Origin of the sequence: Streptomyces sp. NPDC092952 (genome assembly GCF_044754785.1) — a bacterium.
Lineage (GTDB): Bacteria > Actinomycetota > Actinomycetes > Streptomycetales > Streptomycetaceae > Streptomyces.
In genome coordinates this window covers 57,672-167,474 of sequence record NZ_JBIVPT010000008.1, presented here as the reverse complement: position 1 = coordinate 167,474, position 109,803 = coordinate 57,672, and the positions used below count along the sequence as shown (strand labels likewise).

The window sequence follows — 109,803 nt, the reverse complement described above, 5'->3', positions numbered from 1 at the left end:
CCTGGCGGTGTGCGGTCGCGGGGGAACGTCCTCGGTCATATCGCCGCGTCCCCCGCCGGGCCGCCGAGGACTCCGCGCAGGACGTCGACCCGGTTGGTGGTGACCGAGTCGACACCGTGCCGGACCAGACGGCGCATGGTCCGCCGGGTGTCGGCCGTCCAGACGGAGACCAGCAGCCCGTCCCGGTGCGCCCGGTCCGTCAGGTCCCGGTCCACCAGCCCGAACCGGTAGTTCAGCCAGCGCGGCCGCACCGTGTCGAGCAGCACGGCGCGCGGTGGCGCTGCCCTCGCCCAGGTCAGCGCGATCTCGGCCCGCGGATCGGCGGCCCGTACCCGGAGCATCGCGGCGGGGCCGGCGCAGTAGTAGACCCGCTCACCGGCCCCGGACTCCCGGACCGCGCCGACGACCGCCGGTACCGAGGCGTCGGTGGCGCCCGGCAGGTCGATCATGAGCCGGTGCGCCCCCGCGATGTCCAGCGCCTCGCGCAGCGTGGGCACACCGCCCCCGGTCAGTCCGGCGAGCTCCTGGCGGGTCAGCCGGTCGAGCCGGACACCGTGTCCCCACAGCCGCTTCAGCGTGGCGTCGTGCAGCAGGACGGGCACGCCGTCGCGGGTGACCCGTACGTCGATCTCGACCGCGTCCGCACCCCGGCCGAGCGCGGAACGGATCGAGGCGAGGGTGTTCTCCCGGACCCGGTAGGGATCGCCGCGGTGGGCCACGGCGGTGACAGTGGTGACCATGAGGTCATTGTGACCGCCCGGCCCCCGACTGCCCCGCCCGCGACCACCCCGGCCCGTTCGGCGTTCAGCCCCGCCGCAGCCAGTCCGCCGTGTACGTGTCGATCTCGGCGGCCAGCGCCCGCTTGCCAGCCGGGTCCAGGTAGGAGGCCTCGACCGCGTTCTTCGCCAGCTCCGCGAGGCCGCGCTCGTCCAGCGCGAGCAGCCGGGCCGCGACCGCGTACTCGTTGTTGAGGTCGGTGCCGAACATCGGCGGGTCGTCGCTGTTGATCGTGACAAGCACACCCGCGTCCACCATCGCGCGCACCGGGTGCTGCTCGATGTCCGGCACCGCGCGGGTCGCGACGTTCGACGTCGGGCAGACCTCCAGCGGGATGCGGTGCTCGGCGAGATGGGCCAGCAGCTTCGGGTCCTGGACGGAGCTGGTGCCGTGGCCGATGCGCTCGGCGCGCAGATGGGTCAGGGCGTCCCAGACGGTCTGCGGCCCGGTGGTCTCCCCGGCGTGCGGCACGGAGTGCAGGCCCGCGGCGATCGCCCGGTCGAAGTAGGGCTTGAACTGCGGCCGGTCCACGCCGATCTCCGGACCGCCGAGCCCGAACGAGACCAGCCCCTCGGGCCGCAGGTCCACGGCGAGCCGGGCGGTCTCCTCCGCGGCCTCGTGCCCGGCCTCGCCCGGAATGTCGAAGCACCAGCGCAGCACCACCCCGAGCTCGGCCTCGGCGGCCGTGCGGGCGTCCTCTATCGCCTCCATGAACGCCCGCTCGGGGATGCCGCGCCGGGTCGAGGAGTACGGCGTCACCGTCAGCTCCGCGTAGCGGATGTTCTGCCGCGCCATGTCACGGGCGACCTCGAAGGTCAGCAGCCGGACGTCCTCCGGCGTGCGGATCAGGTCCACGACGGAGAGGTACACCTCGATGAAGTGCGCGAAGTCCGTGAACGTGAAGTAGTCGGCGAGCGCCTCGGGGTCCGTGGGGACCTTGGAGTCGGCGTGGCGGGCGGCCAGTTCGGCGACGATACGGGGGGAGGCGGACCCGACATGGTGGACATGCAGCTCGGCCTTGGGCAGTCCCGCGATGAAGGGACGGAGATCGGACATCGGGCGCTCCGGGGCGTGGACGGCTCGGCTGCCGGGCTCGGTCGGCCGGGCAGGGGACGGGGATCATCGTAGGCCGCGTCGGTCCACGGGATCCGGGGCCGTAGCATGACGGGACACGATGGGGGAGGCACATGTCAGACAGCACAGAGCGGCCCGAGGGCGGGGGCGCGTCGGGCGACCCGTGGGCCCCGCCGGAGAACAGAGCCCCGCTGCCGGAGGACAAGGTGCGGCTGGAGAAGCCGGCCGCCGCGCACCAGCAGCCCGCGGCAGGGGACGGGGAGAGCCCCGCACCGGCCGACACACCGCCGGCGCCGGAATTCGGCGCACCGGCGCCGACGGCCCCGCAGCCCGCAGCCGGTGACGTACCGCCGCCGCCGGTCGGACCGAACGGGCCGGGCCAGCAGATGCCGCCGTCCGCCGGACCGTACGGCTATCCCGCCCCGCAGCCCGCGCCGTACGGCGGCTACCCCTCCTACCCCGGCTACGGCCAGACGGCCTGGGGCGTCGCGCCGCCCTCCAACGGCCTGGGCACCGCGGCCATGGTGCTGGGCATCCTGGCGGTCTGCCTGTTCTGCGTCTACGGAATTCCCAGCCTGATCCTGGGCACGCTCGCCCTGATCTTCGGCATCCTGGGGCGCAAGCGGGCGCAGCGCGGTGAGGCGACCAACAGCGGCCAGGCGCTCACCGGGATCATCCTGGGCTCCGTCGGCATCGCCCTCGGCGTGGCGATCATCAGCTTCTTCGTCTGGTTCATCGCCGCGAACATCGACGAGTACGAAGACGACAGCACGTACAACGACGACCCGTTCGCCACCTCCCTGGTCGTCGACGCCCGCTAGGCACCGCACCGCACCGCCCGCCCACGGCCCGGCGGGGACCGGAACCACGGTCCCGCCGGGCCGTCGGCATGTCCGGCCCCGCTCAGGCGGCCGCGCGCAGCTCCGCCCGCGCGTCCATCAGCGCGAAGCCCAGCAGGTTCAGCCCCCGCCAGGCCGCCGGGCGCGCCGCCCGCGGATCGTCCGCCGCCAGCCCGATGCCCCAGACCCGGTCCATCGGGCTCGCCTCGACCAGCACCCGCTCCCCGGTGTTCACCAGGAACTCCCGCAGCTCCGGATGGGCCCGGAACTTGTGCACACTGCCGGCCGTCACCAGGGCGAACCGCTCACGCTCCCATATCGCCTCGTCGAAACCGCGCACCAGCCGGCCCACTTTCTTGGCCTCCGCCGGACTTTTCGCCGCCACCGCGGCCGCCTCCGATTCCGCGTCGCCGAACAGGCGGGCCTTGGCGGCCATCATCCAGTGCTCGGACGAGGCGTACCGCACGGTGCCGACCGTGAAGGGCGAGGGCCACCACTGGCTCAGACAGCTCGCTCCGACGCGCCCGTCGGGCCGGGGGCGGTGCCCCCAGAAGTGCAGGTACTTCACCTTCTCGCCACGAGCGGTCCGGGCGAGAAGATCGACCATGTGTTCCATGGCATGCGATTCTGGCATCCGCCACTGACACTCCGTACGGGTAATTCCGCGCCGACGCGACACATGGTCAATAGATTCCGTCGCGTAACCAAAAGGCAACAACGGAATCACTTGTTGGGGTTACTCCCCTCTGTCAGGATCGGCACTCAAATCGAGCAGAAGCTACGCCGCCCCCGAATGAGGGGTCCGCGGCGGAGGAGAACGTCATGGGCAACGGCATCCAGGTGCGGGACCGCTTCGCGGACGGCGCACAGTACATCGGCGGAAAGCTGCGGTCCGGAACCTCGGGGCACCACCACGACGTGGTGGACCCGGCGACGGGCGAGACCGTCTACACCTACGAGCTGGCCGGTACGGCCGACGTGGACGCCGCCGTGGCGGCCGCGAAGGAGGCGTTCCCCGGCTGGTCGGGCGCGACGCCCGCCGAGCGGGCCGAGGCGATGCACCGCTTCGCCGCCGTCCTCGCCGAGCAGGCCGAGGACTTCGCACGGGTGGAGTCCCTCCAGTGCGGCAAGCCGATCAAGCTCTCCACCGAGTTCGACGTGCCCGGCACCATCGACAACACCTCCTTCTTCGCCGGGGCCGCCCGCCACCTGGAGGGCAAGTCGGCCGGTGAGTACGACGGCGACCACACCTCCTACGTGCGCCGCGAGGCGATCGGTGTCGTCGGCTCGATCGCGCCCTGGAACTACCCCCTCCAGATGGCCGCCTGGAAGATCCTCCCGGCCGTCGCCGCGGGCAACACCATCGTGCTGAAGCCCGCCGAGATCACCCCGCTGACCTCGCTGATGTTCGCCCAGGCGGCCACCGAGGCGGGCATCCCCGACGGCGTGATCAACATCGTCACCGGCGCGGGCAAGGTGGCCGGTGAGCACCTGGTCGGCCACCCGGACGTGGTCATGACCTCCTTCACCGGCTCCACCGCCGTCGGCAAGCGGGTCGCGGAGATCGCCACCGCCACCGTCAAGCGCCTCCACCTGGAGCTCGGCGGCAAGGCCCCCTTCGTGGTCTTCGACGACGCCGACCTCGAAGCCGCGGTCCACGGCGCCGTCGCCGGCGCGCTCATCAACACCGGCCAGGACTGCACCGCCGCCACCCGCGCCTACGTCCAGCGCCCGCTGTACGACGCCTTCGTGCAGGGCGTCGCGGAGCTCATGGAGACCGTCCGGCTCGGCGCCCCCTCCGACCCGTCGACCGATCTCGGCCCGCTGATCAGCCACGCCCAGCGGGACCGGGTCGCCGGATTCGTCGAGCGCGCCCGCGCCTACGCCACCGTCGTCACCGGCGGCGAGGCCCCCGGCGGCGAGCTGGCGGCGGGCGCCTACTACCGGCCGACGCTGGTCGCCGGGGCCGCCCAGGACAGCGAGATCGTCCAGTCCGAGATCTTCGGCCCGGTCCTGGTCGTGCTGCCCTTCGACACCGACGACGAGGGCCTCCGGCTCGCCAACGACACCCCGTACGGCCTCGCCGCCTCGGCCTGGACCCGCGACCTGTACCGCGCCAACCGCGCCACCCGCGAGATCAAGGCCGGCTGCGTCTGGGTCAACGACCACATCCCGATCATCAGCGAGATGCCGCACGGCGGATACAAGGCCAGCGGCTTCGGCAAGGACATGTCGGCGTACTCCTTCGAGGAGTACACGCAGGTCAAGCACGTCATGTACGACAACACCGCGGTCGCTCGCAAGGACTGGCACCGCACGATCTTCGGGGACCGATAATCCGGCCGACCCCGGCCTTCACACCCGAAAGGGAAACGCGCATGGAGCAGTACGAGCCGGAGCGGCTCTCCGCGGCCCAGATCGCCGCGATGCGACGCAGTCTCACCAGCGGCCGGGGCGCCCTGACCCGCCGATCGCTCCTCCGCGCCTCCGGCATGGGGGCGCTGGCGATCGGCGGGCTGGGCACACTGAGCGCCTGCGGCATTCCGCCCGCCCAGCGGGAGGGCGACGCCGCCGCGGCCTCCGACGACCACTCGGCCGAGGAGAAGCAGGTCAACTTCTCCAACTGGACCGAGTACATGGACATCGGCGAGGACAAGAAGAGCCGGCCGACCCTGGAGGCGTTCACCAAGCGCACCGGGATCAGCGTCAAGTACACCGAGGACATCAACGACAACGTCGAGTTCTTCGGCAAGATCAAGCCGCAGATGGCGGCGGGCCAGGACACCGGCCGCGACCTGATCATCGTCACCGACTGGCTGGCCGCCCGCATCATCCGGCTCGGCTGGGCCCAGCGGCTCGACGCCTCGAACCTGCCGCACGCCTTCGCCAACCTCTCGGCCCAGTTCCGTACCCCGGACTGGGATCCGGGCCGCGCCTACTCGTACCCCTGGACCGGCATCCCCACCGTCATCGCCTACAACTCCAGGGCGACCGGCGGCCGCAAGGTCGACTCCGTCACCCAGCTCCTGGACGACCCCGCGCTCAAGGGGCGGGTCAGCTTCCTCTCCGAGATGCGCGACACCATCGGCATGACCCTGCTCGACCTGGGCAAGGACCCGGCCTCCTTCACCGACGCCGACTACGACGCCGCGATCAACCGGCTCCAGAAGGGCGTCGACAAGAAGCAGATACGCCGCTTCACCGGCAACGACTACACCGCCGACCTCGACAAGGGCGACATCGCCGCCTGCGTCGCCTGGGCCGGCGACATCATCCAGCTCCAGGCCGGGAACCCGGACATCAAGTACGCCATCCCGGCCGCCGGATACATCACTTCCAGCGACAACATGCTGGTCCCGGCCAAGGCACGGCACAAGACCAACGCCGAGAAGCTCATGGACTACTACTACGAGCCGCCGGTCGCCGCCCGCCTCGCCGCCTTCATCAACTTCGTCTGCCCGGTCGACGGCGTCCGCGAGGAGCTCGCCCGGATCGACGAGAAGATGGCCGCCAACACCCTGATCCTCCCGGACAGGGAGATGGCCTCCCGGTCGCACTCCTTCCGCTCCCTGAGCACCAAGGAAGAGACGGCGTACGAGGAGAAGTTCGCCAAGCTCATCGGCGCCTGACCGCACGGCCCGACCCGGCCCGCTCTCTCCTCACCCCCGCACACCGATCCCCGGGATCTCCTTCCGCACCCTTGATCCTCGCGATCTCCCGATCCCCCGATCTTCCCCAGATCCCCCTCTGACACCACTGGGACCGCGCTCCATGACACAGCAGCAGACCGGCGGCGACGTCCGCCTCACCGGGATCAGCAAGACCTACGGCTCCTTCAACGCCGTCCAACCGCTCGACCTGACCGTTCCGCAGGGTTCCTTCTTCGCCCTGCTCGGCGCGTCCGGCTGCGGCAAGACCACCACCCTGCGGATGATCGCCGGCCTGGAGGAGGCCACCACCGGCACGGTCTTCCTCGGCGACAGGGACATCACCGCCCTCCCGCCGTACAAACGGCCGGTGAATACGGTCTTCCAGAGCTACGCGCTCTTCCCGCACCTCGACATCGCGGAGAACGTCGCCTTCGGTCTGCGCCGGCGCGGCATCAAGTCGGTGAAGAAGCAGGTCGACGACATGCTGGACCTCGTCCAGCTCGGCGACTTCGCCAAGCGCAAGCCGCACCAGCTCTCCGGTGGCCAGCAGCAGCGCGTCGCCGTCGCCCGCGCCCTGATCAACCACCCCCAGGTCCTGCTGCTCGACGAACCGCTCGGCGCCCTCGACCTCAAGCTGCGCCGCCAGATGCAGCTGGAGCTCAAGCGCATCCAGACCGAGGTCGGCATCACCTTCATCCACGTCACCCACGACCAGGAGGAGGCCATGACCATGGCCGACACGGTCGCGGTGATGAACGGCGGCCGGGTCGAGCAGCTCGGCGCCCCCGCCGACCTGTACGAGAACCCGCGGACGACCTTCGTCGCCAACTTCCTCGGCACCTCCAACCTCATCGAGGCCGAGATCGTCTCCACCGGTGACGATCTGGTCGTCGCCGCGGGCGGTGGGAAGCTGCGGCTGCCCGCCGGGCGGTGTACGGCCCCGGTCAAGGACGGCGGCAAGCTGCTCGTCGGCATCCGCCCCGAGAAGATCTCGCTGATCCGCGCCGAGGACGCCGACACCGTCGCCGACGGCCGCAACCGGGTCACCGGCCGGATCGTCGACACCAGCTTCATCGGGGTGTCCACCCAGTACGTGGTGGAGAGCCCGGCCGGCAAGGCGCTCCAGGTCTACGAGCAGAACATCGAGCGCGACTCCCGGCTCGCGCCCGGCGCCGAGGTCGTGCTGCACTGGAACCCCGCGCACACCTTCGGACTGGACGCGGCCCAGGACATCGACGCCGGTGTGGAGACGGTGGAGGACGCGGCGTGACCGTCACCCAGGAGGCGCCACCGGCGCCCGTCACCGAACCGGAGATACGCAAGCCCTCCACCCGCAAGCGGCTCGTCCCCTACTGGCTGCTGCTCCCGGGCATTCTGTGGCTCGTCGTCTTCTTCGCGCTCCCGCTGGTCTACCAGGCCTCGACCTCCGTCCAGACCGGATCCCTGGAGAAGGGCTTCGAGGTCACCTGGCACTTCCAGACCTACTGGGACGCGCTCACCGAGTACTACCCGCAGTTCCTGCGCTCCCTGATGTACGCCGGCACCGCCACCCTGCTGTGCCTGCTGCTCGGCTACCCGCTCGCCTACCTCATCGCGTTCAAGGCGGGCCGCTGGCGCAACGTCCTGCTGGTCCTGGTCATCGCGCCGTTCTTCACCAGCTTCCTGATCCGCACGCTCGCCTGGAAGACGATCCTCGCGGACGGCGGCGCGGTCGTGGACGTACTGAACACGCTGCACGTCCTGGACGTGACCAGCTGGCTCGGCTGGACCGAGTCCAACCGCGTGCTGGCCACCCCGATGGCGGTGGTCTGCGGCCTCACGTACAACTTCCTGCCGTTCATGATCCTGCCGCTCTACACCTCGCTGGAGCGGATCGACGGCAGGCTGCACGAGGCGGCCGGCGACCTGTACGCCACCCCCGCCACCACCTTCCGCAAGGTGACCTTCCCGCTCTCCATGCCGGGCGTCGTCTCCGGAACCCTGCTCACCTTCATCCCGGCCAGCGGTGACTACGTCAACGCGGAACTGCTGGGATCCACCGACACGAAGATGGTCGGCAGCGTCATCCAGACCCAGTTCCTGCGGGTCCTGGACTACCCGACGGCGGCCGCGCTCTCCTTCATCCTCATGGCGGCCGTCCTGATCATGGTCACCGTCTACATCCGCCGCTCCGGGACGGAGGACCTGGTCTGATGCCCGTACTGCGCTGGATTCGCCGGAACCTGATCGTCCTCGCGGGTCTGCTGACCCTCGCGTACATGATCCTTCCGAACGTCGTCGTCATGGTGTTCTCGTTCAACAAGCCGAACGGGCGCTTCAACTACGCCTGGCAGCGGTTCTCGCTGGACGCCTGGAAGGACCCCTGCGGCGTCGCCGACATGTGCGGCTCGCTCTCGCTCTCCCTCCAGATCGCGCTCTGGGCCACCATCGGCGCGACCGTGCTCGGCACGATGATCTCGTTCGCGCTGGTCCGCTACCGCTTCCGGGCGCGCGGCGCGATCAACTCGCTGATCTTCCTGCCGATGGCGATGCCCGAGGTCGTCATGGCCGCCTCGCTGCTCACGCTCTTCCTCAACATGGGCGCGCAGCTGGGCTTCTGGACGATCCTCATCGCGCACATCATGTTCTGCCTCAGCTTCGTCGTGACGGCGGTGAAGGCACGCGTGATGTCGATGGACCCGAGGCTGGAGGAGGCCGCCCGCGACCTGTACGCCGGCCCCGTGCAGACCTTCCTGCGGGTGACCCTGCCGATCGCCGCCCCCGGAATCGCGGCGGGAGCGCTGCTGGCCTTCGCGCTCTCCTTCGACGATTTCATCATCACCAATTTCAACGCGGGCTCCACCGTGACCTTCCCCATGTTCGTCTGGGGTTCGGCACAGCGCGGCACGCCCGTGCAGATCAACGTCATCGGTACGGCGATGTTCATCATCGCGGTGCTGGTGGTTGTCGTCGGTCAGCTCATCGCCAACCGGCGCAAGAACAGCACACGCTAGAAAGCTCTGAAGGAGTTGGAAACCATGGCCCCAGCTGCCATGCGTATCGCCGCACAATCGCTCTCCGACGCGAAGCCCGTGTCGTTCTGGCTGGACGACCCCGGCAAGCCCGAGGCGCTGCCCGCGCTCACCGGGGACGAGCACTGCGACCTGCTGGTCGTGGGCGGCGGCTACAGCGGTCTGTGGACCGCGCTGATCGCCAAGGAGCGCGAGCCGGAGCGGGACGTCGTCCTGATCGAGGGGCACGAGGTGGGCTGGGCCGCCTCGGGCCGCAACGGCGGCTTCTGCGCCGCCTCCCTCACCCACGGCCTGCCCAACGGTGTGGAGCGCTGGCCGGACGAGATCCACAAGCTGGAGGAGCTCGGCGAGCGCAACCTCGACGCCATCGAGGACGCCGTCGCCCGCTACGGCATCGACTGCGAGTTCGAGCGCACCGGTGAGATCGACGTCGCCACCGAGCCCTACCAGCTCGAAGAGCTCCACGAGTGGCACGAGGAGATGACGAAGCTCGGTTTCACCGGGACCGACTTCCTCGACGGCGACGCGCTGCGCGCCGAGGTCGACTCGCCGACCTTCCTGGGCGGCCTCTGGGACCGGCGGGGCGTGGCCATGCTCCACCCCGCCAAGCTGGCCTGGGGCCTGAAGCAGGCCTGCCTCGACCTGGGCGTACGGATCTACGAGCACACCCGGGGCCTCGAACTCGCCCGTTCCTCGCGGGGGATGGCCGTCCGCACCCCGTACGGGCGGATCTTCGCCCGCCGGGTCGCGCTCGGCACGAACGTCTTCCCGTCGCTGGTCAAGCGGGTCCGCCCGTTCACCGTGCCGGTCTACGACTACGCGCTGATGACCGAGCCGCTCACCGCCGACCAGCTCGCCTCCATCGGCTGGAAGAACCGGCAGGGCCTGGGCGACAGCGCCAACCAGTTCCACTACTTCCGGCTGTCGGCCGACAACCGGATCCTGTGGGGCGGGTACGACGCGATCTACCCGTACGGCGGCCGGGTGAGTGCCGAACTCGACCAGCGGCCGGAGACCTTCCTCAAGCTCGCGGCGCAGTTCTTCGACTGCTTCCCGCAGCTTGCCGGAGTCCGTTTCAGCCACGCCTGGGGCGGGGCGATCGACACCTGTTCGCGTTTTTCCGCGTTCTTCGGAACCGCCCATCAGGGGCAGGTCTCCTATGCCGCCGGATTCACCGGCCTGGGCGTCGGTTCCACGCGATTCGGGGCCGAGGTGATGCTCGACCTGCTGGCGGGCGAGCAGAACGAGCGGACCACGCTGGAAATGGTCCGCACCAAGCCCATGCCGTTCCCGCCCGAGCCGTTCGCCTGGGCCGGGATCGAGCTGACCAGGAAGTCCCTGGCCAGGGCCGACAACAACCAGGGCCGTCGCAACCTCTGGCTGAAGACGATGGACCGGCTGGGACTCGGCTTCGACAGCTGACCCCGGGAATCACCGGCTGACCCCGGAATCACCTTCTGAATAACCCTCCGGGGTGTCCGAAAAAGGACCCTCGGGGCCCCTGGCCCGGCCGCCCGCAGGCGGCCGGGCCGCTTTTTCTGAATTTCTTTCCCGAAGCCGCGTCATAGCCCGGCGACTCCGCTCTCTCACTCGTGTGTACGCGCCGGTAACCAAGGCCGGCGGGCACGGGAACACGGAAAAGGAGACAGGCCATGACCGGCACGGGGGTCAAAGCGGCAGTCGAGTGGCTCGTATCGGTGGCGCCGGACCCGGACGCCTGCCGGTGGGTCTGGGAGCGCGACCCCCGGGGAGTCGCCCTCCTGCCCGCCGGGAAACGCTGGGACGTGCTGATCCTCCCGGGGCGGCTGGGCCACCCCACCCTCGACGTCCTGACCCGGCTGATCGACCGGCCCGGCCCGGTGCTCGCCGGGTTCGGCGACACCCGGATGGGCTTCTTCGTCGCGCCGGGCACCGCCGGCCGCTGGGTCGGCACCGGGGTGCGGGGCGCGGGGCGGGGCACCTGGATCGTCGTACCCCACCCGGGCCGTCCCGCCCGGGGCGGGGTGCGCTGGCTGATCCCGCCGGACGGCTCGGGAACCCTCACCGACGCGGCGCTGCTGGAGCTCGCGATGCACGAGGCGGCGGCCGGACCGGCCGGACGCGACGGCCGCTGAGGGCCGTTGGAGGCCGCTGGGGAGGCGCACGGGGCCGACCGGCCGGAAGGCCCTGTGCTGTCAGAGGTCTTGACAACCTGATTGGTCTGGACCATGTTGTGGCCGCCGCACTCGATTCCCCATGCACGGAGGCCGTTGTGGAACGTACGGGACCCCCCGCCCGCCTGACCGGTGTCGTGGCCGCCTTCTCGGCCGCGCTGCTCGCCGCCGGCGGGCTGACCGCCCTCGCCCCGTCCGCCGCCGCGGCCGACGCCGAACTGGCCCGCAACGGCGGCTTCGAGGCGGGACTGGACGGCTGGAGCTGCACCGCGGGCAGCGGAGCCGTCGTCAGCACCCCCGCACACGGCGGAACTTCGGCGCTGAAGGCCACCCCGGCCGGCGCCGACAACGCCAAGTGCTCCCAGACGGTGAACGTCCAGCCCGACTCCACGTACACGCTGAGCGCCTGGGTGCAGGGCTCGTACGTCTACCTCGGGGCGGAGTCCACCGGCACCACCGACGTCTCCACCTGGACCTCGTCCTCGTCCGACTGGAAGCAGCTCACCACCACGTTCAAGACCGGACCGGCCACCAAGCAGGTCACCGTCTACACCCACGGCTGGTTCGGCACCCCCGCCTACTACGCCGACGACCTCTCCCTGACCGGCCCCGGCGGCGCCCCGGTCGAGCTCCCGGCCGTCCCCACCGGGCTGAAGGCGGGGACCGCCACCGCCTCCACCGTCGACCTCTCCTGGACCGGCTCCCCGGGCGCCACCGGCTACAACGTCTACCGGGGCGGCACGAAGGTCCTCTCCGCCACCGGCACCTCCGCCACCGTGACCGGCCTCACCGCCTCGACCGCGTACAGCTTCCAGGTCGCCGCGGTCAACGCGGCGGGCGAGTCCGCGAAGTCGGCCGCCGTCCAGGCCACCACCACGGCGGGCGGAGGCGGCGGGGGCGACGGCAAGCTGCCCGCCCACGCGCTCGTCGGCTATCTGCACTCCAGCTTCGCCAACGGCTCCGGCTACACCCGGATGGCCGACGTGCCCGACTCCTGGGACGTGATCGACCTCGCCTTCGGCGAACCGACCTCGGTCACCTCCGGCGACATCCGCTTCTCCCTCTGCCCGGTCGCCGAGTGCCCGAACGTCGAGTCGGAGGCCGACTTCAAGGCCGCCATCAAGGCCAAGCAGGCCAAGGGCAAGAAGGTGCTCATCTCCATCGGCGGCCAGAACGGCCAGGTGCAGCTCACCACCACCGCCGCCCGGGACACCTTCGTCTCCTCGGTCAGCAGGATCATCGACGAGTACGGGCTGGACGGCCTCGACATCGACTTCGAGGGCCACTCCCTCTCGCTGAACACCGGGGACACCGACTTCCGGAACCCGACCACCCCGGTCGTCGTCAACCTGATCTCCGCGGTGAAGACCCTCAAGGCCAAGTACGGCGACAAGTTCGTCCTGACGATGGCCCCGGAGACCTTCTTCGTCCAGCTCGGCTACCAGTACTACGGCTCGGGCCCCTGGGGCGGCCAGGACCCGCGGGCCGGCGCCTACCTCCCCGTCATCCACGCGCTGCGCGACGACCTCACCCTGCTGCACGTCCAGGACTACAACTCCGGCTCCATCATGGGCCTGGACAACCAGTACCACTCGATGGGCGGTGCCGACTTCCACATCGCCATGACCGACATGCTGCTCACCGGCTTCCCGGTGGCGGGCGACCAGACCAAGGTCTTCCCGCCGCTCCGCCCCGAGCAGGTCGCCATCGGGCTGCCGGCCTCCACCCAGGCGGGCAACGGCCACACCTCGCCCGCCGAGGTCACCAAGGCGCTCAACTGCCTCACCAAGAAGACCGACTGCGGTTCCTACGCCACCCACGGCACCTGGCCCGCCCTGCGCGGACTGATGACCTGGTCGATCAACTGGGACCGGTTCAACAACGGGGAGTTCTCGAAGAACTTCGACGCCTACTTCGGGCGCTGACGACTCCGTACCCCACCGGGACGCAGCGGCAGCAGTACCGCCCCGAACAGGAGCCAGCTGCCCAGCACGTCCAGCGGCCAGTGGTAGCCGCGCAGCACCAGACCGATGCCCGTCGCCGTGGCCAGCAAGGCAGCGGCGACGGGCATCATCCACGACCACCACCGCCCCGGGCGCGCCGCCAGCAGCGCCGCCGCCCCGTACGCCACCAGGGCCGTCGCCGCGTGACCGGACGGGTAGTGGCCGGTGGCCTCCGTCAGCGGCCCCGGGCGGGCGGTCCACGCCTTCAGCGGTACGACGAGCAGGGGCACGGCGGCCATCGCGAGCGCCGCGTACAGCGCCCGGCGGCGTGCGCCGCGCACCAGGGCGAGGACGATCGCGCAGCCCAGCACCGGGAGCGCCACCTGCGTGTTGCCGAGATCGGCGAGGAGTTCGGTGAGCCCGGCCGGGCCGTGCCCCACGACGGCGCGGCCGACCCGCTCGTCGAGCCGGCGCAGCGGGCCGTCGGCCGCGACCTGCCGGGTGACCAGAGCGAACAGGACGAGCGGGACCAGCGCCCACAGCGCCGGGGAACGCGAGAAAGCCGGCCGCCCGGGAACCGGGGGGGTGGTTCCGGGGCGGCCGGTCGGACCGGTTTGCCGCACGCCCCGGGGGGTCTGGGGCGAGCGGCCATCCGATCGGTGAGGAGTTCCGGAGCCGGAGGCTCCAGCGGTGTGCCCGAAGGCACGGCCGGAACGGCGCCGGGAAGGGCCCGAACCGGCATCGCCCGAAGTCCCCTGCGGGCGGGGTGTCTCTCTCATCTGCGGAAACCGTACGGCAGCGGCAGAGGGACCGACAGCGGGAAACGTATCCCGCCATCGGCCCCGCACACCTTCTTCACAGGCCCTCACGCGGGCCCCGCGAGCGCGTGTTCCGGGGGTGCCGGAGCTCGCACAGGTCAGATCGTGGCGAACGCCTGCTCGATGACGTCGAGCGCCTCGTTCAGCAGGTCCTCACCGATCACCAGCGGCGGCAGGAAGCGCAGGACGTTGCCGTACGTGCCGCAGGTCAGGACCAGGACACCCTCCGCGTGGCACGCCTTGGCGAGCTTGGCGGCGGCCTCCGGGTTCGGGTCCTTCGAGCCGGACTTGACCAGCTCGATCGCGATCATCGCGCCGCGGCCGCGGATGTCACCGATCACGTCGCCGTTGGGCAGCTTCGCCTGCATCTCGGCGAGGCGGCCCTTCATGACCTCCTCGATGCGCTTGGCCTTGCCGTTCAGGTCCAGCTCGCGCATCGTCTCGATGGCGCCGAGGGCACCGGCGCAGGCGACCGGGTTGCCGCCGTAGGTGCCGCCGAGGCCGCCGGAGTGGGCGGAGTCCATGATCTCGGCGCGGCCGGTCACGGCGGAGAGCGGGAGGCCGCCCGCGATGCCCTTGGCGGTGGTGATCAGGTCCGGGACGATGCCCTCGTCCTCGCAGGCGAACCACTGGCCGGTGCGGCAGAAGCCGGACTGGATCTCGTCCGCGACGAAGACGATGCCGTTGTCCTTGGCGAACTGCGCGATGGCCGGGAGGAAGCCCTTGGCCGGCTCGATGAAGCCGCCCTCGCCGAGCACCGGCTCGATGATGATCGCGGCGACGTTCTCGGCGCCGATCTGCTTGTTGATCTGCTCGATGGCCTGGGCGGACGCCTCGGCACCGGCGTTCTCGGCACCGGTCGGCCAGCGGTAGCCGTACGCCACCGGCACCCGGTAGACCTCGGGCGCGAACGGACCGAAGCCCTGCTTGTACGGCATGTTCTTGGCCGTCAGCGCCATGGTGAGGTTGGTGCGGCCGTGGTAGCCGTGGTCGAAGACGACGACCGCGGTGCGCTTGGTGTGGATGCGGGCGATCTTCACCGCGTTCTCGACGGCCTCGGCGCCCGAGTTGAACAGCGCGGACTTCTTCGGGTGGTCGCCCGGGGTCAGCTCGGCGAGCTGCTCGCAGACCTCGACGTAGCCCTCGTATGGCGTGACCATGAAGCAGGTGTGGGTGAAGTCGGCGAGCTGCGCGGAGGCGCGGCGCACCACGGCCTCGGCGGAGGCGCCGACCGAGGTCACGGCGATACCGGAGCCGAGGTCGATCAGGCGGTTGCCGTCCACGTCCTCGATGATCCCGCCACCGGCGCGGGCGGTGAACACCGGCAGGGTGGAGCCCACACCGGCGGCCACCGTGTTCAGCCGGCGGGCCTGAAGCTCCACCGACTTCGGGCCGGGGATGGCCGTGACGACGCGTCGCTCCTGCGGGATTTCGGTCATGTGGGGCTCCTGGGGGGATGTTTCGGACGCTTCCCCTGCAGGCTAGGGGCGGGGCCGGGGGTCCGGCATGTTCCGTTCGGGAGTGGTGGCCGGGCGCGGTTGTCCGTGGTGGACATGGCGGGTCGGTGCGCGGGGCCGGGACACCGGTGTGTCCGGACCGGGGAGCCTGCTGAACTCGCCTTGTCCGCGCACTAGATTGAGGGCTTCGGGCATCCGTGCCCGGCAACACGGTCGGCGCTGGTCAGGGGACGAGGGACAGCAGATGGACACCGAGGGCACGAACGACTCACGCTCCACCCGCTCGGGTCATCCGGTGCCGCGCCCGGCCCCGCCGGGAGCGCCGCCCAGGCCCGGGCACGCGCCCACCGCCGGCCCCCCGGTCGACACCTGGCTGCGGACCCGGCGCGCGGCGGCCGAGCCCGGCCTGTGGCGGCTCGGCCACGTACCCAGGCCCGAGGCCGACCCGGACCGGGTGCCCGACCGGGCCCTGATCGGCGGCGCGGTGGTGGCCCTGCTGGCCGCCCTGCTCGTCTGGTCGCTGTGGCGCAACGGCTACGTGCCCCACAGCCGCATCCTGCTGGAACTGGTCACCCCCTCCGACTGGTGGGGGCTCGAACGCCCGATGGCGGCCGTCACGGCCCTGTCCGCCTACAACAGCCTGTTCGCGGTCCTGGTGATCTGGGGCTTCGGCCGGATCGGCAACTGGACCGGGGTGTTCCGCCGCTACGCCGCCGACCACCCCATGCCGGGCCGGGCGGTGCGCACCGGGCTGGCCGCGGCCGTCCTGATCCTGTGCTTCGTGAACGCCGACGGACTGCTGCCCTTCGACGAGCTGGTCCTGGGGCTCACCCCCTACTCCTGGCTGTACCACGGCACCGCCCAGGAGGTCGCGGACCGGGTGGCGACCTTCACGGCCGTCTACCACCTGGTGGGCGCCGCCGTGATCCTGCTGCTGACCGGACGGGCCGGGAACTGGCTCGGTGCCGTCCGCGAACTGCGCGGCGGCCGCAGGAGCGTCCCGCAGCAGCAGAAGGCCCCCGCGGCGGACCCGGCCGACTGGCCGCGGCTGCGCGCGGCGGGCCAGCAGGGCGCCGCCGACCGGCTGGTCGCCGAACAGCGCACCGGGCGCATGAACGACGTCGACCTGGTGCGCATCCGGCGCGCCTGGAGCACCGTGGAGGCCGACTCCGCCCGGCTCGGCCCGTTCGTCGACTCCGTGCTCACCCGGGGCGCGGGGGCCTGCCCGCACCCCTCGGGCGCCCGGGACCTGCCGGCCCGCTCCGCCACCCACGACCTGCTCACCTCCCAGGTCCGGCTCGGCCGCTACCCGGACCACGACCGCAGCCCGGCCGCCCGGCGGGGCGCGGGCGCCGCCGTCGACCCGGCGGTGCTGGGCGCCTCCCTGCTGGCCGTCGGCCCCTTCGGCGCGGGCAAGACCCGGCACGTGGTGCGGCCCGTCGTGGAGTCGCTCGCCCTCCAGGCCCTCGCCGGGAAGGCCGCCGTCATCGCCGTCTGCGCGGCCGGCACCCCGCTCGGGGCCGACGGGAGCTACGACGTGGTCATCAGCCCGGGCGACCCGTCCTGCGCCCACGACCTGGACCTCTACAGCGGGACCGACGACGCCGACGAGGCCGCCGCCCTGCTCGCCGAGGCGCTCGCCGGGGACCTGCCCGACGTCGACCCTCGGCGGGCCGCCACCGCGCTCGCCCAGCTCCTCGGCCCGTACCGGGCGGCCCACGGCCACTTCCCCTCCGTCCAGGCGCTGCGCGAGCTCCTCGACAACGAGCCCGACGCCCTGGCCGGGCTCCGGGCCCGGCTCGACGCCGACGCGGACCGCTCCTACCTCCGCGAGCTCGACGGCCGGGCCCGCCAGGCGGCCACCCCCGGCGACCCGGGCGTCCGGCTCGCCGGCCGGCTCGCGGCCCTGGACCGGCCGGCCTTCGCCGGGTTCTTCGACCCCGGGGCCGCCGCCCGCCCCTTCTCGGCGCGCACCCTCGAACACCCGCTGCGGGTCCGCGTCGACCTCCCCGAACACGCCCACCCCGAGGCCGCCCGTCTGCTCACCCGACTGGTGCTCGCCCAGTTCACCGCCGGGGCGGCGGCCCGCACGGACCGCTCCCTGTTCGCCTTCCTCGCTCTGGACGACGCCACCCACACCATCACCGCCGAGTCCGTACGGGCCGTCCAGCGGCTGCGGAGCCGCAACGCCGGAGTGCTTCTCACCCTGCGCGGACTGGACGACGTCCCCGAGGCCCTGCACACGGCACTGCTCGGCTCGGTCGGCTGCCACATGGCCTTCTCCGGCGTCACCACCTGGGACGGGCGGCTCTTCGCGCAGGCCTGGGGCACCGAGTGGGTGGAGACCACGGAGGTCGCCAAGCACACGGTCTTCGCCGACCAGCCGCTCACCCGGGCCGTGCACGCCCTGCGCAAGCTCGTCACCGGCAAGGCGGTCACCACCGACGCGGTGACCGTGCGCCAGGTCGAGCGGGAGCGCTGGTCGGCCTCGGAGCTGGCCCGCCAGGTCCCGGCCGGGCACGCCGTGCTCTCCCTGACGACCGTGGAGGGGGAGCACGCGCCGCCGTTGCTGGTGGATCTGAACGGCTGACCGGGCGCCCCCGTTCGTGGTCGTGGAGAACCAGGCCAGCCTGGCAGAATTGGGGGTAGCCGTTCATACGGGACGGCGAAAACCGACACCACGAGGTCCCGCGGTCGCCATGCCCCTCACTCTCGCCTCGCTCGTCCAGCGCCCCGCGCTCAAACTGATCGTGCGCGCCGGGGCGGACCGGCTCGACGCGCCCGTGCGCTGGGCGCACGCCAGCGAGCTGACCGACCCGGTGCCGTACATGGAGGGCGGCGAGTTCCTGCTCGTCACCGCCACCAACCTGGACGCCGAGAACCCCGAGGCGATGGGGCGGTACGTGCGGCGGCTGGCCGCCGCCGGCGTCACCGGGCTGGGCTTCGCCGTCGGCGTCAACTACGACGAGGTGCCGCGGGCGCTGATCGACGCGGCCGAGGAGGCCGGGCTGCCGCTCCTCGAAGTGCCGCGCCGCACCCCCTTCATCGCGATCGCCAAGGCGGTCTCCTCGGCCATCGCGGAGGACCAGTACCGGGCCGTGACGGCGGGCTTCGAGGTCCAGCGCGAGCTGACCCGGGCGGCGGTCTCCGGCGAAGGCCCCGGCGAGCTGCTCACCCGGCTCGCCGCCCACCTCGACGGCTGGGCCGCGCTGTACGACGCGGCGGGCCAGGTCGTCGCCTCCGCCCCCGAGTGGGCCGCCCGCCGCGCCGCCCGCCTCACCCCCGACGTGGAGCGGCTGCGGGACCGCGCGGCCCCCGCCAGCATGGTCGTCGGCAGCGCCGAGGACCGGGTCGAGCTCCAGTCCCTGGGCACCGGTCGCCAGGTCCGCGGCGCACTGGCCGTCGGTACCGGCGCGGCCCTCGGCACCGCCGGGCGGTACGCCGTGCACTCCGCCGTCGCCCTGCTCACCCTGACCACCGCCCGCTCCCGGTCCCTCCAGGGCGCCGAACAGCGCCTCGGCGCGGCGGTGCTGCGGATGCTGCTGGCCGGTCAGCCCGACCATGCCCGCGCCGTCGCCGGGGACCTGTACGGCGGGTTGCTCGACGCCCCGTTCCGGCTGCTCATCGCGGAGGGCGCCGAGCCGTCCGGGCCCGCGGCGCTCGCCGAGGCGATGGAGACGGCGGCCCTGCGGACCGGCGAGACCCTGCTCTCCGTCCCCGAGGGCAACCGGCTCGTCGTCCTCGCCGCGGACGGCGGCGCCGCGGTCACCGCCTGCGCCGCGTACACCGGCGCCCAGGAGGCCCGGACCTCCGGCGAGGGCATGAAGCCGGAGGAGGGCGCCGTCGTCGTGGGCCTCTCCGCCCCGGCGGGCCCGATCGCCGTCTCCGCCGCGTACAAACAGGCCGAGCAGGCCCTCTCGGTGGCCCGCCGCCGGGGCAGGGCCCTGGTCGAGCACGAGGAACTGGCGGCCGGCTCGGTGCTGCCGCTGCTCGCGGACGACGCGGTGCGGGCCTTCGCCGACGGAATGCTCCGCTCCCTGCACGAGCACGACGCCAAGGGGCGCGGCGACCTCGTGGCCTCGCTGCGCGCCTGGCTCGCCCACCACGGCCAGTGGGACGCCGCCGCCGCCGACCTGGGCGTGCACCGGCACACCCTGCGCTACCGGATGCGCCGCGTGGAAGAGATCCTGGGCCGCTCGCTGGACGACGCGGACGTCCGGATGGAGCTCTGGCTGGCCCTGAAGGCGACCAGCACCCCCGCGCCGTAGTCCGCGCCCGTACCCGCCGCGTCCGACAAACCGTAGCGTCCCCGGAGCGCACTGCTCCACCCCGGACAAACGCCGAAACGGCCGCGCGGCCCTACGGTGGGATCAAGACACCCCCACCGCTCCGAAGGGCCGGAACCTCCATGACTTCCACCCACGCCTTCTGGCTGGCCGGCCGCCAGGCCACCGGCGAGGACAGCTTCGACGTCACCAACTCCTGGGACGGCCGTCTCGTCGGCACCGTCAGCGTGCCGACCGACGCCCAGATCGAGGAGGCCGTCGCGGCCGCGCACGCCGTGCGCGAGGAGTTCGCCGCGACCCCGGCGCACGTCCGGGCCGCCGCACTCGACCACGTCGTACGGCGTCTGGTGGAGCGCACCGAGGAGATCGCCCAGCTGATCTCCGCCGAGAACGGCAAGCCCATCAAGTGGGCCCGGGGCGAGGTCGGCCGCGCCGTCTCCGTCTTCCGGTTCGCCGCCGAGGAGGCCCGCCGCTTCAACGGGGGCGACGCCCAGCGCCTGGACACCGACGCCGGCGGCACCGGCCGCCTCGGCCTGACCCGGCGCTTCCCGCGGGGCACGGTCCTCGGCATCGCGCCGTTCAACTTCCCGCTGAACCTGAGCGCCCACAAGGTCGCCCCGGCCATCGCCGTCGGCGCCCCGATCATCCTGAAGCCGGCCCCGGCCACCCCGATCTCCTCGCTGGTCCTGGGCGAGATCCTCGCGGAGACCGACCTGCCGGCCGGCTCCTGGTCCGTGCTCACGGTCCCCAACGACCGGATGCCCGCCCTGGTCCAGGACGAGCGGCTGCCCGTGATCTCCTTCACCGGCTCCGGCCCGGTCGGCTACTCGATCATGGAGTCGGTGCCGCGCAAGCACTGCACCCTGGAGCTGGGCGGCAACGCCGCCGCGGTCGTCCTCGGCGACTACGCCTCCGAGGAGGACCTGGACTGGGCCGCGACCCGGATCGCGACCTTCTCGAACTACCAGGGCGGCCAGTCCTGCATCTCCGTGCAGCGGGTCATCGCGGACGCCGCGGTCTACGACCGGCTGCTCCCGAAGATCGTCGCCGCCGTCGAGGCCCAGGTCACCGGCGACCCGTCGGACCCGGCCACCGAGGTCGGCCCGCTGGTCAGCGAGGACGCCGCCAAGCGCGTCGAGTCCTGGGTGGACGAGGCCGTGCAGGCCGGTGCCAAGCTGCTCGCCGGCGGCAAGCGCGACGGTGCCACCTACGCGCCGACCGTGCTCACCGAGCTCCCGGACGGCGTCACCCTCGCCGTCGAGGAGGTCTTCGGACCGGTCCTGTCGGTCCAGAAGGTGGACGGCGAGGCCGAGGCGTTCGAGGCCGTCAACTCCTCCAAGTACGGCCTCCAGGCCGGTGTGTTCACCCACGACCTGCAGACCGCCTTCCGCGCCCACCGGGCCCTGGAGGTCGGCGGCGTGATCATCGGTGACGTCCCGTCCTACCGCGCCGACCAGATGGCGTACGGCGGCGCCAAGCAGTCCGGCGTCGGCCGCGAGGGCGTCCGCTACGCGATGGACGACTACACCTACGAGCGCGTGCTGGTCCTCACCGGCCTCGCCCTGTAGCCACGAACCGGACCGGCCCGGCCGGCCCGCCCATGTCGCCTGTGTTTCCGCCTGGACAGCACGAGAGCAGGTGACACGGGACGGCCCGAACCCACTGTGCGGGGGTTCGGGCCGTCTCGCTGTATACGTACGTTGAACTGCGAGGATGGCCCGTTTCTCGCGAGTTCGCGCGAAGCGACGGGAACACGCTGGGAACGCATCGCGCTACGCTCCGCTCATGGCGAGCGTAGTTCCGCGAAAGAACAAGGCCGGCGAGATCACGAGCTACCAGGTGAAGTGGCGCCTGGGAGGAGGAGCGAAAGCCGACTGGCAGACCGAGCGCTTCGACGACGAGGACGCAGCGACCGTCTTCAAGGACGCGGTGGACGACAACGGGCAGCAGTGGCCGCCCGGGTGGGTGAAAGGGCGCGGGTACATCGACCCAGCGGCCGTCGACGAGACCCGCTACCGCTTCGACCGGTGGGCCCGGGCGTCCCTCGAGAACCGCACCGCGAGCGAAAACTACAAGGACCAGCGGCTGCGGGCCGTGGAGATGTACCTCAACCCCACCTTCGGTAACTGCGACATCCGATCCACAGAGCATTTCAGCAAGGCCACCGTTGGCGCGTGGGTCAACCAGATGCTGAAGACGAAGGTGAAGCGCGGGGCGAAGGTCAAGCTGATGGCACCGGAGACGCTGCGGGGGCTGCACGGGTTGCTGTCCTCGATCTTGCAAGAGGCGGTTGTCACTGAGCCGCCGCTTCGGGACCGGAACCCGTGCGACCTCACTCGGCTCCCGAGCAACGATGATCACGGTACCGGCGACGACGAGGCGACCGATGAGATGGAGTTCATGACCCCGCAGGAGGTCGCGGGTCTCGTGTCGTGCTTCTCGAGGGCGCGCGATCGAGTGATGGTGCGTACGGCCTACGGGTCGGGGCTTCGCTGGGGGGAGATCACCGCACTCGCGGCGCGCCATGTCCGTAGCCCTCGCCCCGGACAGTACGAGATCCGCGTGACGCGGGCGTGGAAGCGGGTGTCTGGCAAGCCGTGGTTCCTCGGGCCGCCGAAGTCGAAGGCGGGGCGGCGGACGGTGGAGATCACCCCCGGGCTGTGGCGCGAGCTTGAAGAGGTCGGCCTCGGAGATCTGGGGCTCGACGACCTCGTCTTTCAGGGACGCAAGGACGAGCGGATTCGCTACGGAACCTTTTACGAACGGTGGCTTGCGGCCGTATCTCAAGCGAAGGCCCTCGGGCTGCTGCCTGAATGGAAATATCCGACATTCCACGACCTTCGGCACTCGCATGTCGCCGCGCTGCTATCGGACGGCCACAGCCTGACCTACGTGCAGCGGCGGCTCGGGCACGAGAGCATCAAGACGACGTCGGACCGGTACGGGCACCTGCTGGAAACGGCACACGTAGCGGCTCTTGCCACGATCGACCGCGTCATGGGTGTGACGTCGTCCGCTGGCGGCGCAGGAGCGGACGACGCGCCTGGGCGCTGCATGCGGCGGCGTGTTCACGTTGCGGTCCTGGGCGAGTTTCACGTGCCCTTCTGGAGCCAGGACGACGCCGAAGAGACTGCCGAGCGCTGGGCCCGAGAACGCGGCGGCTCGGTGCACGTCGAGAAGGTGGCGGTGGACGACTGGATCGCATCCGCCCGAGCGGCTGGCGTGGACGGGGGAGCGAAGGCCGTCCGAGAGGACGCGCCGGGGCGCGCCTGGGTCTGGGAAATGGGGCCGGTCGAGTATGCCGCGGACGGGTCCGAGGTCCTGGCGACCTCGGACGCCGCAGACCTGAGGGGGGCGTGGCGGTGGGACTTCGAGGGCGTGTTCACGGAGGAGCCGTCACAGCAGGTCGTGGACCAGAGCGGTGGTATCGGTGCACGTACTGCGGCTCGGGCGTGGGGGCGAGATGAGGACGCGGTCCGGGCCGCGTTCGCGCAGGCCCGTGTGGAGGCGCTGAGAGTGGCCGGCCTGAAGGCTTCTGTTCCCGGGGGCGCGGCCACGACGTAGGTGCCTGTTGGGGCGGCCCGGCCTCGTGGGGGCTACTCGTGGTCCCCGCGGGCTGCTGCCCCGGGAAAGCGGGCCCGTTGGCGGGCGCCAGCAGAGGGTGCTTCGGTGGGCTGGGCGAAGCGGTCGAACCCGGCCTGGAGGGTCTCCCGAATGAGCGCATTGTGCTCGTCGGTGAGTTCCTTCAGCTCGTTTCGCGTGGCGGCGTGCTCTCGACGCTCGGCGGTCAGCGCGGTGAGCGTTTCGTCGAGGCGTCTCTCGACGCCGAGAATTCGCATCTGGGTGACCTCTTTCTCTCGCGCGACCACGCGAGAGGCCGCGTCCAGGGCGCGGCGCTCAGCGGCCAGGACCTCAAGGTCGCGGCGGACGCTGCTGCTGTGCTCGATGAGCCAGCCGCGGATCAGGAGCGCCGTTCCGATGAGGGCTCCGATGGTGAGAGCGGTGGTGCCGCCGACCGCGAGGATCCAGTCGCGGGTGCGGAGTCCAGAGATGCCCACGTAGCCGCCGTACACCGTCACTCCGACGACGGCTGTACGGAAGGCGAGCTTCCCTGCGATACGACACCAGTCCGGCACTGCTACCCCCTAGATACGGCGTCGACCCCCCCGGCGCCCATCTCGGCCTGGAGGAGGATGGCCTGCTCGATTTGACCCAGGAGGACTTTTCGGACGATTGGGTTGGTAATACCCCACGCATCCGCCGCGGCCTCCGGCGTGAGCGAAGCTGACGCTACATGGCGGTCTGGTGATTTATTCAAATGTTCACCCGAAATGACGCCCCCACGTACAAGCATCTCCAGGACGGGGACACCGACGGCCTTGGCGAGATGTTCCATCTGTGAGGGGAGCGGCAGCGTCTTGCCGTCGAGCGTGCGGCCGATGGCGGAGACGCTTATTCCGGTGGCTTCCGCGAGCTGCTTGCGACCGCCAGCGCGGGGCCGGATGTCGTAGCCGGCCTTCATGGCGGCCTGCGTGATGAAGCTCGCGAAGGTCGCGGCGGCATCCCTTGCGGAATCTCTTGCGGAGTTCTCCATGGGCCTGACCATAGCGTGCACGCGTGCACGCCGAAAGTGCGTGCATGCGTGCATTTACGCAGGTCAGGCGCCATCTGTCGCATAAGGGCAGGCAGTTGCGCTAATGCGCGGTCGTGCGCCCCCTGGAAGTCACACAAGCGGAAGTCATCGTTCGAAGTCGTTGCGCGCATGCGTGCAAGTCGCTACCTTGCATGCATGCGTGCAAGTCGGCACGCATGCGACCTGGAAAGAGGGGTCCAGTGGTACTTCTGCGTACCGACCTTCTGATGAAGAGCGCGGCCGAGGCTGGGCACGCGCTGGTCAGTCAGATCGCTGAGACCGCCGGAGTCTCGGAGAGCACGATGCGTCGGCTGGTCAAGGGGGAGACGACTCCGTCCACGACCACGCTGATTGCGCTGCGGCGGATGTACGGGGTGAGTCTCGACGACCTCGTGTGTGAGTCCGAGCCCGAGACCGCATGAGCCTCCAGAATTATTCGTTGGAGGAGGCGGCGAGCGTGCTGCGCTGCTACCCGCGCTATCTGCAGGACAACCTGTCGCGCCTGCCGCACCAGAAGATCGGCGGCGCGGTGGTTTTCGACGAGTCCGAGCTGCTGGCGATCAAGGACATCCATCGCCGCCGTCCCCAGTCGACGGACGAGGGCGACGCGTCCGGTACGGGCACTCGGCCCCCGGTGGCGCTCGCCGCGATCAAGCCATCCCGAGGGCGCAGGCGCACTGCCTGAACGGTGGCGTTCGGACCATGCCGGGTCCGAACGGCCCACCTCGGCCCCTACCACCTTGCGAATGAATCGAGGGACCTGAACGTGCATCCTAACTGCCGGACGCCCGGCGCCATCGTGGCCACGGAGCGTGGCTGATGAGTGACCTGATCATCGCTGCGATTGTCGTGTGCACCATCCTGCTGCCCGCGTCGATCGTGACGCACCGCAGTGCGACGGCACCCCCGGAGGAGCCGCACGACTCGACCGGCTGCCGCCACTGTGCGCGCCTGTTCTCGGCGTGCGTCCCGGTCCGGCGTCGCGGGGGTGAGCTGTGATGCCCCGGTCGCCCCACAACCCGCGGACCTGCACCTTGTGCGCCCCGCTGCGTCATCCCTCCAACTATCCGACGCGCCGCGCGCTCTCGGCGCTCCCTCGCCAAGCGGTCCCGGTTGGTGCAGGCCACGAGAACGGCGGTACCCGCTGATGGCCACGATCGGCCCCCGAACCCGTGTGAGCCACCGAGCGGTCGCCGAGGCCGCCCGCGCCGAGCGAGGCGTCTGGATGCTGGCTGGCATCTACCCGTCGCGCATGGGCGGCACCAGCGCCGCCCGTCGTATCCCGCTCGCGCAGAAGATGCCGTCGTACGAACCGGCCGGGGCGTACGAGGCGTACACCGCCCCCGCCCGGGACGACGGCTGGGCCGTCTGGATCCGCTACGTGGCCGGTGCGCCGAAGCCGGAACCGCGGCCCGCGACGATGACCTACCGCGTGTGCGACCGGGGTTCGGGTCGCGGATACGTCGGCGTCCACGTCGTGACCGTCGTCGTCGCGGCCGAGTGTCCGGTGTGCGGCGGCCCGCGCGGTATGGCCGTACCGCACCGGTTCCACGAAGACGGCGACTGGTACGTGGTCGACCAGTGGAAGAACCGGTGCGGCCACATCGACATGTACGACGACGTTCTCACCGAGTACCGGCGGCGCCAGGCTCAGATCGACGAGGCGGTACGGAAGGCGTCGGCGCACACCGTCGGCATCGGCCCGGCCGACGCCGGCGAGTACACGGATGCGGTGGCCCTCCTTCACGCTGCCGCCTCGGAGATCCGTGGCCTGCACGCGAAGCAGGCGGCCCAGATCCTCGACACGCGCGGCCACGGCGAGGCGGCTCGCCGGGTCATGGAGGAGATGAGGGACCGGTCGGGCCACATGTCCGCCCGTCAGGCCGCGCTGTTCCTCGCCGAGCTGGCCGCCGCCCGTGCCGCGTGCACCGACTGCGATCACGGCCGGGTCAACTACCGGTCCGGCGACGGCGAGTTCGTGAGCCTGCGATGCCGCGTGTGCCGGAGGGAGACGGTCCCCAGTGCCTGACCTCTACCTCAACCGGCAGCCCGTCGGCGAGATCGCGTGGATGCGGGTCGCGTCCAGCGGCGAGCCCGAGCGGTTCCGGGCCTGCATGGCCCGGACGCTGACCGCCCTCGACCAGGGCGAGGACATCGCCACCGCGGCGTGGACCGCCGCCGATCCGGTCCGGCTCGCCGCCGAGATCGAAGCAATGGCCGGCCTCCGCCGCCTCAGCATCTTCCAGAAGGACGAGAAGTGACCACGATGACCACCCTGGTTGACGCACCGACCGCGCGCCTGCTGCTCCCCGCCGACGCGAGCCGGGAGGAGTGGGAGACCGTGCGCCGGTCCGGGATCGGCGGCTCCGACGTCGCCGGAATCCTCGGCCTGGCTGGGAAGTACAACTCACCTCGCCGCGTGTACGAGGAGAAGCACGGGCGCTCGACCTTCGTGGACACCGAGCCCGCCGAAATCGGCCGGGAGATCGAGGACTTCATCGCGATGATGTTCTCGAAGCGGTCCGGCCTGGATGTGGCAGTGCCGCCGGGGACGCTCCAGAACATCGAGCGCCCGTGGATGAGGGCGAACGTCGACCGATACGTGATCGGCAGCGACGGATGCCCTGTGGTACCCCTGGAGTGCAAGAACAGGAGCGAGTACCAGCTCGACGACTGGGAGGACGGCGTCCCGGACGCCCCCGCGATCCAGTGCTACTGGTACATGGCTGTCGGCGGCTGGAGCCACGGCTACGTGGCCGCCCTCGTCGGCGGCAACAAGCTCCGCTGGCACCGGCTGGAGCGCGACGAGGAGATCATCGGCGAGCTGGTCGAGCACTGCGAGCAGTGGTACGAGCGGCACATCGTTGAAGGCTTCCCGCCCCCGGCCGACGGCCTGGAAGACACCATGAACCTCCTCGCCCGGCTGTGGGAGGTCGAGCCCGAGGCGGTCGCCGAGGTCGACGCCGAGACGGCGAAGAAGCTGCTCGATGACCACACCCGGCTCACGGACAGGGTGAAGGCCGCGCAGGACGAGGTCCGCAAGGTCGAGAACGAGATGCGCCTGATCGCGGACAAGAACGAGATCGTCAAAGACTCCAACGGCGGGGTCGTCTGGACGAACAAGCAGAACTCGACGTTCGCGCCCAAGCGGTTCCGCGAGGAGCGGCCGGACCTGGCCGCACGGTTCACGCACAAGGTCGACGCCCTCGACATGGACCGGCTCAAGACCGAGGAGCCCGAGGTCTACCGCGCCTTTCGGGCCCGGCAGCTCCGCCCGACCAAGCCGACCAAGCCGAAGGCCAAGAAGGGCGCCTGATCATGACGACCACCACCCTCAAGGACCGTATCCGTGCCGCCCGTTCGGGCGGCACGGCCCCGGCCGAGCAGCACGACCAGGCGCTGGATGCCCCGGCCGAGCTGACCGACGTCAAGGGGCACGAGCAGGTCGAGCCGTCCATGAACAAGACCGTCATGGCGTGGCTGATGCGGTACGAGGCGGAGTTCGACGAGGCGCTTCCGGCGCACATCGACCGCACTGCGTTCTTCGCGGCTGTGCGGGCAGTGTTGCCCCGGCTTGCCCGGTGTACGCCGGCGAGCACCCTCCAAGCGCTGCTGACCTGCGCCCGGTTCGGGCTCATCCCCGACGACAAGCACGCCGTGATCAAGCGCGAGGGCGTACTGGCCGTGTTCGTGCCGATGGCGCAGGGGTTCATCGACCTGATGTACCGCTCGGGTGCGGTCGACTCCGTGCACGTCGGTGAAATCCGCGAGCACGACGAGTACAGCTACGTTCCGGCCGCCCCGGCCCCCGACGACTTCGTGCACAAGCCGGACCTGCGGAAGACGAAGGCGCAGCGAGGCGAGGTGATCCTTTGCTACGCCTTCGCATGGTTGAAGGGCGGTTCCCGCTCCCAGGTCATCCTCCTCAGCCGCGAGGACGCCGAGGGGATCCGCGACGAGTACAGCCAGGCATACCGAGACGCGGAGGCCGCCGGGACCGGCGACTCGTTCTGGCACACCGATTTCCTAGCCATGTGGCGCAAGAGCGGTGTCCGCCGCTTGGCGAAGGTTGTCCCGATGTCCGCCGAAATGGCCGCGCTCGTGAAGACCGACGACGCCGGTGAGGCCGGTCAGGTGCAGGTGGTCCACGCGCCGGACCCGGAGGACGCGCGGCTCCTCGATGAGGCCACTGCGGCGCACGAGGTGGCCGAGGCGTCGCAGGACCCGGCGGAGACCGGTGTCCGGCCGCTGCCCCGGAAGCGGGTCCAGCCGAAGCGGCGGCCCCGCTCGGCGCGCAACGGGAAGCGCGCCCGTCGGTGACCGACTTGGTTCTCGGCGGTCTGGCCGTGCTCGGTACGGCCGGGCCGCTGGCCCTGGCGGCGGGGGTTCTTTCGCGCTGCCAGGGCGCCCCGACGGCCGGATTCCGAAGCGGCCCGCTGCGCGCCTGGTGTTCGGCCGAGGGCTGCGAGATGCCCCACGCCCTCGACGTCGGCGGGCGCCGCTGCCTCTCCTGCAAGACCACCTCCACCACCCCCGAGACCCTGTCGGAGGAGCCATGATTGAGACGTTCGGGCCGGAGTACGTCCGCCCAGTACAAATGCCCTGCTCGCGCTGCGGTTGCTGCTCGGCCGCCCTGTGCGAGCGGGGTCGGTCCAGTCAGCTGCGGTGCGCGGGCCACACCTCGGCGGAGCTTCGCGAAGCTGTGTACGGCTGCCCGTGCTCGGCTGCGACGACGCGGCACACGGCGGCGTGGCGGATGGCGCAGGTGCGGGTCACCCGGCTCGCGCGGGAGCTGCCGCTGGTGCCCGACGCGACGCTGCTGCTACGCACCCTCGCGGCCGGTCACGAGGGGGCGGAGGCCCCGAGCGAGCTGGTGGCCCAGCTCAAGATCCGCGGCCTGGTCCAGATCCTCGACCTGCGGCCGGCCATCACCGAGCTGGGCCACACGTACCTGGCCGCGACCGACGACGTCCGTACGGACACGAACGTATGCGTGATCGACGTCGACCGCAGGGCGCGGACCGTGCAGGTCGAAGTGCCCGCGTGGCGCGACGGCGAGCTTGCGACCGTGCTGCTGGACCAGGTGGTCGGCGACTCGGGACTGGACGCCGTGATGCTGTCGGGCCGGTGGCTGGTAGCTGAGGCGAACCTCTCGGCGCTGGATCACGACCGGCTGGTGCTGACCGGGTTCCGGAGCGCGGCGCCGCTGCCCGCCGGCGGGGTGGCAGTGGACGGCGGTGAAGCCCGGTGAGCGCAACGGGGGCACCTGTAGAGGGTCCTGAGCCGCTGCGGGCATCGAGTCTGCTGCCCGCCGGTGGCCCGGAGTTGGACCAGGAGAGGGCCCGGCTCCTTGCCTCGGTGCTGGCGCCGGGCGTCTCGGAGTACGTGGTCCTCCTCATGGAGGGGGACCCGGCGAGCAAGGCCCGGCCCCGGTTCGGGGGCGGGCGGACGTACAAGACGGCTGCCGACACCGCGGCGGAGACGGCGACGGGGTGGGCGTTGCGGCGGTCGTTCCGGCAGCCGTGGACCGGGAACGTCGGCTTGGGCTGCGTGTTCTTCCGGCCGAACCGGCAGCGGATCGATACGGACAACCTGGTCAAACACGTGTGTGACGCCGGGAACGGCATCGCGTGGGTGGACGACGCCCAGATCACCGCCGAGTTCGGGGTGGTCGAGCTGGACGTCGAGCACCCGCGGACGTTGATTGTTGTCACTCGGCACGTCTCCTCGCTGGACCGGTCCGATCTGGTGGGCACGATGCCCCGGCCCCGCAGGACGAGGTGAGGGCGTGGCATCGAGCGGGATCGCCTCCGATCTCTCTTCTGCCGGTGAATTCCGGCCGGGTGCTGCTGCGCCCGGCCGGGGCCGCCCCGGTGAAGGGGGTACGGCGTGATGTACGGCGACACCTGGGACAACGGCGTCGACTTGGCCGCGGTCGAGCGCGCGGTGTCGATGCGGGGCGCGTGCCCGCCGCTGACCATGCCGGAGCAGCGGCGAGCCGTGCACGAGATGACGAAGACCGGCATGTCCGAGGCCGTGATCCGGAGCCGGCTGGGCCTGTCCGAGCGCACGGTTCGCGGCTGGCGGCGGGAGGTGAGGGCCTCGCTGCATGAGTGATCGAGCATCGCCGCGGCTGCGGTGGTCTCGACGGCCCAGGTGCGGGTGCCGTTCGGCGCGGGCTCGTTCGGCTGGGACGCGTAGCGACCGGCCCGCCGTCGACGGCGGGCCGGTCGTGTCCGGACGCGTCCGGACACGACACGGACACCTTCCCGGACACAGCCGCTCCGGTGCCCTCTCTACAGCCCTGACCAGCGCGGACACGTGTCCGGACATGACGACGCAAGGAGCCGACATGCCGCGAATCCCTCATCCCCAAGACCACCGCTCTCTGCCCCGGCCTCATCACTGGAGCGACGACGCGGCGTGCGCCGGGGCCGAGACCGCTCAGTTTTTCCCCGTCGGGAAGGGGGCGGGCGCGCTGCACGCGAAGGGTCTGTGCATGCCGTGCCCGGTCCGCTCCGAGTGCCTGACGCATGCCCTGACGTACCGCGAGGACTACGGCGTGTGGGGCGGCCTGGACGAGGACGAGCGTGCCGCCCTCCTGAAGGAGGCCCGGCGGGCGGCGGAGCGGCAACGGCGCAAGGAGAGGAAGCAGCAGCAGAAGGAGAAGGGGGAGGCCGATGCCACCGCGGCGTAGGGCGCCCGAGAAGCAGTCGGTGCCGAAGCTGGCCCCGTCGCCGCTGCCGGTGGGCGGACTTCTCAACTGGGGGTCGTCGGCGCACTGGGACTCGCGGGCGCGGCCGTGCCGGTACTGCGGCCGTCCGACGCACCTGCGGGACAGCAAGGGCGCCCCGGCCGACAAAGTGTGCGCCGAGGACGCCTTGGCCGACATCGGCGACATCGTCCGCACGTACAGCTCGCAGGGGCGGCTGTGACTGGGCGGCGGGCGTGCTGAGCCCAGGGCTGCTGACGCTGTGGACGCGTCAGGCGATGGAGGCCGCCCGCGACCAGGACCTCGTTCTGGTCGGCGAGATCACTGGCCGGATCGCCGACCAGGGCGACGCGCTCGATCTGCTGGCCGCGTGCCGGGTGATGGCGTACCGGGCCTGGCAGGCGCTGCTCGTGCTGTACCGCGGCCCGGACTCCGCCCGTGGCGAGGCGTGGGTGCTGGACCAGGTCGGCGATGCCGCCAACAACCCGCCCCGTCTGTTCGCCGCACGCCTGGTCACCGCGTACGCGAACCGAGACCACGAACTCGTCACCGCCCTCGTGGCGGCGGCGGCCGGAGCTTCACCCGCCGAGCGGGCCGAATCGCTTCGGTCGCTGGTGACCTACGCGGCCGAGCTGGACGCCCGCGCCGCCCGACACCACCACCAAACGGAAGGAACAGAGCATGAGCACTGATCTGACGCACCCTTCGCCCGAGCGGCGCGGCGCCCGTCACGAGCCGACCCGGCGGCCGCGGCTGCGCGGCGAGGACCGCGACCGTGTGCGCGCCGCACTGGCCAAGGAGTACGACGCGGGCACGTCGATCCGCGCCCTGGCCGACGAGCGTGGTCTGTCGTTCGGCCTGACCAGGACCCTGCTCTTGGAGGCCAAGGTCAAGCTGCGCCACCAGCCGCGTCGGCTCACGGGGGCTGGCCGGTGAGCTTCGCGCATCCCCTCGGTCGCTTCCTGCTCGGTCTCCTCGGCGGCGGCCTCGCGGCCGGTGTCACGTACGCGATCACGACGGTCCCGCCGTGGTGGTGGGGCGTCGGCCTGGTCGTCGCCGTCCTCATCTGGTTCGGCGAGCTGATCCTCGACGACGTCCTCGACTGAACCCGGCCGTGCCGCCCCGTCGCACCCGGGCGGCACGGCCGGCTCCCCCCTTGGAAGGAGAGCGCGGATGAGCAGGCGCTCCATCTGCATGGACTGCCGCCGCGAAGTGCTGTGGACCGTCACCGACGCCGGGAAGCGGCTTGCCGTCGACCCGGTCCCGGACGAGACGGGGAACGCAGCGGTCTACCGCGACGGGACGGGCACCCGCCGGTCCCGGCGTCCCTCTGAGGAACTACCGCTGATGGCCTGGGAGAAGCTGCACGTCCCGCATGCGGCGACGTGCCCGGCCCGGCAGCGCCCGGCCACGCAGAAAAGCTCGACGGCCCTTCCGCCGGGCGTGCTCGACCTAGCCGCCTACCGCCGACGTGCGGGCGGCCGGTCATGAACTGCGGTTCAGCTCGCTGGGGCGGACCAGCTACCGGCCGGCGGGCGCTCGGGCAACTTGGCGCCGGGACGTCGCATGTACCAGCGCATGAACTCGCGGATGACCTGACCCCGCGGGCTACGTCCCTCGGGGTGCACAGCCCGCGTCGCGTCTTGGAAGGGCTCCCACTCGTCGTCGGGGGCCCGGAACTTGCGCGGCAGGTCGTACGGGCTGTCTGCGTCGCTCATGGCTCCGAGAGTAGGACTTCGTGGCTACGAGATCAAGGAAGTCACTCCATCGAGTTGTGGCCACAAATCACCCCCTCGGGTCGTTGCTTTTGTGGCCACGAACAACCTAGGTTTGTGGCCACAAGACGGAGTGTGTGCGGCACGTGACCGTCCGCCATTTCCTCCCATCGACAGCACGACCGAGAAGAGACGCCATGAGCGACGCGGTAGCAGCGCCCCAGGTGGTGAGGGTCCGATGAGCCTGTACCCGATCCTGTGGGCCGCCGACCACGCCCCGGTGCGCGACGCTGAGGAGCGCGCAATCCTCATCGCCCTTGTCATCAAGGGCGACTTCGACGGGTGCAACTGCTTCCGCTCGTACAAGACTCTCGCGGAGAAGGCCCGGGTCGACGCGAAGACGGCCGGCCGACGGTGCCGCGAGATGGAGGCCCGGGGCCTGATCAAGCGGCAGGAGGAGTACCGCTCGAAGGCGTGGCTGGCGATCCCCGAGGAGCAGAGGCCGGTCATCTGGGAGGCCATGATTCCGGCGGAGTGGTGGAGCGCGGCGCAGCTCGCCGACATCAACGACCAGCGAGCGGGCCTCGGTCGGTCCCCGCTGACCCCGAAGATTCGGCCCGCTCTGGCCCCCGCCCCGCCGAAGAAGACGCGGACCGACAAGGGCTCGAAGCGCCCGAAGAAGGACGTCCCGTCGGAGGCCCCCGGGACTACAAGTCCCGGGGGTGGCCAGGGGACTGATAGTCCCCACCCCCAGGACTACAAGTCCGGACCCCCGGGACTTGTAGTCCCACAACCTTCTGAGTCACCCTCCGAGTCACCATCCGAGAACAACCGCGCTGTGGCTGACGCCGTAGGCAAAAGTGCAGGTGGTTGTGCGCGTGCGGACGAGTGCGACGCTGCGGCGGACGAAACCGGCAAGGCCGAAGGCGGCTCCGCCGCGTCCGGAACGGCTCTCCCCACCCAGCGCAAGAAGTCTCCCCGCCCGCCGACGACGAAGACCCGGCCCCGCAAGGAGTCGACCGGGTTCGAGATGGTGCGGGCCGCGATCCCGGCCGCTGTTGCTGCTCCTGGCACGCGACTGTTCCCGGGGCTGCACCGTGCGATCAACGACTTGCTCGGCGGTGCCCCCGGCATCCCGCGCCGGACCCCGGAGCAGGTCATTGCCCGGCTGAACCGGCGCTGGTACGGCGAGAACGCCGAGGACCGCGCGGCGGCCGACTACCGCGGCTGTGAACGGTGCACCGCTTCCGGCTGCGAGGCCCCGCGCCGCGATCTCGAGAACCCGGACGGGTGCGACCGGATCCGGAACCGGAACTCGTGGCTGGCCGCCGCGCTTCTCGCGCAGGACTGCTCCGACCCGGGGTGCGAGGACGGGCAGATCATCGGCGGCGGCGAATGCCGGGCCTGCCGGGACCGGGCCGTGGAGCGCCGCGAGATCGCCCGTTCCGCCGCCGAAGCGGCCGCCCGGTGGGAGGCCGAGATCAAGGCCCGACAGGCCGTGCAGGGCGTCGCGGACGCCTGGACGCGGCGAGAGGCCGCCGAGACGGACCGGTACCGCCGAGTCCTCGGAGAAGCCGGTGTGTGGGGCACGAAGCTCGACCACCAGGTGGGCCAGCACATGGACGGCTGGCGGGAGAAGAACCCCCGCCCGGCCGCCCCCGCTGCTCGGGGCGGCCGCGAGGGCCAGGCGGCGGTGGGTGCGTGAACCCGGACTTCCTGCCCGCGATCGGCGCCTCGCTGCGGAACTTGTGCGCGTTCGCGGCCCGGCACGACGTCGACGACGAGACGCTCGCGGACCTCGCTGCCGAGATCGAGCGGGCCCGAGCAGCCGTCGCAGCCGCCCGGGGGGCGGCACGGGCGAACCGCTGCCTGCGACACCCCGGCAGCCCGGTCGACCCTGCCGCCGGGAACGGCTGCCTGCTGTGCGGACCCGGCCAGCGGCGGCCGGCCCGCCCCATCCCCAAGGACTTCGTGCCCGGCGACGTGCTTCGGCACATCGAGGAGCACGGCCAGGACGCGGCCACCACCCGGTACGGCCCGCAGGCGGTGACCCGAGCCGTCGCGCTCAGCAACCGCCACCCCTCCACCGACCAGCGGCGTGGCATCCCCGCTCCGCCGCACAACGAAAGCGAGACCCCGTGACTGACCAGCCGAACGCTCAGCCCCAGAACGCCGCGACCGAGGCCGTGTGGCAGGTCCCCGGCGCCGGACACACGCACTGGGCGTGGGCCTGCCGCGAGGAATCCGGCGGGTGCGGCTACGAGAGCCCGTTCTACTCGCCCACCCGAGATGGCGCGCAGTACGGCTTCGACACACACCGCACCACGTGCCGACGGGCCAACTGACCACCCGCCCCACAAGCGGTGCCCTGGGCCGTCGCACTCGGCGACGGCCCAGGGCACCGCTCCACCAAGCAGCTCGACGACGAAGGAGACATCGACCGATGAAGACCACCACCGCCCGCGCAGTGGCGCCGGTGAAGCAACGCGGCGAGTGCCAGCGCTGCGGCCTGAGCTTCCAGCTCACCAGGGCCGGGAGGCTTGGCCACCACCACGGCATCACCCCGTCCGGGTTCTCGACCGGGCGCCGCTGCCCCGGCGTCGGCCAGATCCCGTTCTTCGCGGTGGACGCCTGGTGACCACCAAGCAGTTCACCGTCGATCAGCTCGCCGACCTCGGTGTGCCGCCGGACTGCCCGGAAGACGTCGAGTACAGCGAGACCGTGCTCGTCGACGAGCACGTGAGCATGAGCAAGTACAGCCAGGTCAGGCGGTGCATCTTCCGGGACGACGACGGCCGGACCTGGGCAGTGACGTACGAGGCGCAGGTCGACGCTGGTGACTACGAGGTCGGCCCGCCCCCGGACAACCACGGCTGGCACGGGAACACCGTCGAAGCCGTCGAGGTCGAGCAGCGACCGGTCATCGTCGCCCGCTGGGAGTCGGTCTACGACGACCCGGGCACCGAGCCGCCCCTGCCCGGCGCGATCGACTCGCTGGCCGCCGTCTGGGAGGAGTCCGGAGCCCGCACGGCGGTCGCCCGCGAGGCCGCCGCCGCGTGGATCATCGAGCACGCCGACGAGATCGCCGACCTGCATGACGAGTACCTGAACTCGCTGGAGGACGGCCGATGACGAGCATCGGCTGGCCCGAGCTCGACGCCATCGAGGAGGGCTACTACGCCGTCCCCGACCCGGCCGACCCGGGCACGATCACGTACTGGCGGCGCACGCGGACCGCCCGCACGGATTCGCTCAAGCCCTGGCCGGCGAAGGCGTGGTACGGCCCGGCCGTGCCCCGCAAGGCCGACGTCCCGACCGAGCACACGGCCCGCGACCTGTTCATCGCGACCTGGTCGCGGACTCGGAGGGAGTACCTGGACCAGGTCGTCGCCGCCATCACGGCCGGGCCCGAGGCCGCCGCCCGCTGCTTCGCCGCCCTGCGGTTCCGCTGCTGGTCCTGCGGACGGACCCTCCTCGACGAGACGTCGAAGACGCTCGGCATCGGCCCGGAGTGCCGCAGCGGCATGGACCCCGCGGTCCTCGCCCGGTACTACACCCCGGAGGTCGGCCGGCTCCACGCCGAGCACCTGACCCGGCTCCGTGCGCTTCACGCCCACGCTGGCAGCGACCGGCCCCTGAACGAACTGGAAATCACATGACCTGGAACTCCCGCATCGGCATCGCCGAAGCCCTGGACGCCGCCAGGTGGACCGGCGACACCCTCGACCCGCTCGGACTGATGAAGCACGAGTCCGGCGCCGTGTGGGGCGTGTTGACCGACGCCGGCGACTGCGGCCTGGACTGCCCGAACGGCGCGGTCATCGGCTTCCCCGGCGATACCCCGGACGCCGTGGTGATCGCCGCGTGCCTGGCCGCCGCCGGGCAACTCGACCCCGGCCAAGACCGCGTCGAGCTGGAGGAGCGCGACGTGTGGCTGGGCTGCCTGGAGTCGGCCGGCCTGGATAACTGGCCGGGCGTAGACATCGCCCGTAGCATCCGCAACGAGCGGGAGGCCCGCCGGTGAGCGCACCGCTCGACGGCTCGGCGGGCCGGTCGTGGTGACCGGCCCGTACGGCGACCCGCTGCGGTGGGACAAGGTCCCGGCCTCGCTCACCGCGGCGGTCGTCGCCGACCTGACCAGCTACGGCTGGCCCGCCGCGCACGCCACCGAGCACACCATCGTCGTCCCGCTGGAACAGCGCGCCGTCGGCCTGGCCGACGCTGTCGCCCGTGGCGAGCACCTGTACGTGGTGTGGGGCGGCGCCCGGCCCGAGTGGTCCTGGCAGACCGCCCACCCCCACGCGCTCACCAGCGGACCGGTCGCGCCGCTCCTCGCCCCGCCGGACCAGCCGGCCCACATCTCCGCGCAGATCCTCCGAGTGCTCCGCACCGGCCGCACCCTGCCCTGACCCGAAGGGACCACCACGTGAAGATCCACCAGCCCCCGATCCTGGACGAGCACTGGGAGGGCTACGAGCTCGGCGCCGACGCCACCCACCGCTACCTGTGGATCTGGAACGGCTTCAACATCCGGCTGCTCGCCCTGCCGAAGAGCGAGGACGGCTCGTGGGGCTACGACCACGGCTGGTGCTACCCGCTGGATCCGCAGCTGGTCGCGGACAGCGTGGCCGCCTGGGACCCGGAGGTCCAGGACGAGCCGATGGGCTGGCACAAACGGCCCACGGCCCCGGCCCGGCGCGCACCACGCCGTGACGAGGCCCCCCAGTACAACCGACGCCGGTGCGAGCACGGCTGCTACATCGACGAGGGCTGCCGGACGATCAACTGCCGCGACGCCCGCGACCGAGCGGTCGCGGGGAACCGGATCCCCACGGGCTGAGCCCTAAGCACGCCCGGACAGCGTCCGGACACGTCCGGCCGGGTCGTCCGGACACCCCAGGGCATCGGTGAAACACGCGGCTGCGGCCCTTCCTCACCAGGGCGGATACGGTCCGGACATGTTCTGCGGACACCCGGACGGCGAGAGTTCCGCCTGCGTGCACGGCCTAGGTTCTCGAACCGGGCGGGCTCCACACGCCCGGACCGCCGCCGCGCCACTCGATCACCGCCGACCGCTCCACGTCCGCCGCGTCCAGGCCCTCCAGCCCGGCACGACGCAGGAACTCCGCGATATCGGCGGGACCGTACGCGACCCCCAGCGCTTCGCCGTCCACGGTCACCCGGCGCCCGCCTGACGGGCTCGGAGGGGACACAGTCACGCGCGGGGCAGTCATGCCTCCACCCTCCATCGCGCCCGGCCCGACTGCATCCGGACGGGACTGCACCGCCTCCGTCCTGCGCAAGGTCTCGGGCCGCCTCGGCGGGGTACTGGGGCGCGCCCCGAGCAGGACGGTCCCTCACCGCCGGGCAGTGAGGGACCCTGGGGCGCCGCTCAGCGGCGAACGTCTCCCTGCGGTTCGGATCGGGCTTCGATACGCGCGATCTCCACTCGCGCCCGCGCGAGCACGGCCGCGAGCGCGACGACACACACACTTCCCGTGGCGATGACCAACCCCGCAGTCCCGCTCATAGTCAGACCTCCGAATCTCGGACCAGCCCGGCCCACAACCAGCGGCTCCGCCAGGTTATGCGGCCTCCGTCTCGCACCAGCCCACGCCCCACACCTGTCCACCAGCAGGGATAGATCGGCCTGGCCGCCGCCGTCACCACCGGACCCGGACACGCGGCTGACCAGCCCGGACACCGTCCGGACAGCCTGTCCGGACAGCAGGACGGCCCCTCCTCGCCAACTGCGAGAGGGGCCGCCGTCGTGCGGTCAGGCGTACACGGAGAACTTCCGCAGCCGGGCCACCCATGGGTCGAAGAGGCCGGACGCGTCCAAGAAGTCCACGAACGCCCGCTTCGACAGTCGCCACGCCTCGCTGGGCGGGACTCCGTCCGCCTCGGCTTCCTCGCGAACCTGACGCTGGAACCGGTATGCCTCCGACTGCACCCGCCCTCGAGCGCGGCTCTCCTCAGCGCTGCGCAAGGTCGCCTCGGTGACCGGATACGACCACCATCGGGAGCCAGCCCGGTTACGCTGCGGCTCCTCGGCGACGATCGCGTCCAGCTCGGCGGCGTAGGCGTACCCGCGGGACTCGTGCCACTCGTCGGTGCGCGAGGCCACGTCGGGCCACCACGACTCGCTGCGGTGCGCCCTGCAGCGGTGGCCAGGATCGTAAGCCGACCCGATGTACAGCAGATTCCCGTCGGCGTCCCGCAGCCGGTAGACGGCGGCTGGCCTCTGGGGCGGAGGCACCTTCGCTACGCTCAACGCAGCGCCTTTCTCTGACTCATGCGCGTAACGGCCGGGCGGTCTCGACCACCGCTCGGCCGTGTCACTGCCCTGGCTGCTCCTCGGCGGCCTTCTTCGCGGCGGCATTCTTCTTCCGCTGCGCCCCGCTCAGGCCCTTGCCGATCTGCTGAGCTCGCTCTGGCGTCACGTTGCCGATGATCTCGGCGATCTCCATCCACGTCCGCCGTTCGCCCCGAAGGGCGTTGACCCGCTTCTCCCGGAGCTGGCGCAGCTCGGACCCGAGGTCGGGCCAGCGGCGCAGCACTTCCGAGACGGCGGCCGTACAGGCGGCGTCGTCTTCTATCGCCGACAGCTCAGCGATGGCCTCCAGCACCTTGGTCACCTCTGGCGGCACCTCCTTCTTCTCACCAGACACGTCCCGCTCCTTCCCGAAATGCGGGACGATCACGCAACTCAAACCCTAGGGCTTGCTATGTCCAGAGACAAGCCCTAGGGTTTGGGTCGCGAGACCTGCTCCCGCTGGTCCGTACGTACAAGTCGGCCCCCGGTCGGGGCCTCAGAAACGCCGACCGGGGGCCGCGCCAGACACCTGCTATCTAGGAGCTGACGCTGTGCCCAACTGTACTGATCTGAAATCGCCCGACGCGGCGCATCGCGTGCTGCTCGCCGTCGCCGACCACTTCACTGCGACGAACCCGGGCGGCGCCCTGGAGGCCGAGAACCTCCTCGTCTGCGTCGGGGCCGAGGCGTACAAGCTGGTCAACCGCCGTGAGAACGGCGAGGGACCGGCCCTGTCCAAGGCCGCGGTGGCTCTCCTCCCCGAGCTGCGCGAGGACATCACGCGTGGCGAGTACGCCCTGCTGCTTCGTGCGGTTCTGCCGTCGGCCGGCCGCGGGTGGGCTGAGGACGACAACCAGCGCGCGATCCCCGCGATCCCCCGCCCGCGCACGGCCCCGGCGCTGCCGGGCCCGAACCAGTCGGCGGCGTCGACCCGCTGCGGGCGCACCCGCGGTGCCCTCGTGCTCGTGTCCGCCCCGGTCAAGGAGGCGACGGTCTGATGGCCGACACGACTCCCGTCGCCGACGACGCCAACGCCTCGGCGGACGAACTCCTCCAGCGCGCTCAGGCCGACCGCAGTGAGCAGGTCGCCACGGAGACGGCGAGGGGCCAGCGATGAAGGGGCTCGGCTGGCTCGGCGGTAACGACCGCCAGCTCGCTGCCACGACGTACGCGGGCCGCGAGTCCGCCACCGATGAGGCGGCGAGGAAGGACCGGACCAGGCAGCGGTTCGCGCGAGCGATCGATGTTCGCGACGCCGCCCGCGCCGGTCAGGCGTGGGAGGACGAAGACCGCCGACGCGGGCGCCGCAGGCGCTGACGGCGGCATACGGCCGACCCGCCTCGAAGGGGAGGCGGGTCGGCTTTCCCGTTTTGCGACATAGAGAGGCATGGCCGATGGACGCCACCGAGCAGCCCCGCATCCCCGGGGTGAAGTACCGGAAGGTCACCCGGTACCGGACGCAGACGACCGTCATCGACGGCATCCCTTCCGCCCGCGAGGTGCCGTACACCGCGTGGGAACCGGTACCGCCGCGCGAGCTGGACGAGCTGATCCTCCGAGGCGTCACCGCGGTCGCGGGCGGGTTCACTGCCATCGCCGTGGCGGGCGGCACGGCCAGCCTCGGTGGCCTCCTCAACCCGCTCGTCCCCGCCGTCATCGCGTACGGCATGGGCTCGGTGTTCGCTGTCGCGTGGCTGTACTGCCTCGGCATCGAGTGGCTGAACCGGACCGCGCCGGACCGGGCCCGCCCGGCGAAGGTCGCGGGCTGGTTCTTCCTGCTGCTCAGCATGGGAGCGGTCGCGGCGTACGGACACACGCTTCACCAGGAGTGGGCGGGAGGGTTCGGCGCGTGCGTCGACCTGGTCGCCAAGGGCTCGTGGTGGCTCCTGCTCCGCGAATACGCGGTCCCGCTCGATGCGGGCGTGGCGCACTGGGTGCAGGACCAGGAGCAGCGGCTCGCCGGGCGGGCGCTGCTCGCTGGCCGGGTCCGCCGCCTCAACCGGCGGGCCGCGTACCAGCGGGCCGTCGGGGGAGCGGAGTTCCAGGCAGCCGACGCGATGCTGACGCACGCCGAGGCGGCGCGCGGCCTGTCCGAGGCGCCCGCCGAGCCGGCTCCGGAGCCTGCGCGCGCACCCGCAGTCGTCGCCCCTCCGGCCGCGCCCGTCCCGCCCTCGACCTCGGCCGTACCCACCCCGACCCCGGCGCAGCCGGTCGTCCCCGCGGCCACCGTCCCCGTCACCCCTCCTGCCCCTCCGGCAGGCCAGCAGGGCGGCACGCAGGCCCCGCCGCCGGTGTCCGACATCACCCGTCCGTCGATGGCCGCGATCTGCCGCAGGGAGATCGGCGTCGACCCCGAGGTCACGGACACCGCCCTGGTCGCCGCCGTCCTCGCCGCCGGCCACCCCGACAAGCCGAACCTCGCCGACACCGTCCGACGCACCGCGCTGCGCGTCGACCCGACCCGGAAGACCCGGAGGGTCTCATGACCCTGCTCGTCTTCGTCGCGGTCGGTGTCGCCGTCTGGTACTTCCGAGACGGGCGGCACCGGCCCGGCGCGGGCGCTTCGGCCGCCGCCCAGGCCCGCCGTCTCCGCACTCCGCTGGTCCGCCTCGCCGATCTGCTCGGCATCGAGACCGTGCGCGGCCGCGAGGCGAAGCAGTGGTACGCCGGGGCGCTGGGGGAGAAGCGCACTGCGGCCCGCCTCAAGCCCTTGGCCCGCCAAGGGTGGACGGTGCTCCACGACCGCGCCCTGCCGACCGGCCGGGCGAATGTGGACCATCTCCTGGTGAGCCCGCACGGCGTGGTGATCGTCCTCGACAGCAAGAGGTGGTCCGCCCGCGCCCCGCTCCAGGTCGTGTCGGGCCGCCTCATGCACGGTCGCCGCGACGTCACCACCTGGCTCGACGGCCTCCGGTACGAGGCCCGGACCGTCGCCCGCGTCCTCGGCTGCCCCGTTATCCCGATCGTCTCCATGGAGGGCGCGCCGCTCGTCGGCGGCGAGCTGGTGCTCGACGGCATCCGCATCGTCCCCGCCGACCGCACCGTGCCCGTCCTGCGCTCCATCGCCCGACGCCGCCGCGCCGTGGGGGAGCACCCCGGCCCCCGCGCCGCCGCCCTGTTCCCCGAGTACCGAAGGAAGTGACCCGTGAGCGACGCCACCGAGGAGGAGACCCGCGCGGTCGCCGAGGACGAACAGCCGCCCCAGCCGTTCCGCGTACGGGACGTCTTCCAGTTCCGCCGGGCCACGGAGGAGAAGGAGGAGGCGGAGGAAGAAGCCCCCGAGCCGACCTTGGCGACCACGGTCCCCGAGCAGCCCACGACGCTCCGCATCGGCGACCGGGCCCCGAACTGGTGGGAGCCGAAGGTCGAGATCGCCAGCGAGTGCGAGCACCCGAATCCCCGTACCTGCCGGGTGGAGGGGAATGATCAGCCCCTCCCGTTCTGGTGCCCGGACTGCAAAACGGAGCTCCACCCCGACATCCCGGACACCGAGCCCGCCGCCGTCACGCGCAAGCCGACGCCGACGCCCGCGCCCGCACCCGCCGGGGACTGCGAGCACCCGGCGCCCCACGAGGTTCGCAGCAAGGCCACCGGCCAGCTCCTCGCGTACTGGTGCGCCGACTGCGAGGAGCAGCTCGAAGTCCCCGACGACTACGACGAACTCGCCGATGTCACCGAGGGCGGCGACGGGGGAGGAGTCGATGAGGACGGAAATCCCGTCCCCAAGGTCCCGGTCGCCGTCCGTCGCCGCTGGACCATGCACGGCAGCGGCAGGAAGACGTACTCCCGGCCGGTGTACGGCAAGACGTCGGGAGAGGGCAAGAAGTCCGGGATCGAGGCGTGGAAGGCACTGCCCCAGAAGACCCGGCACCTGCTCTACAACGGGGCCGCGCTCGGCTGCGGCTACTACCTCGGCGTCCCGCAGTTCTTCACGGCCCAGGTCGCCTACCTGGTCGGCAAGTACGACTCGTGGACCGACTTCTACGTGTGCGTCTGGTACGGCGTCGCGATCGGAATCCTGGCCCTCGACTACCACACCCGGGGCTGGCTCCCGCCCTTCGCGCTGGCCGCCCGCATCCCCCTCGTCTCCATGATCGTCGGCAGCCTGTACTACGGCGTCCCGGCAGCGATCTGACCTCACCGCCTCGAACGGAAGCAGCATGAGCAGCAGCCTGATCCCCGCCTTCGGCGCCCCCGGACTCGCCCTCGGCTTGACCGGCATCCTCTTCTTCGGCACCAGCACCGGTGGCAAGGTCAAGCCGCTCGGCTGGTGGTGGACCCTGTTCCTGGCCATGATCGCCGGGGCCGCGTACAAGGCAGCCGGGACGCCCTTCGACCTCGTGTCTGGCCTCATCAACGACCTGCTGGGCCTGGTCGGCGGCGTCGTCCCCCAAGCCACCATGGCGGGCATCGGCCTCTTCGTCACCGGCGTGATCCTCTACAAGAAGCTCTCGACCCGCCAGGTCGCCGTGACCGGCATCGTCTACTGGTACATCGCCTCCGGCGCGGGCGGCGGGTTCTCCCTGATCGCCGAGAAGATCAGCACCATCATGCAGAGCTTCGCGTGATGGGCGCCCACCTGTACGCCGTTCCCGACCCCGAGCCCGACGAGGCTCACGGGCCGGGGGAGTGGCCTGTCCCGATCGTCGTCGTCGCCCCGCGGTCCCCGGCGGACGACGAGACCCCGGTCGACGCCCGTCAGATCGAAGAAGCTCCCGCCGACCAGGAGGGGCATGACCCTGACGACGACCAGGACGACGTCGCCGACGGCGAGGAGCCCGAGAACGACGGCCAGGAGGAGCGGCGCGGTCTGCTGGCCGAACTCCAGCCGTACTACGACGTCCGCCCGCTCGCCGAGCTGGGCCCCCTCGCTGTCGAGATCGGCAAGACGGCCGGCCCGCCGCTCCTGCGCGGCATCGCCCAGGCCCTGCACGGCATCGCCCGGGTCCTACTCACCATCGCCCAGATGACCGCCTGGTACGGGCGGGGGATCGGCGTGCTCCTGGTCCTCATCGCCGGATGGCTGTCCGGGAAGTACGGCAAGCAGGGCAGCCTCGGCGCCCGATTCCTCGGCGGCATGTTCCTCATCTACGCCGTCGTGAGGCTGTCGCAGAAGTACCAGAACGCATGGCTGGTCATCGCCGTCGCTCTGATCACCACAGTCGCCCTGGCCGCGTCAGGACACATCGAGATTCCCGTGAGCAAGCCCGCGAAGAAGGCCGACGACAAGAAGGGGGCGACGACGAGCGACGAGAAGAAGGGCGGCACGGGCAAGGAGCCCGCCGCTCCGAAGAAGAAGGAAGAGGACCCCAAGAACGACTCCAAGAAGGCATCCACGGCGCCGAAGGAGGACGAGCCCCAGCCTTCTCGAAAGGGTCGGCTTGTCCGCCGACTCGGCCGCCGCACGGCTCCCGCCGAGGAGCCTCCCGCCGACCAAGACGAGGCCGATGACGAGACCCCGGAGGAGGACCCTGCAGAAGCCGAGGAAGAGGGACCGGAGGAAGGCCCGGAAGAGGTCGAGGAAGAGGCCCCCGAGACCCCCTCCAGCGAGGACGTGATCCGGGCCCTCCACCACCTCTACCGAGGGGGCAGCGGGGTGCTCCACACTGCCCTCGCTCAGCACCTCCAGCTCCCCCACACCCGGGCCGTGAAAGAGGTGCTGGCGGAGGCCGGTATCGCCTGCCGCCCGGGGGTGCGGACACCGGCCGGGAACGGGCCCGGGGTGCACCGCGACAACATCCCGCCCCTGCCCCCCTCCCAGGGGGACCCCCAGGGGGTCGATGTTGTCGCAGGTCAGCCCGCCAACGCCAACGCCAACAACACCAACAACGGCCCCGAAGGGGGGTTGTGTGTAGAGGGCACCGTCTGGACCTCGACAGAGCTGGAGCAGGGCTACCGATGGGTACAGGACCCGGTGAAGCCGTGCGCCTGGAAGATCGAACGGTACGCGGATCGCTGACACTCAGTCCTGAATCGAGCGCATTCTGTAGCTGTAGGGCGCGGAGTCCGACATGATGGGGTGATCTGAAACGAGGGAGGCAACGGCGATGGGTCACGTCCAGCACACTCCGCACGGGCAGTGCTGCTGCTGCACCCGGGCGGCCGCCGCCCAGGAGGAATCCGAGCCGTTCCGGTTCTCCGACGTCCCGCCGGGGCAGTGGCTCGTCGGCAGCCTGATGATCCTCGCGATCGTCATCACGATCGCCGTCCGACACCTGTAGGCCGGCACCCCGCACGCGAGAGGCCGCACACGAACCGTGTGCGGCCTCTCGCATGCCCGGATGGGCTGGCTCTCCTCGGTCCATGTCGGAGGGCGGTGTCATGGCGGGCGTGACGGCGTTCGCGCGGCCCCTCCTCGGCGGCTGTGCGGTCGTGGTCGTTGCGTGTGCGACGGTGGGGACCGCCCGGATCCAGGCGAAGGGTGGCGGGCTGAAGTGCCTGAGTCGACCGGCTCGGTCAGTCCTCGTCGGTCGCCGTCTTGCGCTGCCGGAGGCCGGGGACCTTGTACTCGCGGGCGATGCCAGTGATGGTTCCCTCCGTCCACGGCGTGTGGGGGGCGAGCGCACCGTGGGAGATTGCGGCGGTGCGCAGCTCCTCGGCGACGGCTGCGCGGGCGGCGTGCCGCTTCTCCTCTTCGAGCTCGACGACGTCCTCCCACTCCTTGATCGCGGCGAGCATCTTCTCGCTGGGCTGGTAGTCGGCGTACGTGTTGCGCGGTCCGGTTCGGCTCATGCTCCGAGTGTTCCACAAGCCGGTTTCGGCAAACCCGGTACGGACAACAGATTCCATAAATTCATTTCGGTTATCTGGTTTCGCTCAATTCATTACGGAAAGGATGGAGGTGTAACCACTCACCACCCCACCCGGAGAGCCCCACATGACCGACAGTCCCGCCCGCACCTACGTGGAGCGCTTGGCCTCCTCCTCCCCGCTGGCCGCCGCTGCGCTCGCCGTCGGCGCCATGGCCGAGCCCAGCGTCCGCAAGGCGGAGATCGCCCAGCTCGCCGAGCGCTCCGGGCTCGTCCTGGCCCACAGTCCCAACGACTTCGACCCGCACTTCGCCCGGCCGGACAGCAGGACGGCGGTATGCGCCCAGCAGGTCTACCGGGTGCTGAACCCCGAGCAGGCGGCCCGGGTGTCCCTGCTCTGCGCCGCGTGTGAGCGGGCCGCCGAAGCGATCGCCCGCGACCGGATCCACCAGATGCGCCTGGCCGCGACCGAGGCCGGGGCCCGGGTGTGCACCAACCCCAGCCCGACCGACCCGGAGTGGCAGGATGCCCTGGAGCGGCTGACCGGCGCACTCGACTTCCTGGCTGCGTACGACCCGGTGGCCTCCGAGGTGATCAACTCGGCCGCCCAGGAGATCGCCGACGAGCTGGTCCTGGTCGAGCCGACCGAGGGCGACGTACTGATCGCCGAACTGGCCGAGCTCGGCCGCCACGCCCACCTGGTCGGCGAAGGCGGTGTCTCGTTCCTGATTCTGGCCGTCGACCTGGACGCTCCGAACGAGCCGACGTTCCCGTACGGCCGCCCGCACGTCCTGCTGTACGCCGGCGAGCAGGCCGACCGCCCGGCCTCCCAGCACCGCGAGCCGTGGTCCGCGCACCTGCACGGAGCGGACGGCGAATACGTCGCCACGATCAACCCGAGCTTCACCGGCGGCCTGAACGCCGCCGACGATGCGGCCCGCGTCGCCCGCGAAGTCGACCAGTGGCTGCGCGCCTTCTGCGGCATCGAGACGGCCTGACCCGCTCTGCCCCGGGGAGGGCCGCCCGGCCTTCCCCTCCCCCGCACACCAGGAGAACGCCATGTACGAGGTCACCATCCAACACCCCGCGGTCGCGGAGAGGACGTTCACCGCGAAGGACGGCGGCGAGCTGCGCACCCTGCTCTACGGCGTCGCGCGCGCCCAGGGCCGGACGGTCGAGAACGACAGCGACATGATCGCCGAGGCCGGGGCGGTCCGCTCGCGCGCCGACATCGAGGGCGTGGGCCTGGTCGAGGTCTACGGCCTGACCGTGAAGGTCAAACCCGCCGAGAGCGACAGCGACTACGCCTGCGAGGGCCACGAGGGCCTGTACGTCGGTCTGGGTGAGACCACGTACTGCGACGGCGCGTGCAGGCCGCGCACGCGGTTCGGCCGCGAGGCCCTGATCGACCTCTCCGTCGCGCTGGACGACGACGACCTGGACGAGTCCGGCGGCTGCGGGCCGTGCGGCCTGGAGGCCGGGCAGATGTGCGCGGCCTGCAGGCGCTGCAACTGCGACACCCACGAGACCTGTGTACGGCCGACCGCGAAGCCCAGGCTCGTCCGCCAGTAGCCCGGATGCATCCGGACGCCCCGCCCTCCCTCCATGGAGAGCGGGGCGTCCTGCTGTTCAGCGGTGTTCAGCGAACACCGCTGAACAGCCTCTGACCTGCGCGGACATCGCCCGGACACGCGCAAGTTTGCAAACTCTTTGCTAAACCACTTTCCCGAAATGGATTATCCGAAACGGATTACGGAAATGATGTTGATGTAACCACTCACCACCCCACAGAGGACGAGGCCATGAGCACACCGGACAGCACCCCCCACCCCACCCGGTGCCTCAAGTGCCGCCGGATCCTGCGCAACCCTTCCCCGGACGGCCTCGGACCGAAATGCAGGCGCATGGTCCGCCGCACCGCACGCCTCAACCCCCCGGCCGCCTTCAAGCCGTACCAGCTGGCCAAGGCCGTCGAGCTGCTGGAGATGGGCGGCCTGGTCCCCCTCCGCGCGAACCGGATCTTCCTCACCGTCTCCGACGACGGCAGCGAGGTCTACCGCACCGCGGCCACCGGCCAGTGCAACTGCCCGGCCGGCCTGCGGGCCACCTCCCCCTGCTACCACGGCGCCGCCGCGCACCTCCTGGCCACCGCCGCCTGACCCCCACCGCACCGAGAAAGGCGCACCCCCATGACCAGCACGACCCGCGTCGTAGTGATCCCCTGCTCCGGGAAGAAGAAAGACTCGCCCGCCCCGGCCGGGGAGATGTACCTCGGCAGCTACCACCGCGCGTGCCGCGCGACCGCCGACGCCCTCACCGCCGACAACGGCCTGGTCCTCGTCCTGTCCTCCCGGTACGGGCTGGTGACCTTGGACGAGGTCCTGGAGCCGTACGAGATGAGGTTGCGCGACCGGGGCGCCGTGTCCGACCTCGTCCTGCGGGCGCAGGCCCGCAAGCTCGGCGTGAACACCGTCCAGGACGTGACCGTGCTCGCCGGGGCGGACTACGTCACCTCAGCTCGGTCCGTGTGGCCGCACGCGTCGGCCCCGCTCACCGGGCTCGGCATCGGCAAGCAACGGAAGCACCTCGCCGAGCTGCGCACCCGTGCCGCGAAGACGGGCGCCGCCCAGCCGGTCGAGACCGCGTTCGCCGACGCCCCCATGTACAAGGTGCCGTACGACTACCGGCAGACGCGGCGCCCGTACACGGTGAGCGTCGCCGGACCCGGACGACACGACGGCGAGCCGACCACCCGGTTCGTCGTCGACGAGTACAAGGCCGAGTCGGCGTGGGCCAAGGTGCTGGCCTGGTACATGGTCGAGCACGAGACCGTCGACGCCTACGTGGTCGCAGACGAGTCCTTCGAGGGCGCCCCGGCGAAGGGGTGTGACTTCTTCTGGCAGGACCTGCGGGCCGAGTACGCACGGCAGGAAGCGCTCGACGACCTCGCGGACCGGGCGGCCGAGGCCGTCGCCGCGTTCCACGCGCAGACCCGCGGCCTGACCGCCGAGGACGGCACCACGCGGGAGGAGCAGCGAGCCGCGTACGAGGCGGCCGTGAGCGACGCGGCGGTCGCCGCCTGGCCGCTCGTCCTCGCGGTCGCCGACAACGACGGCCGCTGACTCCCTGTCCGGACAGTGTCCGCCCAGCTCGGCGGCCGCTGTCCGGACATCGCCAACCCCACCAGAAGTAGAGAAGGGAACCGAAATGCCGATCTACCTGCGTGCGCCCGAGGCGCCGGCTGGCGGCCCCGACGGGAAGGGCTGGAACCGCCTGAGCCTCAACGCTCACGGCGGCCTCCCGAGCCAGTGCGCACTGCGCCCCCGGCGCTGGGGTGCGCTCCTGGAGTCCTACGACACCCGCCGGGCCCGCTGGGGCGGCTTCGGCCCCTGCATCAACCGCGGGGACTGCGGCGACTGCCCGGTCAGGAAAGCGGTGCAGGAGCACTGCACGGTCGTCCCGGTGAACGCCTCACGGGTCCTGGTGCGGGTCGAGTCGATCTTCGCGTCGCCCGACAAGCTGTTCGGCGGCCCCGACGGATACCGGCTGTGGGTCACGGCCGGGCCGGAAGACCAGGACTACCGCAAGGGCCGACCCTGGACCTGGGACGACTCTGTGCGCGTAAGCGGCTGGGAGCTAGGCCGTCCGTACTTCGACGAGCACGGCGAGGGCTTCTGGCTGGAGCGCACGACACGCGTCCCCGCCTTCGGCTGCGTCATCGCCACCCGCCCCTACTCAAGCTTCACCCGGCACGCCTTCCGGGTGGCCCGTTGCCAAGTCGCCCTCCTCCACTGCTCTGGCGGGTGCACGCACGACGCCGAGCTGCTGAACGCGCTCTCGCATGCGTGCCCCGAGCCGGATGGCGCCAACGAGGACCGGGTACCGGTCCGGTGGACGCAGGCGTCGGAGATGACGCCTCCGAGCACTGGAGGTCTTCGCGTCCACGTCGACGTGCGCCCCATGAGCGTCGTGCTCAGCGTCGTAGAGGGGCACCGGTGCGAGCGGGCCCGGCTATCGCTCGGAGGGTCCGGCTGGACGGTCGAGCGTGTGAGGGCAGCCGGCGCAGCGCTCCACTCGCACTTCACCGGCAAGTGAACCGGTGTCCGGACACGTCCGGACAGTGTCCGACCAGCGCGGACACGAAATCCGCGGTCACCGCTCGGACAGTGTCCGGACTCGTCCGGGCACCCCGATTCACCCGCCCCTCCGGAGGTCACCATCAGCACTATCCAGCGGCCCAAGACCCCGACCGTGGGCATCGCCCCCGTTCTCCGCAGCCCGAGCCCGCCCCGGAGGCCGTGCCGGAGCCGGTTCCGGCCGGGCTCGCGCCGGACCTGCCGACTCCACGGCGGGCAGGTTCCTCAAAGGGAGCCCGCCAGCGGGCCTGGGGTCGGCAGCGGCCGGCGGGGACTTCTTGTTCTCCCAGGGGTCAGTCGGTGGTCGTAGCCTTCGCGGCCGCGGCTCGCCTTTTCTCGGTGGCTCGGTGCCCCGCAGCGATGTCGTGGACGCGCTGCGGGGTGACCTCCAGGGGGCCGGACAAGGTCTTGGCGCTGTGCTGCGGCATGTCGAGCAGCGCGCGCACGGTGCGTTGCCTCTCCGAGCGGAGCCAGGCCGAGAGGTCTGGGACGGCCTTGAGCGCGCGGCTGAGGGCCTGTGCGCGGTCGACGGTGGGCTCACCAGCCAGTTCGGCGAGGGCGGCGAAGGCGGCAGGAAGTTCGGGGCGATCCATGCCTGCACCCTAGTGCCCGCCCACTATGGCGGGCGGGGTGGGCGGGTCGCGCAGTTGACCCTAAAGGGCTCTGACCTGCGAAAACTTCCCGATTTCTTCCCGTTACCCCGGTACCCCTAGAGGGTTCCAGCGTTAGTCATAGTGTCCACTCACTAACACCTACACCCCCAAGGAGCCCTTCATGGAAGCCAGCATCGCCCTCAACGTCCTCACTGTCCGCGCGGCCCACGTCTTCGAAGAGGACGAGGCGGCCCGCACCCGCCTGGCCAAGGCCCTCGAAGTCGACGGCGCCCAGGTGGACGGCTTCATGGACACCGTGCTGGCCACCGCGGGCCGGGCGAAGCCCTGGCGCGAACTGCTCAAGCGAATCGAGCGCCACGGCGTCCGCGAGGGCCTGGCCAAGCAGCGCGAAGAGGTGACGGAACGCCTGCTCCAGTGGGGCTTCTCAATGAGCACGAGCATGGTCTCCAACGCGCAGCGGATCGCCGAGCAGGACGGCCTGCGCCGCTTCCTGTCGACCACCGACGGCATGGAGATCGACGCGGACGAGACCCCGGCCGAGGGGGTCACCCCGGAGCCCACGCCCGAGCCCGCCCCGGTGGAGATCCCGAAGCCGACCCCGGCCCAGAAGCGCACCCTGATCGCCATCCGCGACAACGGCGTCAAGCTCCAGGAACTCAGGATCGGCCGCGCGACCGTCGAAGTCGAGCACGGCGACCGCCCCCGCAAGGACATGGTCCAGTGGGTGATCTCGCAGGGCTGGGCCAAGACCGACACCTCCCGCTCGCTGTTCCAGGGGCAGCCGGTCACCCTCACTGCGGTCGGCGAGACGATCCTCGCCGGCTGACCGGCGGCACCCCGGGCGGGGCCGACCGGCCCCGCCCTCCTCCTCTCGGAAGGGCCCCACTCATGAGCACCACCCAGACTCCTGCCGTCCGCGAGGTCCGTGACCTCGGCGAAGTCATCGGCAAGATCGCGGCGTTCGCGGCGATGTCCCTCCATGAGTCCTTCCCGAACCTCGGCCTGGAGGGCCTGGTCGTCACCTTCACCGGGGCGGGCGCCCAGGAGTTCATCGGTCGCCGCTTCGTGGCCGTCATCGAGGATGGTAAGACGACCGGCGAGGCGGCCGGTGAAGCGGGCGAGGCCCTGCTCTACGCGTGGGCGGAGGCGCGACTGGAGGCCCGCACCCAGCTCGACCGCGAGAGGGGGCGGAGCGCCCCATAGGGCTCTGACCTGCAACTTTCTCCGATTTCCTGTGGTTCACCCGGTACCTCAGGGGTGTTCGGAAGTTAGTCATAGTGTCCACCCACTAAGAATCAACTCAAAGGGAGCTCTACATGGCCAGCATCGACCGCACCGCCATCGCCGCCATCTTTGCCGGAGCGGCCACCGCCACCAGCTGGCAGCGGACGACCCTCGGACTCAGCACCCGCGTGGCCCACGAGGGCTTCGACTGGACCGTGCAGCTCCCCCCGGAGAGCGGCCGGGCGTACATCTCCGGCGGCTCCGGCTGGGGCGGCGACACCTGCGAGTACATCGAGGCCACCTGGGGCGAGACCTTCCCCATCGTGGACGCCGCCATGAACGCCACGCGCGTCCTCTGACCGCCCCCGGGGGCGGGCCGCCTGGCCCGCCCCCTCGCTCATCCAAGGAGGTACGCCACATGGCGACCATCGAGATCACCCACACGCGAGCGGAGGGCACGATCCTCACCGGCTCCACGAAGGGCGACGGGATCTTCGAGCTCGTGAGGCCCCACGGCTTCTGGTTCTCCCGGGAGGTGACCGGCCTCTTCCTCAAGCGGTCACGGGACAAGGAGGCGGACACCTGGCGGATCAACCGCGCGGTCGCCGCCCTGCGCGAGGCCGGCCACGAGGTCACGATCGACATCAACGAAGAGGAGCGCCGAACCTTCGCGGAGATCGAGGCCGAGCGCGAAGAGCGCGCCGAGGACAGGGCCGAGAGGTTCAGCGAGCGCGCGGGCCGGGCCGTCGCCTCGGCCGACGCCCGGCGGGCGACCGCCGACCAGATCTCGCGCCGGTTCGAGTTCGGTCAGCCGATCTTGGTCGGCCACCACTCCGAGGGCCGCGCCCGGCGCGACGCCGCGCGGATCGACACCAACATGCGCAAGAGCTTCGAGGACCGCGACCGCGCGGGGTACTGGGCGCACCGGGCCGGGGCGTCCGAGAACTACGCGAAGCACCGCAACAACCCGCACCGCACCCTGCGGCGGCTGGAGCGACTGCGCGCCGACCTGCGGGCGCAGGAGCGGCACCACGCGGAAGCCGTCGAGAAGGGCTACGACTCCGCCGACCGCCACGCGCGGCAGATCCAGGACCTCACCGAGGAGATCGCGTACTGGGAGGAGATCGTGGCGAAGGCCGAGGCCGAAGGCGTGAAGATCTGGCGGCCCGACGACTTCGCCCCCCGTGACTTCGTGCTCTACTCCGGCTCCTGGTACCAGGTGGCCCGAGTCAATCCCAAGACCCTGTCGATCGCGTGGAACTTGCGGCTGGCCCCCAAGCAGGTCATGACCTTGGAAGACGCCACCATGCACGACGGCCAGCTGTGGACGCACACCGCGGACTACACCAACGCCCGCGCGCGGTGCCCCGAGGCGGCGATGCTCGCCTTCCTCGCCGACGGTGTGGTCCCCGGCACGAAGGAGGCCCGCGCGGCCTCGGAGGAGCAGTCGGCCAGCGCGGTGCGCGAGGCCCAGGCGGAGGCGAAGAAGACGGCACCGAAGAAGCGGACCGACCCGAAGGTGGCGAAGCGGATCTTCGTCACCTGCCCGATGAGCGGGACCGAGGCGACCCTGACGTGGCTGAACGGGGGCAGCCGCCCGCACAAGGACTTCGAGCCCGTGAAGATCACGCCGAAGGAAGGGGAGACGTTCCGGCGCGCGGTCTGGTCGCAGTCCCTCCAGGTGGAGATCACGCGGCTCCTCGGCGAGCACGGCTACACGTACGGCGCGGACGACTGGGTGGTATCCCGGGACCGCAGCGGTTTCGTGCGGAGCATCAAGCCGAAGCTGGAGGCGGAGCCCGAGGTGCCGCAGGTGGAGGCCCCCGCCCTGGTGGTCGCCGAGCCGCCGGCTCCGGAGCCCGCCATCGAGGAGACGGCCCCGGCGTCGGCCGAGCCCGAGACCCCGGCCGACGGCACCGGCGAGGACCAGGCGCCGGGGAACGTGCCCTCGACGGGGAGTGAGGCGGTCACGGAGGGGGCCGAAAAAACCCCGTCTGACCTGCGATTTCTTTCGTCTGCCCCGGTACCCCAGGGGTCTTCCGAAGTTAGTCATAGTGTCCACCCACTAAGCTCCACACCGCACAGTGAGAGGCCGGAGACCATGACCGACACCACCACCGCCGCCACGTCCGAGGTCACCGAGGCCCCCGCGCCCGCGCCCGCGAAGAAGGCGACCCGGAAGGCTCCCGCCAGCAAGGCCCCGGCGAAGAAGGCGCCCCCCGCGAAGAGGGTGGTCGAGCCGACCAAGGTCAGCAAGCGCCGGGAAGTCCTCTCCGACAAGGTCGCCGAGGCCAAGGTCAAGGCGCCGACGCAGAAGGTCATTCCGATCGAGCGGATCGACCGCGACCCGAACCAGCCGCGCGAGCTGTTCGACAAGGCGAAGCTGGACGAGCTGGCCGGCTCCATGCGTAAGCTCGGGCAGCTCCAGCCGATCAGCGTCCGGTACGACGCTGGCACCCGGCGGTACACGATCATCATGGGCGAGCGCCGGTGGCGTGCGGCCCAGATGGCGGGCCTCGCCGAGATGACCGCCCTCGTCCTGCACGGTGCGGTTGGCGGCTCCCGCGAGCTTCTCGCCAAGCAGGTTGCCGAGAACGTCGGCCGCGCGGACATGACGCCCATGGAAGAGGCGAAAAGCTTCAAGGACCTGGAGAAGGCCGGGTACACGATCGAGGAGATCGGCGAGATGTGCGGCAGGTCCCCCGCGTACGTCGGGTGGCGGATCGACTTGCTCAAGCTGTGCGACTTGGCGCAGGACGCCATGTCCAAGGGGCTGCTCGGCGTCAACCTGGCCTGGTACGCGGCGCAGCTCAGCGAGCGGAATCAGATCAGGTTCCTCAGCCGGTACACCCAGGGTGGTTTCGCCAACGACCGGGACGCGGAGGCGTTCGTGAAGGCGTGCCGCGCCGAGGAGGAGCGCCGCGAATCTCAGGGCTCGTTCTTCGTCCTGAGCGAGGAGAACCCGGCCAAGAAGGGCGACGTCCAGGAGCCGATCCTCGGAGACCACGACGTGCCCGAGGAGGAGCGCGAGCGGATCGTCTCCGAGCGGTCGAAGCTGACGAAGAAGATCGAGCGCCTGTCGGCCGCCGGCGAGATCCTGGCCGAGCTGGCCACCGCGGACCCGGAGGAGCTGGCCCTCCTCCTGGCGGGCGGCGCCGGGGGCGTCGGGGTCCACAGCAAGCGGATGGCCCACCTGCGCAAGCTCGCCGGGCAGGTCATCAGCAACCTGGCCAAGGCGCAGGCGATCGCCTCGGTGCGGGCCGGCGGCATCGAGATCAACCCGGACGCGGTCGCCCCGGCGGCCCCGGCGGACACCGAGGGCACCACGGAGGGCGAGGCCGCCGCCTGACCTCCCTTCGACAGGCCCGGATCTTAGTGTCTGGACACTAAGGTTCGGGCGGGGAGGGCCAGTGCGCCCCTCACGCGAGTACGCGGCGCACCCCTCCCCACCCCCCGCCCCGCCCATCGCGGCGGCCACAGCGGAACCCGCGACCTCACCACCACCGGCCCACCGGCACGGGCACCCCCAACCACCCGACAGCGAACCGAAGGAGCCCCCGTGCGATTCCCGACCGACGTCCTGACGGTCCTCACCGACCCGCGCACCGTCATCCGCGACGACCAGGTGCGCATCCCGTTCGAGATCGACCGCGCGGTCTACGAGCAGGTGAACACCGTGCTCAAGGACATGTCCGGAAAGTGGGACGGCCGCAAGGCGGTCCGCGCACACGTCTTCCCGCACCGGATCGAGGAGTTCATGCGGCAGTGCCTCACGGCCGGCGAGTACCCGTCGCGATACGACCAGGGCTGGTACGCCACCCCGCCCGCCCTCGTCACACAGATCGTCGACGCGGCCGGTATCCGCGTCGGGGATACCGTCCTCGAACCCTCGGCGGGCGCGGGCGCACTGGCCGCCGACATCGCCAGCCGCGGCGGCCTGGTCGACGCCGTCGAACTCGACGAGCGGCGGACGGCGATCCTGCGCACACAGGGCGACTGCCAGAAGGTCATGCAGACCGACTTCCTGAGCCTCGACCCGCTCGACTGGGAGGAGGGCTACGACCGGATCGTGATGAACCCGCCGTTCAGCAACGGGCTTGATCACATCCTCCACGCGGTCGGGTTCATGAAGGACGACGGGCACCTGGTCGCCGTCATGAGCAACGGGCTGATGTGGTGGAGCGACCGGAAGACGGCCGAGTTCCGCGAGGTCGTCGAGGAGGTCGGCGGCGACATCGAGCCTCTGCCCGAGGACTCGTTCGCGGTCTCGGGCACGAACGTCCGGACCTGCCTGGTCTTCCTGCCGGGCTACGCCGGGAGCCGGCTGCGCACCCACGACTGGCTGATGCGGCAGCCGCGCCAGCTCGACCTGTTCGAGTTCGCCGCATAGGGCTCTGACCTGCGGTTTTTCTCGAAATACCCGGAGTTCCCCCGGTGCTTCACGGAGCGTCACGCGTTAGTCATAGTGTCCACCCACTAACACCATCACCCACCCAGAAAGGCCCCCACTATGACCAACCAGGCCACCACCCCCACCACCGAGGACTACGTCTACAACCCCGTCCCCCCCGGCTTCGTGTCCGACCAGGTCTGTGAAATCTCCGGCAGGGACATGGGCTACCTCATCCCCTGGATGAGGGCCCAGCTCACCACCCAGGACAGGCACGACAACAACTCGGATCTGTGTCAGGCCCTCAGTTCGATCCTCCGGCAGGCCAACAAGATCTACGGCTCCGAGCCCGAGGACCGGGACACCTGCATCTGCTACGGCTAACCCCCCATCCCGGCCGGGCCCACGGGCCCGGCCGGCTCCACCTCAACCGAGAGGACATCTCAGGATGAGCGACCTGCGACTCGCGACCTGCACCTTCCAGGAGTTCGCCCCGCACATGGGCACGCCGGTCCGCACCACGGCCGGCGCCCCCCGCTTCGCCCTCCCCTACCCGCTCGGCGGCCACGCCCGGCTCATCACCCCCACCCGGGACCTGCTCAAGATCAACGTGCAGGACGCCTACGAGTGGGGCTACCGCCGACTGCTCAACGGCAACGGGCTGGAGAACATCCGCCGCGAGCTGATGACCATCGCGGGCGCCAACGACCTGGACAGCCCGCTGGTCCTCCTGTGCTTCGACCGGCTGGACCGCCTGACCCCGCCCGACGACTGGTGCCACCGGCTCCACTTCGCCAAGTGGTGGACGGAGCAGACCGGCGACGAGGTCCCCGAGCTGGGCGCCCACCGACAGCCGGCCCCGCCCACCCTGTTCGACTTCTGACCCCTCCAGCCCTGGCGGGCGGGGGCGGGAATCCCCGCCCGCCAGGGCTGCCAAACCGAACTCACCTCACAGAGCAAGGAAGCCACCATGGCTCGCACGCGCGAAATGATCCAGACCCGTGTCTGCATTGACGACATGCTCGGCCCGTTCGACTGCCAGCTCGACCCCAACAACCGGTGGAACGGCTGGCTGAGCCCCAGCTTCACCCTCGACGTCACCCGGCAGCTGTCCGCCCAGACCCTCCAGATGGCCGACGAGTACGGCTACGACTGCACCGACACGATTCACGTGATCGAGGGCCGCGCGGACAGCCGGGACACGGTCCACATCATCGACAGCGGCATGACCCACGAGGTGAACGACGACGGCGACCGCGAGCCCACCGCGGTCGCCGTGCGCATCCCGTGGCGTTCCCTGGACCGAGGCGCGAGCGCCACGATCTCCGGCGTCACCCCGGCCGCCCGGGAGGCCGCCCGCCGCAGCGAGTCCACCGGCCAAGGCGCTGCCCGTTCGGTCGTCGTCCACATCCGGTGGCAGTGGCTGAGCGGGGGCAGCGACACGGCCGCTACCGTCGTCCAGCCCCGCGACGGCCTGTACTCCATCGGCGGCTGGGAGTGGACCTGGCACTTCGCCTCCTGGTGGTGCGTGTGCGGTACGGGCTGGGACTGGCACGAGACCGAGTGCGAGTGCGGCATGACCCGGGACGCGAACCCGACGACTCCGCTGGGCGTGGCTACCTGGGCGGCCGGCGCCACGCTGCGGCGCCTGGCCCCCGAGGCGACGTCGGCCCTGGTCGACCTCTACGGCGAGTTCGCCCGGATCATCTCGGTCTTCGCCGGGGACACCGAGATCGACACCGCCGACGACACCGGCCCGTTCGACTGCGAAACCCTCGGCGAGGCCGACGAGATCCTGCGCGCAGCCCTCGACGAGGAAGGCCCCGGCGCCCCGGACGCGGCCGGCTGGCAGCTCGTCCCGGACGAGAGGACCGACCGCCTCTACCGGGTCACCTTCCCGGCCCTGCGGCAGGCACGGCTCCTCGACTGACCTCGCGTCACCCCTGGCCCCGGGACGGGCGAGGGCGGGAATCCCCGCCCGTCCCGGGGTCGCCTCATGCGCACAAGCCGAACGACCTCACAGGAGAGACCGATGATTGAAGTCCGTGTGACCTGCAACGACAGCAACAGCTACCCGGCGCTGGTCGACCTCGACGACCAGCGTGACGGGTTCGTGAAGCCGTGGTTCGACCTCGACACCGTCCGCCGGATCGCGGCCGACACTCAGGCGGAGGCCGACCGCCTCGGGCACGGCTCGGCGGACACGGTCCACGTCTTGGAGGGCACGGTCGACGGCACCGGCCACGCGGTCGTGATCGGCATCTGCTGGATGTACCTCGGCGGCGACAAGCACCAGGAGGCGGTCGAGATCGTGCAGCCCAACGCGGACGGCCGGTACGCGGTCGGTGGCCACGAGTGGTGCTGGTACGTGCTCGACGAGCCCCGGAACCCGGCGATCCCCGCCCAGGTGAAGCGCGCCCCACTCCCGCCCTTCCCTGGGCAGCACACCGCCTGACCTGCGGTTTTCCTCGAACTCCTCGCGTTCCACCCGGTACCTCACGGAGTGTCACGCGTTAGTCATAGTGTCCACCCACTAAGCACCATCTGACCGGCCAGGCGAGCGGGGGCGGGAATCCCCGCTCGTCCGGCCGACAACCGACAGCCTCACGAGGAGACCGCGTATGCCCTACATCGACTCCACCACCCAAGCCTGGGCGGCCGGCTCGGCGTCCGCGTACAAGCACGACGGGTCCGAACTCACGGTCATGAGTTGGTTCTGCGGCGCAGGCGGCGACACGCAGGGCGCGGACGCGGTCCCCAACGTGAAGGTCACCCGGGCCGCGAACCACTGGGATGTGGCCCTCGCGACGCACGCGTGGAACAACCCGCTGTGCGAGGTCTGGAAGGGCGACATCCGCCGGGCCCCGGTCGAGAAGTGGCCAGTCTGCGACATTTTTTGGGCCAGCCCCGAGTGTCCGAAGTGGAGCGCCGCGCGGGGCGTGAAGCGGGACTTCGACAAGACGCTTCAGGGCCAGATCGACTTCGACGAGCCCGAGTTCAAGACGGACAAGGAGCGGCGGGCAGCCGAGGAGCGCTCGCGCGCCCTGATGGAAGAAGTCCCGATGTACCTGCGCGGCGTGATCGCCAGGGGCGGCCTGGTCAAGGCGGGCGTGGTCGAGAACGTGATCGACTGCCGCGACTGGGACGACTGGGACCGGTGGATGGCCGAGTTCGACAAGATGGGCTACGAGACCAAGGTCTGCGCAATCAACAGCATGCACGTCGACCCGCGCAGCCTCGACCACATCCCGCAGAGCCGTGACCGGCTGTACGTCGCGTACTGGCACAGGAGCCTGGGCCGCACCCCCCAGTGGGACAAGTGGATCCTGCGCCCCGAAGCGTTCTGCGTCGACTGCGACGAGACGGTGGAGGCCATCCAGGTCTTCCGCAAGGCCGGGAAGGACATGGGCCGGTACCGCCAGAGCTACGACTACCGGTGCCCACGCAAGAAGTGCCGCGCGATCGTGGAGCCCCTGGTGCTCCCCGCGGCTGCCGCGATCGACTGGTCGCTGCCCGGGACGCCGATCGGCGACCGCCCGAAGACCGAAGACTGCCCCGAGGGCCTGGCCCCGGCCACGATCGCCCGCACCCGGGCCGGGTTCGCCCAGTACTGGGGATGGGGCGCACCCGCGGCCGACGAGGGCCAGGACGCACTGTTCGGCGGGCTCGGCGACGTCCAGCCGGCGACACCCGGCCCGCTCCTCGTCCCGACCGGCGGAACATGGCGGGACAAGGCCGTCACCCTCGACCGGCCGATGTCGACCCGCACAACCGTCGAGACCGACGGCATCATGGTCCCGCCCATCCTCGTGCCCTGCGAGGGCCGCGACGGCAAGAAGCCGATGAGCGTAGACGACCCGCTGCGCACGCAGACGGCCCGCCTGGAGACCGCCCTCGCCTACCTCCCGCCGTTCGTGATCCCGATGCGGGGCGGCGGCGACAAGGAGAAGGCGCGGCACATCAGCGCCCCGCTCCACACCGTGTCGGCCGGCGGCAATCATCACGGCCTGGTGACTCCCCCCGACGGCTTGCTCGTGCCGTACTACGGCACCGGTCAGGCCCGGACGACCGACGAGCCGATCGGCGCCCTGCCGACGCGCGACCGGTACGCACTGGTCACGGCCGACCGCGAGTTCACCATCGACGAGGTCCTGTTCCGGATGCTCCAGCCGCACGAGATCAAGAGGGCGATGGCCTTCCGGAAGGGCTACAAGGTGATGGGCTCGAAGCGGCACCAGGTCCGCCAGCTCGGCAACGCGGTCACCCCGGGCGTCGCGGAGAACCTGTACTGCGCGCTGTACGAGGCGATCACCGGCGAGGAGCTGACCCGGTTCGCCGAGGGGCGCGGCCCGCTCTCCTTGACGATGGCCGCCTGACCTGTACCTTCCCTCGATCCGCCGGGGCGTACCCGGTACCCCAGGGTGCCCCCGGCGTTAGTCATAGTGTCCACCCACTAAGAACCATCCCGGAGGTCCCGATGTCTACCAAGCTCATCTCCGCCCACCTCGCGGCCGCGATCGCTCAGGAGGCTGCGGGGCTGGCGAGCACCCCACTCCGCGAGGCCGCGACCCTCGGTGTCCTGGTCGGTGCCGGATACAGCGCCCGGGAGATCGCGGGCTTCACCGGCACCCAGTGGGACCACGTCGAACTGCGCCTGGCGCTCCTCGGCCTGGTCGACGCGGGCAAGGGTGCTATGCGTGAAGGGCTCCTGCCGGTCGACCTGGCGGGATGCATCGCACGGCTGAGCGAGCCGAACCAGCAGCTGATGCTGAACCGCTGGCTGCGCGGCGACTTCCGCAACGTGCGCCACGCGGAGCGGTACGCGCTCGCCATCCACGGCGACGAGCAGCCCCAGGTGAGTTTCTGATCCGCGAGGAAACTCCCTCGATCCATTTCCCGTAACTGGTTTCGCATAATGGGTTACGGGAAATGATGGAAGTGAATCCACTCACCCCCACCCAGGAGGTCACCATGCGCGCCCTCACCACCGACCTGACCATCGAGGACACCGGCACCTACTACGAGCTGCGGATCGTCGGCCAGCCCGGCCAGGCCCAGAAGATCACCGAGGACGTCCTGTCCGGCTTCCAGGTGCGCGAGGAGATCCGCAGCGAACTGGCCGCCGGGAACGGCGAGGTCGAGCAGACCGGCCCGGCCGAGATCGTCATCCGCTGGGCCGAGGACACGCAGCGCTGCACCTACTCGAAGCTCTGCTAGCTCGGCGCGGCCGGTGGGGCGCGTAAGCGAGGGAATCCCACCGGCCGCCATCCGCAGCCCAGCACTGAAGGGCCTCACAACCCGACCAGGCGCGTGAGGCCCACCGTACCGCCCATTCAGATCAGCGGAGGAACGCGTGAGCACCAACACCACCGAGAACCACGAGTTCATCATCGTCGGCCAGGACCGCGGCGCGAGCTACTGCCTGTGGGACGTGGCACCCGCCCCGACCGACCCCACGAAGCGCGCGATCGTCCTTGAAGAGATCGGCGTCGACGCGATGGACGCGATGGGCTCGGTCCACACCGAGTACGCCACCAGCGCCCGCGAGGCCGTCGACCGCCTCGTGAACGAACTGCGCGAGCAGTCCGGAATCGGCTCGTACGGACTGGCCGCCGACAGCCAGCTCGGCAGCCTCCAGGCGGCCGCTCCCGCCCCGCCGGCCCCCGACGAGCCTGAGCCGTTCGGCCGCGCGCAGACCACGTCCGGCACCCGGGACGCCGGATACGCGATCGAGGTCAGCAGCGTCCCCGGCACCGCCTCCTTCGCCGTCACCGGCCTGCCCCTCCGATACCCGGACGCGACGCGGGACCGCGTGCGGGCGGGGGTCATCAACAGCGGCCTGGCCTGGCCGATGAGCAACGTGCTCGTCAAGGCCGCCTCGACCGGCGGCGGCCGGGACGACGTCACGAGCGTCGGCATCAGCGGCTTGGACCTGCCCATCGCCTGCACCATCCTCGCGGCGTCCGGGCACATCCCGGCGGACTGCCTGGCCGGTGCCGTACTGGTCGGCGAGCTCGGCCTCGACGGCGCCGTACGCACTCCGTACGGCCTGCCCAGCACCGTCCGCCGCCTCGGCGCGGGCAATGCAGCCGTCATCGTCCCGTCCGCCGCGCTGAGCGACCTCAAGCACATCAACGCCCGGGTCATCGGGGTCGCCACTCTCAACGAGGCCCTGGCCGCACTCGCCGGCCACTGGCACCACCCGGAGGACTGCGCCCACTGCACCCCCGACGGGGACGCCGAGCCGCACCAGCCGTGCACCCCGACCCCCTACGGCCTGTGCCCGGCCTGCGCGGCCCGCGCCCCGTTCTGACCGGCGGGCGCCGGGCGGGCCCCGCACTGGCCCGCCCGGCGCCTCCCCTCCACCACCACCCGTAACGCCAGGAAGGGCAGCACCACCATGAGCGTCACCGCCGATCAGATTCAGTTCACCCCGTACGGCCCCGACCGATTCGCCGAGCACCAGCCGTTCGCCCGGCGCGGCTACCTGTTCACCGTCCCCGGGAACTTCCCGGACAGCACCCCTACGCACACCAACGTCACCGACTGGGAGATGGCCGTCTACCGCAAGCACGGTGAGTGGGAGGTCCGCGACGTCAACGGCGACCGGATGGTCTGGGCGGTCGGCCCCACCCGCCGAGAAGCGGCCGGTCTCGCGTTCCACCACATCGCCCGGAAGCGCCGCTACCGGGCGGCCGACATCGCCGACAAGCGCCGCTTGTGCGGTCTCGAGACCGTCCCCCCGTACGTGGTCGAGGTCACCGACAGCGTGACCTTCGTCCTCACCTCCCAGGCCATCGCCCACCTGGTACGGATCGAAGCCGCCGACCCCGGGCACCCGGCCAGCTACCACGTGACCGACCCGAAGCGCGGCGGCGCCTACGTCATCCCGGCCGGCGACGGCGTCGAGCTGCGGACCCTGGAAGTCGGCATCCTGCACATCCGGTGCGGCCACGAGGTGGACATCGCGGACCGGTTCGAGACCGAGGTCGACGCCCTGACCCACGTCCGCAAGGTGCTGGCCGCCTGGGAGATCTGCCCGCAGTCCCCGGGCGCCCCGGCCCTCGAAGACCAGCAGCCCGAGGACGACGAGGAACAGGCGGCCGTCGAACTGGCCGCCCAGTAGCCTCCGCCACCCGTGTGGGGCCGTGACCGGATGCCGGTCACGGCCCCACGTCGCGTTCTAAGCGGGCTAACTGCCCAGGCTCACCTCCCCTCACGCGGCGCCAACACGGCCGTCCAAGACCCGGCCAGCAGCCTCCCCGCCCGTGATCCGCACCGCCCCGAAAGGGTCCAGGATGACCAGCATCGGACAGATCGCGTTCGACCTTCCCGGCCTCGATACCGGCCCCGACCTCGCCTCGTACCGCTGGATTCTCGCGAACGTCAGCGGCGGCAAGGACTCGGCCGCGATGCTCTACGAGCTGGTGCGCCAGGCCGACGCCGCCGACGTCCCCCGCGACCGCATCGTGTGCGTGCACGCCGACCTGGGCCGCGCCGAGTGGGAGGGCACCCGCGAACTGGCCGCCGAGCACGCCGCCGCGTACGGCCTGCGGTTCGAGGTCGTCGCGCGCATCGGTCTCGACCTCGTCGACCGCATCGCCGAACGCGGTATGTTTCCCGATGCCTCGAACCGCTGGTGCACGTCGGACTTCAAACGGGGCCCGGTCCGGCGGCTGATGACCGCCCTCGTCCGCGAAGCCGAGAACGCCGGGCACCTGGGCCGGGTCCGCATCCTCAACGTGATGGGGCTGCGCGCTGACGAATCCCCGGCCCGGCGGAAGCTCCTCGCCTTCTCCCACGACGGTGCGCTGACGTGCCCGTGCCGTGACTGCGTCCTGCGCCGCGCCGCGCTGGAGAGCGCCGAACGACGCGGCGTGCCCTGCCCGAAGGACAAGAAGACGGGACACGGCGCGTCGAACACGCTGCGGCACGTCGACACCTGGCACCCGGTGCACTCCTGGTCGACCAACGACGTATGGGCGGCCGTCAAACGGTCCGGGCTGCGCCCGCACCCCGCATACGCCGCCGGGATGCCCCGGCTCTCCTGTTCGTTCTGCGTCCTGGCGTCCCGGCCGGCTCTCGTCCGCGCCGCCCAGCTCCGCCCGGAGCTGGCCGCCGAGTACGCCGCCATCGAGGAGAAGACCGGGCACCGCTTCCAGAACGACGTGTCGATGGCCGAGATCATCGCGGAGGCAGCGGACGCATCGTCCGAGGTCACGGCCATTCCTTGCTGGTCGGGGTGACCACTCTGAGTGTGTGTATCATCCCTGCCCGCGATCGGCCGTCCTGAGCAGCGGCGCGGCCGATCGCGGCAAGCGCCGGTGGTGCCAATGCAGCACACCCGCCTTCCGGGCGGGAGGTCCAGGTTCGAGTCCTGGCCGGCGCTCTACCCCACCGCCTCACCCTCGGGGGCCCCGATGTTCCACGGTTCGATTCCGGCGCCCCTTCGCTCGATCATCTACGAGCACGCCGGTTCCTGGCCCGAGACCGACATCTACGTCGGCTGCTCGGGCAACTTCACGATCGAGCGGGTGCTGCACTCCCGGTTCGGGAACGCGCGGCCGGTCCACGGCAACGACATCACCGCGTACTCGTGCGCGCTCGGCTGGTTCCTCGCCGGGGAGGAGCTGCCGTACACGCTGCGCCCCGAGTACGAGGAGACGCTGGGCTGGCTCGCCCCGTACATGGAGGACCGCGCCGACCGGCTCGCCTGCCTGATGCTGGGCACCCGGTTCCTCCAGTACGTCGGCAAGGAGGGCGCCTACTACCGGCGGATGCTCGACGCCACACAGGACCAGTGGCCGCGCATGCACGAGAAGACCGCGACGAAGCTCCGCGCGCTCGAGACCCGCCTCGGCTCGTTCTACGCCGGCGACGTCCGCACGTACCTCCGCGAAGAGGTCCCCGAGCAGGCCCCCGTCGTGATGTTCCCGCCGTTCTACGCCGGGGACTACGTCTCGCAGTTCGCGAGCATCGACGCCGCGTTCGACTGGCCCGAGCCCGACTTCGGCGAGCTGACCGAGGAGGGCAAGGAGGAGATCATCCAGCAGGTGCAGGACCGGCCGCACTGGGTGCTGGGCCTGCACATCGAGCGCCCGGAGCTGCGGCATCGGCTCGCCGGCGTCGTACAGACCGCGAACCGCGGCCTGCCGATCTACGTGTACGCCGCCGCCGGGCCGCGCCGCATCGTCCGGCCCCGGCAGCCCGTCGAGCCGATCCCCATGCAGAAGATCGGCGTCGGCGAGGACCTGGGCGACAAAATGACCCTGCACGTCCTCACCGGCGGGCAGTTCGCGGGCATCCGCTCCCAGTTCATGTCGAAGAGCATCAAGCCCGGCAGCCCGCTCCTCGCGTGCGGCGTCGCCGTCGACGGCAAGCTGATCGGCGCGTTCGCGTTCCTCCCGCCGAAGTTCGACCCGGCGACGGCCTACCTGATGTCCGACTTCCCGGTGTCGTGGACGAAGTACCGGCGGCTGGCCAAGCTCATCGTCATGGCCGCCTCCACCAGCGAGGCGCAGTTGCTGCTCCAGCGGTCGCTGTCGAAGCGGCTCACCGCCTGGTCGACCACCGCGTTCACCGACCGGCCCAACAGCGCGAAGTACGGGCGGGGCATCCCCGGCGTGAAGCTCCAGAAGCGCACCGAGGCGTCCGCGAAGGACCCGGGCGACGGCATCCACCGCTACCAGCTCCAGTACGGCGGCCCGCTCGGCAAGTACGACCTCGCCGGGGCCCTGGACCTGTGGAAGCGGAAGCACGGCAGCGACATGAAGAAGGACGAGGACGCCCGATGAGCGACAGCACCCCGACCCCTCCCGCACAGACGATCCGGCCCCGCCTCGTCCGCCGGGACCCGCGGGCCCTGACCCCGCTCGACATGAACGCCCGGTACATGCGGAAGGAGGAGTGGGACCGGCTGGTCGCGAATGTCGCCGCCGACGGCTGCCTCACCTCCGTCCCGCTGATCTACGGCGCGGGGGAGTACGAGGAGGGCCGCGAGCTGATCCTGTCGGGCAACCACCGCACCGCGGCGGCCGTGGAGGTCGGGCTCACCGAGATCGACTGCATGCTGATCGACGACCCCCAGCAGAAGGACGAGCTCCTGGCCCGGCAGCTCTCGCACAACAGCATCGCCGGCCAGGACGACCCGGCCACCCTCAAGGCGCTGTACGACCAGATCGAGGACGTCGACTGGCGGGCGTACTCCGGCCTGGACGACGACTCGCTCGGCCTCCTCGCCGAGGTGTCCCCCGAGGGCCTGTCCGAAGCCAACCTCGACTTCGCGACGGTGTCGCTGATCTTCCTGCCGAACGAGCTGGAGGCCGCCCGGAAAGCGTTCGACGACGCCCGCATGGGGCAGAACGAGAGCTGGCTCGCCGCACGCGCCGACTACGACCAGACGCTGGACACGTTCGCCTCCACCCACGCCGCCCACAAGGTCGGCAACGTCGCCACCGCCCTCCACGCCATCCTCGGCATCGTCGAGCAGCACCTCACCGACCTCCAGGCCGGCTACCAGTCCCCCCAGGGTGAACCTCTTCACTCGGGCCTCGTCGGCCTGGAGACCGTGCTCGGCGCCCGGCACCTCCCCGCCCCCGCCGCCGTCACCCTCAACAAGGCCATCGCAGCAGCAGAAGGCAGAGGCGAGATCGAGCAGGGGCAGGGCTGGCGCCTCCTAGAGCGTCTGGCGGGTGAGTACCTGTCCGGCCCCAACCACGTCCCCACTGAGCCCGCACAGACCTCATGAGCACCACCCTCGCCCCGATCAAGCTCGACCCCGCACTACCCCCCTGGGAACAGCAGCCCGGCGAGACCAGCAAGAAATACGGACAGTTCGTCACCTATCGGGACCTCGGCCGCGCCAGGACCCTACCGAGGGCTGCGGAACTGCTACAGCGGCACCCGGTGACGATCAGGAAGGCGTCGGCCGAGTTCCGGTGGTTGGAGCGCGCCGAGGCGTACGACCGGCACCTGGACCGGCTGTACGAGGCGACGTGGCTGGAGGAGCGCCGGAAGGCCGCAGAGGCCGATGCCCGGATCTTGGGCGCGGCGATCGGGAAGGTGGCGCAGCGGCTGCCGCACCTGAACGCCGCCGAGATGTCGGCCGGGGACGTGATCCGGCTGATGGACGTGGCCATGCGGCACCGCAGGGTGCTGTTCGGTGACCCGCTGGAGACCGTGGTCGTCACGACGGAGAGCCGCTCGCCGCTCGCCGGGGCGCTGGAGGAGTTCGCCGGCCTGCCCGCCGCGCAGCGGAACGCCCGCCTGGCGGAGCTGGCGGCGACGGTCGCGCGCCGGGTCCGCGCGGTCGAGGGCGGCGACGACGAGGACGACGAGGAGACGTACCCGGACCGACGGGCCGGGCGCAGCGTTGAGGATGCCGACGCCGAGTGATCATCCCTGCCGCCGCCGACGAGCTGGGCGACCTCGACGACGTCGCGGTGTACCAGCAGCTCACCGCTGCCGAGAAGGCGGTGAGCCGTGACCTGCTGCGCGATCCGGTCACGCTCGCCCGGGGCCTGGACTCGACGTTCCGGATGCGCCCGCACCTGCGGGTGATCGGTGATGCCTTGAAGGCCGTGGAGCGCGGCGACTACGACCGGCTGATGATCTTCACACCGCCGCAGGTCGGCAAGAGCACCACGGTGGCGGAGTGGTTCCCGTTCTGGTGGCTGTGCCTGTACCCGATGGACCGGATCGGCGTCACGTCGTACGGCGACGACCTGGCGCTGCGCCGGGGCAAGACGATCCGCGGCTACGTCGAGGAGTACGGCGCCGAGTACGACCTGCGGATGAAGGCCGGTTCCGGCGCCATGCAGGACTGGGCGGTCACCGAGGGCGGCGGTGTCCGCTCGGTGTCGGTCGGCAAGGGCCTCACCGGGCACCCCGTGAACGTTCTGATCATCGACGACCCGCACAAAGACAGGACGGACGCGGAGTCGCAGGCGTCCCGGCGGGCGCTGCACGACTGGTACAGCTCGACCGCGCTCAAGCGGCTCCAGCCGGACCGGAACTGTGTGGTCGGCATCCAGACCCGCTGGCACCCGGACGACTGGGCCGGCCGTCGTCTCGCCGACGAAGGGCGGCTGGAGGAGGGCGGCCGGTGGAAGGTGATCCACCTCCCGGCGATCGCCGACAGCAAGTTCGGGCCCGACCCGCTCGGCCGCGCCCCCGGCGACCCGCTGCCGCACCCGAAGATCCCGACGCGCAACCGGCCCCGGCTCCTCGCCTGGTGGGGCGACATGAAGGCCACGTCGATCCCTCGGGACTGGCACGCGCTCGCCCAGGGCGACCCGCAGCCCGCCGAGGGCGCTCTCGTCTCCGAGGAGCTGCTGCGCCTCCTCCGAGACGGCGTGACGAAGGTCGAGCCGCAGAGGATCGCCGTGGCGGTCGACCCGTCCGGCGGTGGCCGGGACGTCGCCGGTGTCGTCGGCGGCTTCCTCGGCGACGACGGCCGGGTCTGGATCACGCATGACGTGTCCGCCCCGATGTCATCGGCCGAGTGGTCCACCGCAGCCTGTCTCCTCGCGTACGAGACGAACGCGGCGATCATCTACGTCGAGGGCAACTTCGGCCGAGACATGTGCGATCTGGCGATCCGTACGTCCTGGGAAACCCTCCAGGAGGCCGGGGACATCCCGAAGGACGTCCTGATGCCAGCCATCGACTTGGTGACCGCGAAGCAGGGCAAGTTGCTCCGCGCGGAGCCGGTGGCGCAGCAGATGGTGCAGGACCGGGTTCGGTTGCGCGGACTGTTCACCGACCTGGAGAAGGAGTGGGCGACGTGGCAGCCGACCGACCCGGCGTCGCCCGGCCGGATCGACGCGTCGTGCATCCTCGTGTACGGCCTGATCCCCGAGGCGAACAAGGGCGCGATCGTCCACGCCCCGTTGCCGCAGGCGCCGCAGCCGGGTGGTGCGGGTCGTCAGCCGTCCCCGGCGGCCGGGGCGTACGGGCGTCGGATCGGGAAGTGAGGGCCCCTCACCGGCCGTGGGACACTGCCGAGGTGGACACCCTTGACGGCGGGGCGGCGCTCCGCGAGCACCTAGACCGCAACCCGCAAGCCCGGCACGCCGCCCTCCACGACCCCGAGTACGCGGCCGAGGTCCAACGGCTGCGTAGGGTCCTGGGTCACCTCGACGCGGCCCTCACGGACGAGGGCCTGACCGGCGAGGCCCGGCAACGGGTCGTCGCCCGCCTCGTCGCCGACTGCCTCGGCACCGACGAGGCCAACGCGCGGATGCGGGCCCGCGCCGAGGCCGTGAAGAAGCTCATGGAGCAGGGCGTCGTGCACGTCGACGCCGAGACGGCGAGGCGGCTCCTGGAGCAGGGTGTGCCATCCGTTAGCGCCCCGTGACCGCGATGGCCGACGAGACAGCGGGTGATGAGCCGGTGGCCACACCGCTGCCCCGCCTCGGGTGGCGCGCACAGTCCGTCCTCTACGTGCTGCTGGAGGACCCGAGCCGCGAGGTGTGGCCGTACTGGGTCGACCAGCGGGCGAAGCCTCGGAGCGACAGCGCCCCGATCCTCAAGCGCCTCGCCCGAGCTGGCTGGCTCAGCACTCGCCGCGAGACGGGTACGCCGAACGCGAGAGTCCTGTACCGGCTCACCCCCGCGGGAGAGGTTCTGGCCCGTGAGGCGGTGAAGCGTCCGGTGAAGTGGCCCGACAACGTGGCGCACCAACGCCCCAGCGCGGAGCCGTAAATCGTCGGCCGTGACCACGCAGGTATCGGACCACGAGGCGGCCTCAGCGTCCGGGCCTTCGGACGACCACCGGATTGCCGTCCTGGTCGGTCCCGACCCGGTACTGAACGTACGCCGACACCTCGGAGTACGCCTGCAGCAGCAGCTCCGCATGCTCGGCGGCGAACTCCGGGCCGGTGGTCTCCTCGCTGCCCACGTGGGAGTGCCAGCGGACCGTGCCGTCAGCGGTCACGGTGACGACCAGCACGGCGATCGGCTGCTCCCGCTCGTACTCCGGGGTGCCAGGCTCGTAGACGGTGGACGCCGGCATGTCGCACCGCTCGGGGGCACGGAAGATGATCGGGGTGCCGGGCGGGATCGGGTTGCCGCACGGGTAGGCCCACTCATGACGGGTGATGTCCAGGGCAACCGGAGTGATCTCTACAGGTGCAGGCGCGGCCGACCCGTGGGTTCCGTCGTGCTCGGCACTGGTCATGGCGAGGCTCCCAAGCCCCGGCCTGCTCGCGGCCGGGACCAGGACTGCCCCCTGCCCGGCCTAGTAGCCAGCAGCTCAGGGGCGCCGCCGGGTTTCCCCTGACGGCTGATCGAACGTAGCACACGGCGGTCCGGTGCAGAGGGAGGAAGCTGACGAGGACCAGACCAACGCCCCTGCGGCCGACACCGAGCGGGAGCCCACCCTGTTCGTGATCTAAAAGCGGGGCCTGACCTGCGCTGATGCTGTCGGACCTGATCGTGCGAGATGGCTTATCATCCCCGCCCTAACTCGGCCGGATGATCTCCACAGGGGACGCACATGATCAGCCCCGCAGAACTCGCCCTCCTGGCGCTCGCCGGGTACCGCGGTACTCAGCTCGTCGTCCATGACTCGATCCTCGACTCGGCACGCATCCAGCTCGACGCCTGGCAGCAGAAGCGCCCCACCTCGGCGGTCCGCGACGCCGTGGTGACGCTGATCTCCTGCGTCTACTGCACCGGCTGGTGGGTCGCCGGCGCGCTCCTGGCGACGTGGCTCCTCGTCACCGGCACCTGGGGCAGTGCCCCGCTCCTCGTCCATGGCGTCGAGTGGCTGGCCGTCGCCGGTGCCGCCGCCCTCCTGAACCGGTGGGACGACTCCCGTAAGGACTGGGCCTGATGGCTCGCGGGGAGCTCACCGCGGCGGCGTCCCGGTACACGTCCCGGAAAATTCGGGGCCGGGGCCCGGGTGACCAGTCCTGGCAGGGCCGCGCCTACGACATGTACCACCAGGTCCCCGAGGTCCGTTTCGCCGCCTCCTGGATCAGCAACGCAATGTCCGGGGTCCGCCTGTTCGCGGGCCGCCGCGCCGACGACGGCACGATCGAACCCGCCCCGCCCGGCCACCGCGCGGCCGAGATCGTCTCCCAGATCGCCGGAGGCCCCGACGGGCAGGCGAAGCTGCTCGGCGCCTTCGGTAAGCACTTGACGGTCCCCGGGGAGGGCTGGGTCGTCGTCCGCCCCAACAGCGAGGTGCTGTCTCCGTTCAGCCCCGAGGACGGGCACGACTGGCGTGTCCTGTCCGTGAAGGAAGTCCGCCAGCAGTCCGGGAAGCTGATCGCCGAGATCGAGGGCGAAGAGGTCGCGATCCCCGAGGCCGCCCCGGACAACCTCGACCCCAACGCACCCGTGGCGATCCGCGTGTGGGAGCCGGACCCCGAGCGCGCCATCGAGGCCGACAGCCCCGTTCGCTCCAGCCTGGACCTGCTGGAGGAACTGCTACTGCTGAACGCGGCGGTCAAAGCCATCGCCCGGTCGCGCATCACCGGCCGCGGCCTGCTGCTCATCCCGAAAGGCACCCGCTTTCCGACACAGGGCACACAGCAGGGCCAGGCCGAGGACGACCTGATCGAGATCTTCATGACGATCGCCGAGACGGCGATCCGTGATCCCGAGTCGGCAGCGGCGACCGTCCCGATCATCCTGGAGCTCCCGGCCGACGCCATCGCCGAGTTCAAGCACATCAAGTTCGAGTCCGAATTCGACGAGCTGGCGATCAAGCTGCGCGAGGAGGCGGTGCGCCGCTTCGCGACCGGCCTGGAGATCCCCGCCGAGATCCTGCTCGGCCTCGGCGACGTGAACCACTGGGGCCAGTGGGCGCTGACCAGCGAGGCGATCCGCCTGGGCATCGAGCCGAAGGCCGGCACTATCTGCCACGCCTTCACACAGCAGTGGCTCCGCCCGATCCTCGAATTCGAGGACGACCCGGAATGGCACCGGTGGCTCGTCTGGTACGACACGAGCCCGCTCCGGGTGCGTACCAACCGGTCCGAGACCGCGCTCCAGGCGCACGATCGAGGCGTCATCTCCGACGCCGCCCTCCGCCGCGAGACCGGATTCGACGAGGCCGACGCCCCCGACGCGGAAGAGATCGCCCGCCGCAAGCTGGACCCGGCCGACGAGACCCCCGAGGGCGAGACCTCCGAGGACGAGGAGGCGCCGCCCCCGGCACCAGACCTGCCCGTCGACGAGTCCGAGGCGCCGCCCAAGACCCTGGCCGCCGCTGCCCGCCCCACCGAAGCGCTCACCGCGGCGGCAGACGGCCTGATCTGGGGTGCGCTCACCGCAGCCGGCAAGACCCTCCGCAACACCCCGGCCTGCCCCCGCAGTGAGCGTGGGAAGTTCCGCGCCGTCGAACCGGCCCGGGTCCACACCATGCTCCCCGTCAACTTCGACGAGGCCGAGCAGTGGCGGCTCCTCGATGGCGCCTGGACCCGGGTGCCCGAGATCGCCTCCCGGTACGGCCTCGACCCGGAGTGCATGACCGAGTCCCTGGACACCTACGTGCGGGGCCTGATCGTCGCCGGGATCGAGCACGATTTCACGCTCGTGCCGACCGTCCTCACCGCATGCTTCGAGGCGGCGGCATGACGCCCCGCCCGTCGCCGCCAACCGCCGCCAGCCCCGGCCTGGTCCTCCACCCGGGGGCGCTCCAGTCCGGCTGGTGCACGGTCTGCAAGGCGTGGACGCACATCACCGCCGACCTGCTGCTCCTGTCCCCGGACGGCCTCACGGTCGTGGGCACTTGGGCGTGGTGCGAGATCTGCGACGACCCCGATAGCCCGCTGCCCCCGAGGAGGATCGACCGTGACTGACCTGTCCGGCCTCATCGCCGACTGCCTGCGTCGCTGCGACGAGGACGCCGCGCGGGCCGTCGCCCACATCCCCGCGGGCCAGGTGGCGATCGTCGTCGTCACGCCCGTCCTCGCCGCCGACGGCTACCGAGCCGAACTTGAGCCGATGGCCTACTACCGCCCCGGGGAGGCTTCCCGTGGCTGACCACGACCGGCACAAGGCCCCGCTGGGGCACAGCATCCCCGCGCACCGCGCCCTCGGCTGGTGCTCGCACTGCCCGGACCGGTCACTGGCCGAAGAGGCCATGGCCTGGCAGCTCGACGCGCAGGAGCGGTACGCGGCGGACGACGCCGACGGCCCGTTCGAAGCGCTCACGGACTGGCGGACGTGCCCCGAGTGCGGGTACGTCGCCTCGCTGTCCGTCGTCACCATCCGGGTGCGCACCACCACCGGCGCGAAACGCGCGGGTGGATGGGCGTTCTGCCTGAACTGCGAGGCCGTCCCGGCTGTCCCCCAGGAGGCTGCTCATGCCGGGCCGTGACGCCCAGCTCGACCAGGCCGAGCGGGAGTTCACCGAAGCGGTCGCCGCCGCGCTCACCGGCACGGCGGACGAGTTCGCCGACGCCGTTCTCGCCGCGACCGAGCTGGTTGCTGCACGGTTCTCCGTGGGCCGGATCGCCCGCATGTGGGGCGGCCGAGTGTCCGGCCTGGTGCGGCGCCTCCTCGGCACGGCGGAGGAAGCGGCCACCGCGGCGGCCGAGGACATCCGTACCGACCTCCCCGACGGCTGGGACGACCTTCCCGGCCGGTACGACGACGGCACCCTGCCCGAGGGCATCGGCCAGTACGTCGAGACGACCGAGCACCTGCTGCGCGCGGTCGGCAACCGGCTCGCGGAGGCCACCCGCGCCGAGCTGGCCGCCGGCATCGACGCCGGGGAGGACATCGAGCAGCTGAGGGCGCGGCTGCGCGCCGCGTTCGCCCGCGACGGCGCGCACCTCGGGCCCGTACGGGAACGGCGTATCGCCCGTACCGAGGCGTCCCGGGCGTGGAACACGGCGACGCTGGCCGCCGCACAGGCAGCGAGCGGCCCCGGCCGGCCGGTGGTGAAGCAGTGGATCACCCGCCACGACAACAGGGTGCGTAGCAGTCACGACCGGGCGGACGGTCAGATCCGCCTCCTCAGCGAGCCGTTCACGGTGGGCGGCGTCGCCATGCAGGCCCCCGGAGACCCGACGGCCCCGGCCGGGCTCGTCATCAACTGCCGGTGCCGCCTTGCAGTCGCACCCGAACTACGAGCTACCGCCTTGGAATCTCAGACGAGCGCCGGAGCAGGATTTTCAGATGCAAGGGAGAACCGCGTGAATCCCGACGAGACCCTGACCGCCGCCGGCGGGCACACCGGCGCGATGATCGCCCTGATCCCGAGCGAGGAGGACGCGGAGCGCCTGGCCCTCAACGCCGTCGGCGCCGAGCCCGCGCACGAGCTGCACCTGACGCTGTTCTACCTCGGCGAGGGCGCCGACTGGGACGAGGAACACCGCGCCGACCTGATCGCCGGCATCCGCTCCCGGGTCTCCGACATCGGCGAGCCCCTGGCCGGGCGGGCGTTCGGCGCAGCCCACTGGAACTCGGACGGCGACGACCCGTGCTGGGTGTGGTCCGTCGGCGACGACCGCGACCGCCCCCAGGACGCGCCGAGGCTGGAGACCGCCCGCTGGGCGGCCACCTACGCGCTGGAGGACATGCACCGGCAGCCCGACCTCCCCGCGCAGCACACGCCCTGGCAGGCGCACGTCTGCGCCGCGTACACGAGCAGCCCGTCGCTGCTCACCGCGATGAACCAGCGTCTCGGCCCGATCCGGTTCGACCGGCTGCGGGTCGCGTTCGCCGGGGAGCACACCGACATCCCGCTCGGCCGGGAAGAGGAGGCAACCACGATGGACGAAGACGAGTACCTGACGATGGGCCCGCTGGCGCCGCGCGCCTGGTCGACGCCCGGCGACACCGCGTTGGCGTTCGAGAACACCGAGACCGGCGACGGCCGCGTGTTCCGGCCCGGGTCGCTGTACTGGTCCGGGTCCGGGCCGTGGCCGCTCCAGCACGCCGACGAGATGCTGATGGGCCACCAGGGCGCGGAACTCGCGGGCGCCATCCAGCGGATCAGCCGCGAGGGCGACCGGATCGCGGGCGGCGGCGTCCTCTACCCGAACCGGCCGGCCGGGGCCGACGCCCTGATGCTGCTGTCGGAGGGCGCACCGCTCGGCGTCTCGGTCGACCTCGACGACGTGTCCGTGGAGTTCGTGGACCGCTCCCCGGCCGCCGAAGAGGACGAGGGCGCCGTGGTGCTGCTGGCGTCGCTGCCGTCGGCGTCGCTGCTGCGCCTGGATGACGGCTCCTGGTCGCTGACCGCCACGGCGACGACCGAGTGGACCGCGTCCGGGTCCGCGCTCTCCCGCCACGGGACGACGGTGCAGCTCATCACCGGGCAGGACGGCCAGGTGTCCGCCGACGCCGTACGCGCGGCGCTCGCGTCGACCGGCACGCTCACCGCGGCGGCTGGCGACCGCGACGACCAGGACCTCGGGACGGTCGTGCACAGCGAGTCGTCCGGCGACCTGCTGATGCGGGTGACCCGGGCGCGGCTGCGCGGCGCCACCCTCGTGGCCATGCCCGCGTACGACCAGGCGCGCATCGTGCTCGACGACCAGCCTGAGCCCGCCCTCGGACCCGGCGAGGGCGAAGAGGACCTGTGGGCCGCCGGGTCCGTGCCGAGCCCTGCCCACATGCAGGTTGTCCAGTACGTGAAGGGTTCGCCGATCGCGGTCGGTGCCCGCGAGGTGGCGCGCGCCTGCTCCATGAAGATGGACTCGGCGCGCGGGCACCTCTCCCGGGCGGCGAAGGCGGGCCGGATCGTACGGCTCGCCCCCGGCCTGTACGTCGGGCCGTCCTCGGAGGGGGCGCAGGACGAGGCGACCGCCGCGGCACTCCCCGACGACGAGGGCGACGACGAGACGGAGTCCATGTGGGACCTGGTCGCGTCGGCGTGGACCGCGATGGCCGACCTGCCGCCGATGCCCGCCGCGTGGTTCCGGGAGCCGACCGCCGCCGAGCTGCCGCCCGGGTCCGGGGGCGTGCACTACGCGGACGGCCGGATCTACGGATGGGTCGCGCAGGCCGGGGAGCCCCACGCCGGGTTCCCCGGACGGAAGTTGACGATCGAGTCCCTGGGGCGCCTGGACCTGACGCACTTCCTGCGGGCCCGGTTCCAGCTCGATGACGGGTCGACGGTGCGGGCCGGGGCGTTCACGATGAACGCCCCGCACGCCAGGGACGGCGCCGAGTGCAGCGACGTCACGTGCCAGTTCGATGACACGAGGACCGTCGCCGGGATCGTCACGGTCGGCCAGAACGCGGGCGGCCTGTGGTTCTCCGGGGCGGCCGGCCCGTGGTTGTCGGACTGGGACCGCGCGGTTTTCCAGGGCTGCCAGCCGAGCTACCACATGAAGCAGGGCTCGGGCGGCCGTTGGCAGCTCCGCGCCGTCCTGTCGGTGCCCGTGCCCGGCCACAGCTCGCCGCTCCTCGCCACCGCGGTGACCGAGCGGTCGAATCTTGCCCTGGCGGCGTCGGCGGCCGGTGTCCTCACCGTCCCGGGCATGTCCGGACACGGCACGGACACCGCCCCGGCCAGTGCGGCGCGGACGGCCTCTGACCTGCCCGGACAGCGTCCGGACACGCATCCGGGCACGCGTCCGGACAGCCCGGACCTGCCGAGCAGTCAGGTCGACGCCATCGCTTCCGCGCTCCTCACATCCGTGCCGTTCCTGGACTTCCTCCTGACGGCGATGGACCGCCGCCAAGAGCAGCGCGACGACGCCGCGAAGGCCGAGGCGCAGCGCCTCGCCGCGTCCGTCATCGCCCCCGCCCGCGACCAGATCGCGGTCGGCACCACCACCGAATCGGAAGGGACAGCCTGATGGGTTGCTCGTGTGCGAAGAAGCGTCAGCAGTACGAGGTCGTCGCCGACGGCGGGAACGGCAAGGTGCTGTACAGCTCGGTGTCGAAGGCCACCAGCGACGCGGTGTCCCGCCGGTACGAGGGCAGCATCGTCCGCGAGAAGGAGAAGGAGACCACCGGCGTGAAGACGGAGAAGACCCCCACGCGGTAGCCCGCCCACCCCGCTCGGTGGACAAGTCGCAGATACCGGCGCTGTCGCCTGGCCTATGCTGGGCGGCAGCGTCGCTGGTTTTGGGCCGGACTCTCCAAGAATGATCACTGGAGATCCGAGTCATGGCCGACTTCGAAGTACCCGAGGACATCACCGCTCTCAACGACGACGAGCTCGCGGAAGCCCTCGCCGGCGCGGTCAGCGCGTTCGACGCCAAGTCCCAGTCGACGAGCGTCACCTCCAAGGACCTTGAGTCCCTTCGGTCCCTCGCGACCACCGTCGAGGCGATCCGCGCCGAGCAGGGGTCTCGCCGAGAGGCCGCCGAGCAGGCCGCCGCCGAGATCGACGCCCTGGCCGCGCAGGTGCGCGGTGGAGACGCCGCCGACACGGACACCGACGCCGCCCCGGAAGGCACCGAGGGCGCCCCCGCCGACGAGGCCACCGCGGCGGCCACCGACGCCGAGCCGGAGCCCGAGGCCGACCCCGCCCCCAAGGCCGTCGCCGCGTCCGCGCACCGGCCGGCGCTGAACCTCTCCGGCGTCCGCCGCCGTCAGCCGCGCGTCCTCCCGGAGGCGCCGGCCCCGACGACCACGATCACCGCGGCCGTCGACGTCCCGGGCTACGCGCCGGGCTCCCCGCTCGACTTCAGCGACATCACCGCAGGCATCATCAGCCGCGCAAATGCCCTCAAAACTGCAGGTGGCGGCGTTGGTCAGGTCATCTCGTACCGGCACCCGTACGCGGACGACCTGATCGTCACGGACTCCAGCTCGGCGCCCGAGGGCACCACCGTGGCGCTCCACGCGTCGAGTCAGCGGCGCCTCCCGGAGAAGGATCTCGTGGCGTCCGGCGGCTGGTGTGCGCCGTCGGAGACGATCTACGAGCTGACCGACACCGCATGCCCGGACATGCTGTGGGACGCCCCCGAGATCCAGCTCGCCCGCGGCGGACTCCGGTACTACAAGCCGCTGTCGCTCGACGTGTCCGCGATGACGTGGGTGCACACCGAGGCCGACGACATCAGCGGCGCCGAGAAGCCGTGCTTCCGCGTGCCGTGCCCCGACCCGGTCGAGGTGCGCTGCGAAGCGGTCGGTGTCTGCCTGGAGGCGGGCATCCTGACGCAGCGCCACTTCCCCGAGTTGGTCGCCTGGTACCTGCGCAACGCGATGGTGGCCCACGAGATCAGGCTGAGGCAGGTCCTGTTCCAGCAGGCCGTGGCCACTGCGACCCCGGTGATCCTGCCGGAGACGATGGCCGCCCTGTCGGCGATCTATGGGGCCATCGGCCTCCAGGCCGCCGACATGATCGAGCGGCACAGCCTCTGTGAGTCCACCGCGATCGAAGTGGCTCTGCCGTGGTGGTCGAAGAACCTCTTCCTGGCCGACGTCGCCCGGCAGAACGGCAAGGACATCTGCGACGTCGACCCGGGATGCATCCAGAACGCGTTCAGCACGCTGGGCGTGCGGGTCCAGTGGGCGCGCGGTCTCGCGCCGACGCCGACCACGGGCGTGCCGACGGAGATCGGCGGTGAGACCCCGGCCACCGCTTGGCCGTCGCAGCTGTCCTTCCTGATGTACCCGGCGGGCTCGCTCCAGATCGGCCGTGGCGAAGAGGTCAACCTCGGCGTCGTGCACGACAGTGCGAAATTCGTAACAAATGACTACACGGCCTTGTTTGCGGAGGAATGTGTCGCTTTGGTCGACCGCTCCGTGGACACGCGCCTGGTCACCGTCCCGGTCTGCCCGACCGGTGCCACCGGCGCGCAGACCGAATTCGCCTGCCCCATCGCCTGACCTTTCCCGCCCCCGATCGTGCCGGGCCCGGTGACCTGAACCCGGGCCCGGCACACCCAAATAGAACGGAGGTGAGCTGTGGCAGGCATGAGGAAGTACGTCGAGGCCATCCCAGGCGAACCGCTGCCCCACGGCATCCTCGGCGCCTGTACGGACATCCGCGATGTCGCCGATGTCCACGAGCTCCTCGGCGTCGAGTGGCTGGCGCTGGGCTGCTGCCCGGTCAACGTGTGGCGCGACCCCTGCCTGGACGACGAGAGCCCAGGAGAGGGCCCGCCGCAGAAGGAGTTTTGCCGCCCGACGGCCGAGCACGCCGACCCGATCACCGTGTACGCCGGCGCCGAGTGTTCCGCGCTCGGGTGGACGTACGCCGAGGCCCGCACCCACGCCGAGGCGTCCCTCGCCCTGGGCGAGCAGGAAGCCGTCGAGGCCGGGTTCTGGACCAACACCCTGGCCATGTCTGCCGTCGACCTGACCCCGCCCGAGGGGCCGGTGAACATCGCCCAGGGCGTCGCCGCGCTCGAAGGATGTTTGGCCGAGTCGTACGGCGGCCGGGGCGTCCTCCACGTCCCTGCGGGCGCCGCCGCGCTCCTCGGCTGCTGCAACCTCGTCAGCGAGAACCCGGCGACCGGCAACCTGCGGACCCTCGCCGGGAACTGCGTGATCATCGGCTCCGGGTACAGCGCGATGAACACCGGCCCCGGGAACCTCCCCGCGGACCCGGGCACCGCCTGGCTGTACATCACCGGGCCCGTCATCATCCGGCGCGGCCCCGCCGAGACCATCCCGGACCGGCCCGGCCCGTCCGTGAACGTCCGGAACAACGACAGGAACGTCTTGGTCGAGCGGGCGTTCATCGTCGGCACGACCTGCACCATCTGCGCCGTGAACGTGGTGACTTGCCCATGAACGACATGATCAAGATCCAGCCGGCCAGGGCGCGCCGCCGCGCGTTCGCCGCGTGGGCGGTCGCCCAGGTGCCGAAGATCCGAACCGTCGGCACCAACACCTTCGCAGTCCCTGCTGCTCTGTTTACCGAGGCACCCGAGGACATCCTGATCGGCTCCCTCGTCGACGGCCACCGCTACGTTTCGCCGGCTGAGGACGCAGCCAGCTCGGAACTGGTCGGCGTGGCGACCCCTGACGGCTTCCGAGAGGCCGTGCCCGGGGGGCCGCTGCCCGAGGCGCCCGGCAACGCGTACGGGCCGGACTCGACCCCGGTGCCGGACGCGATGGAGGGTGGCGACTCCGGCGGCCCGTCCGCCGAGACTCCGGAAGGGGTGTTTCTCTGCACGACCTGCTCCCGCGAGTTCACCAGCGAGCGCGGCCGGGACACCCACAGCCGTCTGAAGCACCCGGAGGCATGAGCCGTGCCCGTCGAGCCTGTTCCCTGCGCCGCCCCCGAGCCGGAGCCGCCGGTCCCGCCGTGCTGCTCTCCGGGCCTGGCCTCCACCGGCCTGTGCCTCGCGGACGGAACGCCGATCGCCGTCCTCGCCGTCACCGCGTGTGCCGACTGCGACACCGCCGCCGCGGCGCCGGAGCAGACGGGATGGCTCAACCTCCTCACCGGCGGCTTCACCGCTGGCCCGCCGCCGGTCGGCACGGAGGCGTGCACCGACCGGCAGCAGTTCGCCGTGGCGCAGTGGTGCGACCTCGACGCCGACGGCGACCCGATCGCCCCGGTGCTCGTGGAGTACGAGTACGACGACACCGGCCAGCTCACCGGCGTCCGCACGCTCACCCCGGGCGGCGACCCGTACACCGTGGCGGGGACCCTCGGTCTCTGCCCGGGGCCGGTGGACGACGTGGAATACGTGGTCCTGTGCGACGTCCAGGACGACGGCGGCGTGGTCGAGTTCCTGCGGGCGCTCACCCCGACCGGCGACGACACCTCGACCGCCCGGGACACCACCCTGGACGGCGCGACGCCGTACGCCCCGACCGGCACGGTCGGCGCCTGCCACCCGCCGGAGTGCCGGCACTGCGAGACCACGACCCTGTGCGACGTGCCGGCGAGCACCGTGACGGCCCCGATCCTCAACCCGCCCCAGCCTCCGGCCGGGGCCCGCTCCGGCACCCTGCCGAACGGCGTCGGCTGGGAGGTCTACGGCGGATCCAGCAGCCTCCCGAACTGGTGGGCCATCGCTCTCCTGCCCTCGCCGTCCGCCGGCCCCCTGCCGGTCCGCTTCACCCAGCCCGTTGAAGTTGAGTGGTCTGCGCAGGTCGGACGGCTCGGCGTCGGTACCGGCATCATCGTCATGCCGCCCGGCACCCAGCTCGTGTCCCTCGACCCCGCCCACCTCTGGGACCCGGCCACCCGCGTGCTCCGCCCGGATCCGGCCTCCGGACCGGTCGGCGCGGACGCCCCCACATCCCGCTTCCGGCACACCGGGCCCGTCACCGAGCTGCTGTTCGCTACGGACGGCGCCACCGGGCTCAACGCGACCCAGCGCATGGTCGGCGACTTCCTCGTCACCCCGGCGACCGTGCCGTTCCTGCGCACGGTGTGCCGGGACTGCGACGGCCAGCCCCTCACCACCACCGACACCCTCCTCGATGGCACGACCCCGTACGAGCCGGTCGGCACGGTCGGTGTCTGCCACCCGCCCGAGACGAAGCCGTGCGCGTCCACGGTGGACGCGCTGCGGCTGTGCGATCTCAACCCCGACGCCGTACCGGACGAGCAGGGGCGCCGCTGCGCCGTGCCGTTCCTGCGGCACTTGGTGCACGACTGCACCGGCGCCCTGGTCGAGACCCGCGACACCGGCATGGACGGCTCCACGCCGTACACGCCGGTCCAGGTCGTCGACTGCGGCAGCGGCGGCGGCGTGCCCGCGCTCGTCGAAGTGCCCTGGGAGGTCGTCGATATCAAGCCGGACCCGGCCAGTCCGGAGGGCCGCGGCTTCCTCTTCTCCCTGTCGCCGGTCGATGACCCCGACACGGTCGGCACCGTCACCGTCACCACCACGGCGACGGCCAACACCGACTGCCCCGGCACCCCGCCGTCGTTCATCTTCCGTAACCCGTGCACGTACACATTCACGCCGGACCAGGTGCTCCGGGACGCGGCCACCTACGTGCGCTGCGACCTCCTCGACTTCGACACCTTCGAGCCGATCACCGGCCTCACCCCGCCCCCGTCCCGCCTCGGCGGCACCGCGTACTGGGACGGCACCACGGTCATGCCGACCGAGTCCAACGGCACCGGCCAGCTGTTCTACGACGGCCCGCCGGCCACCTGGTCCTACCGGGTCGGGAACACCGGCGGCGGCAACTCCTGCTCCTCCCTGTCCTTCGCGGCGGTCTCGCTGCGCCCGGAGGGCTGCTGTGGCTGCGACGCGGCCGAGCCGTGCCGCGACACGTCCAACACCCTGCTCTGCGACACCACGACCACCGAGGCCGTGACGGTCTTCGACCCGGCGGGCGCGGCTGACGCGGACGGCTGGGAGGTCATTTCCTTCACCGGGGCGCAGCCGGGGTACGGGCCGACCGGTCCGATGCCGTACCCGGTCTACCGGGGCACCAGCAACACCGGCCAGACCTCCTACGGGGCGCGGCCGGACCTCAACGCCGGGCCTACGGCGATGCCGTGGCCCGGGTACGACAACGCCCCGATCCGCTGGATCATCCGGAAGGAGTTCACCGCTCCCGAGGACGGTACGGCGACCGTCACCGCGACCGGGTTCCGGGCGGACGGCGGCGGCCGGGTCCGGATCAACGGGACCGACATGGGCCTGTACTCCCAGTGGGGTCAGCCCGGCGTCGGCGGCGGCGGCCAGGCCCTCGTCACCGCTGGCCCCAACATCGTGGAGATCGAGGTCCGGGACGACTGGGGCTACAACTGGGCCACCGGCCGCCTCGACATCGTCATGACCAAGACGATCGAGTTCCTGCGGCGCACCGTGGTGGACTGCGAGACCGGCGAGACCGTCTCCATCACGGACACCACCCTGGACGGGAAGCCGTACGAGGTGACCGGCGAGGTCGGCACGTGCACCCCGGTGCAGGAGTGCTGCCCGCAGCAGAACACCGAGACCATCCAGCTCTGCGACACCGCCGAGGACGGCGCGGTGACGCCGTTCCTGCGGCACCTCACCCACGGCGAGGGCGGCGTGATCACCGCCGCTGTCGACACTCTCCTCGACGGCGCGACCACCTACACCCCGGCCGGGCGGGTTGGCGTCTGCGGGGCGGACAACGACGGCCAGGACGTGGAGGTCATCCAGCTCTGCGACAAGACCGCCGGAGCTGCGCCGGTGCCGTTCCTGCGGCATCTCATCTACACCGCCGGGACCGTCCCGCCGGTCGTCATCGACACCCTGCTGGACGGGACGACCCCGTACGCGCCGGTCGGGGAGCCCGGCGACTGCGCCGAGCAGTGCCGGGATACCTCCTCCACCCTGCTGTGCGACACCTCGGCCACCGACCTCATCACCGTGTTCGACCCGGCGAACCGGCCGAACGCGGACGACTGGCAGGTTGTGTCGTTCACCGGGTACAACCCGGATGCTCCGCCGGAGGCGCCGATGCCATACCCGGCCCGGTACGGCACGGTCTACAACTACCCAGCTCTGGGCGCCCGCGCGGACCAGAACGGGGGATTCGGTGGCGGGAACTGGGCCGGGTACGACGCCGCCCCCGTCCGCTGGGTCATCCGCAAAACCTTCGACGCGCCGGAGGACGGTGTCGCGGTCGCGCAGTCCGTCGGCTTCCGAGGTGACGGCGGTGCCCGCGTCCGGATCAACGGCGTCGATGCCGGGATGTACGGGCAGTGGAACCAGCCCGCCACCAGCGGAACCGCGCAGATCCCCGTCACCGCTGGCCTGAACACGGTAGAGATCGAGGTCCGGGACACCAACGGGATCAACAACGTCGTCGGCAGGTTGGACATCGCCCTGCCGAAGACCGTGCAGTTCATGCGCCGTCAGACGGTGGACTGCGAGACCGGCGAGGTCATCTCGACCACGGACACGACCCTGGACGGGCAGCCGTACACCGTCGTCGGCGAGGTCGGGCAGTGCGAGCCGGTCGCGGAGTGCTGCGAGCAGGCCCCGCCCGAGACGCGGGTCGATGTCGAGACGCAGCTCCTGTGCATCCGGGACGCCGCGACCGGCGAAGTACTGGGCCAGGTGCTTGAGGAGCGGGTCTACGACGACCAATCCGGCGACCTCGTCGAGCAACGCCTCACCAACCCGACCACCACCGAGCCGGTCACCCTCCCGGCCGGGGCCGAACTCGGACGATGCCCGTCCCCGGACCGCATCACCCGGCAGATCTGCGTTGCCGCTTCCGGGCGCGCGGAGTTCCTGACCAACGCGGCGAACGCCACCAGCGGCGTGGACACGGACTGGACGTGGTCGCCGAGCCCGGACGGGCCCTGGCACCCGATGTACCGGGTCGCCCCGAACTCGCTGTGGACGGTGACGGACACGGCGCCGAACCAGGCGCACTGGGTCGGGCCGCACGCCGACCGGACGGTGTGCCCGACCACGGGGGAGACGTCGCCGCCGGTCCCGGGCACCTGGTACGCCCGCGCATCCTGGGCGCTGCCCGTGGACGTGGACCCGGCGACGGTCCGGATTGCGGCGAGCATCCTGAACGCGGACAACGACGTCGCCGCGTGGCGACTGAACGACGGGTCCTGGCAGCCCGTGGGCGGGGCGGGCTTCTCCGCTCCCGCGCACCAGCAGCTGCCGACCGCCGTCCCCGGCGGCCGGGCCGGGCAGAACGCCGTTATCGTCCAACTCGTCGAGACGCAGCCTGGCACCACCTGCCCGAACACGAACCAGTCCGGCATGATCCTCCACGTCGCGGCCACCTACGACCACGAACCGCGCACGTGGACGCAGGTCCTGGAAGACGGACGGGTCTACTACCTCGACGAGAGTGGGCAACGGCAGGAGACCATCCCGGCCGGGGACCGGATCGTCTCGTGCGGTGGCACCGGTGGCGAGTGCTGCCCGGTCCAGGACGCCGAGGTTGTGCAGCTCTGCGACGTCAGCGACGACGGGTCTGGCGCCACGCTCTCGACACCGTTCCTGCGGCACCTCGTCTACGAGAGGAGCGGTGCCGTCGCCTTCGCCGCCGACACCGGTCTGGACGGCCTCACCCCGTATGCCCCAGTCGGCACCGTCGGCGTGTGCGCGTCCGCTTCCGAGGGGTGCGCGCAGCACCTGCGCGAGGAGTGCCGGTGGGACGACGTAGACGGGGACGGCGTCGGAGACGTCCGGTACGCCGAGCTGATCGTGGTCGACGGCTGCACCGGCGCCCTGACCACGCTCGGCACCTACACCTCGGACCTGACGGGCCCGTATACGCCGGTGGCCCCGGTCGATGGCGGGCCTGTCGGCCCGGCCCCGGCCGCACGCGGCGTCCGGGCCCACCGCCTGGTCCTCGCCCCCGGCGCAACGTGGGACGCTGCCGCGGTGCCGCTACTCCAGTCCGTGACCGTCGTCGCCCGAGGCACCGCAACCGTGACCACCACGGACGGCACCAGCGACCTCGTCGCAGGGGAGAGCATCGGCTGGTCCGTGGCCCGCGACGGTGACGCCGCCCTTGTCGGCCCGCTGACCGTGACCGCCGGCGACGCCCCGGTGGCCGTGGCCTGGACTGCGGGGGTGACGCTGTGAGCGGCACCACCGGCAGCCTCGCCGTCCCTGGCCCGTCCGGCCCCCCTGGCGAGCCGGGCCCGCCGGGGGCCCCGGGGGAGCCCGGCGGCCTCGGCGTCCGCATGGCGCGCGCGACGGCCGTCACCAACAGCAGCGGCCAGGCCGTCGTCGTCTGGAACCCGCCTTTCGTGGCCCCGCCGGTCGTCACCCTCGCCGTTCAGGCCAGCAGCGGCGGATTCCGCTCCGCCCGCATCACCGCCAACTCGCCCAGCTCCACGACGGTGCAGGCCGGCGGCGCCGCCGTCGTGGAGCTGCTCGGGATCTCGCTCCTTGCCGCCGCGCTTCCGGCGGCCGGCGCCACCGTCCATCTGACCGCCACCGAACCCCAGGAGGGGGCACCATGAGCTGCTGCGACGAACGCTCCTGCGACTGCATCGTCACGGCCGGCCCCGGCGTCACCGTCGACGGCGACGGCTCCACCGGCGCGCCGTACGTCATCGGTGCTGCCGGGGGCGGCGGCGGCCCCACCGCGCTCACCGTCACCGACTCGCCGACCGTCGACCTCACGCTGACGGGCGCAGGCACTGCCGTAGACCCGTATAACGTGACGGCGGAGGTGATCGTCGACCCGGCCCCGCCCGGCGGCGGCACCGAGCTGCTGCACGCCGGACCGAACGGCCTGAGTCTGGAGTGCGCCGACGTGCGCGGCTGCTTCTCCGCCGGGGACGGCGCGGGCTACGACCCGGACACCGGTGTCATCACCGCGCGGCCGTCGACCGATGCGGGCAACGGCCTCTCGTACGGCACGGACGGCGGGCTCCTGGTGCCGTCTGCCGCCGCGCTGACGGTCGGCTGCGGTCTCCAGGGCGAGGGCACCGCGGCGGCGCCGCTGGCCGCGTTCCCGATCGCGGGCGAGCAGCCCTGGGCGGATGACTGGGACTGCGACGCGGCGGCGAACTCCACGCTGAAGTGCGACCCGGACTCGGGTGCGCTGTGGACGCCGCCCGAGCACACGTCGGCGGCGGTCACCCTCCAGCAGAACCACCCGATCCCCGCGCCCACGTTCACCGGCACCGGCGGATTCGTCCTCGTCGACGCAGACGTGTGGTCCGAAGGCCGGTACACCGCTGATTCGTTGACGACCTGCCGTGGGGTCAGCTTCTCCACAGCGTTCACCGGACACGTCGAGGCGACGTGGACGTCGGGCGCCGTGTTCGACCTGGGGTATGCGGTGACGATCGACGGGGGCGGTCCCGCCGTCCGCGTGATGCACAGCAAGCTCCAGGCGGGCGGGACCGCCGGGCACGAGCGCTGGACGGTTGCTGTGTCCCAGGCCGCCGTTCTCGCCGCGCACACCGGGTACGTGGTCCGGGTCTACCCGGCGATCAACGTCGTCTCCGGGAGCGTGACGTTGAACCAGTGGATTACCGACACCCACCTGATCGCCATCACTCGCTGAGGAGCCTGACCATGCGCTACTTCCTGAACGGCGACGGCGGCTGGCTGACGATCAGCGGCGACCTCGACCTGTTCGGCGCGGTGCCGGACGGGTACCGGGAAGTCACCGAGGAGGAGTACCGCCAGGCGGCCGACACGGTTGTCCTGGAGCTGCCGGGAAATCCGCCCGCCAAGGCCAGGTAGGGCCGTACGCCGCAGCCGGATGCCGTTGCCCGGTCGCGGCTAGACTCGTTTCGACGCCGCTGGTTTTGGGCCGGGCCTCCAAGGAGTGATGGAGGTTCCCGGCATGTCCTGTCCGCTGATTGCCAACGCCGACACCATCCGCGTCACGAGGGTGGACGGCTGTGGCCGCCCGATCTGTGGCGACGACAACGGCTTCGTCTTCGACTGCTTCGCCACGCTCGCGATGAACGCCAACGTCGACGACGGTGAGGACGTCGAGTACAAGGCGGCCAACGGCCGGATCTGCGGCTTCAAGCGCGGCTGCCCGTCCTTCAAGGGCTACGACGTCGAGCTGAGCTTCTTCTCGGTCAGCCCCGAACTCGTCGAGATCACGACCGGCAACCCCGTCGTGTACGGCTTCGACGGCCGACCGATCGGCTACGACGACTGCTCGATCCAGTGCAACTCGGGCTTTGCGATCGAGCTGTGGGCGGAGGTCCTCGAAGCCGAAGCCTGCGACGCTGCAGGCGCGGGCGCGGGCGCCTGGATCTACTTCCTGATGCCGTGGGTCACCAACGGGCAGCTCGGTGACCTGGAGGTCGGAAGCGAGGCGGCGTCGCTGACCCTCACGGGCGCGACCCGGGCGGGCGGCGGCTGGGGCACTGGCCCGTACGACGTCATGGCCGTCGACAAGGCCGGGACCGCCGGCGGGCTCCTCACCCCGCTCGGCCCGACCTGCCACCGCAGGACCATCGTCACGACGGTCGCACCGCCCGAGCCGGTCTGCGAGTACACGCCGGTCACCGGCGGCCTGTGCCTGGCGTCGTGACGATGCGGGCACCCGACCTTGTCGTTCCGGTGCGGGAGACCGCCGTCAACGAACAGCTCCGCTACGCGTTGCGGAGCTGGGCGGCGAACCTCCCGCACCGGAAGGTGTGGGTCGTCGGCTACCGGCCCGCGTGGCTGCGCAACGTCGAGCACATCCCGACCGTGCAGCCGGGGACGAAGTACCAGAACACGACGATCGCGGTCCGGGCCGCGTGCGAGCACCCCGACGTCAGCTCGCGGTTCCTGCTGATGAACGACGACTTCTTCGTCATGCAGCGGCAGACCGAGATGCCCGTGCTGCACCGCGGGCCCGTCCGGGACGTCGAGCGGTACTACGCCTCGCGCGGGAACGGCAAGTACCTGGCTGGGCTGCGGGAGACCCGGGACCTCCTGGTCTCCCTCGGGTACGACGACCCGCTGTCGTACGAGCTGCACACTCCTTTGCCCGTGGAGAAGGCCGGGATGCTGGAGGCTCTGGACGTCGGCCGCCACCTGCAAGTTGTGCACAAGCGGACCTTGTACGGGGCGCTGGCCGGGCTCGGCGGGCAGCGGATCGAGGACGTGAAGGTGCTGCACCGCGGCCCCCGATTCCCGCATGGCCCCTGGCTGAGCACGATGCCCGACGCTTTCGCGAACGGCGCGGTCGGCCGGCATATCAGGGCCACCTTCTTCCGGCCGTCGCGCTACGAGAGCACGGGGAGGCGCTGATGCCGCTCCGGACAGGGCCGTGCGAGGCGTGGCCCACGAGCTTGTGCTGCGAGGTCCCGGAGGGGATGGAGCAGGACGACGTCGACCGGTGGACGCTCGTCGCCTCTCAGATCCTGTGGGGCCTGTCCGGTCGGCGTCTCGGCCCGTGCCCGATCACGGTCCGGCCGTGCCGCCGGGCCTGTCTGGACGCCGCGCCGGTCAGCTTCCAGGCCGGGTACAGCGGCGGCCCGTGGGTGCCGTACATCGACACCGGCGGCATCTGGCGCAACGCGTCCGTCTGCGGCTGCAAGTCGGACTGCTCGTGCGGTGAGCTGTGCGAAGTCCGGCTGGAGGGCCCGGTCTACGACATCGTCAGCGTCGACGTCGACGGCGAGGTCCTGGTGCCCGAGGCGTACCGGGTCGACTCGGCCGGCCTCCTCGTGCGCACGGACGGTGAGTGCTGGCCGGACTGCCAGGACATGGCCGCGCCGCCCGGGACCGAGGGCACCTTCACCGTCGAGTACCGGGTCGGGCTGCCGCTCGACGAGGCAGCGGTCGCAGCCGTGTCGGAGCTGACCTGCCACCTCCTCAAGGGGTGCTCTCCTTCAGGGAGTTGCGGCTGTCGTGCGAACCGGAACATCACGCGGATCTCCCGGCAGGGTGTGGACATGGATATGCCGGACCCGAGCCTGACCTACGCCGAGGGTCGTACCGGCCTGCCGCTGGTCGACCTGTGGCTGTCCGTCGTGAACCCGTACCGGATCGACTCGCCCAGCCGCGCGTACAGCCCGGACTACAAGCGGCCGAGGGTGACGACGTGGCCCTGACCCCGCTCGCGATCCGCGACCTGACCGAGGCCGTCGTCGGCTGCGTCTGCGCCGCTCTCGCCCGGACCGCCCAGGAGATTGAAGGGCAGCCCGGGTGCCCTTGTCGGGCCTGCGTCGTCCCGGGGGCGCCGGCGTGGGACTCGTGCGACGACCCGTGCGGGGAGGAGGGCGGCGGCGGGCAGTTGTCGGTGTCCGTTGCCCGGATCTACCCCAGCAGCGACGCGGACTTCCCCGGTGAGTCCCGGGTCGTCCAGGGTGTGCGCGGCTGCATGCCGCCGTCGGTCACCGCGCTCGAACTTGTTGTCACGCTGCTGCGGTGCACGCCCACGTTCAACGAGAGCGGGTGTCCGCCGACCTGCGACGAGCTGGTCGCCTCGGCGCAGATCCTCCACATCGACATGGTCACCGTCTTCAACGCGCTGCTGTGCTGCCTGCCGGGCACCCAGCAGACGCGGCGCGGGCGCCGGTTCGTGATGGGTCAGCAGAAGACCATCGGGCCGGAAGGCGGCTGCGTCGGCCTGGAGCAGCGCGTCATCGTGGCGCTCCCCGGCTGCGGGAAGTGCCCGGACGGTGAGGATTCGCCGTGAGCGTCGAGGTGAGAGTCGACCCCGGGAAGATCGCCCGGACCCTGCGGCTGCGGAACGGGATCGTCGCGCGGCGCCTGGCCGAGCGCACCGCGCGGACGGCGCGGATCGCCGAGCGCGAGGCGCCCGGGTCGATGGGCCGCTACATCACGTGGAAGGTCACGGACGGGCCGCGCGGTCTCCAGGGCGTCATCGTCTGCGACCACCCTGCCGCGCGCTACGTCCTCGACGGCACGAGGCCCCACATCATCCGGCCGCGTAAGAAGAACGGTGTGCTCAGGTTCGAGGTCGGTGGCCGGGTGGTGTTCTCCGCCTACGCCCGACATCCCGGAACGAGGCCGAACAACTTCCTGGAGCGCGCCCTGAGACAGGGGAGATAGCCGCAGAGCCTACGGATATGGATCGACAGTTGAGAAATTGATGGCTGGGGCAAATGCTTCACTCGTTGGGTTACTGAATTCCATTCCATTTCCGTCCGGCGACGGCTTAACGAATGTTCCATATTTGTCGTAGGGCGCGGCGATTGCCGCACCCTTGCCCTTCCCCCATGCGGGTTCGATTGGGATTTCGATCCACTCGTCACTGCCTCCGCTTGTAACGTTCATCTCCAGTCGGAAGGTGCAATCAAGGTTCGACCCGAAGTAGATGTCGAACGTACGTGCATCGTTCTGTTCCAGGACGACCGTTTGCGTAGAGAAATCGTCAGTGAGGGCCAGCCTGGTGTTACTGCGCTTCTTCATGTTCCCTAGTCGGGGGTCTCCCCTCTCGACGAAGCGGGCCTTGGTTGCGTCGTATTGGCTGACTTCAAATCCGATCACCGTGCGGGTCACGTCCTCGCCGGAACCGCCCATGGGTGGTGGATATACGATCGTTTCGTCGTAGAACGGCTTGTCTGGTGATTCCGGAATTTCATAAACCTCGTACGGACAGTTCCTATCCTTGAGCTTGAAATCCTGAATGATCGTTGTCTCATCCTTGAGTGCTTTCACTGTTACGCGTGTTGAATAGAGGCCGATAGGGCGCGCACTCTTGGATGCCAGCCAATTATTGAATGTTTCAGACCAGTCAGTAGTCTTGGCGATTGGGCCGATATAGACCTGCTCCTCTGCCATGGCGAAGGCTGAGGGGATCACCGGCGATTCTCCCCGGGTGACGGAGACAGACGGCCCTCGCGCGATTTTCTTCTTATCTGTGTCATCTTGCATGGCGCGTTTCTTGCTGTCCTGGTCGGCGTCGGCGCTTTGCTCTGCTGCGTTGGTCGCCCTGCAGCCCTGCTGGACGGCGATTCCTCCGAACACAAGCGTGGGGACGAGGGCAGCGATGATGGTGGAGTTTTTCCACCATGGCGGAGATGGTGGCTGTGGCTGTGGCTGTGGCTGTGGATCGGGAGAAGGAACCGGGCCGAAGGGCGGTGGAACAGCGGGCGGCTGCTGGCTTGACACGGATCTCCCTATCGGAGCGCTGATCAGGCTCGTGTTCTAGCAGGGTGCTTACAGGCCGGGCAACGAGCGAAGCGTCAAAAGCAGCGGGTTTCGGCCACCGCCTGAGTGCGCCACTGCCCCGTGTGCCGAGGGCCGCTAGCCTTCTGTCTACGCTGCTGGTTCTGGGCCGGGCGTCCCGCGCGGGAAGAGAAGGGCCACCCGTGGCTAAGAGGCAGTTCACGCTCAACACCCAGCCGCACGAGGCGGAGATCGGCGACGCCGTCTACCTGTTCGAGCCGGAGGTCTTGGGCGACGAGTTCCTGGACCGGTACGAGCGGCTCCAGGAGGCGAACCGGCGCCTGAACATCGACCCGGGGAACATGGTGAACGCCGACCTGTCGAAGGTTCGCGAGGCCGCGGTCGCCATGCGTGTGTTCCTCGCCAGCCTGATGCTCCCCGAGTCGGCGGCTGAGTTCGCCCGCTGGGACGTCATCACCGGCGGGAAGACGGTCAGCTCCCACTCGACTCCGGAGGAGGCTGAGGAGGCTGCCGCGAAGCGGAAGGACGCCACGGTCAAGGACGCCGGCCGCCGGTACCCGGACCGCGTCCTCGTCGAGTTGATGGAGTGGGTCGTCGAACTGTACGGAGGGAACCGCCCTCCTACGTCGTCCAGCGGCTCTGCGCCAGCATCGCCGCCTCCTGGGAGGAGTGGGAGGGGAGCCTCGCCCTCCAGGGCGTCGACATCCACGCGTGGCCGCTGAGGGTGATGCTGTCGGCCGCCGAGGCCACGCTGGAGCAGGGCGCCGAGGACGATGCGGAGCGGCAGCGGATTCGGGCGAGGCTGTACGCACCGCCCAAGGGGCAGGGGCTGGCGAAGAGGGTGCGGCCACCCGGCGGCGGCATGACCATGAGTCAGGCGCAGAGCCTCGCGGCGCAGCTCGCGGCAGAAGACGCCCGGGTGACGGGTAGCCACACCGGCTAGTCTGGGGGCGCCGCTGGTTTTGGGCCGGGCAACATCGCTGTTTCGCGAGGTTGCCCGGTGGCCGACGACGAGGACTACGGGACAGGCCGTATCCGCATCATCCTGGATGATGCCGAAGCGGTCGCCGAGGCCCGCGACCTCGGCATCCGGATTTCACGGGCCCTGGACCGGGCCACCCGCACCGTCGGCGCGCAGATCCGGCGGAACATCCAGCGCGGCCTCGACGCCGCCAACGTCTCCGTCGAGGTCGTTCCGGACCTTCGCCGGTTCGACGCCCAGCTCCTGACTCAGCTCAGGTCGCTGGAGAGCATCAACGTCCCGGTCGCGCCAGACCTGACCGGGTTCGTCGAGCGCATCCGCGCGCTCCTCGCGGGCGAGGAGGTGTCGATCCGGGTCGTCCCGGACCTGTCCGACTTCGACGCCCGTATCCGCGCGCACCGGCCACCGGACGTCACTGTCCGGGTCAACACCGACGCCGACACCGATCGTTTTGCGCGGGCACTCAGCGGCCTGGGGGGTATCGCGGGTCGAGTCGGCGGCGCTCTCGGCGGCCTGCTGAAGCTCGGGGCGGTCGGGATCGCGGCGGCCAGCGCCGCGCAGTCGATCGGCGGGCTCGTAGCCGCGCTGGCTCCTGCCGCCGGGATCATCGTGGCGTTCCCTGCCGCGATCGTCGGGGCCCAGGTCGCGCTCGGCACGCTGAAGGTCGCGGTCCTCGGCGTCGGCGACGCCATCGCGGCCGCGTTCGGGGACGATGCGAAAAAATTCCAGGAGGCGCTGGAGGGCCTGGCCCCGGCCGCGCAGACGGCGGTCCTGGCCATCCACGACCTGGCGCCGGATCTCAAAGAGGTCCAGCAGGCCGTCCAGCAATCGTTCTTCGCCCAGTTCGCGGGCCAGATCTCCGGGGCCGTCCAGAGCCTCCTGCCGCTCCGCTCGGAGTTGGCCGGCCTCTCGACGGAGTTCGGTCGGGCCGCGAGCGAGGGGCTTCGGTTCGCCGCGTCACAGCAGGCCCTTGCCCCGCTCCAGACGATCATCCGGAGCACCACACAGGCCGCGTCCGGCCTTCAGGTCGCCATCGCCCCGATCGCCAAGGGCTTCCTGGACATCGCCGCGGCGGTCCTCCAGGCGTTCGGGCCGGGGGCCGGGACCGCGATCGCTCAGGTCGGGGCGCAGTTCGGGACGTGGCTGTCTACGGTCTCGGCCTCCGGACAAGCCGTTGAGTGGGTACGCGGGGCGCTGGACGTTTTCCGGCAGCTCGGCGCGGTCGCTGCGAACGTCGGCGGCATCATCAGCGCAATGTTCCGGGCGGCCGGAGACGCGGGTGGTGGGCTCCTCGGGAACCTCCAGACGATCACCGCCTCGTTCCGGGACTTCCTGTCCTCCGCCCAAGGGCAGGAAGCCCTCACCGGGATCTTCCGTACGGTCGCGACGATCGCGGCTCAGCTCGGCCCGATCCTGTCCGCGGTCGTCCAGCAGATCGGGGCCATCGCCCCGGCTCTCGCCCCCGTTTTCACCGCGCTCGGCCCGGCCCTCGTCGGGGTCATCAGCGCCCTCGGCCCGGCCCTGGCGGCCATCGCGCCGAGCCTCCAGGACGTAGCGGGCGCGCTCGCAGCCGCGTTCGGTGCGATCGGCCCGGCGCTCGGCCCGGTCGGCGCCGCGATCGGCTCCGTCGTCTCCGCGTTCGCCCCGCTCCTGCCCCTCGTCGGCCAGCTCGTTGCTGCGGTGGGGACGATGCTGGCCCCCGTCCTCCAGGCCCTGGCGGCGCTCTTCGAGCCGATCGTCACGGCGCTCGTCGACGCGCTGATGCCGGTCCTGCCGGTCGTCGCGGCCGCGTTCGTGCAGCTGGTGGCGGCGCTGATGCCGCTGGTGTCCGGCGTAGGGCAGGCCGTCGCCGGCCTGATCCAGGGCCTGTCCCCGCTGCTGACCGAGCTGGCCACGACCCTTGGGCGCTTGGTCACCGCCGTCGTCCCCGTCGTGAACGCGCTGATCGGCGCGCTCCTGCCCGTACTACCGGACCTGGTCGCGGCGTTCAACGCGGTCGTCCTGGCGCTCGTCCCGCTGCTGCCGTCGATCGCTGAACTCGCCGAGGCCCTCGCCCCGCTGAACGCCCTGGCGGTCCAGCTCCTCGCGCCGGTGGTCGCGATCGCCTCGGCCTTCGCGTCATGGGTGATCATCCAGGGCGTCGTACCGATCATCTCGCTCGTCGTATCAGGGCTGACCGGCCTCGTTTCCGCCGCGACCTCGACCATCGGGTTCATCGTGGCTCTGCCGTCGCAGGTCGTCGGAGCGCTTTCGTCGCTGGCCGGATTCTTCGGCGGGCTGTGGTCGAGCATCACCGGCAGCGTCTCGGCCGGCCTCGATGCCGTCGTGGAGTTCTTCGCCTCGTTGCCGAGCAGGATCATGGGCTTCCTGGCGTCGCTGCCGGGCGCGCTGGTGGATCTCTTCACGACAGCGGTCGCGCAGGTCGCCATCGCGGTCCTCACGGCCATCGCCGGTGTCGTGTACCTCTTCACGGAGCTGCCGCAGAAGATCGCGTCGGTCTTGACCTCGCTCGGCTCCCTGCTCGCCAGCGCGTTCATGTCCGCGTTCACCTGGGTCACCTCGACGATCACCGGGTTCATCGCCTCGGCCGTCGCGTTCTTCCAGTCGCTGCCCGAACGGATTGGGGCGGCCCTGGCTGCGCTGCCGGGGAAGGTCGCCTCGATCTTCACCACCGTGAAGAGCACCACGATCTCGACCGTCACCGGGCTCATCACCTCGGTGACGACGTTCTTCTCTGCTCTGCCCAACCGAGTCGGATCTGCTCTGTCGTCCCTCGGGTCGAAGATCGCCGGGGCGTTCCGGTCAGCGCTCGGGTCGGCTCGCGCCGCCGCGAGTTCGTTGATCTCCAGCATCGCGTCGATGTTCACGAGCCTGCCGAGGAAGATCATCGCGGCGATCGGTGACATCGGCTCGCAGATCATGGGGAAGATCAAGCGCGGGCTGCCGTCATCCGTGCGCGGGCTGTTGCCGTTCGCTGCCGGCGGGATCGTCACCCGGGCCACCCCCGCCCTCGTCGGTGAGGCCGGGCCGGAGGTCATCATCCCGCTGACCCGGCCCGCCCGCGCCCGCCAGCTGGCCGAGCAGTCCGGCCTCACGGACCTCCTGGCCGCGGCCGCCCCCGCGCCGACGCGGGGGAGTGCTCCCCGGGCGGGCGCGACGATCACGAACCACTGGACCATCCACGAGGTAGGGGATGCGCACGTGACGGCCCGCCGCGTACTGAACCGGATGGCGATCTCGGCGGGGGTGGCGTGATGTTCACCGACTACCTGACTCTTGGCGGCACCGAGATCTACAACTCGGCGCGGCTGGCCGCGTACCTGGAGTCGGTCGGCTCTGCGCTCGACAGCGTCGGGGATTGCGGATGCCCAAGCTTCGACGCCGCGCACGTGGGCGACGATCCGTACACCACCCCGTGGGACGACGAGGCCCCCTGGTGGGATCCCGACGTGCCGGACTCCGCAGATTTCGCCGGCCTGCTCGTCCTGGACGTCGACGGGCTGGACGACCACCCGGTGACCAGGTCGGTGACCCGGGCGGTCGTCGGCGGCGCCGCGATCGGGAAACCCCGTGTGCAGGCGCGGACGATCACCGTGACCGCAGTGCTCCTCGGCGCGACGTGCTGCGGCGTCGCGTACGGGCTCAAGTGGCTGGCCCAGGCCCTTTCCGGGTGCACGGACGGGTGCGGTGGGGCCTGCCTCACCGTGTACAACTGCTGCCCGAGCGGGGACGAAGACCCCGCCGTTTTCACGGCCCGGCACCGGCGGACGCTGCGCCGGGCCGCGCTCACGGACGGGCCGCGCGTCGTCGACCGCAACGGGCACGGTTGCACCGGCAGGGGCTCGTGCCAGAACGGCGCCGACCTCGTCCGTGTGGAGTTCGTGCTGACGGCCGGGCCGTGGCTGTGGGCGGACCCCGTGCCGGTCATCACCGCGCCCCTGCCCGGGGACGACGGGGAGTGCATCACCTGGTGCATCCACCGAGGCCCGGCCGGGCCGCCGCCGCCCGTGTGCGTGGACACCACCGACACCCGGTGCGCCCCGGAGGCGGTGACCGTGCCGCTCACGGACGCGGCGGGCTGCGCGGTGCAGTGGCCGGAGGTCGAGCCGGTCCGGGACCCGTGCGATGCGACGTGTCGTCTGGCCGCGTGCCCGGACCCGGAGTCCCTGTGTGCGGACTGGACGTGCCGTACCCCGACCCCGCCGCAACTTCCGCCGCCGGAGACGTGTTTCCGGCACGCCCTGGCCGTGAACACGGAGACGTACGAGCTGGACCTCAGCTCGTGGCCGGCCTGGTTCGGGGCGGTGCCGTTGATCGAGGTGAGCGCCGGGAGCAGCGACCTGCGCCGCGTGACGGTGACCTTCTACGAGCGCACGGCGGAGCACCAGGGGATGAGCTGCGAGGAGGTTGTGGAGCTGGAGCGCTGCAACCCGCACTCGACGTACGAGGTCGGGTTCGTGGCGGCCGGGGGGACGATGACGCTCGACGGGCAGGTCGGCCGCGCGTCGGTGGAGTGCTACGGCCGGTGCGAGACGACGACCGATGCGTACGGGCGCGACGGCGGCCCGCTCGACTTCCCGCTGCTGACCTGCGATCGGTACTGCGTGGAGATCGCTGCTGACGCCATCGTCCCGCCGGCCCCGGACGCCACGGTGACGATCTCCCTGTCCGGCCGAGAGTACTGAGGGAGAAGGGGGCACGCTGGTGGGTGAGTGCGCGTCGCACACGGCGCAGATCATCGACCGTGACGGAGCGGCCGTCGCGGGTACCGATGTGCTGGTGTCCGTGGAGTGGTCCCGCGTCCTGGACGACCTGTCCGAGGCCAGGGCCGTGATCGCCCCGGATGCGGACTGCTGCGCCGCGCTCGCCCGCGTCCGCACGTGGCGGCACAAGCTCGCGATCTTCCGGGGGACGGCGCCGGTGTGGGAGGGCCCGATCACCAGCGTGGAGTGGACAGTCGACGGGGCGGAGATCAGCGCCGTGGATGTCCTCGGCTGGCTGGACCGCCGCACCCCGCACCAGGACCAGGAGTTCATCGACCACGAGCTGACCGAGGTGGCGGCCTGGCTGGTCGACGACGCATTCGAGCCGGACGACCCCGGGCACACCACGACGATCGTCGCCACGTCCGGCATTCGCGGCCGCCGCTCCTACCAGGCAGATGTTGGGCAGACGGGGGACCACCTCCGCGACTTGGCAGCGACCGGCATCGACTTCACCGCGCTGGGATCGAGGATTCTGATCCTGCCGGAGGACCACTCCGCCCGCCTCGCGTCGCTCAGCGATGCGGACTTCGCCGACGAGCTGGTGGTTGTCGAGGACGGGCTCGCGCTCGCGACGCGGTGGGTCGTCCACGGCAAGGACGGCGTGAAGGGCGTCGCGGGCGGGGCGCATCCCTACTACGGGCTGATCGAGCGCGTCGTCGAGGAGACCTCCATCCTGGACGACGCCTCGGCGGAGGCTGCGGCCCGATCTCGGCTCGCCGCCTCATCCCCGGCCCCCGTCTTTCTCGACTCCCAGGAGGCCGTGCTGTCGCCGGATGCGGGCCTGGACGTGACCGTGCTGGTACCGGGGTGGTGCGTGGACGTCACGACGACGCAGACCTGCCGCACCATCTCCCAGGCCCTCAAGATCGCCACGGTCAAGGTCAAGGAAGACGGCGACGCGGAGACCATCAGCCTCCAGCTCACCCCGGCGGGGGTGAGTGGCTGATGGCACTCCGAGGAACAGCCGCCCGCCGCAGCCCGGACAACCCCCTTGGCGGAGTGCTCCGCGACTTGGACCGGCGGACCCGGTCGATCGAGCACCAGCCGAAGACCACCCCCGAGCCGGGCCCGCAGGGCCCGCCCGGCGAGCCCGGCCCGGCAGGACCACCGGGCCCGGCCCCGGCCGCCGCAGCCGTCCGCACGGGCGACGACGGCCGAGCCACCTGGACACTTCCGGTCGCACTGCCCGTGCCGCCGGTCATCAGCGCGGTCGCCGCCGCCCCCGAGCGGGATGACGGCCCGCTGACCGTCACGGCCGAGGACGTGACCGGGGCGACGGTGACCGTACGGGTATGGCGCACCCGGCCCGTCCTCGGGCTGGGGCTGCTCCCCGCCGTCCCGGCGGCCGGGGTGATGGTCCACCTCACCGCCACCCCGATGCCCGCCGCTCAGGCCGTGCAGCCGGAAGGCGACTAGGATCCCGGCGCCGCTGGTTGTGGGCCGGGCCACTCTTCAACCCCTAGGAGGGGATCGCTGTGGCTTCGGTCTGCGCGTGTGGCGAGTACTTCAACGTGGATGACACCGGCGAGTTGTGCCTGAATCCAGGCACCATGGGGCTCCGGCGCGTCATCGTCCGCAAGACGGCGGGCACCTCGCAGTTCCGCAAGGGCGACTACCCGTGGCTGGCCCGCATCCGGGTCAAGGTCCAGGGCGGCGGAGGCGGTTCGGCCGGGGCCGCGGCCGCCGCTAACCAGCTGATCGCCCGCAACGGCGCGAGCGGCGGCGGGTACGGGGAGTCCGTGATCGAGGTCGGGGCGCTCGGCGACGTCGAGACCGTAGTCGTCGGGGCCGGTGGCGCGGGCGGGATCGGGAACAACCCGGGGAGCGCCGGCACGACCAGCAGCTTCGGGGGTGTGGTCACCGGCACCGGGGGCAATCCGGGGACCGACGGGATGGACTCTGGCACCTCCAACACGACGTCGAATGGGGTCGCGGCGCCGGGAGGCGGGTCCGGGCAGATGACGGATGGTGGCGGCGCGGGAGAGGGCGCTCTGCGGATGGGCATGCGTGGAATGTCCGGCCGGGGCGGTGACTCGCGGATGGGCCACGGAGGGTACGGCCGCACGACGTCCGGGCCGGGCAGTGCCGGGCGAGGGTATGGCGGTGGCGCGGGCGGTGCGTTCTCGGCGGACGGGAAGTCGTACGACGGGGCGACGGGTGCAGTCGGGATCGTCGTCATCGAGCTCTACGGATAGCTGGGTACGCTGGTAGGGCCGCTGGTTCTGGGCCGGGCCGCCTCATCAGAGAGATGGAGTTGGCCCGTGGCTCGATGCGGTTGCGGTGGTGGCGGGTGTTCCTGCGTAGTTGTGGGCGGTGACGGGGTCGTCGTTGAGGGCGCGGGAAGTCCTGCGGACCCCCTCGTGATCACAGCATCGCCCGCTCCGCTCGTGGTTGAGCCGGGCGATGGCGTTGCCCTGTTCGGGGAAGGCACGGAAGGTGCCCCGCTCACGGCGTCCTTGATGTACGACGGCCGGTCAGGGTGCGACGGGATCGTGGCGTGCGTCTGCGACCACTCCGGGGACGGGCTGTCGTGCGCGGGCGGCGTGCTCGCGGTCCACCCGTCCGGCGACGAGGGGAACCTCGTGCGGATCGGTACGGACGGCGGGGTGTTCGTCCCGACCGCGGGCGCCTCGGCCGGCCTTGTGGCCGGGCAGGCGATCGACATCGCCGGTGACCAGGCGAGCGGCTACACGATCGGCGCGCGGATCAGCGCCGACCCGGGCAACGCGATCGGGCTTGGGTCGGATCGCGGTCTCTTCGTTCAGGGGCCTCGGTACGCGTACGGGAACCTGGCCCCGAAGACGATCACGACCGACACCACCGACAACTGGCTCGTTCCGTCGCTGGTGGCGGAGTCCGGTGGCTTCTCCGTGGTCTCCACCGGCGGTACGAGCCGTGTTCGTGTCCCTGATGGTGGGACCTGGTTTCTCCAAGCCCAGTTCCGGTGCGACACCTCGGCGGGGTTCACGGCGCCGAGCGGCGCCGTGTTCTACGCGGCGATCAGCGCAGCGGGGCGGGGGTTCATGAACGCGGTCACGTACACGCGAGGCAGCTCGATCACCGGGCAGCACTGCACTGCGATGGACGACTTCACGGGCGCGGCCACCCCGAGCATCGGGTTTCGCGTGCAGGCGAACAGCAGCCATCAGGCCCGGCCGTCGGTGTCCGGCTGGTGGTCAGCGTTCCGTGTTGGCCCGAGCATCGCGTGATCGCGCCAGCGCCCCTGCGGACACCGTTGCCCGGGTTGTGTCCGGACAGTGTCCGTGCAGGTCACCGCACCGCGTCCCTCGTGTCCGGGCTGTCGTCCGGACAGGGATCCCAAGTCCGTCCGGACGCTGTCCGGACATCTTCGTCACTCCTGGAGGTGTGCATGTCCCAGACCCCGACCGTCGGCCGGACGGTCCACTACGTCAGCCACGGAACCCCGATCCGCAGTGACGGGAGCCAGGCTTTCCCGCCGTCCTGCCGGTCCGCGATCGTGACCGAGGCCGACGCGGACGACCCGGGCCGGGTCGGGCTGGTCGTCGTCAACCCGACGGGCCTCTTCTTCCTCCCGCTGAGCGCGGGCGGGGCCGTTCACGACGACACCGGCGCCCAGCTCGCTGGCACGTGGCACTGGCCGGAGCGAGTCTGATGGCCAGCCCGATGACTTCTGGTCAGCTCATGAAGGCGCTGCGCGCGGAGGGTGTGCGTGTGGTCGAGGTCGGGAACTGGCGCACGCACAACCGCAACGGGAAGGGCCCGTGGGGGCCGGTCAACGGGTCGGTCGTCCATCACACGGTGACCAAGGGCACCGCGAACACGGTCCGGATCGTGCGCGACGGGTACCCGGACCTGCCCGGTCCGCTGTGCCACGGCATGGTGGCGAAGGACGGTGAGGTGCACCTGGTCGGCTGGGGCCGCACCAATCACGCCGGGGGCGGCGACCCGCACGTCCTGGACCAGGTGGTCGCGGAGTCCTACAACACCCGCCCCGCCGTCCCCAGGAAGGGGAACGCGAACGGGGTCGACGGCAACGCCCGGTTCTACGGCTGGGAATGCGAGAACCTCGGCGACGGCAAGGACCCCTGGCCCGCCGTCCAGTACGACGCGATCGTCCGCGTCCAGGCCGCCCTGTGCCGGGCGCACAAGTGGTCCGCCAAATCCGTGATCGGACACCTGGAGTGGTCGAACGACAAGGTCGACCCCCGCGGTTTCACCATGGCCAAGCTCCGTGCCGACGTGGCGGAGCGGCTCAAGCACCCCGCGAGCTGGAACGGCTCCGACCCCGAGGAGGACCCCATGGCCGGAATCACCAAGCGCGACATCTTCGACGCCGTCTGGAAGACCGACGCGATCGGCGGGCCGGCCGACGCGGCGGACCACGCGACGAACCCGACGTGGCAGCCGCAGTCCATCCTGAAGGACATGCAGGCCCGCATCCGATCCATGGACAAGCGGCTGGCCGCCCAGACGGCCGCTATCACCGCTCTCGCCGCCCAGCTCGGCACCGGCGCCGACGCCGCAGCGATCGTCGCGGCGACGGAAGCCGCGATCGATCGCGCAGCCGCGGACACCACCGAGGATGAGACAGGATGACGGGCTCGCTGCTCACCGGGCGGTTCTGGGCTGCCACCGCCGAGCGGGCCGTACGGACGGCTGCTCAGACCCTGCTCGCCGCCCTCGGGCTGTCTGCCGCCGACGTCCTGGACGCGGCCTGGGGCCAGGCCCTCGCGCTCTCCGGTAGCTCGGCTGTCCTGGCCGTGCTCACCGCGCTGAGCACGGCCGGGACCGGCGAGGGCCCGGGGCTCACCGAGACCGTACGGAAGGGGGAACGGTGACCCCGCCCTCGGCCGGCCCCGACCGGGTCGCCGTCGAACTCGCCGAGCTACGCGGCGAGATCAGGACGGGGTTCGCGGAGCTCAACGGGAGGATCGACCTCGTCCTCCAGCGCACGGAGGCGACCGAGGGCGACGTGAGCGCGCTCGACGGCAGGGTGACCGCCCTGGAGCGCAAGGTCTTGGCCCTGCCTTCGGTCGGTGCAGTGACCGGGGTCATCGGGGCAGCCACCGGAATCGTCGCCCTGCTCCGATGACCCCGGCGAAGGGGTGGTGCCGGTTCCAGCGTGTTGGGCTCCGGCTACGCCCCGCGTAGGGCGGCATCGGTCGTCTCCGCCGCACTGAGCGCGGCCAACACCTGGTGCCGCCCCGACTCGATGTTGAGGCTGCCGGCCTCGATCGCCTCGGCGACCGTGGCGGCGTGCCCGAGGACGACGGCCAGGGCGTGCTCGCCCCGGCTGTCCTGCTGCGCCCAGGCCGCGGCCGCGCGCAGCAGGCGGGCGGCGCTCCCCCCGTGCTCCGGTAGGTCCTGGGTCGTCGCGGGCCGGATCCACAGGTCGATGTGGGACTGCACGACGCCGTCGTAGGTGCGGTGGTCGACGGCGGTGCCGCAGCGCCCTGACCCGTCTGGTGCGGTGGTTCGGGTGCCGGGCCAGTCCTGTGCGAGCCACCGGTGCCGGTGGCACACGCCGAGGCGGTAGAGCACCTGCCGGTCATGGCCGCGACTGCGGGCCGTCGCGATCGTGGTGGCGGGGGCGGCGCACGTGGTGATCTGACGCAGAATCATGTGTCTCCTCGGCGTGGGGGTTCCATGGTCGACGAGGGACAGAGACGAGTCTGCTCCCCCAGCACATATCTGGAGTGAGGCAGATCACAGGGGTGTCGGGGTTGTTAGCGTCAGGCGCCGTCGGCGGGTGAGCCCGGACGCGCCGCCGCCTTCGCCGCCATCTCCAGTGCATATCGGCTCTGCCCCGTTGCCGCCGCCTCGGTTGCCACGGCGGCCAGGAACTCCTCGGCGGCCGTCCGCCACGTACCCCACGCTTCCCCCGAATACGGGCCACTCAATGCCTTCGCCTTGACCTCTGCAGACGCGCGCGCCAGCTTGATCAGATCATCACTCGGATTTGCCACGGTGGAGATCGTAAACACCGGCGTGAGCAAAGCCGAGGAGGGGGTGCTGCGAGCTGGAGGTCAGCGAAGGTCCGCGATGGCCTCCAGCGCGGCGTGCCAGGGGTACGTGGACGGGTCCCCTTTGCCCGGCTCGTTCGGCACGAACCCGCCTTCGCCGTAGAGCACGCGCACGCCGGCGGCGCGCAGCGTCTCGATCGACTTCGGGAACTGCGGGTGTGCGACATAGGCCCAGTTGACGCACGGCATCATCGCGATCGGGGTCCCCTTGCCGATGCCCTCCGCGACCACGCCGACGATCCATTTGTCTGTGAGGCCGAGCGCCCAGGCGTTCACGGTGTTGAAGGTGGCCGGTGCTACGAGGATGGCGTCCGCCCGCGGCCACACGTCTGGCTGTCCCGGGACACGGTAGTCCCACCTCACGGGCCGGCCCGTGAGAGCGGCGAGGTCGTCCAGGGATTCGTGGAGCCAGCGGGCTGCTGTCGGAGTGAGTCCGAGGCACACGTCCCAGCCGGCAGCCTGCGCCTTCTCGATGACTTGGGCAACGTCGAAGACCGGAGGCGCCGCGCTGCAGAACAGGTACAAGATCCGCGTACTCATGTCGTCATCTGATCACACGGAAACACCCCCGACCCGAGGGAGTCAGGGGTGAACCCGTCTCGTGCGGCACTGGGCACGAGTAGCGTCCCGGATGACGAGTCAGGAACGGAGTACCAGTATGCCGACACTGGACGACGACCACACCGGAACGCGCATCAAGGAGCAACGAAAGCTGGCGCGATTGACTCAACGGGAGCTCGCTGACCGAATCCCGTACTCGTACAGCTGGCTCACCCAGGTCGAGTGCGGGGCGAGACCGGCGTCCGTGGACTTCCTTGCCGCCGTGGCCCGAGCACTACGGATCGACGTCACCGTACTGACGGGCCAGCCCTACGTGCCCCAGCTGCAGGAAGACCGGCTCGCGGAGCTCATCCGCCCGATCCGGGAGTCTCTTGATCTGTACGACCTCGGTGACGACCCAGAGGTCATCGCCCGCCCCGGCGTAGAGCTTGTCGCGGCTGCCGATGAACTGTGCGCTCATGTCCGGGCTACTCACCTCCACACGGCTGCGGTTGCCCTTCCAGATGTCGTCACCGAACTGACCGTCTCGTGCTGGCGGACACCGACGACGGAGCTATGGCGGGCGCTGGCCTCCGCGTACCGGACGGCGCATGACGTCACGGTGAAGTTGGGCTACGTCGATCTGGCCAGCGTCGCCCTAGACCGCATGGGGTGGGCGTCGGAGCGGGCCTCCGACCCCTGCCTTGCCGCCATGCGGCAGTACTTCCGCAGCCTGGTGTACTTCCGTGAGGGGGAGTACACCATCGGCCTGCGCCTCGTCCGCTCCGGTCACTCTGTCCTCGACCCGGCCGACCAGTCCCGTAAAGCCCTCACAGTCGCCGGCCAACTCCACCTCGGCGGGTCCGTCCTTGCCGCGCGGGCCGAGTACGGAGGTACGGCCGCCGCACACATCGCGAGCGCCCGGGAGTACGCGGGGCGGGCTGGCGACGCCAGCCGAGTGCACTGGCTGAACTTCAGCCCGACCAACGTGGACCTCCACGAGATGAGCGTCGCAATGGAGATGCGGCAGTACGACGAAGCGCTGCGGCAGGCGAAAGCGATCAAGCTCCCGGCCAGCATCGCGACCTCCCGCCGCGCGCACTACCTCATCGACCGGGCCCGCCTGGAGATGGAGCTCGGGCGCCCCGAGGCGTCCTTGAAGTCCCTGTGGGCCGCGCGGCGGGCAGCACCAGAACAGACCCGCTACCACCCCGGGGCGAGAGAGACCGTGCGCGGCCTCGTCCACCTGTCCCGTCGAACACCGGAATCCCTCGGCAGTATGGCGGCGTGGGTCGGGATGTAGCTCGCTCAAACTCTCTCCGAAGTGAAAGAGTTTCCCGCCTCCGCGCTCGCCACGATGGTCCTGGCACTGTTCAACGACGAGGGTCGGGGGCGCTAATGGCGAGCCACGACGGCATGAAGAACCACACCTACAGTCTCGGCCCGGCCGCCGGTATCGGTAGCTGGACCGAGGCGTCAGAGATAGACGGTCATCCGGTTCCCGCGGTCTTCGCGGCCCCACCGGAGCCGGCGCTGGGAGTGCTCGTGCACTCACGCAGGGATCGGGAGGTCGCTGCCACCACGTGGTTGGTCCTGGCCGCCAGCCACAGCGAGAAGGCTCGGCGGGAGTGGTCGAGCTTCGGGCTGGCTCTGCTTCGGTGCGGCGTTCTGTTCTCTGCCGTGCGCATCCCGGCGACCTTGATCTACGCGGCGGCTGGCACTGAGGAGCCGGACGCCGTCCGTGGCTTCCTGGCTGAGGTGCTGGACGGCGGCCCGGTCTTCCACGACGTCGGCGGTCGGCAGTTCTACGCCCTCACCCCGGCGAGCACCCCGCGCTCCTGGCGGTTCGTGGCTGCGGAGTGCCTGGACTCGGACACCTTCCTCGGCGTACCGGCCACGGATCTCACCGAGTTCGCCCCTCAGTATCCGGCGTACTGGGTTGTCCCCATGGACGGCCCGGGTTCCCTGTGCGCGCCGGCCGACGTCGCCCGCCTGGTCCTCATCGGCTACCGAGCGGCACAGAAGAACGCGGAGGTCGCCCGGTGACCGTCCTCTCCGCCCGCTACGTCACGGCCTGGCGGCGCACTCGTCCGGAGGGGCGACTCCACTCCGCTTAGACGCCCCGTCCGCGCCCCGCGTTGACAGGGACACAGACGGGGCCAGGGGCTTGCTGGCCCCATCCCCACGAACGCCCTCCGCCTGGGAAGACCTGGTGAGCTCCCCATGGCACGTCGTGGCCCCGGGCGGAGGGCCCTTACCTCTATGGAGCCGACCCGATGACCTTCGACACCCCTCCCGTCCACCTCGCAGTCCTGGCCGGCCTCGCCTACAGGATCTTGCGGTGAGCCTTCCGGACCAGCCGGAGGCCGGACGCCGACTGGCCTGGGTCATCGGCCGGTGCTGGAGGTGCGAGCTCGCCGAAGTCCCCGTCATCTGGCTCGGCCCGGTCCACAGCGATGGCCACGGCGGCAGCGGCCCGTTCCACGCGTGCGAGCCCTGTATCCGGCGCCTGGAGGAACTGGTGGCCGAGTACGGCACCTGACCGAGACACCTGAGACTTCCGCCCCGGTCGGGGATCTTCCCCACACGTCCGGTACCGGCTCACGCCGGGCGCATCCGCGGGCGGCGCGGCTGCTGCTGTGACGGGCAGGACGGCCGCCGCCCGGCCCAGGACGGGCCGGGACCATCCACACACAGAGGGAGACCGCTTTGAGCGTGCGCCCGATCATCACCGGAGAACAAGCCGCCTCTTGCTACTTCCGCACGACCGTGGACCACCCGAACCGTAAGTCGCTCGTCCAGATCTGCGAGCCGTGCAACGCGCTGTGCGCCCACTGCTTCGTCACGGCGACGAAGCGCGGTAACTACATGCCGCTGGAGAAGATCCGGGCGCAGCTGATTCCCCAGCTCGCGGAGGCCCGCGTCACGCGGGTGACCATCACTGGCGGCGAGCCGTTCATGCACCCGGACCTCCTGGAGGTCATCGCCGCGGTCCGCGAGGCCGGCATGTCCGTAGGCGTGTGCACCAACGGCACGATGTGCAGCGATGAGCAGATCGCCGCCCTGGTGGAGCTCGACGCCCACATGAACGTGTCGCTGGACGGCTTCGCGGAGGAGTCGCACTCCGTCTTCCGCAGCTTGCCCGGGTGCTTCGCGGAGACCGTGGACACCGTCCGGAGGTTCGCCGCCGCCGGCATCCTCCAGGGCCTCCTGTGTACGCCGAACAGCTTGGCCGAGGACCGGGAGTACCGGGACCTGGTCAGGTTCGCGCGGGAGCAGGGCGCGAAGTACGTGCTGATGAACCCGCTCGGGAACATGGGGCGCGGCCAGTCGAGGACGGCGCAGGGCAAGTTGCGTACCCCGGATGAGCAGATGCGGGAGATCGCCGCGCTCACCGAGCCGTTCGGGGAGGACGTGGAGCTGGTGAACATCCGGTTCCCCAATGAGGACAAGCCGCTGGCCGGCTGCGAGGCCGGGACCATCGTCTACGTCTTCACGGACGGCGGCGTGGCGATCTGCCCGTACCTGGTTTTCGCGGCTCGGACGAAGGTCTCCCAGCACCCGGACACGGACTTCCTCGTGGGCAACGTCTGGGAGCACGACGACATCGCGGCGAGGTTAGACGCGTACGGGCGGTTCTCCGACCGGTGGGACCTCGGCGGGAACGAGACGTGCGGCTCCTGCTCCCTCTCGCCCTCGTGCGGGAAGGGCTGCCCGGCCGCCGTGGTGGCCTCCGGCCAGCGGATCGGGGCGGTGGACACGGAGCAGTGCCCGGTGGTCCCGCCCCAGACCCGCGTCCTGCCCGTGGTCGGTGTCTCGTGATCACGCGCCGCGGCCTCCTAGTCGCCATCGAAGGGCCGGGCGGAGTCGGGAAGTCCACCGTCACGGCCCTCGTCACCCGACTCCTCCACGCGGAGGGCGTGCCCGCGCTCGCCACCCGGGAGCCCACGGACGCCCCTTTGGGCAACCTCGCGCGGCACGGCACGGACGAGTACCAGGGCGAGGCCATGGCGTGCCTCATCGCCGCCGACCGCTTCAAACACGGCGAGACCATACGACCGGCGCTGGAACGCGGGGACGTCGTGGTCTGTGACCGGTACATTGCCAGCAGCCTCGCGCTCCAGTGCATGGACGGCGTGGACCGGGAGTTCGTGTGGCTCCTCAATGAGCGGGTGACTCAACCGGACTTGACCGTGATGCTGACCGGTCACCCGGACGTGATCGAGGCCCGGCTCACCGCGCGGGGCGCGCACTCCCGGTACGAGCGCGCCGAGGACTCCAGCCGCGTGGAGTGCGGCTACTTCGCGGAGGCCGCTAGGTTCCTGCGGAGCAAGGGACACCGCGTCTTGGATGTGGACGCCACCCAGACGCCGGCCGACGAGGTCGCCCGCACGATCGCCGCCGCGATCACTCGACTCCGGAAGGACCAGCCGCATGACTCTGGACGTGCTCACGTTCAACCTCAACAACCCGTCCCTGTCCCGCGCGGAGCGGCAGCTCCGGTATCTGGCGCAGCGGCCGGAGCCGGTGCTCGTCCTCACGGAGACGGCGAGGTCCGCCGGATGTGAGTTCCTGGCCGAGCGGTTCGAGCGGGCCGGCTACTCGGTGACCTTCCCCCGGCCTCCGGAGGGCGCCCGGGAGCGAGGCGTGATGATCGTGTCCCGCCTCGCCACGAGCCCGCTCCGGCTGCCGGTGGACTACCTCCCGCACCGGGTGGCCGCCGTGACCGTGGAGACCGCCACGGAGCTGCTGGAGGTCGTCGGGGTGTACGTACCGTCCCGGGATGCCACGGAGGCGAAGCTCACCAGGAAGCGGACGTTCCTGGAATGCCTGGCCGCCGCGCTCCCGACCGGGGAGGACGGCCACCGCCTGGTCCTCGGGGACTTCAACATCCTGGAGCCCACCCACGTCCCGCGATACCGGATCTTCCAGGAGTGGGAGTACGGGTTCTACACCGGGCTCGCCGCGGCCGGCTACCGGGACGCCTTCCGGCTCCTGGCGCCGGACGCCCTGGAGTATTCCTGGGTGGGGCGCACCGGGGACGGCTACCGCTACGACCACGCCCACGCATCCGGACCCCTCGCAGGCCAGGTAACGGGCTGCCGGTACGTGCACGAGCCGCGCACCGACGAAGACCGGCTCACGGACCACTCCGCCCTCACGGTCGCCCTGGCGCTCACCGCCACGGCGCCCCTCGACGTGACCGACCCGGCCGCCGCGGAAGTCGTGGCAGCGGCACTGTTCTAAGGAGGCTCTGTGGTATCGCCGTTGGTCGTGCTTCTGCCGCCCACCGAGGCGGACGAGGACGAAGCCGCGTACTACCGGGAGCGGCTGGAAGATCTGTCGCTCATGGAGGCGGCGCTGACCGTCCGCGTGGGCGGGGTCGCATACCTTGCGGTCCCGGTCGGCGGCGCCCGCCGCGGCGGGTACCTGCCGATGCCGGAGCTGGCGATGGGGTGCGCGGTCCGGGACGCTCTCCGTGGCACCCCCGGCTTCCCCGACGTCCGGCTCCGCTGGTCCCCCTACGAGGACGCGTGCCACGTAGTGGCGTGGGGCGAGCGGGCCCCCGAGGACGACGAGCTGCAGGGGCGGTTCTACGGCTACAGCGCCGAGGCCATCACACAAGCTCTGGCGCGGTGACGGCCGC

Annotated in this window: 130 protein-coding genes and 1 tRNA gene (1 of these 131 cut by a window edge); 112 read left to right on the top strand and 19 right to left on the bottom strand. The window is 71.1% G+C overall.

The features are described 5' to 3' along the window. From ACIQGQ_RS21105 to ACIQGQ_RS21095, 3 genes are all read right to left on the bottom strand, one after another. On the bottom strand, positions 1-39 hold the start of the coding sequence (locus ACIQGQ_RS21105; protein ID WP_402398101.1) for a sensor histidine kinase. The gene continues 1,191 nt to the left of window position 1, outside the view; only the first 39 of its 1,230 coding nucleotides appear in the window; the start codon lies at positions 37-39; its stop codon lies off the left edge, out of view. After that, positions 36-740, bottom strand: coding sequence for a glycerophosphodiester phosphodiesterase (locus ACIQGQ_RS21100; protein ID WP_402398099.1), 705 nt, complete (start codon positions 738-740; stop codon positions 36-38). The genes ACIQGQ_RS21105 and ACIQGQ_RS21100 overlap by 4 nt, the downstream gene beginning before the upstream one ends. Positions 741-804: 64 nt before the next feature. Beyond that, positions 805-1,833, bottom strand: coding sequence for an adenosine deaminase (locus ACIQGQ_RS21095; RefSeq protein ID WP_402398097.1), 1,029 nt, complete (start codon positions 1,831-1,833; stop codon positions 805-807). A 131-nt stretch (positions 1,834-1,964) separates the two neighbouring features. Here ACIQGQ_RS21095 and ACIQGQ_RS21090 point away from each other — a divergent pair, with 131 nt between their 5' ends. Then, positions 1,965-2,672 (top strand): DUF4190 domain-containing protein, encoded by a 708-nt coding sequence (locus ACIQGQ_RS21090; protein WP_402398095.1) that lies wholly within the window; start codon positions 1,965-1,967, stop codon positions 2,670-2,672. An 82-nt stretch (positions 2,673-2,754) separates the two neighbouring features. Here the strand turns inward: ACIQGQ_RS21090 and ACIQGQ_RS21085 are convergent, their stop codons facing one another. Next, a complete protein-coding gene (locus ACIQGQ_RS21085) occupies positions 2,755-3,297 on the bottom strand; it encodes an NADAR family protein (RefSeq protein WP_402398304.1) in 543 nt (180 codons plus the stop codon). 215 nt (positions 3,298-3,512) lie between these two features. On the opposite strand from ACIQGQ_RS21085, the gene ACIQGQ_RS21080 reads away from it, so the two are divergent. The 8 genes from ACIQGQ_RS21080 (at position 3,513) to ACIQGQ_RS21045 (ending at position 13,429) form a co-directional block, all read left to right on the top strand. Then, positions 3,513-5,027: a gamma-aminobutyraldehyde dehydrogenase gene (locus ACIQGQ_RS21080; protein WP_402398093.1), complete on the top strand. Its 1,515-nt coding sequence runs from the start codon at positions 3,513-3,515 to the stop codon at positions 5,025-5,027. Between the two features lie 41 nt (positions 5,028-5,068). Then, a complete protein-coding gene (locus ACIQGQ_RS21075) occupies positions 5,069-6,319 on the top strand; it encodes a PotD/PotF family extracellular solute-binding protein (RefSeq protein ID WP_402398091.1) in 1,251 nt (416 codons plus the stop codon). 142 nt (positions 6,320-6,461) lie between these two features. Continuing rightward, complete coding sequence (locus ACIQGQ_RS21070; RefSeq protein WP_402398089.1) at positions 6,462-7,610, top strand: ABC transporter ATP-binding protein; 1,149 nt, start codon at positions 6,462-6,464, stop codon at positions 7,608-7,610. After that, the gene (locus ACIQGQ_RS21065; RefSeq protein ID WP_402398087.1) at positions 7,607-8,533 is read left to right on the top strand and encodes an ABC transporter permease; all 927 of its coding nucleotides are present in this window, start codon (positions 7,607-7,609) and stop codon (positions 8,531-8,533) included. The genes ACIQGQ_RS21070 and ACIQGQ_RS21065 overlap by 4 nt, the downstream gene beginning before the upstream one ends. Further along, the gene (locus tag ACIQGQ_RS21060; RefSeq protein WP_402398085.1) at positions 8,533-9,333 is read left to right on the top strand and encodes an ABC transporter permease; all 801 of its coding nucleotides are present in this window, start codon (positions 8,533-8,535) and stop codon (positions 9,331-9,333) included. Before ACIQGQ_RS21065 ends, ACIQGQ_RS21060 begins: the two co-directional genes overlap by 1 nt. Positions 9,334-9,357: 24 nt before the next feature. Next, complete coding sequence (locus ACIQGQ_RS21055; RefSeq protein WP_385212062.1) at positions 9,358-10,773, top strand: NAD(P)/FAD-dependent oxidoreductase; 1,416 nt, start codon at positions 9,358-9,360, stop codon at positions 10,771-10,773. 230 nt (positions 10,774-11,003) lie between these two features. Continuing rightward, positions 11,004-11,465 (top strand): hypothetical protein, encoded by a 462-nt coding sequence (locus ACIQGQ_RS21050; RefSeq protein ID WP_402398082.1) that lies wholly within the window; start codon positions 11,004-11,006, stop codon positions 11,463-11,465. Positions 11,466-11,602: 137 nt separating this feature from the next. Next, entirely contained in the window at positions 11,603-13,429 is a 1,827-nt protein-coding gene (locus tag ACIQGQ_RS21045) for a chitinase (protein ID WP_402398080.1), read from the top strand. Here the strand turns inward: ACIQGQ_RS21045 and ACIQGQ_RS21040 are convergent. Continuing rightward, positions 13,414-14,070: a phosphatase PAP2 family protein gene (locus ACIQGQ_RS21040; RefSeq protein WP_402398078.1), complete on the bottom strand. Its 657-nt coding sequence runs from the start codon at positions 14,068-14,070 to the stop codon at positions 13,414-13,416. The two genes, ACIQGQ_RS21045 and ACIQGQ_RS21040, sit on opposite strands and share 16 nt — an antisense overlap. A gap of 293 nt (positions 14,071-14,363) precedes the next feature. Beyond that, the gene (gene gabT, locus ACIQGQ_RS21035; protein ID WP_366295955.1) at positions 14,364-15,704 is read right to left on the bottom strand and encodes a 4-aminobutyrate--2-oxoglutarate transaminase; all 1,341 of its coding nucleotides are present in this window, start codon (positions 15,702-15,704) and stop codon (positions 14,364-14,366) included. A 262-nt stretch (positions 15,705-15,966) separates the two neighbouring features. Here gabT and ACIQGQ_RS21030 point away from each other — a divergent pair, with 262 nt between their 5' ends. From ACIQGQ_RS21030 to ACIQGQ_RS21015, 4 genes are all read left to right on the top strand, one after another. Further along, positions 15,967-18,312, top strand: a complete 2,346-nt coding sequence (locus tag ACIQGQ_RS21030) for an ATP/GTP-binding protein (protein ID WP_402398076.1) — start codon at positions 15,967-15,969, stop codon at positions 18,310-18,312. Positions 18,313-18,421: 109 nt separating this feature from the next. After that, entirely contained in the window at positions 18,422-19,990 is a 1,569-nt protein-coding gene (locus ACIQGQ_RS21025) for a PucR family transcriptional regulator (RefSeq protein WP_402398074.1), read from the top strand. 140 nt (positions 19,991-20,130) lie between these two features. Continuing rightward, a complete protein-coding gene (locus tag ACIQGQ_RS21020) occupies positions 20,131-21,576 on the top strand; it encodes an aldehyde dehydrogenase family protein (RefSeq protein WP_402398072.1) in 1,446 nt (481 codons plus the stop codon). A gap of 217 nt (positions 21,577-21,793) precedes the next feature. After that, a complete protein-coding gene (locus ACIQGQ_RS21015) occupies positions 21,794-23,572 on the top strand; it encodes a tyrosine-type recombinase/integrase (RefSeq protein ID WP_402398070.1) in 1,779 nt (592 codons plus the stop codon). Positions 23,573-23,604: 32 nt separating this feature from the next. On the opposite strand, the gene ACIQGQ_RS21010 is transcribed toward ACIQGQ_RS21015, so the two are convergent. Then, the gene (locus ACIQGQ_RS21010) at positions 23,605-24,144 is read right to left on the bottom strand and encodes a hypothetical protein (RefSeq protein WP_402398068.1); all 540 of its coding nucleotides are present in this window, start codon (positions 24,142-24,144) and stop codon (positions 23,605-23,607) included. Between the two features lie 2 nt (positions 24,145-24,146). Next, positions 24,147-24,602 carry a multiprotein-bridging factor 1 family protein gene (locus tag ACIQGQ_RS21005; RefSeq protein WP_402398066.1) on the bottom strand — a complete coding sequence of 152 codons (456 nt, stop codon included), beginning with the start codon at positions 24,600-24,602 and terminating at the stop codon, positions 24,147-24,149. A gap of 239 nt (positions 24,603-24,841) precedes the next feature. On the opposite strand from ACIQGQ_RS21005, the gene ACIQGQ_RS21000 reads away from it, so the two are divergent. The 17 genes from ACIQGQ_RS21000 (at position 24,842) to ACIQGQ_RS20920 (ending at position 32,844) form a co-directional block, all read left to right on the top strand. Beyond that, positions 24,842-25,063 carry a helix-turn-helix domain-containing protein gene (locus ACIQGQ_RS21000; RefSeq protein WP_402398064.1) on the top strand — a complete coding sequence of 74 codons (222 nt, stop codon included), beginning with the start codon at positions 24,842-24,844 and terminating at the stop codon, positions 25,061-25,063. Then, positions 25,060-25,326 carry a hypothetical protein gene (locus ACIQGQ_RS20995; RefSeq protein ID WP_402398062.1) on the top strand — a complete coding sequence of 89 codons (267 nt, stop codon included), beginning with the start codon at positions 25,060-25,062 and terminating at the stop codon, positions 25,324-25,326. The genes ACIQGQ_RS21000 and ACIQGQ_RS20995 overlap by 4 nt, the downstream gene beginning before the upstream one ends. Before the next feature lie 134 nt (positions 25,327-25,460). Further along, a complete protein-coding gene (locus ACIQGQ_RS20990) occupies positions 25,461-25,640 on the top strand; it encodes a hypothetical protein (RefSeq protein ID WP_402398060.1) in 180 nt (59 codons plus the stop codon). A 175-nt stretch (positions 25,641-25,815) separates the two neighbouring features. Continuing rightward, positions 25,816-26,670, top strand: a complete 855-nt coding sequence (locus ACIQGQ_RS20985; protein WP_402398058.1) for a hypothetical protein — start codon at positions 25,816-25,818, stop codon at positions 26,668-26,670. Continuing rightward, entirely contained in the window at positions 26,663-26,902 is a 240-nt protein-coding gene (locus ACIQGQ_RS20980) for a hypothetical protein (protein WP_402398056.1), read from the top strand. The genes ACIQGQ_RS20985 and ACIQGQ_RS20980 overlap by 8 nt, the downstream gene beginning before the upstream one ends. Positions 26,903-26,907: 5 nt before the next feature. Then, positions 26,908-27,957 carry a YqaJ viral recombinase family protein gene (locus ACIQGQ_RS20975; RefSeq protein WP_402398054.1) on the top strand — a complete coding sequence of 350 codons (1,050 nt, stop codon included), beginning with the start codon at positions 26,908-26,910 and terminating at the stop codon, positions 27,955-27,957. A gap of 2 nt (positions 27,958-27,959) precedes the next feature. After that, the gene (locus ACIQGQ_RS20970; protein ID WP_402398052.1) at positions 27,960-28,961 is read left to right on the top strand and encodes a recombinase RecT; all 1,002 of its coding nucleotides are present in this window, start codon (positions 27,960-27,962) and stop codon (positions 28,959-28,961) included. Continuing rightward, positions 28,958-29,200 (top strand): hypothetical protein, encoded by a 243-nt coding sequence (locus ACIQGQ_RS20965; RefSeq protein WP_402398050.1) that lies wholly within the window; start codon positions 28,958-28,960, stop codon positions 29,198-29,200. The genes ACIQGQ_RS20970 and ACIQGQ_RS20965 overlap by 4 nt, the downstream gene beginning before the upstream one ends. A gap of 197 nt (positions 29,201-29,397) precedes the next feature. Beyond that, entirely contained in the window at positions 29,398-29,892 is a 495-nt protein-coding gene (locus tag ACIQGQ_RS20960) for a hypothetical protein (protein WP_402398048.1), read from the top strand. Positions 29,893-29,966: 74 nt separating this feature from the next. Continuing rightward, the gene (locus ACIQGQ_RS20955) at positions 29,967-30,425 is read left to right on the top strand and encodes a RusA family crossover junction endodeoxyribonuclease (protein ID WP_402398046.1); all 459 of its coding nucleotides are present in this window, start codon (positions 29,967-29,969) and stop codon (positions 30,423-30,425) included. Between the two features lie 105 nt (positions 30,426-30,530). After that, entirely contained in the window at positions 30,531-30,758 is a 228-nt protein-coding gene (locus ACIQGQ_RS20950) for a hypothetical protein (protein ID WP_402398044.1), read from the top strand. After that, positions 30,751-31,338 carry a WhiB family transcriptional regulator gene (locus ACIQGQ_RS20945; RefSeq protein WP_402398042.1) on the top strand — a complete coding sequence of 196 codons (588 nt, stop codon included), beginning with the start codon at positions 30,751-30,753 and terminating at the stop codon, positions 31,336-31,338. Before ACIQGQ_RS20950 ends, ACIQGQ_RS20945 begins: the two co-directional genes overlap by 8 nt. Beyond that, complete coding sequence (locus ACIQGQ_RS20940) at positions 31,322-31,576, top strand: hypothetical protein (RefSeq protein ID WP_402398040.1); 255 nt, start codon at positions 31,322-31,324, stop codon at positions 31,574-31,576. The genes ACIQGQ_RS20945 and ACIQGQ_RS20940 overlap by 17 nt, the downstream gene beginning before the upstream one ends. Positions 31,577-31,589: 13 nt before the next feature. Next, a complete protein-coding gene (locus ACIQGQ_RS20935; protein ID WP_402398038.1) occupies positions 31,590-32,045 on the top strand; it encodes a hypothetical protein in 456 nt (151 codons plus the stop codon). Continuing rightward, on the top strand, positions 32,035-32,289 hold the full coding sequence (locus ACIQGQ_RS20930) for a helix-turn-helix domain-containing protein (protein WP_402398036.1): 255 nt from the start codon (positions 32,035-32,037) through the stop codon (positions 32,287-32,289). The genes ACIQGQ_RS20935 and ACIQGQ_RS20930 overlap by 11 nt, the downstream gene beginning before the upstream one ends. Next, positions 32,286-32,459, top strand: coding sequence for a hypothetical protein (locus ACIQGQ_RS20925; protein WP_402398034.1), 174 nt, complete (start codon positions 32,286-32,288; stop codon positions 32,457-32,459). The genes ACIQGQ_RS20930 and ACIQGQ_RS20925 overlap by 4 nt, the downstream gene beginning before the upstream one ends. Positions 32,460-32,526: 67 nt before the next feature. After that, on the top strand, positions 32,527-32,844 hold the full coding sequence (locus ACIQGQ_RS20920) for a hypothetical protein (RefSeq protein WP_402398032.1): 318 nt from the start codon (positions 32,527-32,529) through the stop codon (positions 32,842-32,844). Between the two features lie 8 nt (positions 32,845-32,852). On the opposite strand, the gene ACIQGQ_RS20915 is transcribed toward ACIQGQ_RS20920, so the two are convergent. Next, complete coding sequence (locus ACIQGQ_RS20915; RefSeq protein ID WP_402398030.1) at positions 32,853-33,071, bottom strand: hypothetical protein; 219 nt, start codon at positions 33,069-33,071, stop codon at positions 32,853-32,855. A 235-nt stretch (positions 33,072-33,306) separates the two neighbouring features. On the opposite strand from ACIQGQ_RS20915, the gene ACIQGQ_RS20910 reads away from it, so the two are divergent. The 9 genes from ACIQGQ_RS20910 (at position 33,307) to ACIQGQ_RS20870 (ending at position 37,908) form a co-directional block, all read left to right on the top strand. Continuing rightward, positions 33,307-34,773, top strand: coding sequence for a hypothetical protein (locus tag ACIQGQ_RS20910; protein WP_402398028.1), 1,467 nt, complete (start codon positions 33,307-33,309; stop codon positions 34,771-34,773). Continuing rightward, positions 34,770-35,210 (top strand): hypothetical protein, encoded by a 441-nt coding sequence (locus tag ACIQGQ_RS20905; protein ID WP_402398026.1) that lies wholly within the window; start codon positions 34,770-34,772, stop codon positions 35,208-35,210. Before ACIQGQ_RS20910 ends, ACIQGQ_RS20905 begins: the two co-directional genes overlap by 4 nt. Continuing rightward, entirely contained in the window at positions 35,207-35,413 is a 207-nt protein-coding gene (locus ACIQGQ_RS20900; protein ID WP_402398024.1) for a hypothetical protein, read from the top strand. The genes ACIQGQ_RS20905 and ACIQGQ_RS20900 overlap by 4 nt, the downstream gene beginning before the upstream one ends. A gap of 98 nt (positions 35,414-35,511) precedes the next feature. Beyond that, positions 35,512-35,706, top strand: a complete 195-nt coding sequence (locus tag ACIQGQ_RS20895; protein ID WP_402398022.1) for a hypothetical protein — start codon at positions 35,512-35,514, stop codon at positions 35,704-35,706. Continuing rightward, positions 35,703-36,200, top strand: a complete 498-nt coding sequence (locus ACIQGQ_RS20890; RefSeq protein ID WP_402398020.1) for a hypothetical protein — start codon at positions 35,703-35,705, stop codon at positions 36,198-36,200. The genes ACIQGQ_RS20895 and ACIQGQ_RS20890 overlap by 4 nt, the downstream gene beginning before the upstream one ends. Next, complete coding sequence (locus tag ACIQGQ_RS20885; protein WP_402398018.1) at positions 36,197-36,727, top strand: DUF6011 domain-containing protein; 531 nt, start codon at positions 36,197-36,199, stop codon at positions 36,725-36,727. The genes ACIQGQ_RS20890 and ACIQGQ_RS20885 overlap by 4 nt, the downstream gene beginning before the upstream one ends. Next, positions 36,724-37,092, top strand: coding sequence for a hypothetical protein (locus ACIQGQ_RS20880; protein ID WP_402398016.1), 369 nt, complete (start codon positions 36,724-36,726; stop codon positions 37,090-37,092). The genes ACIQGQ_RS20885 and ACIQGQ_RS20880 overlap by 4 nt, the downstream gene beginning before the upstream one ends. A gap of 31 nt (positions 37,093-37,123) precedes the next feature. Continuing rightward, positions 37,124-37,477 carry a hypothetical protein gene (locus ACIQGQ_RS20875; protein WP_402398014.1) on the top strand — a complete coding sequence of 118 codons (354 nt, stop codon included), beginning with the start codon at positions 37,124-37,126 and terminating at the stop codon, positions 37,475-37,477. Positions 37,478-37,494: 17 nt separating this feature from the next. Continuing rightward, the gene (locus tag ACIQGQ_RS20870) at positions 37,495-37,908 is read left to right on the top strand and encodes a hypothetical protein (RefSeq protein WP_402398012.1); all 414 of its coding nucleotides are present in this window, start codon (positions 37,495-37,497) and stop codon (positions 37,906-37,908) included. Positions 37,909-38,074: 166 nt separating this feature from the next. Here ACIQGQ_RS20870 and ACIQGQ_RS20865 read toward each other — a convergent pair whose 3' ends face one another. The 3 genes from ACIQGQ_RS20865 to ACIQGQ_RS20855 all read right to left on the bottom strand — a co-directional run bounded on the left by ACIQGQ_RS20865 (position 38,075) and on the right by ACIQGQ_RS20855 (position 39,739). After that, the gene (locus ACIQGQ_RS20865; RefSeq protein WP_402398010.1) at positions 38,075-38,302 is read right to left on the bottom strand and encodes a hypothetical protein; all 228 of its coding nucleotides are present in this window, start codon (positions 38,300-38,302) and stop codon (positions 38,075-38,077) included. 542 nt (positions 38,303-38,844) lie between these two features. Then, entirely contained in the window at positions 38,845-39,342 is a 498-nt protein-coding gene (locus tag ACIQGQ_RS20860; protein WP_402398009.1) for a hypothetical protein, read from the bottom strand. A gap of 64 nt (positions 39,343-39,406) precedes the next feature. After that, positions 39,407-39,739 carry a hypothetical protein gene (locus ACIQGQ_RS20855; protein WP_402398007.1) on the bottom strand — a complete coding sequence of 111 codons (333 nt, stop codon included), beginning with the start codon at positions 39,737-39,739 and terminating at the stop codon, positions 39,407-39,409. A 196-nt stretch (positions 39,740-39,935) separates the two neighbouring features. On the opposite strand from ACIQGQ_RS20855, the gene ACIQGQ_RS20850 reads away from it, so the two are divergent. From ACIQGQ_RS20850 to ACIQGQ_RS20815, 8 genes are all read left to right on the top strand, one after another. Further along, the gene (locus tag ACIQGQ_RS20850) at positions 39,936-40,382 is read left to right on the top strand and encodes a hypothetical protein (protein ID WP_402398005.1); all 447 of its coding nucleotides are present in this window, start codon (positions 39,936-39,938) and stop codon (positions 40,380-40,382) included. Between the two features lie 115 nt (positions 40,383-40,497). Then, on the top strand, positions 40,498-40,701 hold the full coding sequence (locus tag ACIQGQ_RS20845) for a hypothetical protein (protein WP_402398003.1): 204 nt from the start codon (positions 40,498-40,500) through the stop codon (positions 40,699-40,701). Between the two features lie 77 nt (positions 40,702-40,778). Then, entirely contained in the window at positions 40,779-41,870 is a 1,092-nt protein-coding gene (locus ACIQGQ_RS20840; RefSeq protein WP_402398001.1) for a hypothetical protein, read from the top strand. After that, positions 41,867-42,526, top strand: coding sequence for a nuclease-related domain-containing protein (locus ACIQGQ_RS20835; RefSeq protein ID WP_402397999.1), 660 nt, complete (start codon positions 41,867-41,869; stop codon positions 42,524-42,526). The genes ACIQGQ_RS20840 and ACIQGQ_RS20835 overlap by 4 nt, the downstream gene beginning before the upstream one ends. 3 nt (positions 42,527-42,529) lie before the next feature. Further along, on the top strand, positions 42,530-43,519 hold the full coding sequence (locus tag ACIQGQ_RS20830; protein ID WP_402397997.1) for a hypothetical protein: 990 nt from the start codon (positions 42,530-42,532) through the stop codon (positions 43,517-43,519). A 25-nt stretch (positions 43,520-43,544) separates the two neighbouring features. Continuing rightward, complete coding sequence (locus tag ACIQGQ_RS20825; protein ID WP_402397995.1) at positions 43,545-43,952, top strand: hypothetical protein; 408 nt, start codon at positions 43,545-43,547, stop codon at positions 43,950-43,952. After that, positions 43,952-45,343, top strand: coding sequence for a hypothetical protein (locus ACIQGQ_RS20820; protein WP_402397993.1), 1,392 nt, complete (start codon positions 43,952-43,954; stop codon positions 45,341-45,343). The genes ACIQGQ_RS20825 and ACIQGQ_RS20820 overlap by 1 nt, the downstream gene beginning before the upstream one ends. Positions 45,344-45,431: 88 nt before the next feature. Continuing rightward, positions 45,432-45,605 carry a hypothetical protein gene (locus ACIQGQ_RS20815; RefSeq protein ID WP_402397991.1) on the top strand — a complete coding sequence of 58 codons (174 nt, stop codon included), beginning with the start codon at positions 45,432-45,434 and terminating at the stop codon, positions 45,603-45,605. 235 nt (positions 45,606-45,840) lie between these two features. Here ACIQGQ_RS20815 and ACIQGQ_RS20810 read toward each other — a convergent pair whose 3' ends face one another. Beyond that, the gene (locus tag ACIQGQ_RS20810; protein WP_402397989.1) at positions 45,841-46,116 is read right to left on the bottom strand and encodes a hypothetical protein; all 276 of its coding nucleotides are present in this window, start codon (positions 46,114-46,116) and stop codon (positions 45,841-45,843) included. Between the two features lie 145 nt (positions 46,117-46,261). Between ACIQGQ_RS20810 and ACIQGQ_RS20805 the strand changes: the two genes are divergently transcribed. The 5 genes from ACIQGQ_RS20805 to ACIQGQ_RS20785 all read left to right on the top strand — a co-directional run bounded on the left by ACIQGQ_RS20805 (position 46,262) and on the right by ACIQGQ_RS20785 (position 50,228). Further along, on the top strand, positions 46,262-47,131 hold the full coding sequence (locus tag ACIQGQ_RS20805; RefSeq protein ID WP_402397987.1) for a hypothetical protein: 870 nt from the start codon (positions 46,262-46,264) through the stop codon (positions 47,129-47,131). A 61-nt stretch (positions 47,132-47,192) separates the two neighbouring features. Beyond that, positions 47,193-47,705: a hypothetical protein gene (locus ACIQGQ_RS20800; RefSeq protein WP_402397985.1), complete on the top strand. Its 513-nt coding sequence runs from the start codon at positions 47,193-47,195 to the stop codon at positions 47,703-47,705. A 230-nt stretch (positions 47,706-47,935) separates the two neighbouring features. Beyond that, entirely contained in the window at positions 47,936-48,292 is a 357-nt protein-coding gene (locus tag ACIQGQ_RS20795; RefSeq protein ID WP_402397983.1) for a hypothetical protein, read from the top strand. A 30-nt stretch (positions 48,293-48,322) separates the two neighbouring features. After that, positions 48,323-49,255: a DUF6884 domain-containing protein gene (locus ACIQGQ_RS20790; protein WP_402397981.1), complete on the top strand. Its 933-nt coding sequence runs from the start codon at positions 48,323-48,325 to the stop codon at positions 49,253-49,255. Positions 49,256-49,340: 85 nt separating this feature from the next. Next, a complete protein-coding gene (locus ACIQGQ_RS20785) occupies positions 49,341-50,228 on the top strand; it encodes a hypothetical protein (RefSeq protein ID WP_402397979.1) in 888 nt (295 codons plus the stop codon). A gap of 334 nt (positions 50,229-50,562) precedes the next feature. Here the strand turns inward: ACIQGQ_RS20785 and ACIQGQ_RS20780 are convergent, their stop codons facing one another. Then, positions 50,563-50,862, bottom strand: coding sequence for a sigma-70 family RNA polymerase sigma factor (locus tag ACIQGQ_RS20780; RefSeq protein WP_402397977.1), 300 nt, complete (start codon positions 50,860-50,862; stop codon positions 50,563-50,565). A gap of 181 nt (positions 50,863-51,043) precedes the next feature. On the opposite strand from ACIQGQ_RS20780, the gene ACIQGQ_RS20775 reads away from it, so the two are divergent. The 22 genes from ACIQGQ_RS20775 (at position 51,044) to ACIQGQ_RS20670 (ending at position 70,201) form a co-directional block, all read left to right on the top strand. Continuing rightward, positions 51,044-51,709 (top strand): hypothetical protein, encoded by a 666-nt coding sequence (locus ACIQGQ_RS20775; RefSeq protein ID WP_402397975.1) that lies wholly within the window; start codon positions 51,044-51,046, stop codon positions 51,707-51,709. 62 nt (positions 51,710-51,771) lie between these two features. Further along, on the top strand, positions 51,772-52,086 hold the full coding sequence (locus ACIQGQ_RS20770; RefSeq protein WP_402397973.1) for a hypothetical protein: 315 nt from the start codon (positions 51,772-51,774) through the stop codon (positions 52,084-52,086). A gap of 113 nt (positions 52,087-52,199) precedes the next feature. Then, on the top strand, positions 52,200-52,466 hold the full coding sequence (locus ACIQGQ_RS20765) for a hypothetical protein (RefSeq protein WP_402397971.1): 267 nt from the start codon (positions 52,200-52,202) through the stop codon (positions 52,464-52,466). 59 nt (positions 52,467-52,525) lie between these two features. After that, positions 52,526-55,456 (top strand): ParB/RepB/Spo0J family partition protein, encoded by a 2,931-nt coding sequence (locus ACIQGQ_RS20760; protein ID WP_402397969.1) that lies wholly within the window; start codon positions 52,526-52,528, stop codon positions 55,454-55,456. Positions 55,457-55,666: 210 nt separating this feature from the next. Then, complete coding sequence (locus ACIQGQ_RS20755) at positions 55,667-56,497, top strand: methyltransferase (protein ID WP_402397967.1); 831 nt, start codon at positions 55,667-55,669, stop codon at positions 56,495-56,497. A 120-nt stretch (positions 56,498-56,617) separates the two neighbouring features. After that, positions 56,618-56,881: a hypothetical protein gene (locus ACIQGQ_RS20750; protein WP_402397965.1), complete on the top strand. Its 264-nt coding sequence runs from the start codon at positions 56,618-56,620 to the stop codon at positions 56,879-56,881. 64 nt (positions 56,882-56,945) lie between these two features. Continuing rightward, positions 56,946-57,380 (top strand): hypothetical protein, encoded by a 435-nt coding sequence (locus tag ACIQGQ_RS20745; RefSeq protein WP_402397963.1) that lies wholly within the window; start codon positions 56,946-56,948, stop codon positions 57,378-57,380. Positions 57,381-57,467: 87 nt separating this feature from the next. After that, positions 57,468-58,427 (top strand): hypothetical protein, encoded by a 960-nt coding sequence (locus tag ACIQGQ_RS20740; RefSeq protein ID WP_402397961.1) that lies wholly within the window; start codon positions 57,468-57,470, stop codon positions 58,425-58,427. A 102-nt stretch (positions 58,428-58,529) separates the two neighbouring features. Next, a complete protein-coding gene (locus ACIQGQ_RS20735) occupies positions 58,530-58,952 on the top strand; it encodes a hypothetical protein (protein WP_402397959.1) in 423 nt (140 codons plus the stop codon). A 166-nt stretch (positions 58,953-59,118) separates the two neighbouring features. Beyond that, positions 59,119-60,873: a DNA cytosine methyltransferase gene (locus ACIQGQ_RS20730; RefSeq protein ID WP_402397957.1), complete on the top strand. Its 1,755-nt coding sequence runs from the start codon at positions 59,119-59,121 to the stop codon at positions 60,871-60,873. Between the two features lie 101 nt (positions 60,874-60,974). Next, positions 60,975-61,364 carry a hypothetical protein gene (locus ACIQGQ_RS20725; RefSeq protein WP_402397955.1) on the top strand — a complete coding sequence of 130 codons (390 nt, stop codon included), beginning with the start codon at positions 60,975-60,977 and terminating at the stop codon, positions 61,362-61,364. 71 nt (positions 61,365-61,435) lie between these two features. Beyond that, entirely contained in the window at positions 61,436-61,714 is a 279-nt protein-coding gene (locus ACIQGQ_RS20720) for a hypothetical protein (protein ID WP_402397953.1), read from the top strand. 136 nt (positions 61,715-61,850) lie between these two features. Next, positions 61,851-62,810, top strand: coding sequence for a magnesium chelatase domain-containing protein (locus tag ACIQGQ_RS20715; protein WP_402397951.1), 960 nt, complete (start codon positions 61,851-61,853; stop codon positions 62,808-62,810). 87 nt (positions 62,811-62,897) lie between these two features. Further along, a complete protein-coding gene (locus tag ACIQGQ_RS20710; protein ID WP_402397949.1) occupies positions 62,898-63,623 on the top strand; it encodes a hypothetical protein in 726 nt (241 codons plus the stop codon). Positions 63,624-63,795: 172 nt separating this feature from the next. Beyond that, positions 63,796-64,743 (top strand): phosphoadenosine phosphosulfate reductase family protein, encoded by a 948-nt coding sequence (locus tag ACIQGQ_RS20705; protein WP_402397947.1) that lies wholly within the window; start codon positions 63,796-63,798, stop codon positions 64,741-64,743. 72 nt (positions 64,744-64,815) lie between these two features. After that, positions 64,816-64,886: transfer RNA gene (locus tag ACIQGQ_RS20700), tRNA-Gly, on the top strand. A 31-nt stretch (positions 64,887-64,917) separates the two neighbouring features. Continuing rightward, complete coding sequence (locus tag ACIQGQ_RS20695; RefSeq protein WP_402397945.1) at positions 64,918-66,291, top strand: hypothetical protein; 1,374 nt, start codon at positions 64,918-64,920, stop codon at positions 66,289-66,291. Further along, the gene (locus ACIQGQ_RS20690; protein ID WP_402397943.1) at positions 66,288-67,244 is read left to right on the top strand and encodes a ParB N-terminal domain-containing protein; all 957 of its coding nucleotides are present in this window, start codon (positions 66,288-66,290) and stop codon (positions 67,242-67,244) included. The genes ACIQGQ_RS20695 and ACIQGQ_RS20690 overlap by 4 nt, the downstream gene beginning before the upstream one ends. After that, positions 67,241-67,891 carry a hypothetical protein gene (locus ACIQGQ_RS20685; protein ID WP_402397941.1) on the top strand — a complete coding sequence of 217 codons (651 nt, stop codon included), beginning with the start codon at positions 67,241-67,243 and terminating at the stop codon, positions 67,889-67,891. Before ACIQGQ_RS20690 ends, ACIQGQ_RS20685 begins: the two co-directional genes overlap by 4 nt. Further along, the gene (locus tag ACIQGQ_RS20680; protein ID WP_402397939.1) at positions 67,888-69,471 is read left to right on the top strand and encodes a hypothetical protein; all 1,584 of its coding nucleotides are present in this window, start codon (positions 67,888-67,890) and stop codon (positions 69,469-69,471) included. The genes ACIQGQ_RS20685 and ACIQGQ_RS20680 overlap by 4 nt, the downstream gene beginning before the upstream one ends. Positions 69,472-69,503: 32 nt before the next feature. Then, positions 69,504-69,854, top strand: coding sequence for a hypothetical protein (locus tag ACIQGQ_RS20675; RefSeq protein ID WP_402397937.1), 351 nt, complete (start codon positions 69,504-69,506; stop codon positions 69,852-69,854). A gap of 5 nt (positions 69,855-69,859) precedes the next feature. Continuing rightward, entirely contained in the window at positions 69,860-70,201 is a 342-nt protein-coding gene (locus ACIQGQ_RS20670) for a PadR family transcriptional regulator (RefSeq protein WP_402397935.1), read from the top strand. 43 nt (positions 70,202-70,244) lie between these two features. Here the strand turns inward: ACIQGQ_RS20670 and ACIQGQ_RS20665 are convergent, their stop codons facing one another. Next, positions 70,245-70,676: a hypothetical protein gene (locus tag ACIQGQ_RS20665; protein ID WP_402397933.1), complete on the bottom strand. Its 432-nt coding sequence runs from the start codon at positions 70,674-70,676 to the stop codon at positions 70,245-70,247. A gap of 318 nt (positions 70,677-70,994) precedes the next feature. Between ACIQGQ_RS20665 and ACIQGQ_RS20660 the strand changes: the two genes are divergently transcribed. The 19 genes from ACIQGQ_RS20660 to ACIQGQ_RS20570 all read left to right on the top strand — a co-directional run bounded on the left by ACIQGQ_RS20660 (position 70,995) and on the right by ACIQGQ_RS20570 (position 90,783). Beyond that, positions 70,995-71,333: a DUF1360 domain-containing protein gene (locus ACIQGQ_RS20660; RefSeq protein ID WP_402397931.1), complete on the top strand. Its 339-nt coding sequence runs from the start codon at positions 70,995-70,997 to the stop codon at positions 71,331-71,333. After that, the gene (locus ACIQGQ_RS20655) at positions 71,333-73,084 is read left to right on the top strand and encodes a hypothetical protein (protein WP_402397929.1); all 1,752 of its coding nucleotides are present in this window, start codon (positions 71,333-71,335) and stop codon (positions 73,082-73,084) included. The genes ACIQGQ_RS20660 and ACIQGQ_RS20655 overlap by 1 nt, the downstream gene beginning before the upstream one ends. Beyond that, positions 73,081-73,308, top strand: a complete 228-nt coding sequence (locus tag ACIQGQ_RS20650) for a hypothetical protein (protein ID WP_402397927.1) — start codon at positions 73,081-73,083, stop codon at positions 73,306-73,308. The genes ACIQGQ_RS20655 and ACIQGQ_RS20650 overlap by 4 nt, the downstream gene beginning before the upstream one ends. Beyond that, positions 73,301-73,492, top strand: coding sequence for a hypothetical protein (locus ACIQGQ_RS20645; protein ID WP_402397925.1), 192 nt, complete (start codon positions 73,301-73,303; stop codon positions 73,490-73,492). Before ACIQGQ_RS20650 ends, ACIQGQ_RS20645 begins: the two co-directional genes overlap by 8 nt. Beyond that, entirely contained in the window at positions 73,485-73,829 is a 345-nt protein-coding gene (locus tag ACIQGQ_RS20640; RefSeq protein ID WP_402397923.1) for a hypothetical protein, read from the top strand. The genes ACIQGQ_RS20645 and ACIQGQ_RS20640 overlap by 8 nt, the downstream gene beginning before the upstream one ends. Next, positions 73,816-77,265, top strand: a complete 3,450-nt coding sequence (locus tag ACIQGQ_RS20635; protein WP_402397921.1) for a phage minor head protein — start codon at positions 73,816-73,818, stop codon at positions 77,263-77,265. Before ACIQGQ_RS20640 ends, ACIQGQ_RS20635 begins: the two co-directional genes overlap by 14 nt. Further along, positions 77,265-77,456 (top strand): hypothetical protein, encoded by a 192-nt coding sequence (locus ACIQGQ_RS20630; RefSeq protein WP_402397919.1) that lies wholly within the window; start codon positions 77,265-77,267, stop codon positions 77,454-77,456. The genes ACIQGQ_RS20635 and ACIQGQ_RS20630 overlap by 1 nt, the downstream gene beginning before the upstream one ends. A 122-nt stretch (positions 77,457-77,578) precedes the next feature. Continuing rightward, positions 77,579-79,249, top strand: a complete 1,671-nt coding sequence (locus ACIQGQ_RS20625) for a major capsid protein (RefSeq protein ID WP_402397917.1) — start codon at positions 77,579-77,581, stop codon at positions 79,247-79,249. Positions 79,250-79,336: 87 nt separating this feature from the next. Continuing rightward, positions 79,337-80,158 (top strand): cupin, encoded by an 822-nt coding sequence (locus tag ACIQGQ_RS20620; protein WP_402398303.1) that lies wholly within the window; start codon positions 79,337-79,339, stop codon positions 80,156-80,158. Next, on the top strand, positions 80,155-80,616 hold the full coding sequence (locus ACIQGQ_RS20615; protein ID WP_402397914.1) for a hypothetical protein: 462 nt from the start codon (positions 80,155-80,157) through the stop codon (positions 80,614-80,616). The genes ACIQGQ_RS20620 and ACIQGQ_RS20615 overlap by 4 nt, the downstream gene beginning before the upstream one ends. A 3-nt stretch (positions 80,617-80,619) precedes the next feature. Beyond that, on the top strand, positions 80,620-85,878 hold the full coding sequence (locus tag ACIQGQ_RS20610) for a hypothetical protein (protein ID WP_402397912.1): 5,259 nt from the start codon (positions 80,620-80,622) through the stop codon (positions 85,876-85,878). Further along, positions 85,875-86,261 (top strand): hypothetical protein, encoded by a 387-nt coding sequence (locus ACIQGQ_RS20605; RefSeq protein WP_402397909.1) that lies wholly within the window; start codon positions 85,875-85,877, stop codon positions 86,259-86,261. Before ACIQGQ_RS20610 ends, ACIQGQ_RS20605 begins: the two co-directional genes overlap by 4 nt. After that, positions 86,258-87,316, top strand: a complete 1,059-nt coding sequence (locus ACIQGQ_RS20600) for a hypothetical protein (RefSeq protein WP_402397906.1) — start codon at positions 86,258-86,260, stop codon at positions 87,314-87,316. Before ACIQGQ_RS20605 ends, ACIQGQ_RS20600 begins: the two co-directional genes overlap by 4 nt. 11 nt (positions 87,317-87,327) lie before the next feature. Next, positions 87,328-87,498, top strand: a complete 171-nt coding sequence (locus ACIQGQ_RS20595; protein ID WP_402397903.1) for a hypothetical protein — start codon at positions 87,328-87,330, stop codon at positions 87,496-87,498. A gap of 103 nt (positions 87,499-87,601) precedes the next feature. Next, complete coding sequence (locus ACIQGQ_RS20590) at positions 87,602-88,306, top strand: hypothetical protein (RefSeq protein WP_402397900.1); 705 nt, start codon at positions 87,602-87,604, stop codon at positions 88,304-88,306. A gap of 2 nt (positions 88,307-88,308) precedes the next feature. Further along, entirely contained in the window at positions 88,309-89,013 is a 705-nt protein-coding gene (locus ACIQGQ_RS20585) for a hypothetical protein (protein WP_402397897.1), read from the top strand. 65 nt (positions 89,014-89,078) lie between these two features. Continuing rightward, positions 89,079-89,819 carry a hypothetical protein gene (locus ACIQGQ_RS20580; RefSeq protein ID WP_402397894.1) on the top strand — a complete coding sequence of 247 codons (741 nt, stop codon included), beginning with the start codon at positions 89,079-89,081 and terminating at the stop codon, positions 89,817-89,819. Next, positions 89,810-90,406, top strand: a complete 597-nt coding sequence (locus ACIQGQ_RS20575) for a hypothetical protein (RefSeq protein WP_402397892.1) — start codon at positions 89,810-89,812, stop codon at positions 90,404-90,406. Before ACIQGQ_RS20580 ends, ACIQGQ_RS20575 begins: the two co-directional genes overlap by 10 nt. Next, a complete protein-coding gene (locus tag ACIQGQ_RS20570; RefSeq protein ID WP_402397889.1) occupies positions 90,403-90,783 on the top strand; it encodes a hypothetical protein in 381 nt (126 codons plus the stop codon). Before ACIQGQ_RS20575 ends, ACIQGQ_RS20570 begins: the two co-directional genes overlap by 4 nt. A gap of 9 nt (positions 90,784-90,792) precedes the next feature. On the opposite strand, the gene ACIQGQ_RS20565 is transcribed toward ACIQGQ_RS20570, so the two are convergent. Continuing rightward, entirely contained in the window at positions 90,793-91,845 is a 1,053-nt protein-coding gene (locus tag ACIQGQ_RS20565; RefSeq protein WP_402397886.1) for a hypothetical protein, read from the bottom strand. A gap of 200 nt (positions 91,846-92,045) precedes the next feature. On the opposite strand from ACIQGQ_RS20565, the gene ACIQGQ_RS20560 reads away from it, so the two are divergent. The 12 genes from ACIQGQ_RS20560 to ACIQGQ_RS20505 all read left to right on the top strand — a co-directional run bounded on the left by ACIQGQ_RS20560 (position 92,046) and on the right by ACIQGQ_RS20505 (position 102,685). Beyond that, positions 92,046-92,585: a hypothetical protein gene (locus ACIQGQ_RS20560; RefSeq protein ID WP_402397883.1), complete on the top strand. Its 540-nt coding sequence runs from the start codon at positions 92,046-92,048 to the stop codon at positions 92,583-92,585. Positions 92,586-92,590: 5 nt separating this feature from the next. Then, positions 92,591-92,806 carry a hypothetical protein gene (locus tag ACIQGQ_RS20555; protein ID WP_402397880.1) on the top strand — a complete coding sequence of 72 codons (216 nt, stop codon included), beginning with the start codon at positions 92,591-92,593 and terminating at the stop codon, positions 92,804-92,806. Positions 92,807-92,863: 57 nt separating this feature from the next. Continuing rightward, positions 92,864-96,100 (top strand): hypothetical protein, encoded by a 3,237-nt coding sequence (locus ACIQGQ_RS20550; protein WP_402397877.1) that lies wholly within the window; start codon positions 92,864-92,866, stop codon positions 96,098-96,100. After that, positions 96,100-97,530, top strand: coding sequence for a hypothetical protein (locus ACIQGQ_RS20545; protein WP_402397874.1), 1,431 nt, complete (start codon positions 96,100-96,102; stop codon positions 97,528-97,530). Before ACIQGQ_RS20550 ends, ACIQGQ_RS20545 begins: the two co-directional genes overlap by 1 nt. A 19-nt stretch (positions 97,531-97,549) precedes the next feature. Next, complete coding sequence (locus tag ACIQGQ_RS20540) at positions 97,550-98,557, top strand: hypothetical protein (RefSeq protein WP_402397871.1); 1,008 nt, start codon at positions 97,550-97,552, stop codon at positions 98,555-98,557. Then, entirely contained in the window at positions 98,557-99,027 is a 471-nt protein-coding gene (locus ACIQGQ_RS20535) for a hypothetical protein (RefSeq protein WP_402397868.1), read from the top strand. Before ACIQGQ_RS20540 ends, ACIQGQ_RS20535 begins: the two co-directional genes overlap by 1 nt. Positions 99,028-99,161: 134 nt before the next feature. Beyond that, a complete protein-coding gene (locus tag ACIQGQ_RS20530) occupies positions 99,162-99,806 on the top strand; it encodes a hypothetical protein (protein WP_402397865.1) in 645 nt (214 codons plus the stop codon). A gap of 165 nt (positions 99,807-99,971) precedes the next feature. Then, complete coding sequence (locus tag ACIQGQ_RS20525) at positions 99,972-100,820, top strand: hypothetical protein (RefSeq protein ID WP_402397862.1); 849 nt, start codon at positions 99,972-99,974, stop codon at positions 100,818-100,820. Between the two features lie 161 nt (positions 100,821-100,981). Next, complete coding sequence (locus ACIQGQ_RS20520; protein WP_402397859.1) at positions 100,982-101,245, top strand: hypothetical protein; 264 nt, start codon at positions 100,982-100,984, stop codon at positions 101,243-101,245. Next, on the top strand, positions 101,245-102,189 hold the full coding sequence (locus ACIQGQ_RS20515; RefSeq protein ID WP_402397857.1) for an N-acetylmuramoyl-L-alanine amidase: 945 nt from the start codon (positions 101,245-101,247) through the stop codon (positions 102,187-102,189). Before ACIQGQ_RS20520 ends, ACIQGQ_RS20515 begins: the two co-directional genes overlap by 1 nt. Further along, on the top strand, positions 102,186-102,431 hold the full coding sequence (locus ACIQGQ_RS20510) for a holin (protein WP_402397854.1): 246 nt from the start codon (positions 102,186-102,188) through the stop codon (positions 102,429-102,431). The genes ACIQGQ_RS20515 and ACIQGQ_RS20510 overlap by 4 nt, the downstream gene beginning before the upstream one ends. Then, positions 102,428-102,685, top strand: a complete 258-nt coding sequence (locus ACIQGQ_RS20505; RefSeq protein ID WP_402397851.1) for a hypothetical protein — start codon at positions 102,428-102,430, stop codon at positions 102,683-102,685. The genes ACIQGQ_RS20510 and ACIQGQ_RS20505 overlap by 4 nt, the downstream gene beginning before the upstream one ends. A gap of 44 nt (positions 102,686-102,729) precedes the next feature. Here ACIQGQ_RS20505 and ACIQGQ_RS20500 read toward each other — a convergent pair whose 3' ends face one another. The 3 genes from ACIQGQ_RS20500 to ACIQGQ_RS20490 form a co-directional block, all read right to left on the bottom strand. Then, positions 102,730-103,215 carry a hypothetical protein gene (locus tag ACIQGQ_RS20500; RefSeq protein ID WP_402397848.1) on the bottom strand — a complete coding sequence of 162 codons (486 nt, stop codon included), beginning with the start codon at positions 103,213-103,215 and terminating at the stop codon, positions 102,730-102,732. Between the two features lie 110 nt (positions 103,216-103,325). Next, entirely contained in the window at positions 103,326-103,559 is a 234-nt protein-coding gene (locus tag ACIQGQ_RS20495; RefSeq protein WP_402397845.1) for a hypothetical protein, read from the bottom strand. Between the two features lie 60 nt (positions 103,560-103,619). Then, complete coding sequence (locus ACIQGQ_RS20490) at positions 103,620-104,156, bottom strand: flavoprotein (RefSeq protein WP_402397842.1); 537 nt, start codon at positions 104,154-104,156, stop codon at positions 103,620-103,622. Between the two features lie 118 nt (positions 104,157-104,274). On the opposite strand from ACIQGQ_RS20490, the gene ACIQGQ_RS20485 reads away from it, so the two are divergent. The 7 genes from ACIQGQ_RS20485 to ACIQGQ_RS20455 all read left to right on the top strand — a co-directional run bounded on the left by ACIQGQ_RS20485 (position 104,275) and on the right by ACIQGQ_RS20455 (position 109,796). Then, a complete protein-coding gene (locus ACIQGQ_RS20485; protein ID WP_402397839.1) occupies positions 104,275-105,459 on the top strand; it encodes a helix-turn-helix domain-containing protein in 1,185 nt (394 codons plus the stop codon). A 113-nt stretch (positions 105,460-105,572) separates the two neighbouring features. Next, positions 105,573-106,202 carry a hypothetical protein gene (locus ACIQGQ_RS20480; protein WP_402397836.1) on the top strand — a complete coding sequence of 210 codons (630 nt, stop codon included), beginning with the start codon at positions 105,573-105,575 and terminating at the stop codon, positions 106,200-106,202. A 295-nt stretch (positions 106,203-106,497) separates the two neighbouring features. Then, positions 106,498-106,698: a hypothetical protein gene (locus tag ACIQGQ_RS20475; protein ID WP_402397833.1), complete on the top strand. Its 201-nt coding sequence runs from the start codon at positions 106,498-106,500 to the stop codon at positions 106,696-106,698. A 173-nt stretch (positions 106,699-106,871) separates the two neighbouring features. Continuing rightward, positions 106,872-107,978 carry a radical SAM protein gene (locus tag ACIQGQ_RS20470; RefSeq protein ID WP_402398302.1) on the top strand — a complete coding sequence of 369 codons (1,107 nt, stop codon included), beginning with the start codon at positions 106,872-106,874 and terminating at the stop codon, positions 107,976-107,978. Continuing rightward, positions 107,975-108,724, top strand: a complete 750-nt coding sequence (gene tmk, locus ACIQGQ_RS20465; RefSeq protein WP_402397830.1) for a dTMP kinase — start codon at positions 107,975-107,977, stop codon at positions 108,722-108,724. Before ACIQGQ_RS20470 ends, tmk begins: the two co-directional genes overlap by 4 nt. Continuing rightward, a complete protein-coding gene (locus tag ACIQGQ_RS20460) occupies positions 108,633-109,403 on the top strand; it encodes an endonuclease/exonuclease/phosphatase (protein ID WP_402398301.1) in 771 nt (256 codons plus the stop codon). The genes tmk and ACIQGQ_RS20460 overlap by 92 nt, the downstream gene beginning before the upstream one ends. 9 nt (positions 109,404-109,412) lie before the next feature. Next, positions 109,413-109,796: a DUF6302 family protein gene (locus ACIQGQ_RS20455; RefSeq protein WP_402397827.1), complete on the top strand. Its 384-nt coding sequence runs from the start codon at positions 109,413-109,415 to the stop codon at positions 109,794-109,796. Positions 109,797-109,803: the final 7 nt, after the last annotated feature.

Coding starts and splice junctions, on each gene's coding strand:
- ACIQGQ_RS21100 (WP_402398099.1), bottom strand. CDS start 740: ATGGTCACCACTGTCACCGCCGTGGCCCACCGCGGCGATCCCTACCGG.
- ACIQGQ_RS21095 (WP_402398097.1), bottom strand. CDS start 1,833: ATGTCCGATCTCCGTCCCTTCATCGCGGGACTGCCCAAGGCCGAGCTG.
- ACIQGQ_RS21090 (WP_402398095.1), top strand. CDS start 1,965: ATGTCAGACAGCACAGAGCGGCCCGAGGGCGGGGGCGCGTCGGGCGAC.
- ACIQGQ_RS21085 (WP_402398304.1), bottom strand. CDS start 3,297: ATGGTCGATCTTCTCGCCCGGACCGCTCGTGGCGAGAAGGTGAAGTAC.
- ACIQGQ_RS21080 (WP_402398093.1), top strand. CDS start 3,513: ATGGGCAACGGCATCCAGGTGCGGGACCGCTTCGCGGACGGCGCACAG.
- ACIQGQ_RS21075 (WP_402398091.1), top strand. CDS start 5,069: ATGGAGCAGTACGAGCCGGAGCGGCTCTCCGCGGCCCAGATCGCCGCG.
- ACIQGQ_RS21070 (WP_402398089.1), top strand. CDS start 6,462: ATGACACAGCAGCAGACCGGCGGCGACGTCCGCCTCACCGGGATCAGC.
- ACIQGQ_RS21060 (WP_402398085.1), top strand. CDS start 8,533: ATGCCCGTACTGCGCTGGATTCGCCGGAACCTGATCGTCCTCGCGGGT.
- ACIQGQ_RS21055 (WP_385212062.1), top strand. CDS start 9,358: ATGGCCCCAGCTGCCATGCGTATCGCCGCACAATCGCTCTCCGACGCG.
- ACIQGQ_RS21050 (WP_402398082.1), top strand. CDS start 11,004: ATGACCGGCACGGGGGTCAAAGCGGCAGTCGAGTGGCTCGTATCGGTG.
- gabT (WP_366295955.1), bottom strand. CDS start 15,704: ATGACCGAAATCCCGCAGGAGCGACGCGTCGTCACGGCCATCCCCGGC.
- ACIQGQ_RS21030 (WP_402398076.1), top strand. CDS start 15,967: ATGGACACCGAGGGCACGAACGACTCACGCTCCACCCGCTCGGGTCAT.
- ACIQGQ_RS21025 (WP_402398074.1), top strand. CDS start 18,422: ATGCCCCTCACTCTCGCCTCGCTCGTCCAGCGCCCCGCGCTCAAACTG.
- ACIQGQ_RS21020 (WP_402398072.1), top strand. CDS start 20,131: ATGACTTCCACCCACGCCTTCTGGCTGGCCGGCCGCCAGGCCACCGGC.
- ACIQGQ_RS21015 (WP_402398070.1), top strand. CDS start 21,794: ATGGCGAGCGTAGTTCCGCGAAAGAACAAGGCCGGCGAGATCACGAGC.
- ACIQGQ_RS21005 (WP_402398066.1), bottom strand. CDS start 24,602: ATGGAGAACTCCGCAAGAGATTCCGCAAGGGATGCCGCCGCGACCTTC.
- ACIQGQ_RS20995 (WP_402398062.1), top strand. CDS start 25,060: ATGAGCCTCCAGAATTATTCGTTGGAGGAGGCGGCGAGCGTGCTGCGC.
- ACIQGQ_RS20990 (WP_402398060.1), top strand. CDS start 25,461: ATGAGTGACCTGATCATCGCTGCGATTGTCGTGTGCACCATCCTGCTG.
- ACIQGQ_RS20975 (WP_402398054.1), top strand. CDS start 26,908: ATGACCACCCTGGTTGACGCACCGACCGCGCGCCTGCTGCTCCCCGCC.
- ACIQGQ_RS20970 (WP_402398052.1), top strand. CDS start 27,960: ATGACGACCACCACCCTCAAGGACCGTATCCGTGCCGCCCGTTCGGGC.
- ACIQGQ_RS20960 (WP_402398048.1), top strand. CDS start 29,398: ATGGCGCAGGTGCGGGTCACCCGGCTCGCGCGGGAGCTGCCGCTGGTG.
- ACIQGQ_RS20945 (WP_402398042.1), top strand. CDS start 30,751: ATGAGTGATCGAGCATCGCCGCGGCTGCGGTGGTCTCGACGGCCCAGG.
- ACIQGQ_RS20940 (WP_402398040.1), top strand. CDS start 31,322: ATGCCACCGCGGCGTAGGGCGCCCGAGAAGCAGTCGGTGCCGAAGCTG.
- ACIQGQ_RS20930 (WP_402398036.1), top strand. CDS start 32,035: ATGAGCACTGATCTGACGCACCCTTCGCCCGAGCGGCGCGGCGCCCGT.
- ACIQGQ_RS20920 (WP_402398032.1), top strand. CDS start 32,527: ATGAGCAGGCGCTCCATCTGCATGGACTGCCGCCGCGAAGTGCTGTGG.
- ACIQGQ_RS20915 (WP_402398030.1), bottom strand. CDS start 33,071: ATGAGCGACGCAGACAGCCCGTACGACCTGCCGCGCAAGTTCCGGGCC.
- ACIQGQ_RS20910 (WP_402398028.1), top strand. CDS start 33,307: ATGAGCCTGTACCCGATCCTGTGGGCCGCCGACCACGCCCCGGTGCGC.
- ACIQGQ_RS20895 (WP_402398022.1), top strand. CDS start 35,512: ATGAAGACCACCACCGCCCGCGCAGTGGCGCCGGTGAAGCAACGCGGC.
- ACIQGQ_RS20885 (WP_402398018.1), top strand. CDS start 36,197: ATGACGAGCATCGGCTGGCCCGAGCTCGACGCCATCGAGGAGGGCTAC.
- ACIQGQ_RS20880 (WP_402398016.1), top strand. CDS start 36,724: ATGACCTGGAACTCCCGCATCGGCATCGCCGAAGCCCTGGACGCCGCC.
- ACIQGQ_RS20865 (WP_402398010.1), bottom strand. CDS start 38,302: ATGACTGCCCCGCGCGTGACTGTGTCCCCTCCGAGCCCGTCAGGCGGG.
- ACIQGQ_RS20845 (WP_402398003.1), top strand. CDS start 40,498: ATGAAGGGGCTCGGCTGGCTCGGCGGTAACGACCGCCAGCTCGCTGCC.
- ACIQGQ_RS20840 (WP_402398001.1), top strand. CDS start 40,779: ATGGACGCCACCGAGCAGCCCCGCATCCCCGGGGTGAAGTACCGGAAG.
- ACIQGQ_RS20835 (WP_402397999.1), top strand. CDS start 41,867: ATGACCCTGCTCGTCTTCGTCGCGGTCGGTGTCGCCGTCTGGTACTTC.
- ACIQGQ_RS20825 (WP_402397995.1), top strand. CDS start 43,545: ATGAGCAGCAGCCTGATCCCCGCCTTCGGCGCCCCCGGACTCGCCCTC.
- ACIQGQ_RS20820 (WP_402397993.1), top strand. CDS start 43,952: ATGGGCGCCCACCTGTACGCCGTTCCCGACCCCGAGCCCGACGAGGCT.
- ACIQGQ_RS20815 (WP_402397991.1), top strand. CDS start 45,432: ATGGGTCACGTCCAGCACACTCCGCACGGGCAGTGCTGCTGCTGCACC.
- ACIQGQ_RS20810 (WP_402397989.1), bottom strand. CDS start 46,116: ATGAGCCGAACCGGACCGCGCAACACGTACGCCGACTACCAGCCCAGC.
- ACIQGQ_RS20805 (WP_402397987.1), top strand. CDS start 46,262: ATGACCGACAGTCCCGCCCGCACCTACGTGGAGCGCTTGGCCTCCTCC.
- ACIQGQ_RS20800 (WP_402397985.1), top strand. CDS start 47,193: ATGTACGAGGTCACCATCCAACACCCCGCGGTCGCGGAGAGGACGTTC.
- ACIQGQ_RS20795 (WP_402397983.1), top strand. CDS start 47,936: ATGAGCACACCGGACAGCACCCCCCACCCCACCCGGTGCCTCAAGTGC.
- ACIQGQ_RS20790 (WP_402397981.1), top strand. CDS start 48,323: ATGACCAGCACGACCCGCGTCGTAGTGATCCCCTGCTCCGGGAAGAAG.
- ACIQGQ_RS20785 (WP_402397979.1), top strand. CDS start 49,341: ATGCCGATCTACCTGCGTGCGCCCGAGGCGCCGGCTGGCGGCCCCGAC.
- ACIQGQ_RS20780 (WP_402397977.1), bottom strand. CDS start 50,862: ATGGATCGCCCCGAACTTCCTGCCGCCTTCGCCGCCCTCGCCGAACTG.
- ACIQGQ_RS20775 (WP_402397975.1), top strand. CDS start 51,044: ATGGAAGCCAGCATCGCCCTCAACGTCCTCACTGTCCGCGCGGCCCAC.
- ACIQGQ_RS20770 (WP_402397973.1), top strand. CDS start 51,772: ATGAGCACCACCCAGACTCCTGCCGTCCGCGAGGTCCGTGACCTCGGC.
- ACIQGQ_RS20765 (WP_402397971.1), top strand. CDS start 52,200: ATGGCCAGCATCGACCGCACCGCCATCGCCGCCATCTTTGCCGGAGCG.
- ACIQGQ_RS20760 (WP_402397969.1), top strand. CDS start 52,526: ATGGCGACCATCGAGATCACCCACACGCGAGCGGAGGGCACGATCCTC.
- ACIQGQ_RS20750 (WP_402397965.1), top strand. CDS start 56,618: ATGACCAACCAGGCCACCACCCCCACCACCGAGGACTACGTCTACAAC.
- ACIQGQ_RS20745 (WP_402397963.1), top strand. CDS start 56,946: ATGAGCGACCTGCGACTCGCGACCTGCACCTTCCAGGAGTTCGCCCCG.
- ACIQGQ_RS20740 (WP_402397961.1), top strand. CDS start 57,468: ATGGCTCGCACGCGCGAAATGATCCAGACCCGTGTCTGCATTGACGAC.
- ACIQGQ_RS20735 (WP_402397959.1), top strand. CDS start 58,530: ATGATTGAAGTCCGTGTGACCTGCAACGACAGCAACAGCTACCCGGCG.
- ACIQGQ_RS20730 (WP_402397957.1), top strand. CDS start 59,119: ATGCCCTACATCGACTCCACCACCCAAGCCTGGGCGGCCGGCTCGGCG.
- ACIQGQ_RS20725 (WP_402397955.1), top strand. CDS start 60,975: ATGTCTACCAAGCTCATCTCCGCCCACCTCGCGGCCGCGATCGCTCAG.
- ACIQGQ_RS20710 (WP_402397949.1), top strand. CDS start 62,898: ATGAGCGTCACCGCCGATCAGATTCAGTTCACCCCGTACGGCCCCGAC.
- ACIQGQ_RS20705 (WP_402397947.1), top strand. CDS start 63,796: ATGACCAGCATCGGACAGATCGCGTTCGACCTTCCCGGCCTCGATACC.
- ACIQGQ_RS20695 (WP_402397945.1), top strand. CDS start 64,918: ATGTTCCACGGTTCGATTCCGGCGCCCCTTCGCTCGATCATCTACGAG.
- ACIQGQ_RS20690 (WP_402397943.1), top strand. CDS start 66,288: ATGAGCGACAGCACCCCGACCCCTCCCGCACAGACGATCCGGCCCCGC.
- ACIQGQ_RS20685 (WP_402397941.1), top strand. CDS start 67,241: ATGAGCACCACCCTCGCCCCGATCAAGCTCGACCCCGCACTACCCCCC.
- ACIQGQ_RS20670 (WP_402397935.1), top strand. CDS start 69,860: ATGGCCGACGAGACAGCGGGTGATGAGCCGGTGGCCACACCGCTGCCC.
- ACIQGQ_RS20665 (WP_402397933.1), bottom strand. CDS start 70,676: ATGACCAGTGCCGAGCACGACGGAACCCACGGGTCGGCCGCGCCTGCA.
- ACIQGQ_RS20660 (WP_402397931.1), top strand. CDS start 70,995: ATGATCAGCCCCGCAGAACTCGCCCTCCTGGCGCTCGCCGGGTACCGC.
- ACIQGQ_RS20655 (WP_402397929.1), top strand. CDS start 71,333: ATGGCTCGCGGGGAGCTCACCGCGGCGGCGTCCCGGTACACGTCCCGG.
- ACIQGQ_RS20650 (WP_402397927.1), top strand. CDS start 73,081: ATGACGCCCCGCCCGTCGCCGCCAACCGCCGCCAGCCCCGGCCTGGTC.
- ACIQGQ_RS20635 (WP_402397921.1), top strand. CDS start 73,816: ATGCCGGGCCGTGACGCCCAGCTCGACCAGGCCGAGCGGGAGTTCACC.
- ACIQGQ_RS20630 (WP_402397919.1), top strand. CDS start 77,265: ATGGGTTGCTCGTGTGCGAAGAAGCGTCAGCAGTACGAGGTCGTCGCC.
- ACIQGQ_RS20625 (WP_402397917.1), top strand. CDS start 77,579: ATGGCCGACTTCGAAGTACCCGAGGACATCACCGCTCTCAACGACGAC.
- ACIQGQ_RS20620 (WP_402398303.1), top strand. CDS start 79,337: ATGAGGAAGTACGTCGAGGCCATCCCAGGCGAACCGCTGCCCCACGGC.
- ACIQGQ_RS20615 (WP_402397914.1), top strand. CDS start 80,155: ATGAACGACATGATCAAGATCCAGCCGGCCAGGGCGCGCCGCCGCGCG.
- ACIQGQ_RS20600 (WP_402397906.1), top strand. CDS start 86,258: ATGAGCTGCTGCGACGAACGCTCCTGCGACTGCATCGTCACGGCCGGC.
- ACIQGQ_RS20595 (WP_402397903.1), top strand. CDS start 87,328: ATGCGCTACTTCCTGAACGGCGACGGCGGCTGGCTGACGATCAGCGGC.
- ACIQGQ_RS20590 (WP_402397900.1), top strand. CDS start 87,602: ATGTCCTGTCCGCTGATTGCCAACGCCGACACCATCCGCGTCACGAGG.
- ACIQGQ_RS20585 (WP_402397897.1), top strand. CDS start 88,309: ATGCGGGCACCCGACCTTGTCGTTCCGGTGCGGGAGACCGCCGTCAAC.
- ACIQGQ_RS20580 (WP_402397894.1), top strand. CDS start 89,079: ATGGAGCAGGACGACGTCGACCGGTGGACGCTCGTCGCCTCTCAGATC.
- ACIQGQ_RS20555 (WP_402397880.1), top strand. CDS start 92,591: ATGCTGTCGGCCGCCGAGGCCACGCTGGAGCAGGGCGCCGAGGACGAT.
- ACIQGQ_RS20545 (WP_402397874.1), top strand. CDS start 96,100: ATGTTCACCGACTACCTGACTCTTGGCGGCACCGAGATCTACAACTCG.
- ACIQGQ_RS20535 (WP_402397868.1), top strand. CDS start 98,557: ATGGCACTCCGAGGAACAGCCGCCCGCCGCAGCCCGGACAACCCCCTT.
- ACIQGQ_RS20530 (WP_402397865.1), top strand. CDS start 99,162: ATGGGGCTCCGGCGCGTCATCGTCCGCAAGACGGCGGGCACCTCGCAG.
- ACIQGQ_RS20520 (WP_402397859.1), top strand. CDS start 100,982: ATGTCCCAGACCCCGACCGTCGGCCGGACGGTCCACTACGTCAGCCAC.
- ACIQGQ_RS20515 (WP_402397857.1), top strand. CDS start 101,245: ATGGCCAGCCCGATGACTTCTGGTCAGCTCATGAAGGCGCTGCGCGCG.
- ACIQGQ_RS20510 (WP_402397854.1), top strand. CDS start 102,186: ATGACGGGCTCGCTGCTCACCGGGCGGTTCTGGGCTGCCACCGCCGAG.
- ACIQGQ_RS20500 (WP_402397848.1), bottom strand. CDS start 103,215: ATGATTCTGCGTCAGATCACCACGTGCGCCGCCCCCGCCACCACGATC.
- ACIQGQ_RS20490 (WP_402397842.1), bottom strand. CDS start 104,156: ATGAGTACGCGGATCTTGTACCTGTTCTGCAGCGCGGCGCCTCCGGTC.
- ACIQGQ_RS20485 (WP_402397839.1), top strand. CDS start 104,275: ATGCCGACACTGGACGACGACCACACCGGAACGCGCATCAAGGAGCAA.
- ACIQGQ_RS20480 (WP_402397836.1), top strand. CDS start 105,573: ATGAAGAACCACACCTACAGTCTCGGCCCGGCCGCCGGTATCGGTAGC.